108 protein-coding genes and 1 pseudogene (1 of these 109 only partly in view) are annotated in these 104,774 nt (G+C 71.4%); 38 read left to right on the top strand and 71 right to left on the bottom strand.

Annotated features, from left to right (window positions below; genetic code table 11):
• Positions 1-205: 205 nt before the first annotated feature.
• From AB0M93_RS17185 to AB0M93_RS17170, 4 genes are all read right to left on the bottom strand, one after another.
• On the bottom strand, positions 206-1,045 hold the full coding sequence (locus AB0M93_RS17185; protein WP_364274325.1) for an SDR family oxidoreductase: 840 nt from the start codon (positions 1,043-1,045) through the stop codon (positions 206-208).
• Positions 1,042-1,596 carry a TetR family transcriptional regulator gene (locus AB0M93_RS17180; RefSeq protein ID WP_364274322.1) on the bottom strand — a complete coding sequence of 185 codons (555 nt, stop codon included), beginning with the start codon at positions 1,594-1,596 and terminating at the stop codon, positions 1,042-1,044. Before AB0M93_RS17180 ends, AB0M93_RS17185 begins: the two co-directional genes overlap by 4 nt.
• 75 nt (positions 1,597-1,671) lie before the next feature.
• Complete coding sequence (locus AB0M93_RS17175) at positions 1,672-2,106, bottom strand: GNAT family N-acetyltransferase (RefSeq protein ID WP_364274319.1); 435 nt, start codon at positions 2,104-2,106, stop codon at positions 1,672-1,674.
• 17 nt (positions 2,107-2,123) lie between these two features.
• The gene (locus AB0M93_RS17170; protein ID WP_364274316.1) at positions 2,124-2,948 is read right to left on the bottom strand and encodes a serine protease; all 825 of its coding nucleotides are present in this window, start codon (positions 2,946-2,948) and stop codon (positions 2,124-2,126) included.
• Between the two features lie 167 nt (positions 2,949-3,115).
• Between AB0M93_RS17170 and AB0M93_RS17165 the strand changes: the two genes are divergently transcribed.
• Both AB0M93_RS17165 and AB0M93_RS17160 read left to right on the top strand, forming a co-directional pair.
• Entirely contained in the window at positions 3,116-3,970 is an 855-nt protein-coding gene (locus tag AB0M93_RS17165) for a M15 family metallopeptidase (RefSeq protein ID WP_364274314.1), read from the top strand.
• A 96-nt stretch (positions 3,971-4,066) separates the two neighbouring features.
• Positions 4,067-5,461: a mycothione reductase gene (locus AB0M93_RS17160; RefSeq protein WP_364274311.1), complete on the top strand. Its 1,395-nt coding sequence runs from the start codon at positions 4,067-4,069 to the stop codon at positions 5,459-5,461.
• Positions 5,462-5,467: 6 nt separating this feature from the next.
• On the opposite strand, the gene AB0M93_RS17155 is transcribed toward AB0M93_RS17160, so the two are convergent.
• Positions 5,468-6,685 carry an MFS transporter gene (locus tag AB0M93_RS17155; protein ID WP_364274308.1) on the bottom strand — a complete coding sequence of 406 codons (1,218 nt, stop codon included), beginning with the start codon at positions 6,683-6,685 and terminating at the stop codon, positions 5,468-5,470.
• Between the two features lie 48 nt (positions 6,686-6,733).
• On the opposite strand from AB0M93_RS17155, the gene AB0M93_RS17150 reads away from it, so the two are divergent.
• From AB0M93_RS17150 to AB0M93_RS17130, 5 genes are all read left to right on the top strand, one after another.
• Positions 6,734-7,417, top strand: a complete 684-nt coding sequence (locus AB0M93_RS17150; RefSeq protein WP_364274305.1) for a FadR/GntR family transcriptional regulator — start codon at positions 6,734-6,736, stop codon at positions 7,415-7,417.
• 92 nt (positions 7,418-7,509) lie between these two features.
• Complete coding sequence (locus AB0M93_RS17145; RefSeq protein WP_364274302.1) at positions 7,510-7,998, top strand: hypothetical protein; 489 nt, start codon at positions 7,510-7,512, stop codon at positions 7,996-7,998.
• A gap of 69 nt (positions 7,999-8,067) precedes the next feature.
• A complete protein-coding gene (locus AB0M93_RS17140; RefSeq protein WP_364274299.1) occupies positions 8,068-8,910 on the top strand; it encodes a DUF4097 family beta strand repeat-containing protein in 843 nt (280 codons plus the stop codon).
• A gap of 26 nt (positions 8,911-8,936) precedes the next feature.
• Positions 8,937-9,893, top strand: coding sequence for an ATP-binding cassette domain-containing protein (locus tag AB0M93_RS17135; RefSeq protein WP_364274297.1), 957 nt, complete (start codon positions 8,937-8,939; stop codon positions 9,891-9,893).
• Positions 9,893-10,696: an ABC transporter permease gene (locus tag AB0M93_RS17130; RefSeq protein WP_364274294.1), complete on the top strand. Its 804-nt coding sequence runs from the start codon at positions 9,893-9,895 to the stop codon at positions 10,694-10,696. Before AB0M93_RS17135 ends, AB0M93_RS17130 begins: the two co-directional genes overlap by 1 nt.
• Positions 10,697-10,700: 4 nt before the next feature.
• On the opposite strand, the gene map is transcribed toward AB0M93_RS17130, so the two are convergent.
• The 3 genes from map to AB0M93_RS17115 form a co-directional block, all read right to left on the bottom strand.
• The gene (gene map, locus AB0M93_RS17125) at positions 10,701-11,558 is read right to left on the bottom strand and encodes a type I methionyl aminopeptidase (RefSeq protein ID WP_364274291.1); all 858 of its coding nucleotides are present in this window, start codon (positions 11,556-11,558) and stop codon (positions 10,701-10,703) included.
• A gap of 23 nt (positions 11,559-11,581) precedes the next feature.
• On the bottom strand, positions 11,582-13,375 hold the full coding sequence (locus AB0M93_RS17120; RefSeq protein ID WP_364274289.1) for a penicillin-binding transpeptidase domain-containing protein: 1,794 nt from the start codon (positions 13,373-13,375) through the stop codon (positions 11,582-11,584).
• 61 nt (positions 13,376-13,436) lie between these two features.
• Positions 13,437-14,291, bottom strand: coding sequence for a GNAT family N-acetyltransferase (locus tag AB0M93_RS17115; protein WP_364274286.1), 855 nt, complete (start codon positions 14,289-14,291; stop codon positions 13,437-13,439).
• A 98-nt stretch (positions 14,292-14,389) separates the two neighbouring features.
• On the opposite strand from AB0M93_RS17115, the gene AB0M93_RS17110 reads away from it, so the two are divergent.
• Entirely contained in the window at positions 14,390-14,596 is a 207-nt protein-coding gene (locus AB0M93_RS17110) for a DUF4177 domain-containing protein (RefSeq protein ID WP_103353678.1), read from the top strand.
• Positions 14,597-14,662: 66 nt separating this feature from the next.
• On the opposite strand, the gene AB0M93_RS17105 is transcribed toward AB0M93_RS17110, so the two are convergent.
• Together AB0M93_RS17105 and AB0M93_RS17100 are read right to left on the bottom strand one after the other, a co-directional pair.
• Positions 14,663-15,055 (bottom strand): VOC family protein, encoded by a 393-nt coding sequence (locus tag AB0M93_RS17105; RefSeq protein ID WP_364274283.1) that lies wholly within the window; start codon positions 15,053-15,055, stop codon positions 14,663-14,665.
• A 4-nt stretch (positions 15,056-15,059) separates the two neighbouring features.
• Entirely contained in the window at positions 15,060-15,857 is a 798-nt protein-coding gene (locus tag AB0M93_RS17100; protein WP_364274280.1) for an AraC family transcriptional regulator, read from the bottom strand.
• A 145-nt stretch (positions 15,858-16,002) separates the two neighbouring features.
• Between AB0M93_RS17100 and AB0M93_RS17095 the strand changes: the two genes are divergently transcribed.
• Positions 16,003-16,257 carry a hypothetical protein gene (locus AB0M93_RS17095; RefSeq protein WP_003057586.1) on the top strand — a complete coding sequence of 85 codons (255 nt, stop codon included), beginning with the start codon at positions 16,003-16,005 and terminating at the stop codon, positions 16,255-16,257.
• Here the strand turns inward: AB0M93_RS17095 and AB0M93_RS17090 are convergent.
• The 4 genes from AB0M93_RS17090 to dxr all read right to left on the bottom strand — a co-directional run bounded on the left by AB0M93_RS17090 (position 16,246) and on the right by dxr (position 20,637).
• Complete coding sequence (locus AB0M93_RS17090) at positions 16,246-16,917, bottom strand: class I SAM-dependent methyltransferase (RefSeq protein ID WP_364274277.1); 672 nt, start codon at positions 16,915-16,917, stop codon at positions 16,246-16,248. The genes AB0M93_RS17095 and AB0M93_RS17090 overlap by 12 nt on opposite strands.
• A 16-nt stretch (positions 16,918-16,933) precedes the next feature.
• Positions 16,934-18,067, bottom strand: coding sequence for a flavodoxin-dependent (E)-4-hydroxy-3-methylbut-2-enyl-diphosphate synthase (gene ispG / locus AB0M93_RS17085; RefSeq protein ID WP_364274386.1), 1,134 nt, complete (start codon positions 18,065-18,067; stop codon positions 16,934-16,936).
• Between the two features lie 131 nt (positions 18,068-18,198).
• Positions 18,199-19,431, bottom strand: coding sequence for a site-2 protease family protein (locus tag AB0M93_RS17080; protein WP_364274274.1), 1,233 nt, complete (start codon positions 19,429-19,431; stop codon positions 18,199-18,201).
• 3 nt (positions 19,432-19,434) lie between these two features.
• Positions 19,435-20,637, bottom strand: coding sequence for a 1-deoxy-D-xylulose-5-phosphate reductoisomerase (gene dxr / locus AB0M93_RS17075; RefSeq protein ID WP_364274271.1), 1,203 nt, complete (start codon positions 20,635-20,637; stop codon positions 19,435-19,437).
• 185 nt (positions 20,638-20,822) lie between these two features.
• Between dxr and AB0M93_RS17070 the strand changes: the two genes are divergently transcribed.
• From AB0M93_RS17070 to AB0M93_RS17060, 3 genes are all read left to right on the top strand, one after another.
• A complete protein-coding gene (locus AB0M93_RS17070) occupies positions 20,823-21,080 on the top strand; it encodes a DUF2631 domain-containing protein (RefSeq protein ID WP_364274268.1) in 258 nt (85 codons plus the stop codon).
• A gap of 25 nt (positions 21,081-21,105) precedes the next feature.
• Positions 21,106-21,765: a peptidylprolyl isomerase gene (locus AB0M93_RS17065; RefSeq protein ID WP_364274265.1), complete on the top strand. Its 660-nt coding sequence runs from the start codon at positions 21,106-21,108 to the stop codon at positions 21,763-21,765.
• 130 nt (positions 21,766-21,895) lie between these two features.
• Entirely contained in the window at positions 21,896-22,993 is a 1,098-nt protein-coding gene (locus tag AB0M93_RS17060) for an acyltransferase (protein ID WP_364274262.1), read from the top strand.
• On the opposite strand, the gene AB0M93_RS17055 is transcribed toward AB0M93_RS17060, so the two are convergent.
• The 3 genes from AB0M93_RS17055 to AB0M93_RS17045 form a co-directional block, all read right to left on the bottom strand.
• Positions 22,990-23,331 (bottom strand): hypothetical protein, encoded by a 342-nt coding sequence (locus AB0M93_RS17055; protein ID WP_364274259.1) that lies wholly within the window; start codon positions 23,329-23,331, stop codon positions 22,990-22,992. The two genes, AB0M93_RS17060 and AB0M93_RS17055, sit on opposite strands and share 4 nt — an antisense overlap.
• A 60-nt stretch (positions 23,332-23,391) precedes the next feature.
• Positions 23,392-25,161 (bottom strand): MFS transporter, encoded by a 1,770-nt coding sequence (locus tag AB0M93_RS17050; RefSeq protein ID WP_364274256.1) that lies wholly within the window; start codon positions 25,159-25,161, stop codon positions 23,392-23,394.
• A gap of 127 nt (positions 25,162-25,288) precedes the next feature.
• A complete protein-coding gene (locus AB0M93_RS17045; protein ID WP_364274253.1) occupies positions 25,289-25,657 on the bottom strand; it encodes a hypothetical protein in 369 nt (122 codons plus the stop codon).
• A gap of 742 nt (positions 25,658-26,399) precedes the next feature.
• On the opposite strand from AB0M93_RS17045, the gene AB0M93_RS17040 reads away from it, so the two are divergent.
• Positions 26,400-27,428: a transcriptional regulator gene (locus AB0M93_RS17040; protein WP_364274250.1), complete on the top strand. Its 1,029-nt coding sequence runs from the start codon at positions 26,400-26,402 to the stop codon at positions 27,426-27,428.
• Between the two features lie 14 nt (positions 27,429-27,442).
• Positions 27,443-27,805, top strand: coding sequence for a hypothetical protein (locus tag AB0M93_RS17035; RefSeq protein WP_364274247.1), 363 nt, complete (start codon positions 27,443-27,445; stop codon positions 27,803-27,805).
• A 9-nt stretch (positions 27,806-27,814) separates the two neighbouring features.
• On the opposite strand, the gene AB0M93_RS17030 is transcribed toward AB0M93_RS17035, so the two are convergent.
• Positions 27,815-29,263: a PLP-dependent aminotransferase family protein gene (locus AB0M93_RS17030; RefSeq protein ID WP_364274244.1), complete on the bottom strand. Its 1,449-nt coding sequence runs from the start codon at positions 29,261-29,263 to the stop codon at positions 27,815-27,817.
• A gap of 28 nt (positions 29,264-29,291) precedes the next feature.
• Between AB0M93_RS17030 and AB0M93_RS17025 the strand changes: the two genes are divergently transcribed.
• On the top strand, positions 29,292-30,074 hold the full coding sequence (locus AB0M93_RS17025) for an L-histidine N(alpha)-methyltransferase (protein ID WP_364274241.1): 783 nt from the start codon (positions 29,292-29,294) through the stop codon (positions 30,072-30,074).
• 88 nt (positions 30,075-30,162) lie between these two features.
• On the opposite strand, the gene AB0M93_RS17020 is transcribed toward AB0M93_RS17025, so the two are convergent.
• Both AB0M93_RS17020 and AB0M93_RS17015 read right to left on the bottom strand, forming a co-directional pair.
• Positions 30,163-33,408, bottom strand: coding sequence for a tetratricopeptide repeat protein (locus AB0M93_RS17020; RefSeq protein ID WP_364274238.1), 3,246 nt, complete (start codon positions 33,406-33,408; stop codon positions 30,163-30,165).
• 241 nt (positions 33,409-33,649) lie between these two features.
• Entirely contained in the window at positions 33,650-34,378 is a 729-nt protein-coding gene (locus AB0M93_RS17015; RefSeq protein ID WP_364274235.1) for an alpha/beta fold hydrolase, read from the bottom strand.
• A gap of 47 nt (positions 34,379-34,425) precedes the next feature.
• Between AB0M93_RS17015 and AB0M93_RS17010 the strand changes: the two genes are divergently transcribed.
• From AB0M93_RS17010 to AB0M93_RS17000, 3 genes are all read left to right on the top strand, one after another.
• Positions 34,426-35,679, top strand: coding sequence for a cytochrome P450 (locus AB0M93_RS17010; protein ID WP_364274232.1), 1,254 nt, complete (start codon positions 34,426-34,428; stop codon positions 35,677-35,679).
• A complete protein-coding gene (locus tag AB0M93_RS17005; protein WP_364274229.1) occupies positions 35,679-36,572 on the top strand; it encodes a LysR family transcriptional regulator in 894 nt (297 codons plus the stop codon). The genes AB0M93_RS17010 and AB0M93_RS17005 overlap by 1 nt, the downstream gene beginning before the upstream one ends.
• Positions 36,573-36,655: 83 nt before the next feature.
• Positions 36,656-37,402: an SDR family oxidoreductase gene (locus tag AB0M93_RS17000; protein WP_364274226.1), complete on the top strand. Its 747-nt coding sequence runs from the start codon at positions 36,656-36,658 to the stop codon at positions 37,400-37,402.
• Between the two features lie 17 nt (positions 37,403-37,419).
• On the opposite strand, the gene AB0M93_RS16995 is transcribed toward AB0M93_RS17000, so the two are convergent.
• Both AB0M93_RS16995 and AB0M93_RS16990 read right to left on the bottom strand, forming a co-directional pair.
• Positions 37,420-38,247: a carbon-nitrogen hydrolase family protein gene (locus AB0M93_RS16995; RefSeq protein WP_364274223.1), complete on the bottom strand. Its 828-nt coding sequence runs from the start codon at positions 38,245-38,247 to the stop codon at positions 37,420-37,422.
• On the bottom strand, positions 38,229-39,008 hold the full coding sequence (locus AB0M93_RS16990; RefSeq protein WP_364274220.1) for a DUF1295 domain-containing protein: 780 nt from the start codon (positions 39,006-39,008) through the stop codon (positions 38,229-38,231). The genes AB0M93_RS16995 and AB0M93_RS16990 overlap by 19 nt, the downstream gene beginning before the upstream one ends.
• A gap of 30 nt (positions 39,009-39,038) precedes the next feature.
• On the opposite strand from AB0M93_RS16990, the gene AB0M93_RS16985 reads away from it, so the two are divergent.
• On the top strand, positions 39,039-40,250 hold the full coding sequence (locus AB0M93_RS16985; protein WP_364274217.1) for a threonine synthase: 1,212 nt from the start codon (positions 39,039-39,041) through the stop codon (positions 40,248-40,250).
• On the opposite strand, the gene AB0M93_RS16980 is transcribed toward AB0M93_RS16985, so the two are convergent.
• On the bottom strand, positions 40,247-40,600 hold the full coding sequence (locus tag AB0M93_RS16980) for an arsenate reductase family protein (protein ID WP_364274214.1): 354 nt from the start codon (positions 40,598-40,600) through the stop codon (positions 40,247-40,249). The two genes, AB0M93_RS16985 and AB0M93_RS16980, sit on opposite strands and share 4 nt — an antisense overlap.
• Positions 40,601-40,653: 53 nt before the next feature.
• Here AB0M93_RS16980 and AB0M93_RS16975 point away from each other — a divergent pair, with 53 nt between their 5' ends.
• A complete protein-coding gene (locus AB0M93_RS16975) occupies positions 40,654-41,247 on the top strand; it encodes a helix-turn-helix domain-containing protein (protein WP_364274211.1) in 594 nt (197 codons plus the stop codon).
• Complete coding sequence (locus tag AB0M93_RS16970) at positions 41,244-41,864, top strand: enoyl-CoA hydratase/isomerase family protein (RefSeq protein WP_364274208.1); 621 nt, start codon at positions 41,244-41,246, stop codon at positions 41,862-41,864. The genes AB0M93_RS16975 and AB0M93_RS16970 overlap by 4 nt, the downstream gene beginning before the upstream one ends.
• Positions 41,865-41,985: 121 nt before the next feature.
• On the opposite strand, the gene AB0M93_RS16965 is transcribed toward AB0M93_RS16970, so the two are convergent.
• From AB0M93_RS16965 to AB0M93_RS16940, 6 genes are all read right to left on the bottom strand, one after another.
• Positions 41,986-43,218, bottom strand: a complete 1,233-nt coding sequence (locus AB0M93_RS16965) for a DUF6596 domain-containing protein (protein WP_364274205.1) — start codon at positions 43,216-43,218, stop codon at positions 41,986-41,988.
• A 4-nt stretch (positions 43,219-43,222) separates the two neighbouring features.
• Positions 43,223-43,573, bottom strand: a complete 351-nt coding sequence (locus AB0M93_RS16960; protein ID WP_364274203.1) for a YciI family protein — start codon at positions 43,571-43,573, stop codon at positions 43,223-43,225.
• An 84-nt stretch (positions 43,574-43,657) separates the two neighbouring features.
• A complete protein-coding gene (locus AB0M93_RS16955; RefSeq protein ID WP_364274200.1) occupies positions 43,658-44,539 on the bottom strand; it encodes a M48 family metalloprotease in 882 nt (293 codons plus the stop codon).
• A 90-nt stretch (positions 44,540-44,629) separates the two neighbouring features.
• The gene (locus tag AB0M93_RS16950) at positions 44,630-45,361 is read right to left on the bottom strand and encodes a hypothetical protein (RefSeq protein ID WP_364274197.1); all 732 of its coding nucleotides are present in this window, start codon (positions 45,359-45,361) and stop codon (positions 44,630-44,632) included.
• Between the two features lie 4 nt (positions 45,362-45,365).
• Entirely contained in the window at positions 45,366-46,190 is an 825-nt protein-coding gene (locus AB0M93_RS16945; protein WP_364274194.1) for an NAD(P)H-binding protein, read from the bottom strand.
• 50 nt (positions 46,191-46,240) lie between these two features.
• A complete protein-coding gene (locus tag AB0M93_RS16940) occupies positions 46,241-46,612 on the bottom strand; it encodes a YciI family protein (protein WP_364274191.1) in 372 nt (123 codons plus the stop codon).
• A 165-nt stretch (positions 46,613-46,777) separates the two neighbouring features.
• Between AB0M93_RS16940 and AB0M93_RS16935 the strand changes: the two genes are divergently transcribed.
• Both AB0M93_RS16935 and AB0M93_RS16930 read left to right on the top strand, forming a co-directional pair.
• A complete protein-coding gene (locus tag AB0M93_RS16935) occupies positions 46,778-47,860 on the top strand; it encodes an exo-alpha-sialidase (RefSeq protein WP_364274188.1) in 1,083 nt (360 codons plus the stop codon).
• A gap of 3 nt (positions 47,861-47,863) precedes the next feature.
• Positions 47,864-48,148 carry a ubiquitin-like small modifier protein 1 gene (locus tag AB0M93_RS16930; protein ID WP_364274185.1) on the top strand — a complete coding sequence of 95 codons (285 nt, stop codon included), beginning with the start codon at positions 47,864-47,866 and terminating at the stop codon, positions 48,146-48,148.
• On the opposite strand, the gene AB0M93_RS16925 is transcribed toward AB0M93_RS16930, so the two are convergent.
• Positions 48,123-49,511 carry an MFS transporter gene (locus tag AB0M93_RS16925; RefSeq protein ID WP_364274182.1) on the bottom strand — a complete coding sequence of 463 codons (1,389 nt, stop codon included), beginning with the start codon at positions 49,509-49,511 and terminating at the stop codon, positions 48,123-48,125. The two genes, AB0M93_RS16930 and AB0M93_RS16925, sit on opposite strands and share 26 nt — an antisense overlap.
• Before the next feature lie 24 nt (positions 49,512-49,535).
• Between AB0M93_RS16925 and AB0M93_RS16920 the strand changes: the two genes are divergently transcribed.
• On the top strand, positions 49,536-49,775 hold the full coding sequence (locus AB0M93_RS16920; RefSeq protein ID WP_364274179.1) for a MerR family transcriptional regulator: 240 nt from the start codon (positions 49,536-49,538) through the stop codon (positions 49,773-49,775).
• Here AB0M93_RS16920 and AB0M93_RS16915 read toward each other — a convergent pair.
• From AB0M93_RS16915 to AB0M93_RS16895, 5 genes are all read right to left on the bottom strand, one after another.
• Positions 49,772-50,845 carry a serine hydrolase domain-containing protein gene (locus AB0M93_RS16915; protein WP_364274176.1) on the bottom strand — a complete coding sequence of 358 codons (1,074 nt, stop codon included), beginning with the start codon at positions 50,843-50,845 and terminating at the stop codon, positions 49,772-49,774. The genes AB0M93_RS16920 and AB0M93_RS16915 overlap by 4 nt on opposite strands.
• 77 nt (positions 50,846-50,922) lie before the next feature.
• Entirely contained in the window at positions 50,923-51,216 is a 294-nt protein-coding gene (locus tag AB0M93_RS16910; protein ID WP_364274173.1) for a hypothetical protein, read from the bottom strand.
• A gap of 156 nt (positions 51,217-51,372) precedes the next feature.
• Positions 51,373-51,510, bottom strand: a complete 138-nt coding sequence (locus AB0M93_RS16905) for a hypothetical protein (RefSeq protein ID WP_364274170.1) — start codon at positions 51,508-51,510, stop codon at positions 51,373-51,375.
• Between the two features lie 346 nt (positions 51,511-51,856).
• Positions 51,857-52,312: a hypothetical protein gene (locus AB0M93_RS16900; protein ID WP_364274167.1), complete on the bottom strand. Its 456-nt coding sequence runs from the start codon at positions 52,310-52,312 to the stop codon at positions 51,857-51,859.
• Between the two features lie 48 nt (positions 52,313-52,360).
• A complete protein-coding gene (locus AB0M93_RS16895; RefSeq protein ID WP_364274164.1) occupies positions 52,361-58,570 on the bottom strand; it encodes a PA14 domain-containing protein in 6,210 nt (2,069 codons plus the stop codon).
• A gap of 366 nt (positions 58,571-58,936) precedes the next feature.
• Here AB0M93_RS16895 and AB0M93_RS16890 point away from each other — a divergent pair, with 366 nt between their 5' ends.
• Entirely contained in the window at positions 58,937-60,598 is a 1,662-nt protein-coding gene (locus tag AB0M93_RS16890) for a DUF2079 domain-containing protein (protein WP_364274161.1), read from the top strand.
• Positions 60,599-60,606: 8 nt separating this feature from the next.
• Here AB0M93_RS16890 and AB0M93_RS16885 read toward each other — a convergent pair whose 3' ends face one another.
• Positions 60,607-60,873, bottom strand: a complete 267-nt coding sequence (locus AB0M93_RS16885; protein ID WP_364274384.1) for a hypothetical protein — start codon at positions 60,871-60,873, stop codon at positions 60,607-60,609.
• Positions 60,874-60,904: 31 nt separating this feature from the next.
• Positions 60,905-61,474 (bottom strand): annotated as a pseudogene (gene rlmN / locus AB0M93_RS16880) (23S rRNA (adenine(2503)-C(2))-methyltransferase RlmN); the annotation flags it as partial.
• A gap of 204 nt (positions 61,475-61,678) precedes the next feature.
• Here rlmN (AB0M93_RS16880) and AB0M93_RS16875 point away from each other — a divergent pair.
• Genes AB0M93_RS16875 through AB0M93_RS16865 form a run of 3 tightly spaced genes read left to right on the top strand, consistent with a single transcriptional unit; the run spans position 61,679 to position 62,966 of the window.
• Positions 61,679-61,906 carry a hypothetical protein gene (locus AB0M93_RS16875; RefSeq protein WP_364274159.1) on the top strand — a complete coding sequence of 76 codons (228 nt, stop codon included), beginning with the start codon at positions 61,679-61,681 and terminating at the stop codon, positions 61,904-61,906.
• On the top strand, positions 61,906-62,469 hold the full coding sequence (locus tag AB0M93_RS16870; RefSeq protein WP_364274157.1) for a sigma-70 family RNA polymerase sigma factor: 564 nt from the start codon (positions 61,906-61,908) through the stop codon (positions 62,467-62,469). Before AB0M93_RS16875 ends, AB0M93_RS16870 begins: the two co-directional genes overlap by 1 nt.
• Positions 62,466-62,966, top strand: a complete 501-nt coding sequence (locus tag AB0M93_RS16865; protein WP_364274154.1) for a hypothetical protein — start codon at positions 62,466-62,468, stop codon at positions 62,964-62,966. The genes AB0M93_RS16870 and AB0M93_RS16865 overlap by 4 nt, the downstream gene beginning before the upstream one ends.
• 809 nt (positions 62,967-63,775) lie before the next feature.
• Here the strand turns inward: AB0M93_RS16865 and AB0M93_RS16860 are convergent.
• Positions 63,776-64,051 carry a hypothetical protein gene (locus AB0M93_RS16860; RefSeq protein ID WP_364274381.1) on the bottom strand — a complete coding sequence of 92 codons (276 nt, stop codon included), beginning with the start codon at positions 64,049-64,051 and terminating at the stop codon, positions 63,776-63,778.
• Between the two features lie 33 nt (positions 64,052-64,084).
• Positions 64,085-65,191, bottom strand: coding sequence for a 23S rRNA (adenine(2503)-C(2))-methyltransferase RlmN (gene rlmN / locus AB0M93_RS16855; RefSeq protein ID WP_364274151.1), 1,107 nt, complete (start codon positions 65,189-65,191; stop codon positions 64,085-64,087).
• Positions 65,192-65,353: 162 nt separating this feature from the next.
• On the opposite strand from rlmN (AB0M93_RS16855), the gene AB0M93_RS16850 reads away from it, so the two are divergent.
• Positions 65,354-65,932 (top strand): hypothetical protein, encoded by a 579-nt coding sequence (locus tag AB0M93_RS16850; protein ID WP_364274148.1) that lies wholly within the window; start codon positions 65,354-65,356, stop codon positions 65,930-65,932.
• Here AB0M93_RS16850 and AB0M93_RS16845 read toward each other — a convergent pair.
• From AB0M93_RS16845 to AB0M93_RS16820, 6 genes are all read right to left on the bottom strand, one after another.
• Entirely contained in the window at positions 65,925-68,219 is a 2,295-nt protein-coding gene (locus AB0M93_RS16845; RefSeq protein ID WP_364274146.1) for a pyruvate dehydrogenase, read from the bottom strand. The genes AB0M93_RS16850 and AB0M93_RS16845 overlap by 8 nt on opposite strands.
• A 107-nt stretch (positions 68,220-68,326) precedes the next feature.
• Positions 68,327-68,812, bottom strand: a complete 486-nt coding sequence (locus AB0M93_RS16840; RefSeq protein ID WP_364274143.1) for an Lrp/AsnC family transcriptional regulator — start codon at positions 68,810-68,812, stop codon at positions 68,327-68,329.
• Positions 68,813-68,825: 13 nt separating this feature from the next.
• On the bottom strand, positions 68,826-69,833 hold the full coding sequence (locus tag AB0M93_RS16835) for an iron-siderophore ABC transporter substrate-binding protein (protein WP_364274140.1): 1,008 nt from the start codon (positions 69,831-69,833) through the stop codon (positions 68,826-68,828).
• A complete protein-coding gene (locus AB0M93_RS16830; RefSeq protein WP_364274137.1) occupies positions 69,823-70,641 on the bottom strand; it encodes an ABC transporter ATP-binding protein in 819 nt (272 codons plus the stop codon). Before AB0M93_RS16830 ends, AB0M93_RS16835 begins: the two co-directional genes overlap by 11 nt.
• A gap of 10 nt (positions 70,642-70,651) precedes the next feature.
• On the bottom strand, positions 70,652-71,674 hold the full coding sequence (locus AB0M93_RS16825) for an iron chelate uptake ABC transporter family permease subunit (RefSeq protein ID WP_364274134.1): 1,023 nt from the start codon (positions 71,672-71,674) through the stop codon (positions 70,652-70,654).
• Positions 71,671-72,678 carry an iron chelate uptake ABC transporter family permease subunit gene (locus tag AB0M93_RS16820; RefSeq protein WP_364274131.1) on the bottom strand — a complete coding sequence of 336 codons (1,008 nt, stop codon included), beginning with the start codon at positions 72,676-72,678 and terminating at the stop codon, positions 71,671-71,673. Before AB0M93_RS16820 ends, AB0M93_RS16825 begins: the two co-directional genes overlap by 4 nt.
• A 162-nt stretch (positions 72,679-72,840) precedes the next feature.
• Between AB0M93_RS16820 and AB0M93_RS16815 the strand changes: the two genes are divergently transcribed.
• A complete protein-coding gene (locus AB0M93_RS16815) occupies positions 72,841-73,452 on the top strand; it encodes a PadR family transcriptional regulator (protein WP_364274128.1) in 612 nt (203 codons plus the stop codon).
• Here the strand turns inward: AB0M93_RS16815 and AB0M93_RS16810 are convergent.
• Positions 73,401-74,201: a class I SAM-dependent methyltransferase gene (locus tag AB0M93_RS16810; protein WP_364274125.1), complete on the bottom strand. Its 801-nt coding sequence runs from the start codon at positions 74,199-74,201 to the stop codon at positions 73,401-73,403. The genes AB0M93_RS16815 and AB0M93_RS16810 overlap by 52 nt on opposite strands.
• 111 nt (positions 74,202-74,312) lie before the next feature.
• Here AB0M93_RS16810 and AB0M93_RS16805 point away from each other — a divergent pair, with 111 nt between their 5' ends.
• Positions 74,313-75,158 carry a VOC family protein gene (locus AB0M93_RS16805; protein WP_364274122.1) on the top strand — a complete coding sequence of 282 codons (846 nt, stop codon included), beginning with the start codon at positions 74,313-74,315 and terminating at the stop codon, positions 75,156-75,158.
• Here the strand turns inward: AB0M93_RS16805 and AB0M93_RS16800 are convergent.
• Complete coding sequence (locus AB0M93_RS16800) at positions 75,146-76,471, bottom strand: MFS transporter (RefSeq protein ID WP_364274119.1); 1,326 nt, start codon at positions 76,469-76,471, stop codon at positions 75,146-75,148. The two genes, AB0M93_RS16805 and AB0M93_RS16800, sit on opposite strands and share 13 nt — an antisense overlap.
• A 94-nt stretch (positions 76,472-76,565) precedes the next feature.
• Here AB0M93_RS16800 and AB0M93_RS16795 point away from each other — a divergent pair, with 94 nt between their 5' ends.
• A complete protein-coding gene (locus tag AB0M93_RS16795; RefSeq protein ID WP_364274116.1) occupies positions 76,566-77,495 on the top strand; it encodes a LysR family transcriptional regulator in 930 nt (309 codons plus the stop codon).
• On the opposite strand, the gene AB0M93_RS16790 is transcribed toward AB0M93_RS16795, so the two are convergent.
• From AB0M93_RS16790 to rpsB, 5 genes are all read right to left on the bottom strand, one after another.
• Positions 77,445-78,488 carry a phosphatidate cytidylyltransferase gene (locus AB0M93_RS16790; protein ID WP_364274113.1) on the bottom strand — a complete coding sequence of 348 codons (1,044 nt, stop codon included), beginning with the start codon at positions 78,486-78,488 and terminating at the stop codon, positions 77,445-77,447. The genes AB0M93_RS16795 and AB0M93_RS16790 overlap by 51 nt on opposite strands.
• On the bottom strand, positions 78,488-79,045 hold the full coding sequence (gene frr, locus AB0M93_RS16785) for a ribosome recycling factor (protein ID WP_364274110.1): 558 nt from the start codon (positions 79,043-79,045) through the stop codon (positions 78,488-78,490). The genes AB0M93_RS16790 and frr overlap by 1 nt, the downstream gene beginning before the upstream one ends.
• 48 nt (positions 79,046-79,093) lie before the next feature.
• A complete protein-coding gene (gene pyrH / locus AB0M93_RS16780) occupies positions 79,094-79,837 on the bottom strand; it encodes a UMP kinase (RefSeq protein WP_003065595.1) in 744 nt (247 codons plus the stop codon).
• A gap of 117 nt (positions 79,838-79,954) precedes the next feature.
• Complete coding sequence (gene tsf / locus AB0M93_RS16775; RefSeq protein ID WP_043784289.1) at positions 79,955-80,770, bottom strand: translation elongation factor Ts; 816 nt, start codon at positions 80,768-80,770, stop codon at positions 79,955-79,957.
• 90 nt (positions 80,771-80,860) lie between these two features.
• The gene (rpsB, locus tag AB0M93_RS16770; protein ID WP_364274107.1) at positions 80,861-81,736 is read right to left on the bottom strand and encodes a 30S ribosomal protein S2; all 876 of its coding nucleotides are present in this window, start codon (positions 81,734-81,736) and stop codon (positions 80,861-80,863) included.
• A 1,081-nt stretch (positions 81,737-82,817) separates the two neighbouring features.
• On the opposite strand from rpsB, the gene AB0M93_RS16765 reads away from it, so the two are divergent.
• Positions 82,818-83,300 carry a M23 family metallopeptidase gene (locus AB0M93_RS16765; protein ID WP_364274378.1) on the top strand — a complete coding sequence of 161 codons (483 nt, stop codon included), beginning with the start codon at positions 82,818-82,820 and terminating at the stop codon, positions 83,298-83,300.
• Here the strand turns inward: AB0M93_RS16765 and AB0M93_RS16760 are convergent, their stop codons facing one another.
• From AB0M93_RS16760 to ffh, 17 genes are all read right to left on the bottom strand, one after another.
• Positions 83,301-84,149, bottom strand: coding sequence for a FliA/WhiG family RNA polymerase sigma factor (locus AB0M93_RS16760; RefSeq protein WP_364274104.1), 849 nt, complete (start codon positions 84,147-84,149; stop codon positions 83,301-83,303).
• 109 nt (positions 84,150-84,258) lie between these two features.
• Positions 84,259-85,239 carry a tyrosine recombinase XerC gene (locus AB0M93_RS16755; RefSeq protein WP_364274101.1) on the bottom strand — a complete coding sequence of 327 codons (981 nt, stop codon included), beginning with the start codon at positions 85,237-85,239 and terminating at the stop codon, positions 84,259-84,261.
• Positions 85,240-85,342: 103 nt separating this feature from the next.
• Positions 85,343-86,485: a DNA-processing protein DprA gene (gene dprA, locus AB0M93_RS16750; protein WP_364274098.1), complete on the bottom strand. Its 1,143-nt coding sequence runs from the start codon at positions 86,483-86,485 to the stop codon at positions 85,343-85,345.
• A gap of 331 nt (positions 86,486-86,816) precedes the next feature.
• Positions 86,817-88,328, bottom strand: a complete 1,512-nt coding sequence (locus AB0M93_RS16745) for a YifB family Mg chelatase-like AAA ATPase (RefSeq protein WP_364274095.1) — start codon at positions 88,326-88,328, stop codon at positions 86,817-86,819.
• Entirely contained in the window at positions 88,328-88,705 is a 378-nt protein-coding gene (locus tag AB0M93_RS16740) for a YraN family protein (protein ID WP_364274375.1), read from the bottom strand. Before AB0M93_RS16740 ends, AB0M93_RS16745 begins: the two co-directional genes overlap by 1 nt.
• A gap of 265 nt (positions 88,706-88,970) precedes the next feature.
• Complete coding sequence (locus AB0M93_RS16735) at positions 88,971-89,294, bottom strand: DUF2469 domain-containing protein (RefSeq protein WP_003096226.1); 324 nt, start codon at positions 89,292-89,294, stop codon at positions 88,971-88,973.
• Positions 89,291-90,145: a ribonuclease HII gene (locus AB0M93_RS16730; RefSeq protein WP_364274372.1), complete on the bottom strand. Its 855-nt coding sequence runs from the start codon at positions 90,143-90,145 to the stop codon at positions 89,291-89,293. Before AB0M93_RS16730 ends, AB0M93_RS16735 begins: the two co-directional genes overlap by 4 nt.
• Before the next feature lie 90 nt (positions 90,146-90,235).
• The gene (gene lepB / locus AB0M93_RS16725; protein ID WP_364274092.1) at positions 90,236-91,174 is read right to left on the bottom strand and encodes a signal peptidase I; all 939 of its coding nucleotides are present in this window, start codon (positions 91,172-91,174) and stop codon (positions 90,236-90,238) included.
• 31 nt (positions 91,175-91,205) lie between these two features.
• Positions 91,206-91,574 (bottom strand): 50S ribosomal protein L19, encoded by a 369-nt coding sequence (gene rplS / locus AB0M93_RS16720; protein WP_364274089.1) that lies wholly within the window; start codon positions 91,572-91,574, stop codon positions 91,206-91,208.
• Positions 91,575-91,707: 133 nt separating this feature from the next.
• Positions 91,708-92,487, bottom strand: a complete 780-nt coding sequence (gene trmD / locus AB0M93_RS16715) for a tRNA (guanosine(37)-N1)-methyltransferase TrmD (RefSeq protein WP_364274086.1) — start codon at positions 92,485-92,487, stop codon at positions 91,708-91,710.
• 1 nt (position 92,488) lies between these two features.
• On the bottom strand, positions 92,489-93,001 hold the full coding sequence (gene rimM / locus AB0M93_RS16710) for a ribosome maturation factor RimM (protein WP_364274084.1): 513 nt from the start codon (positions 92,999-93,001) through the stop codon (positions 92,489-92,491).
• 20 nt (positions 93,002-93,021) lie between these two features.
• Positions 93,022-93,261 (bottom strand): RNA-binding protein, encoded by a 240-nt coding sequence (locus AB0M93_RS16705; protein WP_003103110.1) that lies wholly within the window; start codon positions 93,259-93,261, stop codon positions 93,022-93,024.
• Complete coding sequence (gene rpsP / locus AB0M93_RS16700) at positions 93,258-93,701, bottom strand: 30S ribosomal protein S16 (protein ID WP_308672106.1); 444 nt, start codon at positions 93,699-93,701, stop codon at positions 93,258-93,260. The genes AB0M93_RS16705 and rpsP overlap by 4 nt, the downstream gene beginning before the upstream one ends.
• A 171-nt stretch (positions 93,702-93,872) precedes the next feature.
• On the bottom strand, positions 93,873-94,676 hold the full coding sequence (locus tag AB0M93_RS16695) for a type II CAAX endopeptidase family protein (RefSeq protein ID WP_364274081.1): 804 nt from the start codon (positions 94,674-94,676) through the stop codon (positions 93,873-93,875).
• Positions 94,677-94,776: 100 nt separating this feature from the next.
• Positions 94,777-95,502, bottom strand: a complete 726-nt coding sequence (locus tag AB0M93_RS16690) for a type II CAAX endopeptidase family protein (protein ID WP_364274078.1) — start codon at positions 95,500-95,502, stop codon at positions 94,777-94,779.
• Positions 95,503-95,547: 45 nt separating this feature from the next.
• Positions 95,548-96,624, bottom strand: a complete 1,077-nt coding sequence (locus AB0M93_RS16685) for an amidohydrolase family protein (RefSeq protein ID WP_364274075.1) — start codon at positions 96,622-96,624, stop codon at positions 95,548-95,550.
• 8 nt (positions 96,625-96,632) lie between these two features.
• Complete coding sequence (ffh, locus tag AB0M93_RS16680) at positions 96,633-98,171, bottom strand: signal recognition particle protein (RefSeq protein ID WP_364274072.1); 1,539 nt, start codon at positions 98,169-98,171, stop codon at positions 96,633-96,635.
• 196 nt (positions 98,172-98,367) lie between these two features.
• Between ffh and AB0M93_RS16675 the strand changes: the two genes are divergently transcribed.
• Both AB0M93_RS16675 and AB0M93_RS16670 read left to right on the top strand, forming a co-directional pair.
• Complete coding sequence (locus tag AB0M93_RS16675; protein WP_364274069.1) at positions 98,368-100,146, top strand: ABC transporter ATP-binding protein; 1,779 nt, start codon at positions 98,368-98,370, stop codon at positions 100,144-100,146.
• A gap of 9 nt (positions 100,147-100,155) precedes the next feature.
• Entirely contained in the window at positions 100,156-100,605 is a 450-nt protein-coding gene (locus AB0M93_RS16670; RefSeq protein WP_364274067.1) for a MarR family transcriptional regulator, read from the top strand.
• Positions 100,606-100,940: 335 nt separating this feature from the next.
• Here the strand turns inward: AB0M93_RS16670 and AB0M93_RS16665 are convergent, their stop codons facing one another.
• Positions 100,941-101,816, bottom strand: coding sequence for a Ku protein (locus AB0M93_RS16665; protein ID WP_364274064.1), 876 nt, complete (start codon positions 101,814-101,816; stop codon positions 100,941-100,943).
• Between the two features lie 53 nt (positions 101,817-101,869).
• Positions 101,870-102,232 carry a hypothetical protein gene (locus AB0M93_RS16660; protein ID WP_003103080.1) on the bottom strand — a complete coding sequence of 121 codons (363 nt, stop codon included), beginning with the start codon at positions 102,230-102,232 and terminating at the stop codon, positions 101,870-101,872.
• Positions 102,233-102,352: 120 nt separating this feature from the next.
• Between AB0M93_RS16660 and AB0M93_RS16655 the strand changes: the two genes are divergently transcribed.
• The 3 genes from AB0M93_RS16655 to AB0M93_RS16645 form a co-directional block, all read left to right on the top strand.
• Positions 102,353-102,940, top strand: coding sequence for a TetR/AcrR family transcriptional regulator (locus AB0M93_RS16655; RefSeq protein WP_364274061.1), 588 nt, complete (start codon positions 102,353-102,355; stop codon positions 102,938-102,940).
• Positions 102,941-102,963: 23 nt separating this feature from the next.
• The gene (locus AB0M93_RS16650; RefSeq protein WP_364274058.1) at positions 102,964-103,716 is read left to right on the top strand and encodes a glucose 1-dehydrogenase; all 753 of its coding nucleotides are present in this window, start codon (positions 102,964-102,966) and stop codon (positions 103,714-103,716) included.
• 681 nt (positions 103,717-104,397) lie between these two features.
• Positions 104,398-104,774: the start of a GGDEF domain-containing protein gene (locus tag AB0M93_RS16645; protein ID WP_364274055.1), read on the top strand. 928 nt of this gene lie beyond the right edge of the window; 377 of the gene's 1,305 nt are visible here — the first part of the coding sequence; the start codon lies at positions 104,398-104,400; its stop codon lies off the right edge, out of view.

Genomic DNA, 104,774 nt, shown 5'->3' with positions numbered 1-104,774 from the left:
GGTCCAGCCCTCTTCGACGATCAGGCGGGCCAGCCGCAGGCGGGTGCGTGGAGTCAGGGTGGCGTTAGGGTGGGACACGAAGGCCTCCGGACTGGCGAAGCGGTTCCTAGACAGCTCCACTTCACATCCGGAGGCCTTCACCTGTCAGCACGACAGGCCACCACCAGGTCACCTCAACTCAGGACAACGTCCCTGGACATCACACCTAGGCCAGCTCGTCCGCGACCGGTAGCGGTTCCCGGCCGAGGAGTTCGCCAAGGCGGGGGCCGGTTTCCGCGAAGTCGCCCCGCCGCGCGGCGGTGAAGAAGGCCAGCAGCATGCGAGCCATGGCTTCAGGCGTGCCGGCCGCGATCCGGTCGCCGACCCACTGTTCGTCGTCGACGACCACGCGCTTGACCCCGCGGCCCGTGCGGGCGGCGGCGATCGTGGCGAGGTCGTCGAAGGTGACGGCGGTGGGCGCGGTGAGGGTGACGGGACCGTCGACGCTCTGCCCGGCCAGGATCACCGCGGCGGCCTCCGCGACGTCCGCGCGGTGGGTCCACGAGACCGGGCCGTCTTCGGGCGCGGCGATCTCGCCGGTTTCCCGCCACGGACCGAGCAGCCAGCCGAGGCTGTGGGCGTAGAACCCGTTGCGCAACGACGTCCAGGCGGCTCCGGAGCCGGCGAGCAGCTCCTCGGTGGCCGCGTGGTCCCGAGCCGGGCCGAACGGGCTGTCGGGGCGCACGTTCTGGTGGCTGGTGTAGAGGATCCGCCGGACGCCGGCGGCGACGGCAGCCTCGATCGCGGTGCGGTGCAGGGCGACGGCGTCGGCGGCCGGGTCGTTGGACGACACCAACAGCACCTGGTCGGCGCCCTCGAACGAGGCGCGCAGGGCAGCGGGGTCTTCGTAGGAGCCGGGCCGCACCCGTACGCCGCGATCAGCGAACGACCGGGCCTTCGCGATGTCGCGCACGCTGACGCCGAGCTCTGCGGCCGGGACGCGGGTGAGCAGGTGCTCGACGGTGGCTCCGTTCAGGGCGCCGGTCGCGCCGGTGACCACGATCATCGCGGGGGTTCCTCCTTCAGCAGGGGCAGCAGGATGTCGTCGACGAGGTGCGCGAGGAAGGGCTCGTCGCCCGGCTCGCCGGCGACGACCAGCCGGTGGACGAGCATCGCTGGGACGATCTCGGCGAAGAGCACGGCGCCCCGCGAGTCCAGGAGCGGGTGCCGGGTCATCGCGGCCTGGTCGCGGTGCAGGATCCGCCGCATCGCCGCGGCGAGGTCGGGATCGCCGCGCATCCCGGCGAAAAGCGCGCCGAGCAGCCCGGCTTCCTGCTCGGCGATCTCCCGCGCGAGCCAGCTCACGATCTCCAGGAGCGCGCCGCGGAGATCGCCGGCCGACGGCTCGGGTGGTGTCCCGCCCGCGCGGCGGTCGACGGCCGCCGCGACCAGCGCGGCCTTGCCGGGGTAACGGCGGTAGATCGTCGCCTTCCCCACGCCGGCCGCCGCGGCGACGGCCTCGATCGACAGCCGGTCGTAGCCGACGTCGATCAGCAGCTTCAACGTCGCGTCGAAAATGGCGACGTCTCGGCCGGCGTCGCGTGGTCGCCCCGGCATGAGCCTTCCTTTCGATACGATACGGTGTCGTATCGTATAAGAGTAGACCCGACTTCGACACCTGTCGAGGAAGCGTCAGGCGGGGAGGCGGCGCATGCGGATGTGCGGAATCCCGTCGTCGTCGATGTACTCCGCGCCCTCCGCGACGAAGCCGTAGCGCGCGTAGAAGCCTTGGACGTACGTCTGGGCGTCGAGAACGTACTCGCCGGGGACCGTGAGCGCCGCCTCCATCAGCCGGGCGGCCAGGCCCTGGCCGCGAGCGGACGCCGCCGTCACCACGCGGCCGATGCGGCGGACGCCGTCCGGGTCGAGCAGGACCCGCAGGTAGGACGTGACGCCGCCGGCGTCCTCGAACCACAGGTGACGCGTGTCCGGGCGCAGGTCACGGCCGTCGAGCTCGGGGTACGCAGCCTTCTGCTCCACGACGAACACGTCGATGCGCAGGCGGAGGATGTCGTGCAGCTGGGCGGCGGTCAGCTCCGGACCGGTCGCGTCATGCAGGGTCGGCATGCCCCTGCTTAGCACGCTCAGCCGAGGAGGCCGGACCTGGACTGGGCCTTGATGTCGTCGGCGTACGTCGAGACGCGCGTGTAGACGCCCGGCTTGCCCGCCTTCGCGCAGCCGTCGCCGAAGGAGACGAGGCCGATCAGCGTGTCACCCACCACGAGCGGGCCGCCCGAGTCGCCCTGGCAGGCGTCGACACCGCCGTCGCGGTAGCCCGCGCACACCATGCTCCGCTGGTCGTAGACCGTGTAGTCGGAGCGGCATTCGGTGTCCGAGACCAGCGGGACCTGGGCGCTGCGCAGGTAGTCGGAGCGGTCGCCGCCGTCGGCGATGCGGCCCCAGCCGAGCACGGTCGCCTGGGTGCCCGTGGCGTACACCTGCTTGTCATCGCTCCCGGGCAGCTTCGCGGGGCGGTAGTCGAGCTGGCCGCGGACGGTCAGCACCGCGATGTCGGCGCCCTGCGTCGGGTCGGTGTAGCTGTCACTGACCCAGACCTTCGAGACGCCGAGGACCTGGCCGTCGGTGGTGCGCTTGTCCTCGCGGCCGGCCACCACGCGGACGTCCTGCTTCGCCACCGCCTTGGCGCAGTGCGCCGCCGTCGCGACCGCCGTGGAGCTGACGATCACCGCGCCGCAGAACTGGTTGCCGCCCGAGTCGGTCAGGTACACCGCGTACGGGTGGTCGGCGATCGACGCCTGGTTGCCGCCGACGATCCGCGCCTGGTTGCCGGAACCGGCGGCACCGGGGTCCGCCGCCGCCGTGCCGGCCACGACCGGGACGGCGACCGCGGCGGCCGCGAGGAGCGCGCCGCTCGCGAGCAGCAGGGATCGACGGAACTTCACGGCCATGGGACGTTCTCCTCTTCGGGCACAGCACGGAGCAAAGCACTCAGCACCCGGACGACTCCGGTGCGTGAACGACGTGCGCTCAATACCCTAATCCGAGGGGGCCCAAAACGGTGTCACTGGAACGGGTGGACTCCGCGCGCACCGGCCGCTTCTGCCAAGCTGGCTCGATGCGGCGGAGAGCGACGACGGCGGGAGCGGTCCTGGCCCTCGCCGTGACCGCGTGCTCGCCGGAAGCCGCCCCACCGGCGCCTTCGGCACCTGCGGCGACGACGGTCGCGGCGAGCACCGCGACCGCGGCGCCGCCGCCGACGTCGAGCACTCCCACCGTCGCCTGGCAGGTGGGTGCCCGGCCGCTCCCCCGCCGTCCCGACGGCTTCGGCCGGGTCGAACCGACGCCACCCGAACTGGTGAATCGGGCACTTCCGACAAAAGACCTTCTTCCGTCGCCGGCCGGCGACGCGTACGCCGCGACCGTCAGCGCCGTGCCCGCGGAGGTCCTCGCACGCAGTACCTGGCAGCCGGGCTGCCCGGTCAAGGCCGGCGACCTCCGCTACCTGACGATGTCGTTCTGGGGCTTCGACGGCCGCGCGCACACCGGCGAGATGCTGGTCAACGCCTCCGGCGCGGCGGGCATCACGAAGGTCTTCGGGCAGCTGTTCGCCGCGCGCTTCCCCCTCGAAGAGATGCGCGTGACCGGCCCGGCCGAGCTCACCGCGCCGCCGACCGGGGACGGCAACTCGACCAGCGCGTTCGTCTGCCGCCCGGCGCGCGGGCAGACGAACTGGTCGGCGCACGCCTACGGCCTCGCCGTGGACGTCAACCCGTTCTGCAACCCCTACACCCAGGGCGATCTCGTGCTGCCCGAGCTGGCCTCGGCGTACGTCGACCGCACGCGCCGCCGGCCCGGCATGGTCCTGGCCGGCGACGCGACCGTGCGCGCGTTCGCGGCGATCGGGTGGAGCTGGGGCGGGAACTGGCACAGCCCGACCGACCGGATGCACTTCACCGCCACCGGCCATTGACCGCGTAATACGACGTTAAGCACAACAGGGAACACCGGCCTCCGCGGTGCGGTTGGCTAGGGTGAACCGACCGGACACGGACTCGCGGAGGATGCAGTGCCCCACTACGACCTGGTGATCGTCGGGACGGGATCGGGGAACTCGATCCTCGGCCCCGCCTTCGCCGGCAAGAAGACGGCGATCGTGGAGAAGGGCACCTTCGGCGGCACCTGCCTCAACGTCGGCTGCATCCCGACGAAGATGTTCGTGTACGCCGCCGACGTCGCGTACGCGCCTTCGCACAGCGCCAAGTACGGCGTCGACGAAGAGCTGAAGGGCGTGCGCTGGCGCGACATCCGTGACCGCATCTTCGGCCGGATCGACCCGATCGCCGCAGGCGGCGCGGAGTACCGCCGCAGCCACGAAGACAACGCGAACGTCGACGTCTACGAGGGCACCGGCCGCTTCACCGGCCACAAGGAACTGCGCGTCAGCTTCGCCGACGGACGTCCCGACGAGGTGCTGACCGCCGACGAGTTCGTGCTCGCCGCGGGCGGCCGCCCGGTCATCCCGGAGATCCCGGGCCTGGACTCGGTCGGATACCACACGTCCGACACCGTGATGCGGCTCGACGAGCTGCCGGAGCGCATCGTCATCCTCGGCGGCGGCTACATCGCGGCCGAGTTCGCGCACGTCTTCGCTTCCCTCGGCGTGCGGGTGACGCTGGTCAACCGCTCCGGGCGGCTGCTGCGCTCGGAGGACGAGGACGTCAGCGCGCGCTTCACCGAGCTGGCCGCCGAACGGTTCGACGTCCGCCTGGACCGCAAGACCGTCCGGGTCCGCAAGACCGAAAACGGCGTCGCGCTCGACCTCGAAGGACCGCAGGGCGCGGAAACCGCCGAGGGCGACGTCCTGCTGATCGCCACCGGCCGCAGGCCGAACTCCGACCTCCTCGACGTCGCCGCCACCGGTGTGACCACAATGGACAGTGGGCACGTCGTGGTCGACGACTACCAGCAGACCGCGGTCGAGGGCATCTACGCGCTCGGCGACCTGTCGTCCCCGCACGAGCTGAAGCACGTCGCGAACCACGAAGCCCGGGTGGTGCAGCACAATCTGCTGCACCCGGACGAGCGGATCACCGCCGACCACCGGTTCGTGCCACACGCCGTCTTCACCCACCCGCAGGTCGCGTCGGTCGGGCTGACCGAGCAGAAGGCCCGCGAACTCGGTGTGTCCTTTGTGGTCTCGAAGCAGGACTACGCCGGAATCGCCTACGGCTGGGCGATGGAGGACACGACGGGCTTCGCGAAGCTCCTGGCCGACCCGGCGACCGGGCAGCTGCTCGGCGCGCACATCATCGGCCCGCAGGCGTCCTCGGTGATCCAGCCGCTCATCCAGGCGATGAGCTTCGGCCTCGACGCGCGGAGCATGGCGCGCGGCCAGTACTGGATCCACCCCGCGATGCCGGAGCTGGTCGAGAACGCGCTGCTCAACCTGCCCCTGGACTGACGCGGGTCAGACGAAACGGTGGCGGCCGGCGAGGGCGCCGAACACCATCTGGACGCCGAGCAGGGCGAGCAGCATGCCCAGCGGGACCGTCCAGCCGCCGGCCACGTCGTGCAGCAGGCCGAACAGGAACGGCCCGAGCGCGGCGAACAGGTAGCCGAAGCCCTGCGCCATGCCCGAAAGCCGGGCGGTGTCCGCGCCGGTCCGCGCGCGCAGCGCGATCACCGTCAGGCCGAGGGAGAACACGCTCATCCCCAGCCCGACGAGGATGCTCCAGAGCAGGGGCGACCACGACGGCGCGAGCATCAGCCCGGCGGTTCCGGCGACGCCGAACACGCTCAGACCTACGATCCACGGGCTCTGGCCGCGCCGCCGGGCCGCCATCGGTGCCACGACGAGGCTGATCGGCACGGCGATGAGCGAAACCAGGCCGAACAGCAGCCCGGCGTCGTCGCGCGGCACACCCGCGTCCATCAGCACCTGCGGGAACCAGCCCATCGCCGCGTAGGCGTAGAACGCCTGCAGGCCGAAGAAGGCCGTGACGATCCAGGCCAGCCGGTTGCCCAGCAGCGAACGGCCGCCCTCGGCGCCGTCCGCGGGGCGCGGGACCCGGCCGGTGCCGCGGGCGGCGAGCAGCCAGGCCAGCAGCGCGACGACGGCGAGCACCGCCCAGCCGCCCAGAGCCGGGCGCCAGCCGCCGAGGGCGTCGCCGAGCCGTGGTGTCACCGCCGACCCGAGGGCGCCGCCACCCTGCAGCGCCGCGGTGTAGACGCCGGTCAGCACGCCGATGCGGGCCGGGAACGAGTCCTTGATGACGACCGGGATGAGCACGTTGACCAGGGCGATCCCGGCCGTCGCGACGAGCGTGCCGCCGAGCACCACGGCCGGGCCGTCGAGCACGCGCAGCACCAGCCCGGCGGCGAGGGCGGCCAGCGCGATCGCGATGGCCGCGCCGACCCCGGCCCGGCGCGCGAGCAGCGGCGCGGCCAGCCCGGCGCCGGCGAAGCAGAGTGTCGGCAACGTCGTGAGCACCCCGGCCCAGACGACGGACGTGCCCAGGTCCGCGCGCATTTCGGCGAGCATGGGCCCGACGCCGGTGATGGCCGGACGCAGGTTCAGGGCGGTGAGCACCACGGCGACCGTGAGCAGCGCCCCGGCGGCGACCACGCCCGGCGTCCGGACCTCCACGGCACCGTCCAGTTCGAGTTCACGGTGTTCGACGCGCATGCCCGCTACTATCGCATACGTAGGATGATTGGATGAAGGGATAATCCTGTGCCTCTGGCCACCACGCGCCGGGCCGGCCTCGTCGACCAGGTCATCGAGCAGCTGCGGACCGCGGTCACGCAGGGCGAGTGGCCGATCGGCGAACGCATCCCCACCGAGACCGAGCTGGTCGAGCAGCTCGGCGTCGGGCGCAACACCGTCCGCGAAGCCGTCCGCGCGCTCGCGCACACCGGGCTCCTGGAGGTCCGGCAGGGCGACGGCACCTACGTCCGCGCCACCAGCGAGGTGTCCGGCGCGATCCGCCGGCTCTGCGGCACGGAACTGCGCGAAGTCCTCCAGGTCCGGCGCACCCTCGAGGTCGAAGGCGCCCGGCTCGCGGCCGTCGAGCGGACCGAGGACGAGGTCGCCGAGCTGCACGCCCTGCTCGCTCGCCGCGAGACCGACCTGCGCGCGGGTCGCTGGCAGGACTTCGCCCGCACGGACGCGGAGTTCCACTACGCCGTCGTCCGCGCCGGGCACAACACGCTGCTGTCCGAGCTCTACCGCGGGCTGACGGAGGTCATCACGGCCAGCGTCGCGGCGACGGCCAGCATCACGCCGGGCGCGGACCACATGCCCGAGATCGGCCACGAGGGTCTTGCCGAAGCCATCGCGGATCGCGATCCGGACCGTGCCGCCGCCGAGGCGTGCGGCTTCCTCGACGAGCTGCTGGCCCGCGTCGAACGCCCCTGACTTGCGCCTTCTGCCCGAATGACACCACCGTCGACCCCTAAGGGTGCCATTTCAGGGTTGTCGTGGTGCCACCGTAGCGCCATAGTTGTGCCATGGACCTGACGCCCTTCGTGGACGAACTCCGCCGGGAGCTCGCGGTCGCCGCCGAGGCGGCGGGCGAGGACGCCGTCGCCCTCGCCGAGCGGCTCACCGCGCCGCTCGAGTCGGCGATCCGGCTGACCTTGCTCGACGCCCTTTCGACCGCGGCCGACGAGATCACCCGCGACCTCGCGCCCGGCTCCGTCGAAGTGCGCCTGCGCCGCAGGGAAGCCGAGTTCGCCGTTTCGCTGCCTGCGGCGCCCGAACCGGCCCCGCAGGAGGCACCGCCGCCGCCCGAGGTGGAGGACGGCGCCGTCTCGCGCATCAACCTGCGGTTGCCCGAACAGCTCAAGCAGCGGGTCGAGGAGGCGGCGAGCCGGGAACGGCTCTCGACCAACGCCTGGCTCGTCCGGGCCGCCTCCGCCGCGCTCGGTCCCGACCGGAGCCACGCGGGCCACCGCCGGTCGGTGTTCGGCGAGAAGTACACCGGCTGGGTCCAGTAACCCCGCTCGTTCCCTGCCCCGTCTCCGACCTGCGGAGATCCACTTCCAGCACCCCAGGAGGGCGCAGCCATGCCTGTTTTCGCCACCCCCGAGCCGATCACGGCCACGATCGACGTCAGCGTCGCCGACGTGCGGGTCATCGCCGGCGACCGCGCCGAAACCACCGTCGAGGTCGAACCGGCCGACCCGGGCGACACCGAGGACGTCAAGGCCGCGGCCAAGACCCGCGTCGAGTTCGCCGGCGACGACCTGCTGGTCAAGGGCCCGAAGTACACCACCAAGCTGTTCGGCAAGGCGGGCTCGCTGCGCGTCACGATCGAGCTCCCGGCCGGCTCGCGGATCCGGGCCACGTCCGCGATGGGCGACTACCGGATCGACGGGCGCCTCGGCGACAGCCGCGTCAAGACCTCCGTCGGCGACATCCACCTCGGCGAGACCGCGCGGCTCGAAGCGAGCACCGCGACCGGCGACGTCTTCGTCGACCGCGCCACCGGGCACGCCGAGGTCCACACCGGCTCCGGCGAGCTGCGGCTGCGCGAGATCGACGGCACCGCGGTGCTGAAGAACTCCAACGGCGAGACCCGCGTCGGCGAGGTGACCGGCGACCTGCGCGTCGGCACCGCCAGCGGCGACATCCACGTCGACGTCGCCCACGCCGGCGTCGACGCCAAGACCGCCGCCGGCGACATCCGGATCGGCGAGGTCATCCGCGACCGGGTCGTCCTGGAGACCGCCGTCGGCGAGATCGAGGTCGGCGTCCGCGAAGGCAGCGCCGCCTGGCTCGAGCTCAACTCCCTGACCGGATCCGTGCGCAACACGCTCACCCCGTCCGACGGGCCGGGCGGCACCACCGAGACGGTCGAGGTCAAAGCCCACACCTACACCGGCGACATCGTCATCCGCCGGGCCTGAAACTCCGCACAGACAGGGGAAAATCCATGCCGGACGCCATCGTGGCCGAGGGACTGGTCAAGAAGTACGGCGCCGTCACCGCGCTCGACGGGATGTCGCTGCGCGTGCCCGAGGGCACCGTGCTCGGCGTGCTCGGGCCGAACGGCGCCGGGAAGACCACCACCGTCCAGATCCTGACGACGCTGCAGAAGCCGGACGCCGGCCGGGCGACGGTCGCCGGGTTCGACGTGGTGAAGGACGCGCACGAGCTGCGGTCGCACATCGGCGCGTCGGGTCAGTACGCCGCCGTCGACCAGGAACTGACCGGGGCCGAGAACCTCGAAATGGTCGGCAGGCTCTACCACCTGGGCACCAAGCGGGCGAAGGCGCGCGGCCGGGAGCTGCTGGCGCGGTTCAGCCTGGCGGAAGCCGCCGACCGTCCGATGAAGGGCTACTCCGGCGGCATGCGCCGCCGGCTCGACCTGGCCGGCGCGCTCGTGGCGAATCCGCCGGTGCTGTTCCTCGACGAACCGACGACCGGGCTCGACCCGCGGGCCCGCGCCGAGCTGTGGGACGTCATCACGGAGCTGGTCGCCGGCGGCACGACGCTGCTGCTGACCACGCAGTACTTGGAGGAGGCCGACCGGCTGGCCGACAGCATCGCCGTCGTCGACCACGGCCGGGTGATCGCCCGCGGCACCGCCGACGAGCTCAAGGACCTCGTCGGCGGCGAGCGGATCGAGCTGACCGTGGGCACGCACGACGACGTGCTCGCGGCCCGGCGGGCGCTGGCCGGGCTGGCCAGTGGCGAGCCGCAGACCGAGGCGTTCCGGCTCACCGTGCCCGTGACCCACGGCGCGAAAGCGCTTACCGAAGCCCTCGCCCGGCTCGCGGCGGAAGGCGTCGACGTCCGCGACGTCGGTGTCCGCCGTCCCACCCTCGACGACGTTTTCCTGTCCCTGACCGGCCACGAGACGGCCGAACCCGCGAAGGAGGCCGTGTGATGAACGCGGTGCAGATGGCCGTGACCGACGGTGTGACGGTCGCCAAGCGCAACTCGATCAAGATCTTCCGGTCGCTGGACCTGCTCGGGTCACTCGTGTTCACGCCGGTGATGTTCGTGCTGCTGTTCGGGTACGTCTTCGGCAGCGTGATCGACATCCCCGGCCTGTCCTACCGCGAGTTCATGCTGCCGGGGATCTTCACCCTCGCGGTGGCGATGGGCGGCATCGTCACCGGCTACGGGCTGACCGACGACCTGCAGAAGGGCATCATCGACCGGTTCCGCTCGCTGCCCATGTCCCCGGCCGCGGTGCTGATCGGGCGGACCACCGCCGACCTCATCCTCAGCACGGCGAGCCTGCTCATCATGGGCCTGGTCGGGCTGCTGGTCGGCTGGCGCATCCACACCGGCGTCCTCGAGGCACTGGGCGGGATCGTCCTGCTGCTGGCGTTCTCCTACGCGCTGTCGTGGGTGATGGGTGCGCTCGGCCTGGCCGTGCGCAAGCCCGAGGTGTTCAACAACGTCTCGATGGTGGTGGTCTTCCCGCTGACGTTCCTGGCCAACACGTTCGTCGACAGCGGACGGCTGCCCGGCCCGCTGCGCGTGATCGCGGACTGGAACCCGGTCTCGGCGGTCACGCAGGCGGCGCGGGAGCTGTTCGGCAACACGAGCGCGGCCCTCCCGCCGCGCGACGTCTGGCCGATGCAGCACGCGCTCCTGGCTTCGGTGCTGTGGATCGCCGTGCTGCTGGCGGTCTTCGTGCCACTTTCGGTGCGCTGCTACCAGAAGGCGACCAGCAGCTGACGACTCAGGGCAGCGTGAGGATCTCGCTGCCGTCGGCCGTCACCACGAGGGTGTGCTCGAACTGGGCCGTCCACTTCTTGTCCTTCGTGGTGACGGTCCAGTCGTCGGCCCAGATGTCGTAGTCGATGGTGCCCAGGGTGATCATCGGCTCGATCGTGAAGGTCATGCCCTCCTCGATGATCGTGTCGACGGAGGGCTCTTCGTAGTGCAGGATCGTCGGCGGCGTGTGGAACGCCGGGCCGACGCCGTGGCCGGTGAAGTCGCGGACCACGCCGTAGCCGAAGCGCTTGGCGTAGGACTCGATGACCCGGCCGATCACGTTCAGCTGCCGGCCCGGCCGGACCGCCTTGATCGCCCGCATGGTCGCCTCGCGGGTGCGCTCGACCAGCAGGCGTGCCTCCTCGGAGACGTCGCCGGCCAGGAACGTCGCGTTCGTGTCGCCGTGGACGCCGCCGATGTAGGCGGTGACGTCGATGTTGCAGATGTCGCCGTCCTCGATCACCGTCGAGTCCGGGATGCCGTGGCAGATGACCTCGTTGAGCGAGGTGCAGCACGACTTCGGGAACCGGCGGTAGCCCAGCGTCGAGGGGTAGGCGTGGTGGTCGAGCAGGAACTCGTGCACCACCTTGTCGATGTCGTCCGTGGTGGCGCCCGGCTTGACGGCCTTGCCGCCCTCCTCCAGCGCCTGGGCCGCGATGCGGCTCGCGACCCGCATCGCCTCGATCACCTCGGGCGTGCGCACGCCGTTGCCGGTGTCCCGCTTCGGCGCCGGCTTGTCCACGTACTCGGGACGGGCGATGGAACTGGGGACGTCACGGCGCGGCGTCTGGACGCCGGGAACGAGCGGGGCACGAACGGACATGCCTCCACCTTACGACGGCCCGCTCAGCCGATCCCCGCCAGGAACCGGTGCGCGGCCTGCACCGCCGGCTTCGACGACCCGGCGTCGGTCAGGAGCACGGCGAACGCCAGGTCGCCGCGGTAGCCGACGAACCAGCCGTGCGAGTGCGAGCCGTCGCCGAACTGGGCGGTGCCGGTCTTGCCCGCGACGTCGGGGATGTCCCGCAGCCCGGTCGCGGTGCCCGCCGTGACGACCTCGCGCATCATCCCGCGCAGCGCGTCGAGCACCTCCCCCGATGGTGGGTCGCCGACGTTCTGCGCGCTCGACGGCAGCCCCTTGACGATCGACGGCGTCGGCGCCTTCCCGGCCTGCACGGTGGCCGCGGCCAGCGCCATGCCGAACGGGCTGGCCACCACCCGGCCCTGGCCGAAGCCGTTCTCGGCGCGCTGGACGGCCGAATCGCTGGCCGGGACGTCGCCGGTGACCGTGGTCAGGCCGGGGACCACGAAGTCGGCGCCGATCCCGAACGAGCGGGCGGTGTCGGTCAGCGCCGGCGCCGGCAGGCCGGCGGCGAGCCGGGCGAAGGTCGTGTTGCAGGACCGCGCGAACGCCGTCTTCAGCGGCACCCGGCCCAGGTCGAAGTGGCCTTCGTTGGGCACGACCCGGTTCTCGATCGCCGTGGCACCGGGGCAGTCGACGGGAGTGCCGGCGTCGACGTCACCGGTGGCCAGCGCGGCCGCCGCCGTGACGATCTTGAACGTCGACCCCGGCGGGTACCGCCCGGACAGGGCCAGCGAGCCCTCCTCGTCGGCGGCGTCGTTCTGCGCCACGGCGAGGATGTCCCCGCTCGACGGCTGGATCGCGACCAGCGCGGCGGACGACGGCTCGGTTTCGAGGGCCTTTTCGGCGGCGGCCTGGATCCTCGTGCTCAGCGTGCTCGTGACGGCGGGGGCGACCCGCGGCGGCTCGGCCTTGAGCTCCGAGACCTCGCCCCCGGTGACGTCGCGGGTGACGATCCGCCAGCCCGCCGCGCCGGCAAGCTGCTGCTCGACCAGCGTGCGGATGCCCGGCAGCACCTGCTGCCCGGACCCGCGGGTGACCGGCAGCAGCCGCTCCTGGCTGGCGAACCGGACGCCGGGCAGGTCGTAGATCACCGGCTTGACGCGCTGGTAGTCCCCGGCGCGCAGGGTGATCACCGGGTAGGCGTCGCCGGGCTTGGTCCTGCTCATCCCGTCCAGCACGGACCGGCCGGTGACCGACGGCTCGTACCGGTGCAGCGCCTTGGCGAGCGAGCCGGCGACGGCGCTCGCGTTGCCGGTCTTCTGCGGGTCGACGACCACGCCGATCACGGTCTGCGGGCGCATCAGCGGCACGCCGTCGCGGTCGAGCACCGGCGCCGTCTCCGGCAGCTGCGGCAGCATGCCCAGGGTCTGGCCGACGGCCAGCTGCGGGTGCACGACCGTCGGCTGCCAGTGCACCTGCCAGCCGTTCTCGGCCGACCGCAGCTGGGCGTCGGCGCGGTAGGACCAGGTGCGGCCGTGCGGCAGGTGCCAGGTGAGCCGGTAGCCGGCGGTCACGACGTCGCCGTCGGGTTGCTTGACCTCTTCGTCGTCGACGTCGAGCGATTCCGGGTCGAGCACGCCGCGGACCTGGCTCAGCACGGTCTTCGCGGCGTCGGGCGAGTCGGTGTTCGCCGCCGCGGCGGCGACGTCCCCGGACGCGACGGCGTCCAGGAAGGCGGAGAGGGCGTCCTCGGGCCCGTCGCCCGAGCACCCGGCCGTGGCCGCGACGGCGAGCAGCACCACCGCGAGCGCACTGCGGCGCCGACGTGCACTCATGGCCGGATGATGCCTGGTCAGAGCGCTGCAGCGGCCGTGCAACACCGCCACGGAAGAGTGGTTAGAACAGCACCGTCGCGTACTGGCCGACTTGCTTGAAGCCGATCTTGCGGTAGGCCGCGAGGGCCGGGGTGTTGAAGGCGTTGACGTACAGGCTGGCGGTGCGGCCGAGGCCGCGGACGAGCCGGTTCACCACCGCGGCGGTGCCGGCGGTGCCGAGCCCGTCGCCCCGGCGCCCGGGGTGCACCCAGACGCCCTGGATCTGCCCGACGGTCGCCGACATGGCCCCGATCTCGGCCTTGAAGACGACCTCGCCGTTCTCGAAGCGGGCGAACGCGCGCCCGGCGCCGATGAGCTCGGTGACGCGGGCCCGGTAGCTGGCCCCGCCGTCACCGCTGCGCGGATCGACGCCGACCTCCTCGATGAACATCGCGACGGCCGCGGGCAGGTACCGCTCGAGCTCGTCCGGCCGGACGGGCCGGACCTGCGGGTCGGCGGCCACGAGCGGGGTGCTGTCGAGTGCCATCAGCGGCTGGTCGTCGCGGACTTCGCGGGCCGGGCCCCACTCGTCTTCGAGCTCGTCCCACAGGCCGAGGACCTGCTCGGCCGGCCCGACGAGGGACGAACAGGTGCGTTGCCGCCGCAGGGCGCGGTCGGCGAAGGAGCGCAGGGCGGGGGCGTTGCCCTTGAGCGGGATGAGGTTGGGCCCGGAGAAGCACAGCCCTTGGAGCCGCCCGGCGCGCACCGGACGGCTGTCGGCGGCCCAGAGCTCACCACCGAGCCGCCACGGGTCGAGACCGGCAGCCTCGACCCGGGCGCTGACCATGCAGCTGCCCACGGGATCCGCGGCCAGAGCGGCACGGACCGCCGGATAGTCCCGATCATCGAGCAGCCGTGCACCTGCAAGCCGCAACACGAGCTCCAGGGTGCCAGATCCGGCCGGTAAACGGAACGCGAGGTTGTCGACACGGTGAGATGAAGCGCCCAGGTCGGGCCGGGGGCAGGATGGAGCGCATGCAGCGGTACACGTACAAGGTGGTCGAAGTCCGGGAGAAGCTCCTCGGCGGCAAGATGTCCGGCGGGAAGCTCGAGAAGCTGCTCAACGACCACGCCGAGGACGGCTGGCAGCTGAAGGCGATCACGGCCACGGAGGTGAAGGGGCGGGTCGGGCCCGGCGGGGTCGACGGGTTGCTGGTGACCTTCGAGCGGCCGGTGCAGTAGGCACGAAGCCGCGCGGTCGGCACCCGCTCTGATCGGCCGCCGACCGCGAGCCATCGGCCGGGCGCGTCAGGCTGCGCCGCGGTAGGTCCCGATCGTCCAGGCGTTGCCCTCCGGGTCGCGCAGGCTGAACGTGTGGGAGCCGTACTCGGTGTCCGTCAGCTCCGCCGTGATCTCGGCTCCGGCCGCCCGCACGCGCCCGTACACCTCGTCCACGCGGTCAGACACCACGTACACCGCCGCTGTGCCCGGCTTCATCGTGTCGTGGATGCCGTCCGGTGGGCGGACGCTGCCCAGCATCACCGCGCCGCCTTCCGGCCAGCGCAGCTCCGCGTGGGCCACCAGGTCGCCTTCGGGCACCACCAGGGCTTCGGTGAAGCCGAGGACGTCGACGAGGAAGCGGATCGCCGCCGGGGCGTCGTCGTAGCGCAGGGCGGGCCACACGTTCGGTTCAGGTGTCATGCCGTCAGCTTCGCGCCACCTCCGCCTCCTGGTCTTGGAGGAACGGGAGCTCCTCCGCGATCCACGTGCCCGGTGTGCAGCCCGCCAGCGCCCGCCACTCGTTCGTCAGGTGCGCCTGGTCGTAGAACCCGCACTCCACCGCCAGCGACGCCAGGTCCGCGTGCCCGCGGCGCAGCAGCCGCCCGGCCCGTTCGAACCGCAGCACCCGCGCCACCTGCTTGGGCGGCAGCCCGAGCTCCGCGCGGAACCGCTCGCCCAGGTGCCGGCGGCTCCAGCCGACCTCGTCCGCCAGCTCCGCGACGCGCACCTGCCCGTCCGCACCCCGCAGCCGGCGCCACGCCTCCCCCAGCTCGGGCGGCGGGGCCACCGGCTCGACGGCCCGGGCGGCCAGGACGTCGTCGAGCAGCGCGAACCGTTCGCGCCACGTCGGCAGCGCGGCCAGCCGCTCCGGCAGGGACCCCAGCCCGAAGTCCGCCAAGTCGCCGACCTCACCACTCAGCTCCGCCGCCGTCACCCCGAACAGCGTCCGCACGCCCAGCGGGTCGAGCTCCAGCTGCAGCCCCTCCTGCACGCGGTCCTGCCGGATCAGCACCGCGCGCGTGTGCAGGCCGCCGACCAGCGCCTGCAGGCTCCGCCCGGCCATCCGCACCGGCCCGGCGAGGCTGATGACGAGCGTCACGTGCCGCGACGGCAGACCGCGGTGGACGGCCAGCGTCACGTCGTCCTGCGCGTACCCGACGTAGCGCGTGACCAGGGGCCGCACCACCGGGTGCGGCTCGCGAATGGCCCAGGTCACGCTCACGGATGCGAGCGTAATCGTCACCACCGACAGTTTTCGGGGGTTCGGGTGGCGGAGCCCCCGACCTGGGGCGAAGCCCTGGTTGTCACTGCCAGTTTCGGGATCTGATAACACGGACGTGCGTCCCCACCGCGGAAGGAACCACCCGATGACGATCCAGGAGCAGGCGCAGCAGCTGGAGCTGCTCGCCGACCAGGTGCCGACCGGCATCGCGCTCGCCACGAAGAGCGACCTCGAAGATCTGCAGGCCCAGGTACTCGGCCTGCTCGGGGAGACGTCCACCGCGACCGCCATCCAGGGCGCGATCCAGCTCGCTTCGCAGCAGATCGACGAGGTCGCGGCCGCGCTGGAGAACGTCCGCCTGCAGATCCGGGACGCCGCCCAGCACCACCTACAGGGCTGAGTAGTGCGAGCGGACCGCCGGCTGGCCCGTGTAGTTCGGGCCGGCCCGATCGTCCGCGCCGAGGTACCGGAACGGCAGCGTGCCCGCGAAGGGACCGTCACGCCGGATCCGGTGCGCTCGCGAGTCGTACGTGAAGCCCGCTTCGCGCAACGCCCGCAAGACCCGGCGAGCCCCGCCCGGCGCCTGGACGCCCGTGATGTCGAAGTTCGCCACGAACACGCCGTCGTCGCTCAGCCAGGACGCCGCCCGCAGCAGCGCGCCCAGCTTGTCGCCGACGTAGTGGAGCCCGTGCACGCAGGTCACGAGGTCGAACCGGTCCGCGGGCTCCCACGTCGTGATCGACGCCGTCACGAGCCGGACGGGTCCGGCGGCCGCGAAGTAGCCGACCAGGTCGACGCCGGTGATGTCCAGGTCCGGCCGCGCTTCGGCCGCGTCCAGGAGGGCCCGTCCGCTGCCGCAGCAGAGGTCGAGCCAGCGCGCGCCGGGCGGCAGGCCCGGGATGTCGAAGCCGAGGACGCGCGAATAGCCGTCGCGACCGGCCAACCGGCGCTCGCGGTTCATCGCCCGGTTGGCCACCACGGACGACGCCTCCAGAGCGTCGTCCGAGAGCAGGTCAGCTGTGACATCCGGGGCTCCGCCCCGGGCCGGGGGCTTCGCCACCCGGACCCCCCTGAGATCAGCCGGCGGTGACCACCGGCGCACCCTCGCCGAGGGTCTCGCCCGCCTCTTCGGCGATGCGCATGGCCTCTTCGATGAGCGTCTCGACGATGGCGTGTTCGGGCACGGTCTTGATGACCTCGCCCTTGACGAAGATCTGGCCCTTGCCGTTGCCGGAGGCGACGCCGAGGTCGGCCTCGCGGGCCTCGCCCGGGCCGTTGACGACGCAGCCCATGACGGCCACGCGCAGCGGGATCTCCATGCCTTCGAGCCCGGCCGTGACCTGCTCAGCGAGTGTGTAGACGTCCACCTGCGCCCGGCCGCACGACGGGCACGACACGATCTCCAGCTTGCGCGGCCGCAGGTTCAGCGACTGCAGGATCTGGGTGCCGACCTTGACCTCTTCGACCGGCGGCGCGGACAGCGACACGCGGATCGTGTCGCCGATGCCCTGGCGCAGCAGCGCGCCGAACGCGACGGCGGACTTGATCGTGCCCTGGAACGCCGGGCCGGCCTCGGTGACGCCGAGGTGCAGCGGGTAGTCGCACTGCTCGGCGAGGATCTCGTAGGCGCGCACCATGACCACCGGATCGTTGTGCTTCACCGAGATCTTGATGTCGTGGAAGTCGTGCTCGGCGAACAGCGACGCCTCCCACAGCGCCGACTCGGCCAGCGCCTCCGGCGTCGCCTTGCCGTACTTGTCCATGATCCGCTTGTCGAGCGAGCCGGCGTTGACGCCGATCCGGATCGGCGTGCCGTGGTCCTTGGCGGCCTGCGCGATCTCCTTGACCTGGTCGTCGAACTTCCGGATGTTGCCCGGGTTCACGCGCACCGCGGCGCAGCCGGCCTCGATCGCGGCGAAGACGTACTTCGGCTGGAAGTGGATGTCCGCGATGACCGGGATCTGCGACTTGCGCGCGATCGCGGGCAGCGCCTCGGCGTCGTCGGCCGACGGGCACGCCACGCGGACGATGTCGCAGCCCGCGGCGGTCAGCTCGGCGATCTGCTGCAGGGTCGCGTTGACGTCGGAGGTGAGCGTCGTCGTCATCGACTGGACGGAGATCGGGAAGTCGCTGCCGACGCCGACCGCACCCACGTGCAGCTGGCGGGTCTTGCGGCGCTCGGAGAGAACGGGCGGGGGCAGGGCGGGCATACCGAGTGCGACGGTCACGGCTTCCAGCGTACCTACCCCTACTGGGCGGGCTTCACCATGTCAACCGTCACGGTGAGCAACGTTACGGCCGGGGTGAGCGGCCCCGGCCGGGCCGCCACCCCTCCGGGGAACTACGGCGCGATCCGGATGGGATTGACGATGTCGGCCGTCACCGTGAGTAGCGTCACCGCGCCGCCGACCAGCACCAGGGCCATCGTGATCCCGGACAGCCTCGTGTAGTCGACCGGACCGCCGGCCGCCTTGCCGCGCAGGCCGCGGATCCAGTCGCGGACGCGCTCGTACCAGACCACCGCGATGTGCCCGCCGTCCAGCGGCAGCAGCGGCAGCAGGTTGAACACGCCGATGAAGAAGTTCAGGCTGGCCAGCAGGAAGAAGAACAGCACCCAGATGCCCTGCTCGACGGCCTCGCCGCCGATCCGGCTCGCGCCGACGACGCTGACCGGGGTGTTCGGGTCGCGCTCGCCGCCGAAGATCGCGGTGACCACGGCCGGGATGCGCTGCGGGAACTGGACGAGCCGCTGGGCCGTCTCGGCGAACATCGTGCCGGTGAAGCTGAACGTGGCGCCGATCGCGGCGACCGGGCCGTACTGCGTGGTCAGCGGCGGCAGCTTCGGCGAAGCGCCGATCATGCCGACCTCCTTGACGGCGGAGCCGTTCCAGCGCTGCACCTTCGGCACGTCGACGACGAGCCACAGCTGCTGGCCGCCGCGCTGCACCTCGAACACCGTCCGGCCACTGGTGGCCTGGACGGCGGTGAGCATCTCCTCCCAGGTCGCGACCGGCTTGCCGCCAACGGCGAGCACCTTGTCGCCGGGCCGCAGCCCGGCCGTCGCGGCCGGGGTCGGCGCGCCCGGCGGGCAGGTCGGGTTCTTGGCCTGGGCCTCGGCCTGCTCCTTCGACGTGGTCGAGACGGCACAGGAGGTCGAGGACAGCACCGGCTGGGTCGGTTCGGCGGCCGCCAGGCTCGGCAGGCCCATGGTCACGGCCATCAGGTACAGCACCACGAAACCCACGATGAAGTGGGTGATCGACCCGGCCGACATCACGACGGTCCGCTTCCAGGTCTTGAACCGCCACATCGCGCGCGGCGCCTCGTCCGGGGTGACTTCGTCGAGCGCGGTCATGCCGGCGATGTCGCAGAACCCGCCGAGCGGGATCCACTTCAGCCCGTACTCGGTCTCGCCGCGCCGCCAGGAGAACACCGTGGGCCCGAAGCCCACGAAGTACCGGCGGACCTTCATGCCGAACGCCTTCGCGGTGACCATGTGGCCGGCCTCGTGCAGGGCGACGGAGACGCAGATCCCCAGCGCGAAGAGCACCACACCGATGATGTAGGCGAGCACCCGCTACTTCCCCTCGATGATCGAACCGGCCCGCGCCCGAGCCCAGCGCTCGGCCGCGAGTACGTCCTCCACGTCGCGTGGTTCGCGACGCCATTCGTCGGCGGCTCCCACCACCTCGGACACAGTGTCCACTATCGACGTGAAGCTGGTGTTCTGCGCGAGGAACGCGGAGACGAGCTCCTCGTTCGCGGCGTTGTAGACGGCGGGCAGGCAGCCGCCCGCGGTGCCGCAGTGCCGGGCCAGCTCGACGGCCGGGAAGGCGTCGTCGTCCAGCGGCTCGAACGTCCAGGTCGCGGCCTTGTCCCAGGTGCACGCGGGGGCGGCGCCGGGGACGCGGTCGGGCCAGTGCAGCGCGAGCGCGATCGGCAGCCGCATGTCGGGCGGGCTGGCCTGGGCGATCGTCGAGCCGTCGGTGAACGTCACCATTGAGTGCACGATCGACTGCGGGTGCACGGTGACGTCGATCCTGTCGGGCGCGATGCCGAACAGCAGCGCCGCCTCGATCAGCTCCAGGCCCTTGTTGACCAGGGTGGCGGAGTTGATCGTGATCAGCGGGCCCATCGACCAGGTCGGGTGCGCCATCGCCTGCTCGACGGTGACGCCGGCCAGCTCGGCGCGCTTGCGGCCGCGGAACGGGCCACCGGAGGCGGTCAGGACGAGCCGCGCGACCTCGTTTTCCCGGCCGGCCCGCAGCGCCTGCGCGATGGCGGAGTGCTCGGAGTCGACCGGCACCAGCTGCCCGGGCTTGGCTGCGGCGAGCACCAGCGGGCCGCCGGCGATCAGCGACTCCTTGTTGGCCAGGGCCAGCGTCGCGCCGGTGGCGAGCGCTTTGAGCGTGGGCTCGAGTCCCCGGGAGCCCGGCAGCGCGTTGAGCACGGTGTCGACGGGGACGGCGTCGATCAGCTCGGTGACGGCGTCGGAGCCCGCGAAGAGCCTCGGGAGCTTGAACTCGCCCTGCGCGTACCCGCGCTTCTGCGCCTCGGCGTACAGCGCGAGCTGGACGTCTTCGACGGCCGTGGCCCTGGTCACGGCGACGGCCTGGACGCCGTGCGTGATCGCCTGCGCGGCGAGCGCGGCCGGATCGGCGCCGCCCGCGGCGATCCCGGCCACCCGGAACAGGTGCGGGTTGCGCGCGGCGACGTCGAGGGCCTGCACGCCGATGGAACCGGTCGAGCCGAGCACGAGAACGCTTCGCGAGGTAGTCATCGCCGGTCATTGTCGCGCGGGGCGTCGCCGCGGCGCACCCGGAGGTTGCCGCGGGACCGCACCCGGCCACTCCGGCCGGCCGCGCCCTGCCGCGTGGCCACCACCACTCGGGGCGTCGCCGCGGCGCACCCGGAGGTGTGGGATCATCGGCGGGTCCGAGGTTCACGGGGTTTGAGGAGTTCATCGTGGCAGGCAAGGCGGTCGAGAAGAGGCGGCCCGAGGTCGACCCGCGCGACGAGCCGTCCGCGGCCTGGGGCTGGCACGGCTCGTTCCCGAAGGCCACCCGCATCGCCGGCTGGGTCAGCGCGATCATCCTGCTGGTGATGATCAAGGGCAACCACGAGAACAACACCGAGAACGTCTGGCTCATCGGCCTGTCGCTCTTCCTGATGCTGCTGCTGGTGCTCGACATCCGCAAGCAGCGCACCGCCTGGCGCAAGTAGCCGGTTTTTCGCTAACGTCCCCGGCATGAAGCTGCGCTGGGGACTGGCTCTGCTCGCCGTACTGGGTGCCCTGGTGGTGCCTGCCGCTCCGGCGTCGGCTTCGGTGCCGTTGGTCCGGTGCACGTTCACACCGACCCCCGACAACCCCGCCGCGCGGCCGGTGGTGCGTCCGTTGCCGCTGGCGTCGACCCGCGGGACCGTCGATGTGACGTTCCGGTTCAACTACGGGCCGGTGACCGTCCGGCTGGATCGTGGCGGGGCTGCGCCCTGCGCGGTGCACAACCTGGTTTCGCTGGTCCTGCAGCGGTTCTACGACCGGTCCCAGTGCTGGCGGCTTTCCAACTCCGCTCGTCTTGGTGTCCTGCAGTGCGGGGACATCTACGAGGTGGAGAAGGGCGGGCCGGGGTACAAGTTCCCGGACGAGGTCTCCGGAGCCGAGACGTACCCGCGGGAGACGATCGCCATGGGGAACCAGGGACCGGGGACCAACGGGTCGGAGTTCTTCATCGTGCACTCGTTCGCGAACATCCCGGCCCATTACTCGGTGATGGGACGGGTGATCCGGGGGATGTCCGCCATCGACCGGATGGTCGCCGACGGGATCATCCCGACCGACCCGAACGGGCCGCTGGACGGGGCGCCGGCGAAACCGGTGAAGATCCAGCGAGCCACGGTCGGCTGGTAGGTCGGCTTTGCTCGCTCCGGCCGAGCCGGAACCGTGCGTATCGCCCCATAGGTCCCCCGACGAGCGATTGCCGGGATCGCCCGATTACAGTGTGCGGGTTCTCAGCTGAGCATTCGTGGGGGGATACGCGATGATGACGCACGACGAGTACCTGGCGACCCGAAGATTCCCGGCCCTCGACGGCGTCCGCGCCGTCGCCGCCGTGCTCGTGGTCGTCTTCCACTACGGCGGTCCCAACTGGGAACGGGCCAACGGCTGGATCGGGGTGCACCTGTTCTTCGTGCTCTCCGGGTATCTGATCACCACGCTGGCGCTGCGCGAGGAAGACCGCGCCGGCCGCGTCTCGCTGGCGGAGTTCTACATCCGCCGGGCGTTCCGGATCCTCCCCGTCTACTACGTCGTGATCGGCGTGGTCGTCGTCTTCGCCTACTTCCGCGGGCTGGGCCTGCGGCACAGCGGCATCGTTTCGGCACTCCCGTGGAACGTCGCCTTCGTCGGCGAGTACCACCAGATGGCCCTGTTCGGCCAGGCGTGGACCCTCGGCGTCGAGCAGAAGTTCTACCTCGTGTGGCCGCTGCTCGCCTTCGGCCTCGGCGCACTCGGCTTCGTCAAGCGCCTGAGCCTCGCCGTCGGCCTCGTCGCCATCATGCTCGCCCTGATCCCCTTCATGCCCTACGCAGGCGCGTACTCGCCGATCCTCATCGGCTGCACGCTGGCGATCGTGCTGCACCACCGCAAGGGCTTCGCCGCGCTGCGGGTGTTCACCCACCCCGTCACCGGCCTCGTGGTCGCCGCCGCGCTGGTCGCGGTGCAGACGCAGTTCGGCGAGATCGCCGGGTTCCTGCACGACGAAGGCGGCTCGATCACCGGCACCGGGTACATCCTGCTGGCGGCCCTGCTCGTGCCGTCCCTTGTCGCCGGCGGCGGCCCGCTGGCGTGGGTCCTCTCGCGGCGGCCGATGCGCTTCGTCGGCGAGCGGTCGTACTCGCTCTACCTCATGCAGGGCGTCGTCGCGCTGGCGCTCGCGGGGGCCATCCCGCAGTTCGCGCCGCACCGGACGCTCACCGCGGTCGCGGTGACGATCGTCGGTCTGCTGGCCGCGGACCTGCTCTACCGCTGGGTCGAGGTCCCGATGATCGACGTCGGCCGCCGGATCATCGCGCGGCGCCGGGCGAAGAAGATCGAGCCGGCCGCCGAGGTGACCGGGCCGGCGCTCGCCACGGTCTAGACTTTCGCGACGCCGAAGCAGGTGACCACGCGCCGCAGGTCCGAGGTCAGGAACACCGAGAACCAGTAGCCGCCGGCCGGGCGGTCGTCGACGAAGATCAGGTACAGCTCGCGTTCCGGGCAAGCTTCCAAGTCCGCGACGGCGTCGGCGAACCCGGCCGATGCCTGGCCCGTCCGGTGCGTGTGCCGCTCGCGGCGGCGGAAGGTCCGCCGGAACGCCTCCGCGAGCCCCGGCCGGTCACTGTCGATGAGCACGGCCCCGGAGTCCAACGCGGCCCGGGCGAGCTCGTACACGCCGTCGCGTCCCGCCAGCAACTCGGCCAGCCGATTCCGCTCCACCCGTTCCCCCAGACGGAAAAAGCCGGGTGCCCCGACGGCACCCGGCTTCCGAAACTACCGTCAGCGCTCGCTGGACGGCGACACCAATTCGCTCGGCCCGCCGCTCGACTCCCCCGCCACCGCGGCCAGCTCCTCGCCCACCGACTCGCGGTCCTTCGGGCGTGCGTCCTTCGTCAGCAACGACGCCACGGCGCCGATCAAGCACACCGCGATCGCGAAGCCGAACGCCACCGCCAAGCCCGACTGGAACGGGCCCGAAATCAGGTTCGGGAAGAAGCTGCGGCCCGTCAGGAACGACGCCTGGTCCGGCGGCAGCGCCGACAGCTGGCCGCCCAGCAGCTGCTGGATCGGGTTGTAGCCCAGGAACGCCGCGAACAGCACCGCCACCGCCGGGAGGTTCGCCACCTGGGCCGCCGCCGCTTCGGGGACGCCGTGGGCGATCAGGCCGTCGTGCATCGTCGACGGGAGGCTGCTCGACAGGCCCGAAATGATCAAGCTGAAGAAGAAGCCGATCGACAGGACCATCGCCGCGTTCTGGAAGGTCGTCATCATGCCCGCGCCGGAGCCGCGCGCGTCCGCCGGCAGGCTGTTCATCACCTCGGCGCGGTTGGGCGAGGAGAACATGCCCATGCCGATGCCGTTGATCAGCAGAATCGCCGCGAACGCCCAGTAGTCGAAGTTCACCGGCAGGATGATCAGCAGCAGGAACGTGATCGCCGTGATGAGCAGGCCGCCGGAGGCGAGCAGGCGGCTGCCGATCCGGTCGGCGAGGATGCCCGACGTCGGCGCGGCCAGCAGGAAGCCGACCGTCATCGGCAGCATGTAGATGCCCGCCCACAGCGGCGTCTGCTCGAACGTGTAGCCGTGCTGCGGCAGCCAGATGCCCTGCAGCCAGATGATCAGGATGAACTGCAGGCCGCCGCGGCCCAGCGACGCGGTCAGGTTCGCGATGTTGCCCCAGGTGAACGACCGGATCCGGAACAGCGACAGCCGGAACAGCGGGTTGTCGACCTTCATCTCGATGACCACGAACGCGACCAGCACCGCGACACCGCCGATCAGGCAGGACAGCACCATCGGGCTGGTCCAGCCGGTCTGCGACGTCCCGTAGGGCTGGATGCCGTAGGTGATGCCGACCAGCACCGCGATCAGGCCGACCGCGAAGGTGATGTTGCCCCACCAGTCCATCCGCGCGTGCTTGCGGACCCCGGTGTCGTGCAGCTTGAGGTAGGCCCAGATCGTGCCGATGATCCCGAACGGCACCGACACGAGGAAGATCAGGTTCCAGTCGACCGGCGCGAGCACCCCGCCGACGACCAGGCCGAGGAACGAGCCCGCGATGGCCGCGACGCCGTTCATGCCGAGCGCGAGCCCGCGCTGGTTGGCCGGGAAGGCGTCGGTGAGGATCGCCGAGGAGTTCGCCATCAGGAAGGCACCGCCGACGCCCTGCACGATCCGCCAGCCGATCAGCCACAACGCGGCCGCGTCACCGTCGAACCAGGTGACGGCCAGCATGACGGAGGAAACGGTGAAGACGGCGAAGCCGAGGTTGTACATCCTCGCGCGGCCGTACATGTCGCCGAGCCGCCCGAAGCTCACCACCAGCACCGCGGTGACCACGAGGAAGCCCATGATCATCCACAGCAGGTAGCTGGTGTTGGCGGGTTCCAGGGGGTTGATGCCGATGCCCTTGAAGATGTCGGGCAGCGCGATCAGCACGATCGACGAGTTGATCGTGGCGATCAGCATGCCCAGCGTCGTGTTGGACAGCGCGATCCACTTGTACCGCGGTCCCAGTTCCGCGATCGAATACGTCCGGCGTTTCGCCACTGTGTGTCAACCTTCCGCTCGCATATCCCTTAGCTAGGCTAAGCAACTTGCTTGCGTATGGCAACCAACGCGGCGAAACGCCTGGGAGAGCATGATCACACTCGCTTGACCGTCCTTTGTGGAGTCTTTACCGATCGGGCCGCATGGCGACGACCTCGGCTCCGGCATCGATGGCCAAGCGGTCTTGCATGGCATTCTGGAGAAGGGTGTATGCCGCCAGGTGCCGAAGACTCGGCACGACTACGTGATGGGCGCCGGCGCGGACCAGTTCGGCGATGAGCTCGTTGAAGCCCGCGCGGGAGCCACTTCGGAACTCGAAGAAGAAGCCGGCGAAGGACCATCCCTCGGACTCGGCGAAGGCGATCAGGGCCTGCTCGAGACAGAGCATCTCGTGGTCCGGCACGTCGGCGGGTACCCGCAGGTAGCCGTAGGCCGAAGGGGCGGCCGGTTCGTCGCGGATGGAGGCCGGGGAATCTGGAAGCGTTGCACTGGTCATGCGGTCCTCGGTGTGCGCGTGGATGAGGTGGACACACCCCGGCGGCCAGGACGGATGACCACGGAAAGCGACGAGCAGCAGGAGCCCGGTCAGCTTCCGGATGCCGTAGACCGGTCTGCTGGTCGCCGGAGTGCCTGACGTTCACCCTGCTCCCGGGTATCGCTGACGATCATGACGGCAAACGTGTGACGGGTATGCACCGGACGCATGGAAACCAGGCGGTAGGGCGCATAGAGTGACCGTTGTCGTACCGGATGTCAGACCACACTCGCCGAGGCCGCACCAGATGACCGTTTCCCGCGCCGCCCGCTACTGCCGTTGTGGTGCGCGTCTGGCGCGGGACAATTCCGCAGGCACATGCGGCCCTTGCGGGCGTCGGACCAGGAACACCCTCCTCGGCGCCCCTGCAGTGCCGCCGGGTTTCTGGCAGACCGACGAACTGCTGGACGCTCTCGCCGCCCGGCACATGGGCCGGGTCATCCACGCGTACCGCCGCAACCCGTGGCACGGACGGCCGCTGTCACAAGGAGTCGTCGCGGGCTGGGTCGGCCTCAACCAGACGCAGCTCAGCCGCATCGAGACCGGCGCACCGTCCCAAGACCTCTCGAAGCTCATACAGTGGGCACGTGTGCTCCGGATCCCGCCCCGGTTGTTGTGGTTCGCTGTTCCTGGCGCACCCTCGTCCGCTCACGGTGCCGGGCTGCCCAGGCCGCCCGCAGCGGACGCTGAACGTGCAAAGGGCGTGGACGAGGTGAACCGCCGTGAGCTGTTGCGACTCGTCTCCATGACCGGAGCCCTCTTGGCCGTGCCTCCGCTCGAGGAACAGGTGGATCTCGAACGCCTCGAGCACGCCGGCACCACCGGTCGCCTGGATCTGACCGCTGCTGTCGAGTACGACCGGCTGAACGCGCAGTTGTGGCAGGTTTTCTCCCGGTCCAAGTCCAAGCAGCTGGCGCTCCCGGTGGTGCGGAAACAGCTCGGCGTCCTGACCACAGCGCTCCGGCAGCCGCAGACTTCGGCGGTGCGGCGACAGCTGTGCATCGCAGCGGCCGACCTGTTCCAGCTGTGCGGGGAAATCTTCTTCGACAGCGACCAGTACACCGATGCCGCTCAGTGCTACGCCCTCGCGGCCGGCGCCGGAAAGGAAGCCGAAGCCTTCGACCTCTGGGCCTGCGCCATGACTCGGCACGCCTTCATCGAGGTGTACGAGCGGCAATTCGACCAGGCCGCCCCGTTGCTCGAAGGAGCCGCCGCTCTGGCCCGCCGCGGCGACCCGGGCCTGTCCACCCGCCATTGGGTAGCGGCAGTCCGGGCCCAGACTCACGCGGGTCTCGGCGACCTGGCTGCTTGCGAGCAGGCGCTGGCCACCGCCGAAGAGGTCTTGTCCCTCGATGGCCGGGTGCACAGCAGCGGATGGCTTCGCTTCGAAGGTTCTCGCCTGGCCGAAGAACAGGGAGCCTGCTACGTCGAGCTCGGCCGTCCGGATCTCGCTGAAGCGACCTTGTCGGATGCTCTCTACCAGGACATCTCCCCACGTCGCCGGGGTAGCGTCCTGACGGACCTCGCCACGATCGGTGTGCAGCGGCGCGACACCCACCAGCTCGTCACCTACGGCAGTGCCGCCCTCGACGTGGCACGCCAGACCGGTTCCGCCGGGTACGTCGGCCGCAAACTGGCCGTCCTCCGCCCGCAGCTGGCCCCGTTCCGGGCCGACACCCACGTTCGCCACCTCGAGCAGGAAATCCCGCGGCTCAAGGCCGTTCCCGCCTGAAGAAGGAGATCTCGTTGTCCGAAGAGCACGGCCGCATCTTCCGCGAAGCCTGGATCGCGGGCGTCACGAAGCACTATCCCGGCGAGCCCAAACCCGGCTACGTCGCGCCGTGGGATGAGACGCCCGACTGGGAACGCCAAAGTGCGGCCGCCGTTTACGACCAGGTAGCAGCCTTCATCCAGGCAACGGACGGTGCCGCCACGAAGTTGACTCGCGAGCAGAAAGGCCGGTTCGTCTCGTTGTGCTGGATCGGACAGATCCTCAAGCACATCCCCGATCCGAAGCCTGCCTACGTGGCCGACTGGAACGACCTGCCGGATTGGCAGCAGCAGACGGACATGGAGATCTTCGAACGAGTCGAGCAGGAAGTGGCGTAACCGGCGGCCTCAAGAAGTTACCAGCCGGCCCAGCACCGCGATCCCCTCGGCGATCTCCGTCGCCGTCCGGGCCGCGTAGCCGAGCACCAGGCCCGGCCGTCCGGGCTGCTGCCGGTGCCACGACAACGGCTGCACCTTCACGCCCTCCCCCAGCGCGGCCGCCGCCACGGCCACGTCGTCCACGTCCTCGTCGAACGTGATCGTCAGGTGCAGTCCCGCCGCCGCGCCGTGGACCACCGCCCCGGGCAGGTCGGAAGCCACCGCGCGGATCATCGCGTCGCGACGGCGGCGGTGCCGGGTCCGGACCACCCGCAGCTGGCGCTCCAGCTCGCCGGTCTCCATCAGCCGGGCCAGGACCAGCTGGGCCAGCACCGGGTTGCCGAGGTCCGCGAACCGCTTGGCGGCCACGAGATCGGCGAAGAACCGGGGCGGGGCCAGCAGCCAGCCGACGCGCAGCGCCGGGGCCAGCAGCTTCGAAACGCTGCCCATGTAGCAGACGTCGGGCAGCATCGACCGGACCGCGGGCACCGGCGCGCGGTCGTAGCGGTGCTCGGCGTCGTAGTCGTCCTCGAGGACGATGCCGCCGGCGGCCGCCCAGTTCATCAGCTCGCGGCGGCGCTCGCCGCCCAGGACCACGCCCGTCGGGAACTGGTGGGCCGGCGTCAGCAGCACCGCCTCGGCCTGCAGAGACGCGACGCGCACGCCGTCCTCGTCCACCGGGACGGGCGGGGTCGCCAGGCCGCAGTGCTGCAGGTGCTGCCGGGCCCCGAGGGACCCCGGGTCTTCGGCGGCCACCGAACGCAAGCCGTGCTGCCGCAGCACCTCCCCCAGCAGCGTCAGCGCCTGCGCGACCCCGGCGACCACGATGATCTGCCCCGGATCGACGCGGATCCCGCGGTTGCGCGCCAGCCAGCGCGACACCGCCAGCCGCATCGACGGCGCGCCGCCCGGGTCGCCGTAGCCGAAGTGGGCCGGCTCCAGCTCGTCCAGCACCGCCCGCTCCGCACGCAACCACGCCGCCCGCGGGAACGCCGTCAGATCCGGGACACCCGGGGTCAGGTCGATCCGGGCCGGGGCCGCGCGGACCTCGTCGAACACCTGGAGACCGGGCGAACGCGTGATCACCAGCGACGACGGCCGCGCGGTCACCGGGTCCGGCGGCAGCACCGGCGCCGCCACCACGACCGTTCCCGCGCGGCCGCGGCCCGCGGCGTGGCCGTCATCGATCAGCCGCTGGTACGCCTCGGTGACCACGCCACGCGACACACACAGCTCCGCGGCCAGTACCCGGGACGCCGGCAACCGGCCCCCGACCGGCAGCCTGCCGTCGGCGATCGCGGCGCGCAGCTGCCCGGCGAGCCAGTCCGCGAGCCCGCCCGGCGGCGCCTCGCGGACGTCGAGCTGGAGGAAGTCCGATCCTATGGACCCCTCGGAGAGCGACGTTTTGGCTCTGTCCATCGGGCCATTGTCGCAGGACGCTGGTCGCATGGACACCAGTTACGTGCACGGGTACGCCGAACCGGAGAACCGGCGCCTCGGCGACCAGGCCGACACCCTCGCCGAGCTGCTGCACGCGGGGACGGCCTACCCGGCGGGGAGCCGGGTGCTGGAGGTCGGCTGCGGCGTGGGCGCCCAGACCGTCCACCTCGTGGCCCGCAGCCCCGGCGCGCGCCTGACCGCGGTCGACGTCTCCGCAGCGTCGCTGCGGCAGGCGGCAGGCCGGGTCGAGGGCGTCGACTTCCGGCAGGCCGACCTGTTCGACCTGGACGGCGAGTACGACCACGTCTTCGTCTGCTTCGTGCTGGAACACCTGCCGGAGCCGGAGAAAGCCGTGGCCCACCTGAAGACGCTGCTGCGGCCGGGCGGCACGATCACGGTCATCGAGGGCGACCACGGCTCGGCGTTCTTCCATCCGCGCAGCGAGCACGCCCAGGCCGCGATCGACTGCCTGGTCCGGCTGCAGGCCGACGCCGGCGGCGACGCGCTCATCGGGCGGCGCCTGCACCCGCTGCTGACCGGCGCCGGGTTCGGCGACGTCACCGTCGAACCGCGGACCGTCTACGCCGACAGCTCGCGGCCCGGCCTGGTCACCGGGTTCACCCGCGACACCTTCACCGCGATGGTCGAAGGCGTCGGCGAAACCGCCGTCGCGCGCGGTCTCGCCACCGCGGACGGCTGGGCCCGCGGGGTCGCGGACCTGCACCGCACCACCGGCCCGGACGGGACTTTCCACTACGCGTTCTTCAAGGCCACCGGGAGGAACACATGATCACCTGGCCGCGACCGGCGGGCAGCACCACCGTCGTCGACCGGGACGCCGAACGCGTCCGAAGCGACCTCGCCGCCCTCGAACCCCGCTACCCGGCGACGCGCTCCAGGGCCGTCAGGTGGTTCCGGACCCGGATGGCGCCCGGCACGCATTCCCCGGCGTAGCAGGCGAGCGCGCGTTCCCAGTGCTCGCGCGCGACCTCCGGCTCGTCGAGTCCATAGTGGACTTCGCCGAGCCCGCAGTGCGCCTGGCCCTGTTCGGGACGGCAGCCCGTTTTGCCCGCCACGGCCAGGGCTTCGCGGTGGTACCCGAGTGCGTCGGCGGACGCGCCGCGCGCGGCGGCGAGGTGGCCGAGGCTGTTGAGCACGCGGGATTCGACACCCCGGTCACCGCATTCGCGGGCCAGGCTCAGCGCCTCGTCGAGGTGCCGGGCCGCGTCCGCGTGACGGCCTTGCGCGAGCCGGACGTCGCCCAGGTGCTTCAGCGCGACACTGCGGTTGGTCGGGCTGCCGGTCTCCTGCGCGATTTCCAGCGCCCGCTCGAGGTGCGCCGCGGCTTCCGCGTACCGGCCGCGCGCGTGCTCGATGTCGCCGAGGATGCCGAGCGCGTACCCCTCACTGACTCGCACGCCCATCGCGCGCAGGTGCTCCAGTCCGTCTTCGAGGACGCGGGCCGCTTCGTCGTGGCGGCCCAGCGCCGACAGCGAGTCGGCCAGGTTGACCAGGGCGTACCCCTCGCCGGTGCGGTCGGCGATGTCGCGGGCGAGTGCGAGGGCCTCTTCGAGGTAGCCGATCGCTTCGCCGTACCGGCCGATGCCGCGGCAGGTGCAGCCGAGGACCACCAGGACCAGGCCCTCGCTGGTGCGGTCGCCGGACTTCCGGGCCAGCGCCAGTGCTTCCGTGCAGTACCCGATGCCTTCGGCGAACCGGCCCAGCGCGCGGCAGACCAGGCCGAGCGTGTTGACCGCGTGGATTTCGGTGCGCCGGTCGCCGGTCTCGCGGGCGAGCACGAGCGCCTCCTCCAGGTACCGCAGCGCCTCCCGCGAGCGGCCGACGCGCCAGTGGCCCACCGCGACCAGGATCAGCGGTTCGGCCTCGCCCGCCCGGTCGCCGGCGTGGTGGGCCAGCGCCGACGCGTGCGTGTGCAGCACCATCGCTTCCTCGTGGTAGCCGCCGACGTCGAGGTAGTGCCACAGGATCCCGGACAGCAGCCGCAGGTGGCCGGGCCGGCCGTGCCGGGTCGCGTGCGCGGCCACGGCCAGGAGGTTGCGGCGCTCGGCCTCCAGCCACGCCTGCGCGTCGAGCACCTTGACGTCGGGTTCCGGCACCCGCGGCCGCAGGTGGCGTTCCTGCGGCAGGACGACGTCCATGGCCTGCGCGGCCGAGGAGACGTAGAAGTCGAACAGCCGCTCCTGCGCTTCGCGGCTCTCGCCGGGGTCGCCGGCCGCGAGCTCGGCGGCGTAGACGCGCAACAGGTCGTGCAGCTGGACGCGGTCTTCGCCGGTCTGCTGCACGAGGTGCGCCCGCACGAGGGTTCCGGTGAGCCGTTCCGCCTCCGGCAGCGGGACGCCGGCGAGGGCGGCGATCGCGGGCGGCGTCAGGTCGCGGCCCGGGTGCAGGCCGCAGAATCGGAACACGCGGGCGGCGTCGGACGCGAGGTGGCGGTACGACCACGAAAACACGGCGCGGACGGCGGTCAGCGGGTCGCCGCCGCCGTCGAGCAGGTCGAGCCGCCGCCGTTCGTCGGCCAGCTCGGCGGAGAGGGCGGCGAGCCGCTCCCCCGGCCGGCTCAGCGCCAGCTCCGCGACGAGCCGCAGGGCCAGCGGCAACCGGGCCGAGTACCCGATCAACGCCGCGGTGGCCTCGGGTTCGTCGTCGACGCGCCGGCCGAGCAGCGCCCGGAGCAGGTCGCGGGCTTCGGCCTCGGTGAGCAGGTCGACGAGCACCCGCCGCGCGCCGTGGCGAGCGACCAGCCCGGGCAGCGCGTCCCGGCTGGTCACCAGCACCAGGCAGGACGGCGAGCCGGGCAGCAGCGGGCGGACCTGCCCGACCGACCCCGCGTTGTCCAGCACCAGCAGCATCCGGCGGCCGGTCAGCGCGGTGCGGAACTTCGCCGCGCGCTCCTCCGGTTCGGCGGGGATGTCCGCGCCGTCGACGCCGAGGGCGCGCAGGAAGCCCGACAGCGCGTCACCCGGGTCGACCGGCCGGACCGTGCCGAAGCCGTGCAGGTCGAGGTAGAGCTGCCCGTCCGGGAACTCCGCGGGCGAGCGCTGCGCCCAGTGCACCGCGAGCGCGGTCTTCCCGACCCCGCCGGTGCCGGAAAGGACGGCGATGCGCGCGCCTGTGTCGCCTTCGTCGCGACGCAGCAGCGCGTCCAGCTCGGCCAGCTGGGCTGCGCGGCCGCGGAAGCCGGGGACGTCCGCGGGCAGCTGGGCCGGCACCCGGGCCGGCGGCTCCGGGGCGGCGAAGTCCTGCCGCAGCACCTGGCGGTGGGCCGCGCGCAGCTCGGGACCGGGTTCGATGCCCAGTTCACCGGCGAGCCGGCGGCGGATCTCGTCGTACACGCCGAGCGCGGCGGCCTGGCGCCCGGACGCGGCGAGCACCAGCACCAGCTTGGCGTGCGCGGACTCGTTCAGCGGTTCCTCGGCCGTCAGCACCCGCAGCTGTACCGCCGCGTCCTCGGGGTCAGCGGTGGCGGCGTAGGCCACCACGGCCTTGGCGCGCCGCATCGCGAGCGCGAGCCGCGTGGGGTGCTGCCGGAGCCGTCCGACGTCGGCGAGCGCGGGACCGCGCCAGAGCCCGAGGGCCTCGCGGTGGGCGCCGCGGCCGAGGAGCGCTTCGAACTCCAGCAGGTCGAGCTCGCGTTCTCCGGCGGCGAGCCGGTAGCCGCCCTTGTCGGTGGCGATGAGGTCGGCGGGCCGCAGCGCCCGCCGCAACCGCGCGACGTAGGTGTGGAGCAGCTCCAGGCACGACGGCGGCGGCTCGTCCCAGACGACGTCGACGAGGTCCTCGCGCCGGACGGTCCGGTTCGGCTGCAGGGCCAGCAACGCCAGCAGCAGGCGCTGCTTCTCGGCGCCGATCTCCACCGGCTCGGTGCCCCGCGTCACCGTCAGCGGGCCCAGGACGCCGATCCGCACCGGCTCCGGCGGCGCTTCGGCCAGCGCTTCCCGCAACCGCCGTTCGGTCTCCGGCCGGGGCCGCCGGACGCTGCCGAGTTCGGCGTTGCGGACCGCGCGCAGGCTCAGCCCGGCGCGCTCGGCGAGCTGGGCCTGGGTGAGGCCGGCGAGCGCACGCCGGTCGCGCAGCCACCCGGCGAACGACGGGCCTTCGTCCACAGGCGTCCTCTCCGGCGTCCCCCAGCGGAACGTACCTCTCCAGCATCACGATCGTGCCGCCCGAGATGTACCACCGATCGGCGAAGATAACCGTTTCCGCAGGTACCGACGGTGACGACGGCGCGGGTCCGCGGTACAGGCGCTCGTCCACCACGCGTTCCTAGGCTGTGCCGTGTCCGGTGGTGGCGAGGGGTTCGAGGGAGCAGCCGTCGCATGGGGTACGACGGCTGCGCCCGGACCTTCAGACGCCGAAGCGCTTCAGCAGGGCGCGCACCGCGGCCGGGTCTTCGACGTGGGCGTTGTGCCCGAGACCGGCGAGCGTGACGGCGTCGGGATCGAGCGCCCGCAACTGCTCCGGAGGGCACATCGGGTCGTTTTCGCCCGCGGCGAGCACGACCGGGCAGCGCGCGCCGGCGAGCAGCGCGGGCATGTCCGGCGCGCCGAGGCCGAACGCGGCCGGGTCCATCGCGAGACGCCAACCTCCCTCGATCTCGCGGAGCCCCGCCGGGTCGGTGGGCGCGATGCCGAGCAACCCGGACACCTTCAGGTACGCCTGTTCGGCGTCCTCCAGCGTCTCGAACACCCGCGGCGGCCGGGCCGCGAACGACGCCGCGCGGTTCAGGTCGTCCTGGCTCCACTCGATCTTCACGCCGAGCGCGAGCACGCCGGCGACCTCGACGTCGTAGCGATCGGACGCCAGTTCCAGGGCGAGCACTCCGCCGAGTGAGTGACCGGCGACGACCAGCGGCCCGCCGTCCGGCAGCGCCCGCGCGACCGCCTCGGCCAGGGTGGCGAAGCTGTAGTGCGGCAGGGGCGCGGACGGGCCGTGGCCGGGCAGGTCGGGGACCAGGACGCGCCGGTCGAACTGGACGGCGAAGTGGTTCCAGACGGCGCCGGTCGCGCCGAGACCGTGCAGGAGGAGGACGGCCGGTTCGCCCTTGCCGCCGATGCGCATGTTGAGCGTGTCCATCCGCGCAGCCTCCCAAATTGTCGGTGGTCGCGGCTAGGGTCGGGCCCGTGACGATCACCGATCCGGACACCTACGTGCGAGGGGTCCCGTACGACGAACTGGCGCGGCTGCGGCGCGCCGGCCCGGTGGTGCGCGTCGACGACTTCTGGGCCGTGCTCGGCCACGCCGAGGTGCGGCGGGTGCTGCGCGACCCGGGAGTGTTCTCCTCGCAGCTCGGCGGGACGCAGATCCGCGACGCGGCGGACCTCGCGTACGTGCGCCGGATGATGCTGAACATGGACCCGCCGGAACACGGCCGGTTGCGCGGGTTGCTCACGAAGGCGTTCACCCCGCGGGCCGTCGCGAAGCTGACGTCGCAGATCGAGAGCTGGGCGCGGGAACTCGTCGCGGCGGTAGCCGGCCGCGGGGAATGCGACTTCGCGCAGGTGGCTGCCGACCTGCCGCTGCGCGCCCTGGCCGGGGTGTTCGGCGTGCCGGACCAGGACCGGCGGCTGATGTACGACTGGAGCAACCGCGTGATCGGCTACCAGGACGCCGAATACGCGGTGAGCTCGACGGTTTCCGTGTCCGAGGTCAGCGAGCTCGCCCGGGGCGCGCTCGCCGTCCGGCCGTCGCCGGGGCCGGACGGGTCGATGCCGGATCCGCGCACGCGCGCGGGCATGCCGGATCTCTACGCGTACGCGAACGCTCTGGGCGAGTACAAACGGGAGCACCCGGGCGACGACGTGATGAGCAACCTCATGCAGCACGTCGGCGACGACGGCGGGCGCGTCTCGCTCGCCGAGTTCGAGAACCTCTTCTGGCTGTTTTCCGTGGCGGGCAACGAGACCCTGCGCAACGGCCTGCCCGGCGGGCTGCTCGCGCTGCTCTCCCACCCCGCGGAATACCGCCGGCTGCTGGACGACCGATCCCTGCTGCCGTCGGCGGTCGAAGAGATGTTGAGGTGGTGGACGCCGGTCATGCACTTCCGGCGCACCGCGGTTTCCGACGTCCGATTGTCCGATGTGGACATTGCGGCCGGTGACAAGGTGGTGGTCTGGTTCTCGTCGGCCAACCGGGATCCGTCGGTGTTCCCCGCCCCGGACAACTTCGACATCGGCCGGACCCCGAACGACCACCTGGCCTTCGGCCACGGCCCGCACTTCTGCCTCGGCGCGCACCTCGCGCGGGTCCAGATGCGAGCCATGTTCGACGCGGTGCTCGACCTGCCCGGCCGGGTGGAGCTCGCCGGGGAGCCCGTGCGGCTGCGGTCGAACTTCCAGAACGGCCTCAAGTCGCTGCCGATCCGGTGGAGCCGCTGATGGAACTGCGTGAGCTGCGGGCGTTCGTCGCGGTCGTCGAAGCCGGCGCGATGTCGAAGGCGGCGCGCCAGCTGCACGTGAGCCAGCCGGCCCTGTCCCAGACGATCACCGCGCTGGAACGGCGGCTCGGCGTCACGCTGCTGGTGCGCACGAGCACCGGGGTGCAGGTCACCGATGCGGGGACGACGCTGCTCGGCGAGGCACGGGCGGTGCTGGCCCGGCACGACCAGGCCCTCGCGGCGATGGCCCGGCACACCACGACCGGCGGCGGCGTGCTGCGCGTCGGCGTCCCCCTGGAACTGCCGCCGGAGCTGCTGCCGTCGGCGCTCGCGCGGCTGCCGGACACGCGGGTGCAGGCGCGGCACCTGTCGTCGGTGGCGCAGGTGGCCGCACTGCGGGCCGGCGAGCTGGACGTCGGGCTGGTCCGCGAGCGCCCGGCCGGGCCCGACCTGGACGCGGTGCTCGTGGTGACCGAGGACGTGGGTGTCCTGCTGGCCGCGGACCTGGCGGAGAAGCTCGGCTCGCCGGTCCGGCTGGAGGACCTGGCCGGGCTGGAGTGGTTCGCCTTCGCGCGCGCGGGCAGCCCGGCCTGGTACGACGAGCTGGCGGCGATCCTGCGCAGCCACGGCCTCGACGTCGGCCCGGAGGTGCCGGAGGAGCAGCGGCTGATCGTCGAGCTCAAGATCCCGGCGGTCAGCGCGGGCGGGGCGTACGCGTTCGCCCCGCCGGAGTGGCCGTACCCCCTGCCGGACACCGTGCGGTGGGTGCCGCTGGCCGGGAACCCGATCGTCCGGCGGACCTGGGCCGTGTGGCCGGCGACGTCGCGGCGGCGGGACGTCGCGGAGTTCGTCGCGGCGCTGGAAGACCATCGGCGGAACGGATCGGGGGTATAAGGAGGGCCGAACCCTTCGCCGGAAGTCCTGTCCCGGTGCGGACGCTTGCACTCTTCGAAAGCGGATTTCGAAGGAGCTGAACGATGAGTGCAGAACTGTCCGGGTCGACGGCACTGGTGACCGGCGGGACGAGCGGCATCGGCCGCGCGACGGCGGTGGCCCTGGCCGGGCTGGGCGCCCACGTGGTGCTGTCCGGCCGGGACGCCGGCCGCGGCGCCGAGGTCGTCGAGACCATCCGCGCGGCCGGCGGCAAGGCCGACTTCGTGGCGGCGGAGCTGACCGACGCCGCGTCGGCGCGGTCCCTCGCCGACCGGGCGCGGGAGGTGGGCGGGCCGATCGACGTGCTGGTCAACAACGCCGGCATCTTCCCGACCGGGCCGACCGCGGACTTCCCGGAGGCGGACTTCGACGCGGTGTTCGCGACGAACGTGAAGGTGCCGTTCTTCCTCGTCGCCGCACTGGCGCCGGAGATGGCGGCGCGCGGTCGCGGCGCGATCGTGAACGTGTCGACGATGGTGGCCCTGCGCGGCATGGCGGGCATGGCGGTTTACGGCGCGTCGAAGGCGGCGGTGGAGCTGATGACGAAGGCGTGGGCGGCGGAGTTCGGGCCGTCGGGCGTCCGGGTCAACGCGATCAGCCCGGGCCCGACCCGCACCGAAGGAACGGCGGCCTTCGGCGACGGCCTGGACGAGCTGGCGGCGGCCGGCCCGGCCGGCCGCGTGGCGGCCCCGGAGGAGATGGCGGCGGCGATCACGTTCCTGGTGACGGGCGGATCGAGCTTCGTCCAGGGCGCGATCCTGCCGGTGGACGGCGGCCGCGCGGCGGTCTGAGCCCGCGCGGGACGGCGTCACCGCAGGAAGGTGACGCCGTCCCGCGGCCGCTCGTCCACCGTCAGCGCGAAGACGTCCGGGCGCGCGTAGTGCCCCGACACGTCGAGGCTCTTGCGCGCCGACACGATGTCGTCGAGGTCGATTTCCGCCGTGATCAGCCCTTCGCCGTCGCGCAGCGGGCCGGCCAGGACGTCACCCGTCGGGCCGACGATCACGCTGCCGCCGCGGAACGGGTCGTCGCCTCCCGTCTCGTACGGACACGCCGAAACCACGAAACAGCGGCCTTCGTCGGCGATGTGGCGCATCGACGCCTGCCAGACGTCGCGATCGTCCGCCGTCGGGGCGCACCAGATTTCCACGCCCTTCGCGTACATCGCCGCGCGCAGCAGGGGCATGTGGTTCTCCCAGCAGATCGCCGCGCCCACCAGGCCTGCCGCCGTCGGGATCGCCGGCAGCGTCGAGCCGTCGCCACGGCCCCAGAACAGGCGTTCCCGCGCGGTCGGCACCAGCTTGCGGTGCTTGCCGACCAGCCCGAGGTCCGGGTCGAGGAACACCGCCGTGCTGTACAGGGTCGAGCCGTCGCGTTCGATGACGCCCACCACCAGCGACGCGCCGGTCCGGGACGCCAGGGCGGCCAGCGCCGTTGTCTCCGGGCCCGGCACCGGCACCGCCGCGTGGAAGTACTCGACGAACGGCGTCCGGCCCGGGTAGCCGCCGAGTACCGCCTCCGGCAGCACCACCAGCGACTTGCCGCGGATCTCGGCCTCGAACGCCAGGATCCGCTCGATCGGGACGCCCGTCGCGATCTGCAGCGCGGCGACGACCGTCACCCGCGGACCGGCCACGGGACCACCGCCGACGTCCGCCGCTGGTAGTCGGCGTACTCCGGGTAGCGCGACTTCGTGATGCTCTCGGTGAACCGCGTCGAGCCGACGAACAGGAGGGTGAGCAGGACCGCGCCCACGACCGTCCACTGCAGACCGCCCGCGACGACGCCGAACGCCGCGATCGCCCACCACTGCGCCTGCTCGAAGAAGAAGTTCGGGTGCCGCGAGTAGCGGAACAGCCCCGTCTGCAGGAACCGCGACGGCGCCCGTCCCGCGTGCTTCTCGCGGTGGAACTCCCACTGCTGCTGATCGGCGACCGTCTCCCCGGCGAGGAAGGCGGCGAAGATCAGCGCGACGACGACGTCCGCGGCCCCGAAGCCGCCGGGGTGCTCCAGCGCGGTCAGCGCCGGCAGCGTGATCAGCAGCAGGATCACGTTCTGGTACAGCGAGATGAAGAAGAAGTTGAACAGCTGGAACTGCCACGGCGCCATCCGCTCGCGCAGCACCGCCCACCGGTAGTCCTCGCCGCCGGGCGCGTAACCACCCTTCCGGGCGAAGTTGAAGGTCAGCCGGATCCCCCACAACGCGACCAGCGCGAACATCACGTCGAGCCGCGCGTCGGCGAAGCCAGCCGCCCCGGCGAAGATCCCCACGTAGGCCACCGGCACGATCGACCAGATCCGGTCGACCCAGGAGTACTCCCTGGTCAGCACGGACACCAGCCAGGTGCCGACGGTCACCCCGGCGAAGACGTACAGGCACACCCGCAGCGCGTCCATGCCCTCACTTTAGGACCTAGGATCGGCGTTGTGCCGTATTCCTTCCTCAGCCACCTCGAGTGCGCCCGGACCGGCGATTCCGCGGACGCCGACGTGGTTCAGGGGCTCTCCCCCGCGGGCGCGCCGCTGCTCGCGCGGTACGACCTCGGCGGCGTCCGCGAGGCCGTGACGCCGAAGGAGATCGCCGGGCGCGAGCCGACGCTGTGGCGCTACCACGAGGTGCTGCCGGTGCGTTCGCCCGAGCACGTCGTCAGCCTCGGCGAAGGCATGACGCCGTTGCTGCGGCTGCCGCGCTACGGCCGCGAGCTGGGGCTGGGACGCCTGTGGATGAAGGACGAAGGGCTGGTTCCGACAGGCACGTTCAAGGCGCGCGGGGCCGCGGTCGGCGTCTCGCGCGCGGCTGAGCTCGGCGTCCGCGGGATCGCGATGCCGACGAACGGCAACGCGGGCGCGGCGTGGGCGTTGTACGCGGCGCGCGCGGGGCTGTCGAGCCTGATCGCGATGCCGGACGACGCCCCGCCGATCACGATGCGCGAGTGCGTCGCCGCCGGCGCCGAGCTGTACCGGGTGGACGGTCTCATCGGCGACGCGGGCAAGCTCGTCGCTGCGGCGGTTCCGCATCGTCCGGGCGTGCAGGACGTTTCGACGCTGAAAGAGCCGTACCGCATCGAGGGCAAGAAGACGATGGGGTACGAGATCGCCGAGCAGTTCGGCTGGCGGCTGCCCGACGTCATCCTTTACCCCACCGGCGGCGGTGTCGGCATCATCGGGATCTACAAGGCCCTGCTGGAAATGCGCGAGCTGGGCTGGGTTTCCGGCCCGCTGCCGCGGCTGGTGGCGGTGCAGGCGACCGGGTGCGCGCCGATCGTCACGGCGTTCGAGCGCGGGGCGCGGGAAAGCGAGCCGGTCCCGGACGCGCGGACGGTCGCCTTCGGCATCACCGTGCCCAAGGCACTCGGCGACTTCCTCGTGCTCGACGCCGTCTACGCGACCGGAGGCACGGCGATCGCCGTCACCGACGAGGAACTGCTTGCGGCGCAACGGGAACTGGCCGCACGCGAGGGCACCTTCGTCTGCCCCGAGGGCAGTGCGTGCTTCGCCGCGTTGCGGCACCTTCGCGAGTCAGGGTGGCTCGGGGGCGACGAAGACGTCGTCGTGCTCAACACCGGCACCGGGATCAAGTACCCGGAGACCGTGCCCCTGGACGTCCCGCTGCTCGCGAAGACCGACGCGATTCCCTAAAGGACCGACCGCACCGTTTCGGGGTCGCGGGCCACGACCGCCGTGCCGTCGTCGGCCGTGATGATCGGGCGCTGGATCAGCTTCGGGTGCTCGGCCAGGGCGTCGATCCAGCGGGACCGGTCGTCCGGCGTGCGGCCCCACGTCTTGAGACCGAGGTCCTTCGCGACCGGCTCGGCGGTGCGCGCGATGTCCCACGGCTCGAGGCCGAGGCGCTTCAGGACGGCTTCGAGCTCCGCCGCCGTCGGCGGGTCCTCGAGATAGCGGCGCACGGTGTACTCCGCGCCCGCGTCGTCCAGCATCGACACCGCCGACCGGCACTTCGAGCACGCCGGGTTGATCCAGATCTCCACGGCGGCAGCTTACCGCGCTGGTTTTGGAGCACGTGCTCTGTTACGGTCGCGGCATGCCCCGCCCCCGCGTCCACGACCTCGACGCGCTGCTCGACGTCGCCGAACGGCTCGCCGCGTCCTCCTCGGAGGTGACGGTGCGTGGCTTGGCGGCGGCCGCGGGCGTCCCGAACGGAACGATCTACCACGCCTTCGGGTCGCTCAGCGCGCTGCTGGCGCGGGTCTGGTTACGCGCGGCGACGGCGTTCCTCGACCTGCAGACGTCGCTCGTCGACCAGGCCGCTTCGCCGGTGGAGGCGGTCGTCGCGGCGGCCGATGCGCCCGCCGCCTTCGCGGCGGTCCGGCCCGACGGGGCACGGATGCTGCTCGAGGTGCGGGGCGACCGGCTGTTCGGGCCGGAACTGCCCGACGAGCTGGCGGACGCCCTGCACGCGGTGGACAAACGCCTGGTCGCGCTGCTGGTGCGGCTCGCCCGGCAGCTGTGGGACCGCGGGGACGGCCTGGCCGTCGACGTGATCACCACGTGCGTCGTGGACCTGCCGACCGCATTCTTCCGGCGTGACATCACCGATCCCCTGGTGCGGGCGAGGCTGGCCGCCGCCGTGCGGGCCGTGCTGACCGTGCCCCCTCGAGAAAAGGACCGACCGTGACCGTTTCCGTGCTCGACCTCGGCGACGACGAGAACCGCTTCTCGCCGGACTGGCTCCAGCGCGTCCATTCCTTTTTGGACGGTGTGGAGGGCGCCCTGGTGACCACCGGCGGCGGCAAGTTCTACTCGAACGGCCTCGACCTCGAATGGCTGACGGCCCACGGCGACCAGGCGCCGGCGTACGTCGCCCAGGTGCAGGACCTGTTCGCGCGGGTGCTGACGTTGCCGGTCCCGACGGTGGCGGCGATCAACGGCCACGCCTTCGGCGCGGGCGCGATGCTGGCGATGGCGCACGACTTCCGCGTGATGCGCGCGGACCGGGGCTACTTCTGTTTCCCGGAGGCGGACATCAACATCCCGTTCACGCCCGGGATGGCGGCGCTGATCCAGGGGAAGCTGACGCCGTCGGCGGCCGTGGCGTCGATGACGACCGGACGGCGGTTCGGGGGTTCGGAAGCGGCGGAGATCGGGCTGGTGGACGCGGTCGCGGGCGAGGGAGACGTGGTGAAGGTGGCCCGCGAACGGGCGGAGGCGCTGGCGGGTAAGGACCGCGGGACGCTGGGCGCGATCAAGGCGACCATGTTCGCGCCGGCGGTGGCTGCGCTGCGGGCTGCGTAGGCCTCCGGCCCCCGGTGTCCAGCTTACCGGGGGCCACCGACAGTTTCGGGTGAGCGGCGGCCGGACGGAGGCGGCGGCACAGGCGGGGAGAGACGGAGGCAGGCGCGCGCCGTCCCGGCCGTCACTGCTCTTCGCTCACCGCCGCCAGCCGCCCGCGCAGGTGGGCCCGCTCCGGCTCGGTTCCCGCCAGCTCCAGTGCTTCGCGGTACGCGGCCGCCGCTTCCGCGCTCCGGCCGAGCCGGCTGAGCAGATCGCCCCGGGCCGCCGAGAACGGGCCGTAGCCGCGCAGCCGGGGCTCGTCCGCCAGGGTGTCCAAAAGGGACAGACCCGCCGCCGGGCCGTCGCGCATGGCCACCGCCACCGCCCGGTTCAGCTCCACCACCGGGGATGGTGCCAGGCCGCGCAGGACGTCGTACAACGCCACGATCTGCGGCCAGTCCGTGCCCGCCACGTCCGGGGCCTCGTCGTGCAGGGCCGCGATCGCCGCCTGGACTCCGTACAGGCCCGGCGGGCCGCCCGTCAGGGCCGCGACCACCAGGTCCGCTCCCTCTTCGATCATCGCGCGGTCCCAGCGGGTGCGGTCCTGGTCGTCGAGCAGCACCAGGGCGCCGTCGGGGCTCGTGCGGGCTTCGCGGCGGGCGTGGATCAGCAGCATCAGTGCCAGCAGGCCCGCCACTTCGCGCTCGCCCGGCAGCAGCCGGCGCAGGATGCGCGCCAGGCGGATCGCCTCCTCCGCCAGGTCGAGGCGCTGCAGGGACGGACCCGAACTCGCCGCGTACCCCTCGGTGAAGATCGAGTAGACGACCTGGAGCACGCCCGGCAGCCGGCCGGGCAGCTCGTCCGCGTCCGGCACCCGGAACGGGATGCGCAGCGTGCGGATCCGGTTCTTCGCGCGCACGATCCGCTTCCCCATCGTCGCGCTCGGCACCAGGAACGCCCGCGCCACCTCCGGGGTGGTCAGCCCGGCCAGGCAGCGCAACGTCAGTGCCGTGCGGTCCTCGGCCGGCAGCGCCGGGTGCGCGCACGTGAAGAACAGCTGGAGCCGCTCGTCGGGCAAGCCGCCGGCGGCGGGCGGGGCGTCGGCCTCGACCTGCAGCACCGCGAGCCGGGCCGCGTAGGCCTGGTCGCGGCGCAGCCGGTCGACCGCCTTGCGCCGGGCCGTGGTCATCAGCCAGGCGCCCGGCTTCGGCGGCACCCCCTCGGCGGGCCAGCGCACCAGCGCGGCTTCGATCGCCTCCGACGTCACCTCTTCGGCGAGGTCGAGATCGCCGAACCGCCGGACGAGCGCGGCGAGCAACAGCCCGCGCTCCTCCCGGAACACTGCCTCGACCGAATCTTCAGCCCGCCCCGTCACGTCGTCAGCCCACGAAGTCCGCGAGCGGCCGCACCACGATCGAGCCGCCGTCCCGGGACCCCGGGCAGCGCGCCGCCCAGTCGAGCGCGACGTCGAGGTCCGGCACGTCGACGACGAAGTACCCGCCGAGGACCTCGCGGCTTTCGGCGAACGGGCCGTCGGTGACGACACGCTCGCCGCGGTCGTCGACCCGGACCGTGGTGGCCGTGGTGAAGTCGGCCAGCGGGCTGCCGTAGCAGTAGACGCCCGCCTCCTGGATCTCCTTGTAGAACAGCTGCCAGCCTTCGGGCGTGCAGCCGCCGATGGCCTCCCCCTCGGCGTTCAGGCTGGCGTTGATCAGCATCAGGTACTTCACGGGATCCTCCGGTGGCTCGGTTGCCGTACGCCACCACTACGAACGGCGGCGGGCCCCTTGGACACACCTTCGCAGAAAAATCCCTCAGGCCCGGTAGCCGCGGTCCTTCAACCGCTTGATCCGGTCGACGTGGGCCGGGTGCCCGGCCAGCAGCCGCGCCCACATCCGCCGCTCGTCGCCACCGCCCGCCCGGATCCACTCGCGGAACAGCGTGATCAGCTCCGGCCCGTAGCCCAGCCGGGCCGCGACCAGGTCGGCCCGGTATTCGCCGAGCCGTTTCGACCAGGCGAGCACCGGGCCGAGCAGGGGCGCCAGCAGGAGCCACGGGTCGAGGAAAGCGAGCGCGGTGAGGATGCCCAGGGTCAGCAGCACGGTGACGAGGACGGCCACCGATCGCCCGAAGGCGGCGAACGCGCGCCCGGCGTACGGGACGGCCAGCGCGAGCAGCCGGACCAGGCGGGTCAGGAGCCGGGCCGGCAGCTCCAGCCACCAGACGTACAGCGAAATCCGGGTGTGCCCGGCCAGGTGGTGGCCGAGCTCGTGGGCGAGGATCGCCTCCAGGCTCGGCGGCGGCAGCTCCAGCGCGGTCCGTGTGACGGCGACCGTCCGGCCGCCGGCAGCGAAGGCGTTGAGCGCGGGCGACCGGTCGACCCACAACCGGTAGCGGTCACCGTCCACTCCGGCCGCGACGCAGACGGCCTGCCAGCCGGGGGTGAGCCGCGCGAGCTCCCGCGCGGTCGGCCGACGCATGCCGAAGGTCAGCGGCAGCAAGAAGTGTTCGAAGGCGGGCACGAAGGTGACCCCGCCGGCCAGCACCCAGCCGAGCGGAACCACCCAGAAGTACCCGGGCCAGGCGAGCTTCCCCGCGAGGCCGAGCACGAGCAGGCTGCTGGCGACGACGGGCACCGCGAGCACGACGGCGAGCACGGCGGACAGGTCGGGCCACGACCGGCGTTCTCCACTCAAGTCCGCACTCCCCCCGCCGTCGGCCGGAACCACCTTGGCCCGGGCAGCCCGGCGAGCACAACGGCCGTCCACCGGACGGCGGCGTCCGGGTCAGCCGTAGCGGCGCGCGTCGAGGAGCCGGCCGAGCTGCTCCCGCCGGGAAGTGCCCTGCGGAAGCCGGCCGTACAGCTCCTCCAGGACGTCGTAGACCTCGTCGGGCACGGCGGCCGGGTCCGCGCGTTCGAGCATCGCGGCCACCGTCCGGATCGCCCAGTACTGGATGAAGGCGGTGGGCTCCCGGCCGAGCGCCCGCACGGTCTCCTCGAGCAACGCGGGATCCGGCCGGCCGTACAGCGCGGCGTACCCGGCGAGGCGCATTCCGCCGTCGTCGTCACCGAGAGCCTGCACCGGGTCGAAGCCCGGCACACGCGGGAGCACGGTCACCATCGTGCCGAACAGCTGGTCCAGCTCCGCGGTGCGCGCCAGCTGCCGGGGTGTCTTGCGCAGCCGCCGGTACTCCTGCGCGAAGAGCCGGACCGTCTCCATCGTCGGCGGCAGGTCCTCGCCCCGCGCGGCGCCCAGCGCCGCCTGGGCGGTGCTGCTCGCGTCCGCGGTCGTGCGCTCGAGCGCGTCCTGGCGCTGCTGGAGGTCGCGGTACTTGACCTTCCAGCCGCCCGGCAGCTCGATGCTCTCCAGCAGATCACCGAGCCAGGGCACCAGGGCCACGACGAGCAGCAGCACCGTGATGGCGTCGATCTTCAAGCCGGGCCAGATCAGGTGGCCCGCCGCCCCGAGGAGCGCGACCAGGCTGACCGCAGCACCCAGCCAGCGGCGGCGCTTCACCGCGTCACCGGAAGGCGTCCGCGTGCGCCTCGGCCCACTCCTCGAACGTCCGGGCCGGCCGCCCGGTCACCTCGGCCACCGTCGGGTGCACCGTGGCCTCGTCCAGCGTCCCCTCGGCGTAGAAGTTCCAGAACGCGTCGACGTACGCCTGCGGCATGCTCGCCTCGAGCTCCGCGCGCGTCTCGTCGTCCGACAGCCCCACGAACCGGATGTCCCGGCCCAGCACCGAAGCCAGCACCTCGACCTGCTCCGCGGGGCGCAGCGCCACCGGGCCGGTCAGCTCGTGGATCCGCCCTTCGTGCCCGCCGGCCAGGGCGATAGCCGCCACCGCCGCGATGTCGGCCGGGTCTATCGACGCGGCCGGGACGTCCGGGAACTGGACGCGCACGGTGTCGCCCGACCGCAGCTGCGGCAGCCAGCGCAGGGCGTTCGACATGAACGCGCGCGGGCGCAGGAACGTCCAGTCCAGACCGGACTCCCGCACCGCGCGCTCGGCCAGCGTCATGTAGCGGGAGACCGCGTTGTCCATGTCTTCCAGCGCCGCCGATCCGCCGGACAGCAGCACGATCCGGCGTACCCCGGCTTCGCGCGCCTTCGCCAGCATGCCCGGCATGTCTTCGTAGCCCGGCAACAGGAAAACGCCTTCGACGCCCTTGAGCGCGTCCGTGAGGCCGTCGGGAACGTTGAGGTCGCCCACGGCGGCCTCGACCCCGCCCGGCAACGGCACGTCCGGCCGGCGGACCAGCGCCCGCACCGGGGCCCCCGCCGCCGCCAGTGCCGCCACCACTTCCCCGCCGGCATTGCCGGTGGCGCCGGTGACCAGGAACATCTGCCAACCCCCCAGAGTCGTTCCGGCCAGCCTAGCGCCACCGGACGCCGTCAGTCCTGGGTCGGCAGGTCCTCGAACTCGACGACCTGGCGGATCTCCACCTCGATCTCCTGGTCGAACAGCTCGACGTACCGCTTGGCGAACTCGACGGCCTCGGCCCGGTCCGCCGCGTTGATCAGCGCGAACCCGCCGATGACCTCCTTGGCCTCGGCGAAGGGCCCGTCGGTCACCCGGATCGCCGCGCCGCGGGGCTTGCGGACCAATGAGCCCTTCTCGGTCGGGTGGACGCCCTCCGCCGTGATCAGGATGCCCTTCTCCGCCGCCTCCTGGATGAACCCGCCCATCTTCGCGATGAACTCCTGGCTCGGGTTCCACGACCGCGGGTCGTGCTCGTCGACCCGGTGCATCATGAGAAACCGCATGGCGTACTCCCTGGTGTGCTTCGGCCGGGGTCCGGTGCGTTCCCGGACGCGGGGACCGGCCTTCATCCCTCGCGTCGAACGGCCGCGCCCGGCGTTCGACATTTCCCTGGGTCGACTTTTCCGGCAGAGTACCTGTGACCTGCATCACCACGGAGAGGATGTCCGATGTCCGTCCTGCTCGCGATCGGCACGCGCAAGGGTCTGTGGCTGGCGACCAGCACGGACGACCGGGCGTCGTGGGAGGTGACCGGCCCGCACCACCCGATGACGGAGGTGTACGCGGTCGGCATCGACACGCGCCGCGCCACCCCGCGGCTGCTGGCCGGGGTCACCAGCGAGCACTTCGGGCCGAGCGTCGCCACCAGCGACGACCTGGGCGCGACCTGGGCCGAACCCGACCACGCCCCGATCGCGTTCCCGCCGGACACCGGCGAGTCACTGGCCAGAGCGTGGCAGCTCGTGCCGGGCCCGGCGAGCGAGCCGGACGTCGTCTACGCCGGCACCGAGCCGTCCGCGCTGTTCCGCTCCACCGACGGCGGTCGCACCTACGAGCTCGTCCGCGGCCTGTGGGATCACCCGCACCGCGAACACTGGACACCCGGGGGCGGCGGCAAGGCCATCCACACCGTGCTGCCGCACCCCACCGATCCCGCCCGCGTCACCGTGGCCATGTCCACCGGCGGGGTCTACCGCACCGACGACGGCGGCGAATCGTGGCAGGCCAGCAACACCGGCATCAAGGCGGTCCACGTGCCCGACCCGTACCCGGAATACGGCCAGTGCGTGCACAAGGTCGCCCGGCACGCCGACGCGCCCGACCGCCTGTTCGCGCAGGTCCACCACGGCGTCTACCGCAGCGACGACGCCGGCGCGAGCTGGCAGTCCATCGCCGAGGGGCTGCCCAGCGACTTCGGCTTCCCGATGGTCGTGCACCCGCACCGGCCCGAGGTGATCTACACGTTCCCGCTGGTCGCCGACGCCATGCGGTTCCCGCCGGAGGGCCGCTGCCGGGTGTACCGCAGCGAGGACGCCGGGAAGTCGTGGGAGGCGGTGGGCCCCGGCCTGCCGGACGGGTACTGGGCCGGGGTCATGCGGGACGCGATGTGCACCGACGACGCCGAACCGGCCGGGGTGTACTTCGGCTCGCGGACCGGCGACGTCTACGCCAGCCGCGACGACGGCGACACCTGGCAGCTCGTCGCGGCGCACCTGCCCGACGTGCTGAGCGTCCGCGCCGCGAGGGTGTGACCCGTGCGGATCACCGTGCTGCTGCCCGGCACGCTACGGGAGAAGGCCGGCGGCGAGTCCCGGCTGGCCGTCGAGGTCGCCGGACCGGCCACGCTGGGCGGCCTGCTCGACGCGCTCGCCGAGCGGTACCCGGCGCTGGAGCGGCGGCTGCGCGACGAACAGGCGGGGCTGCGCCGGTACGTCAACTTCTACGTCGACGGCGAGGAGTGCCGCCACCTCGGCGGCCCCGCGGCGGTGCTGCGCGAGGACGCCGAGGTGCAGATCATCCCGTCGGTCGCGGGAGGCTGAGCTCGTCGAACAGCGCCGCCGCGCGCCGGGCCGTCGCGGCCGCCCGGCGGCCGGTGCTGAGCAGCGCCAGGGCGAGCAGGCCCACGCCGAGCGCGGCGACCAGCCACCACAGGCCGTTCGCCGAGCCGGCCAGCGCGACGCCCAGGGTGGTGCCGGTCTGCCGGCCGGAAGACGCGAGCGAGGCCGCGACGCCGGCCATCGAGCCCGGCATCCCGGAGACGGCGGTGTTCGTGATCGGCGGGTTCACCGTGCCGAGGAAGACGCCGAACAGCAGGAAGGTGGCGAGCACCACGGGCAGCGGCGTCGCCGGGCCGAGCCACGCCGCCGCGGCGCCGCCCGCCGCCAATGCCACTCCGGCGACGACCAGCGGCCACCGCGGCCCCCGCGTGCCGACCAGCCGCCCGGTCCGCGGGGCCAGCACAAGGACGAGCAGCCCGACGGGCAGCAGGCACAGCCCCGCCCGCAGCGCCGTCAGGCCGCGCACCTCCTGCAGGTACTGGGTGGCGACGAACAGAAAGATCCCGAACCCGCACATCGCCAGCACCGCCATCACGATCGCCCCGCTGAAGGACACGCTGCGGAACAGGCGCAGTTCGAGCAGCGGATCGGCGCGGCGCGGTTCGTAGCGCAGGAGTACCGGCACGCCGAGCGCGGCGAGGGCGAACAGGCCGAGGATCCACGGCGACGTCCAGCCCAGCGAGCGCGCCTCGATGAGCCCGAACACGAGGCTGCCGAGCACCAGCAGCACGAGGACCTGCCCGACCGGGTCGAAGCGGCGGGCCCGCGGCGCCCGCGACTCGGGCACGAACACCGCGGTGGCGATCAGCGCGGCGACGACGATCGGGACGTTGACCCAGAAGACCGCGCGCCACCCGAAGCCGTCGACGAGCGCGCCGCCGAGGATCGGGCCGAGCGCGAGCGCCAGGCCGGACATCGAGCCGAACACGCCGATGGCGCGGGCGCGCTCGGCCGGGACGGGGAAGGTGGTGGCGACGATGGCCATCGCGACCGGGTTGAGCATGGTGCCGCCGGCGGCCTGCAGCGCGCGGGCCGCGACCAGCCAGCCGATGCTCGGCGCGAGACTGCACAGCAGCGACCCGGCGCCGAAGAGGGCGAGCCCGCGCTGGAAGACGCGCCTGCGGCCGAACCGGTCGGCGGCCGACCCGGCGAGGACCAGGAAGGCGGCCAGCACGAGCGTGTAGGCGTCGACGGTCCACTGCAGACCGGAAACGGAAGCGCCCAGGTCGCGGCGGATCGCGGGCAGCGCGACGGTGACGATGGAGATGTCCATCACCACGACGACGATGCTGGCGCAGCAGATCGCGAGCACGAGGCCCGGGCGGCTGGTGGTCGGAGCGATCATGCCTTCGACACTAGGATTTGGAGCGTGCTCGAAGTCAAGCCCGCGCACACGCTGCGCTACTACGAACGCGCGGGCCTGGTGGTGACGCAGGTCGACCGCACGACGGGCGGCCGCCGCCGCTACCGCAAGCTGGACCTCGACTGGATCAAGATCTGCACCAAGCTGCGCGCCACGGGCATGCCGATCAAGACGATCCGCCGCTACGCGGAGCTGGTCACCGCCGGCGGCGGCCGGCGGGAGAACAACCCCGTCCCGGATCGCTAACCCAGGCCGTCGTAGGCCGCGGCCACCATGGTCATGCCCCGCCCGTCGCCGACGACGGCGTCGAGCATCTGGTTCATCACGTAGGCGACGGTCAGGCCGGCGTCGAAGTCGTTGAACACCAGCGAACCGCCCATGCCGCCCCAGAAGCACGTCCGGCCGCTGACGCCGTAGCCGAGGCCGTACCGCATCGGGACGCCGAGGGCGTAGTCGAGCCCATGGTACTGCTCCTCCAGCGCCCGCTCGCACCCGGCGCGCGACAGCAGCCCCCCACCACCGGAGGTGAGGACGGACTGCACGGCCGCGACCGACCGGGCGTTGCCGTAGCCGGCCCCCGAAGGGATCTCGGCCCGCCGCCAGCTCACGGCGTTCGTGTCGTCGGGCACGATCGCCGGATTGGGCACGATTTCGAAGAGCTCGGTCGACGCCGGCACGGTCAGCCCACCAGGCGGACCGAAGACGGGCGCGAACCGCTGATCGTGCGCGGCGGGCAGCCCGATGTGGAAGTCGGCGGCCAGCGGCCCGGCCACCTCGGCGGCGAAGAAGGCACCGACGGTCTTCCCGGTGACGCGCCGGACGACCTCGCCGAGCAGGTACCCCTGCGTGAGAGCGTGGTAACAGGCCACCTCACCGGGTACCCACCGCGGCGTCTGCGCGGCCAGCAGTGCGGCGACCTTGGCCGCATCACGCAGATCATCGGTGCTGACGGGCGTGTCCCAGGTCGGCAGCCCCGAGGTGTGCGAGAGAACGTGCCGCACGAGAACATCCCCGGCGGAGAACTCCGGCCAATACCGAGCCACGGGCGCATCGAGGTCGAGCCCACCCCGATCGGCGAGCACGAGCGCACACAAGGCGATCATCGTCTTGGTGGTGGACCAGACGTTGGTGATGGTGTCCCGTCCCCACGGCACACTCCGGCCGGCATCGACGAACCCGCCCCAGAGATCGACAACGGGCCGCCCATGCAAGTAGACGGCAACCGACGCACCGACGTCGTCCTTGGCGAGGGACTCGGCCAGCGCACCACGTACTGCCTCGAACCGGTCTTCGCACGTACCGTGCAAGGGCACCATGGGGACCGACTCAACCGCGCGCCGTTCAGGACCGCCACCGAATATCGGCGGCTCGCCCCGGCAGCCGGCGTGCGGAGTCAGCCGCAGGGAACGGTGAGTTCTTTGCCGACGGCGGTGTAGGTGTTGATCGCAGCGCCGTCGCACTGGTACTGCACGAAGCCCACGCCACTGGCCACCACCTGCTCGGAGCCGCCGACCAGCCGCGAAATCGAGACCGGCAGCGGGATGATGGGACCGAGCGGGAAGTTCGACAGCTGGTTCACCGCGCTCAGCGTGGTCGCAGTGGCCGCGAAGTTCTGGATCAGACCGCTGATGGCGTGCGCGGGGGCGACCCCGCCGCCGGTCAGCAGCACAATCGTGCCGGCGACCACTGAGTACCGAACGGTTCGATGCGGCATGACTACCGTTCTAACACCGTGACGGGGAACTGTCTGCCGCCATTCGTGCGCGCACGACACCCGATGCGTCCCGCGATCTGCTCACGGCGGCGACGCCTTCCGGTTGCGGCACATTCGTTTCCCGCGACCTCAGTGCTTCGAATCCAGCGAGCCGAACGACGCCAGCCACACCACCAGCAGGGCGATCAGCGCCCACTGCGGCAAGGCCCGGGTCAGGCTCAGCTTCGGCAGTCCGTGCCGGATCAGCTCCTCGACGGACTCGACCACGGCCATCACCGCGGCGCCGTATCCAGCACGACGTGGACGCACTGGCCGCGGCGGCCTGCGTGGCCCGCAGACCGGTGGTGTGCTTCATCTCCGACGGACAGGCGACCGGCCCCGCAGCATGGCCGGCCGCGCACCCGGATCGGCACCCATTGCGCCTACCCGGGCGGGACGAAGACGGGCTTGTGGGAAATCGTGCGCGAGTTCGCCGACGATCTCGGGACACCGGCGCCGGACGCGTGGCTGAATCGCGCCCTGCCGAGGCCCCGGAACCGACGCGTCGAACGCACGGCTTTCGACCGCGATCCACGCTGACCCGGGTCTCCCGCACGGGCGCGGATTTCATTGCTCAGGCCGGCTTGAACCGCCTGTACACCACCGGAGGCCAGCCGAAGTCGTAGGTCCCCCAGTCCAGCGCCGCGGTTCCGCGGTACGCGGGAATGGTGAGCCTTTCGTAAAGCGGAATCCTCAAGTACGAGTAACCGACCTGCAGCGAAGCCAGAGTGTGGTGGACGAGCGCGACCTCGTCGAGGACGGGTTCGGCTCCCGCGGCGCCGTGCTCTTCGACGGACGAAAGCCTGCTTTCGAGTTCGGCAGGCGTTCCGTCGAACTCGTACAGCACCTCGGCGCCGCCGACCCGCATGGTTCCCAGGGACGATTCGACGATGATCTCCGCTCGGCAGGCTCTCCGGTCCGCGTAGGAGACGGTGAGGATCTCCTGCATGCCATCGGAAGCCACCGGCTGCGAGGTGACCCGGTAGGTCCCTGGGAGCCGCGCCTTGACGGCGGCTCCCAGGGACGTCACCCACTCGCGGGTTTGTCCGGCGGGATCGAGATCAGTCCATGCCATGGGTCAGTAACGCCTGGGCCCCTTCATGATGTGGTAGTGCCGGAACCGCTTGCTGAGGAACGGCAAGCCGACCCGGAACGTCGAGTTCTTGGGGTGCTTCCCCACGCTCCAGCCTATCCTGAAGACCTTGGCCGTCCTCTTGTTCCACGTTCCGGAATGCCCGGCACCCTTGTAGGCGCCGCGGATCCAGTTCGGCATGGCCGAACTCGAACCGAACCTCCGGCTCATGAAACCCATCGTCCGCGTCTTGGCGACGATATTGCCGACCAGCCGGGTATACCTCGTCACACCCCACGTCACCGCCCCCAGCGCGTAGGAAATACCGGCCGCGACGTTCCCCTGCGCGAAGTTGCCGGCCGACGCCACGGCACTGGCGACGGCTCCGATCGGACCGGGGATGAAGGAGGCGACTTCGGCGACCTTGGTGACGACGCTGACGGCCGCCTTGAGCCAGCCCCACATCTTTCCGTCGAAGTCCTGCGCATTGATCGGATCGCCGACGACGTAGTCGTAGTCGTTGGCGGATCCGCCGTCGACCGGGTCGACGGACAGGAAGCGCCCGAGCAGGGGGCTGTAGGGGCGTGCTCCCATCTGGACCAGCGACAGCGCCCCCGTGTGTTCGTAGGGCCGCTGGTACTGGCCGAGCCAGCCGTAATCCATCGCACCCGGCGAGTTGTCGGGCCCGCTCTGCGGGTCGACGGCGCCGGCCGCATCGAGCGGCTGACCGTAGGGGGCGAAGGCGCGCAGGCCACCGGCCTGCCGGCCGGCAGCGTCCGTCGTCAAGACCAGGTCGCCGCGGACGGAAGGGTGGTCGTAGGTCGGGGTGAACGCTCCGTCGGAGCCGACCTTGCTGACGTACAGGACGCCACCCGGAAGGGTGAGGGACAAGCTGGTGAGCCTGCCGTCGGCGTTCATGGTCAGATCAGCGGTGTCGCCGTCGCCCGTGTAGCCGTAGCGGACGACGGTGTTGTTGTCGCAGTCATGCGGATCGCGGCGGGTGATGCGGCTCGTCGCGTCCCGGACGTAGCTGATGTCGGCGTTGAGAGCGGCGGTCGGGCCGACGGTCTTCACACCGATGTTGCGGTCGGAGCCATCCCAAGTCAGAGACGTCGTGCTGCCGTCCGCGGCTTTCCAGCCCGTCGTGTTGCCGTCTGCGTCGTAGCCGAACGAGCCGAGGGCGGTGGCACCTTCGGTGGCGATCAGCCTGTCGGCGGCGTCATAGCAGTAGCGCGTTTCCGCCGTGCCGCCGGCGGTCTGGTCCACCAGCCGCATGCGGTTGGTGTTCAGCCCGGCGTTCGCCTGCGTTCCCGCCGGACAGGTGGCGGACGCCGCCGCCGTGTAGTCGTAGGTGTAGTGGTGACCGGTGACGTACGCCTCGGTCAGCCGCCCGACTCCGTCGTAGACGTAGTTCGGCGCGTTGGGCCGGGCGTCGGTCCCCGCGAGCGACTCGTCGATGATGGTGCCGCCGGCGGTTCGGCCGACCTGGGACAGCACGTCCCGGCCGTCTCCGGTCTTCCAGCCCAGGCTCAGCACCCGGGCACCGTTGTCCTTGGTGATGGACGCCAGGGCGCTCCCGTTGCCGTACGTGACCGTCGCGAGCTCTCCGGCGGCGTCGTAACTCGTGGTGGCGAGCACCTGACCGTCGAGTTTCTGGGTGGCCACCCGTCCCGCGTCGTCGTAGGTCGGCGTGATGGTGTGCGCGCTGTCAGCCGCGTTCGGTGGGGTGACCGTGGACGAGCCGACCCGGCCCGCTTGGTCGTAGACCGTCGTGGTGCGGACGCCGTTCACGTCGGTGTACCCGGTCACCCGGCCGAGGAAGTCCGTCGTCGTCGTGATGACGCCCTTGTCGTCGGAAACCGAGGTCGTCAGGGGGTCACCCCCCACCGCGTAGTCGTGGCTGACGGTGCGGGCGGGCGCGTCCTGGCTGGCCGGAACGGTTTCCCTCAGCGGCCGGTCGCGCGCGTCGTACTCGGTGCAGGTCCAGGGACCGCCGGTCGCCTCCGCGACGACACGTCCTGACGCGTCGTAGACCTGTTCGTCGACCCGGGCCGGTCCGGACGCAGGTGCGGGCGCCGTCGTCAGTTTCGGCATACCGCCTTGGTTGACCGCGGGCGTTCCCGGCTGGCAGGGATTGACGCGGGTTTCGGTGTCGCCGTAGTACGTGTAGGTCGTCTTCGCGCCGGTCGGCATGGTTTTGCCGACCTTGCGGAGGTAGCCGGTGCCGGGTGACTCGTAGGAAGCTCCGCCCGACAGGTTGAGCCCGCTGGGATTCGCGCGGCTGGAACTCGCCAAGCCGTAGACGGGGTCGAGACCGTTTTCGCCGTACTTGGTGGCACCGCTCTTGTCCTGGACACCGTCCGATTCCGCCGAACTGGTCGACGTCTTCAACCCGTAGCGGGGAAGCAGCTGGGTGCCCGGCACCGGCTGCTGGGTGCCGGAAGGCGTGGTCCAGTGCAGTTCCAGCTGCGCGGTCTGGTCGAATTCGTAGTAGTCGATGCGGATTCGCTTCGCCTGGCCGGCGCTGTCGCTGTGCACGACGCCCTGCCGCCAAGCGGCGGTCGTGTTGCGCCAGTCGTCGACGACCAGCTGGTCGTCGATCCAGACCCGGACTCCGTCGTCGGCGAGAAGGCGCAAGGTGTAGTCACCGGCCGCCGGGAAAGCGATGTCACCGGTCGCACGCAGGGCGAAGTGGTCGGCCGGGAGGTCCGCCGCGGGTGCTGCGGTACCCCAGTTCTTCACCAGCGTCCCGTCGGCGGTACCGAACCCCGTGGTGTAGGTCTTCGGCGCGCCGGTGAGCTGATCGTTGTCGTACCAGGCCACGGACAGGCCGTTGACACCCTCGTCATAACCGTTGTGGGCATGCCCCATGCCGCCGGGGCAGGTGGTGGGCAGTTGCCCGGTGAAGCACGAAGCCGGCGCGGGACCGTAGGTGTCGACCGGGCGATCCGCGTAGTCGTAGACAGTGGTGGTTTTGCGTCCGGCGGCATCGGTCACCGACAGTTGCAAATCCTTCTGGTTCCACTCCTGCGCCGACGTCTTGCCGGCGCTGTCGGTGACCGAGAGCGTGCGATCCGCATCGTCGTAGGTGACCTTCGAGAAGAACCCGGTTGGCGGCGTGATGCCCGCGACATCCGTGAAGGTCTGGTGGTTGGCCGGGTCGTACCGGTACGACCGGCTGGGACGAACCTGACCGATCGCCGGCACCGACGAGGCCACCGTTTTCACCTTCGGCTTGGCGCCGGTGTCGTAGGTGATCAAGTTGGTCAGGTCGCCTTCGTACGACTTGCGGTTCGCACTGTCCGCGGCGATCCAGTCGTTGGCCAGGCTTTCCCGCGTTCCGGCAAGCAGCCCCTGCGCGTCGTACCCGTAGTCGCTGACCTCCGCGCCCGGGTCCTCGATCCGGCCCAGCTGGCCGGTTCCGACGTACCACAGCCTCGTCTCGGAGCCGTCCCAGTACGTGATCCGGCAGAGCATCTGCGACGGCGGGAGGCTCACGGCTCCCGGCGGCGGGGCGGCACCGCCGTAGCAGTCGTCGCCGGAGCGGTTGTAGTGCAGGACGTGGGACCGCTGCGAAACCGGGTCTTTGATCTCCCGCAACCGCGACGGGTTGCCGTCGTAGACGTACTGGAGAGCCGCCGGCTTCCGCGAATCCGTGGTGGCGGTCTGGCTCTCGAGCTTCCCGTCGGACCGGAAGGCGAAGGACTGGCCGCCATCGATGAGCGTCACCTTGCCGGCCGTGTCCACCGCGAGAACGCCGTCTTCGTCCGACGGCGGGGCGTAGCCACCGGTGCTCTTCTTGGTCCAGGTGTGCTTGGCGCCGGTGGCGTCGGTGAGCACGACGTTCTGGTCGGTGACCTTGGCTTCGGTGTAGCTCGCGCCGTCGCCGTCGAGGTCGGCCGAGAGGGTCCAGCCCGGGGGCAGCACCGGCAGGTCGCTGGTGTAAAGCCAGTCGGCGGGGACGATCTGCGGGGCGACGGTGGTGTTGTCGGTGGTGCGGACGAACAGCCGCAACTTGGCCGCGCCGGTCGCTTCGGCGTTCTCGACCTTGATCGGCACCCGCTGGCCCGCGGTCAGCGAGACGTTGGTGGCCTGCGTCCAGTTCAAGTCACTCGCGGTGTTGACCTCGTAGACCTTGCCGCCGTTGATCCACACGGTGGCGCCGTCGTCGTGGACGCCGGCGAGCTGGTAGGTCCCGGTCACGGGGGCCTGGAAGAAGCCCTCCCAGCGGGCGACGAACCAGTCGGCCGGCAGCGCGGGCGCGAACGGGGAGTCGGTGCCCCAGTCGACGTTGACCTGCGGTTCGGTGCGCACCAGCACCGGCTGCTGGGCGTCGCTGATGATGCCGTTGTGGGAAAGGTCGACGAAGTAGGACGCCTTGAGTCCCTTGTTCTCGACCTGCTGCGAGTTGTAGGTGAACGACAGTCCGGCGTTGCCGCCGACGGTGGTGAACGTCGGGGTCTGCTCGGCGGTCGACACGTTGCCGTTGGCCAGGTTCACCGTCACCGGACCGGCGTCGTCGATCGGCGAAGGGCCGTGGTCGCCGATGCGCTGGTCGATCTTGAAGTGCCCGATCCACGTCGGGGTGATCGTGGTCGTGCCGCTGTAGGTCATCGCCTGCCAGGTGTAGGCGACGCCGTCCTGCAGGATCCCCGCCGGGACCGTCCACGTCGGCGTGGTCAGGCAGCCGGACTCGACCACGACGCCGGACTTGGCGTCCGCGCCGGTGGCGATGCGGAAGCAGTACTTGACCTGCTCGCCGTCCGGGTCCGTCACCGGGTTGACCGACAGCGTCGGGGTCAGCGACGTCGACACCGTGCCGTCCGCCGGACCGGCCAACGTCGCGGCCGGGGCCGGGGAACCCGTGTCGACGGTGAGGGTGGCGTTGAGGTTCTTGTACGTCCAGGTACCCGGGTTCTCCGCGCCGATCATCATGAAGAACACCGAGCCGTCGCGGGCGTTGACGCGGTCGCGGATGAACCCGGTCATGCCTTCGCCGACGAAACTGCCGACGTCACCGACCAGCGCGCTGGTCATGTAGCCGCCGACGCCGTTGTAGTTGAACGCTGACGCGTGGTAGAGGTTCGCGTTCCACGTTTTCAGCGACCCGACGACGCTGGTGTTGCGGGTGAGGTCCATCCGCGCGCCGACCACGGTCTTGCCGAACAGCGGCGAGTAGTCCATGTGGAAGACGCTGCGGTTGTAGGTGTCACCCTTGGCCTGGCTGTTGCCGATCCGCAGGCCGCAGGCGTCGCAGTTCGTGCCGTCGGAGCGGTAGGAATGCGACTCGGTGACGCCGTAGGTGAAGGTCGGGTCGACGAACACCGGGTACACGCGCTTCGGGTCGCGCAGCCAGTTCGGGTCGACCGCGACGGTCAGCCACCAGTCCGTCCCGGCCTTGTCGAGGGTGTAGGTGCCGCCGGTCATCGCCGGCGCGGTCTCGCCGTGGCCCGCGGAGTCCCAGGTCTCGATCGGCGGCAGGACGATCTTCGCCGCACCGGCCTTGTCGGCCAGGGTGACGGAGCCGTTCTTCTCCAGCTTCGGGGTCAGGTCACCGGTGGTGAGCTTGAACTTCCACGAGGAGCGGCCGTCGGCCGGAAGGCGCTTGAGTTTGATCGTCTCCTTCACCGCGCCCGGCGTGACCTCGTAGTCCAGGTCCGTGCCCGCGGCGACTTCCGGGTAGGTGACCGAATCACCCTTCACCGCGGCGGTCGCCGGGGCGGCCCGGTCGAGGGCCAGGCCGGCGGTGTGGCCGCCGGATTCGACCTGCAGAACCGCGCCGTCGTCGGCCTTGGTGGCCAGCGACGGGCTGAGCGGGTGGTGGTCGGCGCCGGCGCGCTTGGTCGCCGGGTCGGTGGCCAGCGTGGTCTGGACCGGCTGCCATTGCCCGTGCTCGTCCTGCACGTTCAACGGCTGGTTCGACTGCCGCACCGAATGCGTGCCGTCGACGTTGGCGTACTCGGTGACGAACGTCGACCGCGACACCGGCGTCGACCGTTGCGGATCGAAGTGCGTTCCCGCCCCGCCGTCCAACCGGCTCTGAGCTGCGAAATCCGCCTTCGACGGCGCCTGCGGCACGACGGGAGCGGGCGCGGCCGAGGACAGCAACCCGACGTCGCGCGGATCGATCGGCTTCGGCGCGGCCGGCGCAGTCGCGACGGCTTCGGCACTGCCGACGAGGAGAGTCATGCTCAGGGCGAGCACGACCGCTCTCACCCAGCGAACCAGATGGACAGGACGCGACAACCGCAGCACGGCCAGTTCCTCCCCCGGTGGCCCGGCATCCGCCACGGCCACCCCCAATGGCCCGCGGCGCACGGCTGCCGCCGCGGGATACTGCCGGGCACCCGGCGCTCGCCGTGCCCGGGGTCGGGAATTCTCGTCCCCCGCCCGCACCGTGCATCGACGGAACCTCACACGGTCGTTACACCGCCGGGTGAGAGGAAGCCCACAGTTGCCAGCCGACCACCGATCGGGTATTTGCCCTGGTCACCATCCTCGGCAGGCGGAAGCCCACGGGCTACGATCGGCTGCCGGCCCATCGTCGCCGGACCCCCGCACCGCCCCTTCGGCAGGAGATCCATGGCCCAGCCCGCGCTCGACGCCCCGGACGTCACCGCACCGATCCCGCGCACGACCGCGAAGGTCCGCCGCGACGGCGCGCCTCGGCTCGGCGTCGCGACACTGTGGGCCTTCGCCGCCGTTCCCGCCGCGTTGGCGCTCCTCGCCGCGGTGCGCGCGCCGAAGATGCACGTGCTGCTCGACTACTGGCACGTCTTCGCCAAGATCACCGACGACAACGGCGATCTCCTGCTCGGTCAGGTTTTCACCTACCACCTCGACCAGCCGTTCGTCGTGCCCTCACTGCTGTTCTACGTGGACGCAGCCTGGTTCGGCGGCGACAACCGCGTCCTGACCGTCCTGACGATCGCCCTGCTCGCGGTCACGGTGTTCGCGCTGCGCACGATGCTGCCGCGGCACCTGAACCCGACGACGCGGGCGGCGCTGACCGCGGCCATGTCCTGGCTGCTGTTCAGCTCCCACGCCACCGAACTGTGGCTGCAGAGCACGAACGGCATCAGCTGGGTTCCCGCGATCGCGTTCTGCGCCATCGCGATCGCCTGCGCCCACCACGGTCGTCACGCCGGCGCGTACGCCGCCGCCGTGCTGGGCTGCCTGAGCTTCGGGGCCGCGTTGCCGATCTGGTTCGTGATCGCCGGCATCGCCTGGCTGCGCAAGGAACCGCGCCTGCGGGTCATGATTCCCGGAGCGGCCGGGCTGGTCATCCTCGTCGCGTGGTGGCTCACCAAACCCGCCGGAACGCAGTCCGGGGCGACGGACGCCTTCGACCCGGACGGACGGCTTTCCGTCGCCGCCGCCGCGGTCGGTGGGCTGTGGTCGGTGGACATCGCCGCGCTCGCGGTGATCGCCGGCGGCCTCACCCTCGCCCTGCTCGCCTTGCTGCTGCGCCACACCGTCATCCACCGGCCGGCGGCCGCCGGCGCGGGGTGGGCGGGTTTGGCCTGTTACGCGGTCGCCTTGGCGTTGATGCTCGCACTCGGCCGGACGACGACGAACGTCCCCGGGGGCAACGTCGGGCTGATCAGCCGGTACGTTCTGGTCGCGGCGCTGGCCGGCACCGCGGCGCTCGTCCTGTCCGCTTTGCACCGTCCACAGTGGCCACGGCGCTACCTCGTCGTGACGGTGGTCGCACTGTCCTTGGTCACCCACGCCATCGGCGGCGGGAAGGCCGACGAAGTCCGCCGCAGCTACGCGCCACTCAGCCTGGCCGCGATCGCCCTGCGTGTCGACGCACCCGCCGCGCTCGACGCCTTGCACATCCAGCGGGCCGCCGGTCCGGCGGCGAAAGCGCTGGGGGCCTACCCCTTCGACAGCAGCTTCACCCTCGGTTGCCGCGGCCACGAACTCGGCAGCCACCTCGACCTGACGACCGCACGATCGGCGTCAGCCGACGCAACCGGGACACTCGACGCGCCCGCCACCGACGCCGGCGGCATCATCACCGGCTGGGCCGTGGCCAACGGCACGCGGCCGGACTGCATCCTCATCACCGACCAGACCGGCACGGTCACCGGCGGCGGCGTCACGGGCCTGCCCCTCACGGCCGGACAGACCGCGAAAGCCGCACCCGGCGCGACGGCGTGGGAGGCAACGGCCGGCCCGACCAACGGGCCAGTGACCGTGCTCGCCGTCCAGGATGGCCGCCTCTACCGGCTCGGCTGAGCCAGGGGTCAGCGGTCAAGCCACGGAGCGAGCAGCTTCTCCAGATCGGCGTCCGACAACGCCCGCGGGCCGCCGTGGAATTCGTGCCACCGCGACGCGTCACACGCCGCCGTGTACTCCACCTCGAACGCACGCATCAGCACGTACATGAACGTCACCGAGCTGAACTGCTCGCCCAGCAGGGTACGAGCCTCGCGGGCGACCTCCGTCGCACCGGTGAAATCCGACAGCTTCAACGATTCCGCAGCCGGGTCCAACAGGCTGGGCGCATACATCACAACAATTTCTCCATCACTGAAACAGAAATCAGCCTTCGGCAGCCAGCTGCCCACAGGCGGCGGCGATCTCCTGGCCACGAGTGTCCCGCACGGTGCACGCTACTCCGCCCGCGTTGACCAGCCGCACGAACTCCCGCTCCACGGGCTTCGGCGACGCATCCCACTTCGAACCCGGCGTCGGATTCAGCGGAATCACGTTCACGTGCACCAGCTGACCCAAGTGCTTGCGCAGCCGCTTCGCCAGCAGCTCCGCCCGCCACGGCTGGTCGTTGATGTCCCGGATCAACGCGTACTCGATGGACACCCGCCGCCCGGAAGTGTCCGCGTAGTACCGAGCAGCCGAGAGAACCTCGTCCACCGACCACCGGTTGTTCACCGGCACCAGCGTGTCCCGCAGCTCGTCGTCCGGCGTGTGCAGCGACACCGCCAGCCGCACCTGCATCTTTTCGTCCGCCAGCTTCCGGATCGCCGGCGCCAAACCCACCGTCGACACCGTCACCGACCGCTGACCAATCCCCAAACCACCCGGCGCGGGATCGGTGATCCGCCGGACCGCCGCCACCACGCGCTTGTAGTTGGCCAGCGGCTCGCCCATCCCTACCCTTTTACAAATCTCACGGGGAGCGGGTTTCGCCGACCACCACGGGCAAAGCAGGGGTACCGCATGTGACGATGCCGTGCCGCCCGTCGACGTGCGGCGACCTGCGCTAGTCCGAACGGGTGATCGGCGCTCAGGGACCTGACAAAAACGCTGCGCCACGCCCCTCAGCTACAACACTCCATTCGAAACCTGTGAGGGAAGATGATCGACTTGTTGATCTATTTACTCGGTCCGGCGCTGATCGCGCTGATCGGGCGGGCGCTGCGTCTGTGGTTCAAGGCCGTGCGGGAGCAGCGGCAGCAGGAAACCCTGCGCACGCTGTCTTCCAACCTACCGACCACCGGCGAGATCGAGATCCGCGACACCCGCAATGACGGCAGCCAACTCCACATCCGGATCAACACCACGCCCGGCACCGCGAGGCCTTGATGACAGACCCGGATCCCGTCGAGCCATCCGCCGCTTCGGCAGCTACCAGCGACAAGCACGCCCATCAAACTGCCGAGGCGATCAACGCAACGTTCACCGCGTTCTACCGCGACCACATCAAAGCGCTGGTCGCGTTGCTACTGGTCCAGGGTGCGTCCCTCACCACCGCTGCGGACATCGCGCAGGAGACCATGACGGCCGCCTACAAGAACTGGGCCCAGATCAAACACCCGAAGGCCTGGACCCGCACGGCCGCGGTCCGCACGTTCATTCGCCACAAACTGAACACGCGGGAGGACGTCGTGGAGAAGCTTCCCGAACCCACGTCACTGCTGCGCCACGACATCGCTCTCGAACGCTGGGAACAGCGACAGGATCTGCTGAGCGAACTGGAAGGACTTTCCCATCGACAGCGGCACGTAGTAGCGCTTTTCTTGGATGACATGAGTGCCGAACAGATCGCGCACGACCTGGACATCACGCCTGGGGCCGTGCGCGAGCACCTCAGCCAAGCCCGGAGGTACTTGCGTAACCAGCTCGATCCGAAGGACGGTGAGTCGTGAGCACCGAAGACGCCCACACCCGCCGCGACATCGATACCTGGCTGCACAACGCGAATGCCGACCTGCACGCCGCGCTCGATACCGTGCTGGACATCGATGCCGGGCTCGCCGACGCCCAGCTCCCCAGCCGCCACACCACGCTGATCGACGCGCTCGACGACGTCCTTGACCTCGATGCAGGTCTTCGCGGCATCGTCGCCACTACAGAACCAGCCGCTGTATCTCCCCCAACACCAACCGAGAACGAGCCGGCCGCGCCCGTCCCGACTACCATCGAGTCCTCATCGCAACCCCCCTCGACTGCGAGCCCAGCTCTCTTGAGCATCCGGACTGCGGTGATCGTTCTGGCGACCTTCGTGATTGGTATCGGCGTCAGCATCTTGACCTTCAGCGCCGCCGGGAACGTTGCCAGCGCCGTGCTGAGCGGCCTCGGCGCGGCCAGCGCCACCGTGTCATTGCTGCACAATCTCATCGGTTCAGACCGGCACCACCACTAGCAGGCCGCACGCTGCCAGTGCCGGGCACTTCGTCACCACTAGTCTGGTCTTCGGGCGGGTGCTCAGAGCAGCTCCCGCTCTTGAGCCGAACGAACTCGGCGGCGAGCAGCTCGGGCCGGTCGAGGTACGTCACGGTGAGGCCATGGCGAAATGATCAGCGAGGGCAGCAGGTACTCTTGACGGCGCTGACTGGGCCGAGATCGACGTGGGGCTGCCCCTGTCCGAGCGGCGGCCGCCTCCATGGGTGAGGCCAGCAGCACCATGAAGAAGCCGACGACCAGCCTGGAATCGCTGTGCCTTCGCGACGCGTCAGTCGAACGGCATCTGAGGAAGTGACGCGGCAACTGAAATTGATCATGGTGTTACCGCCGTGAGCGAGGGTCAGGACGCGCAGGTCGGGCAAGATTGACATGTCACGCACGCCGGGGACCTACGGGCCCGCGATCCCGTGCGCGGGGCGAGTACGGCGACCTGCGTCCCGGCGCGGGCATCCCTGCGGAGTGGGCCCGGTTCGGCTCAACGCTGGAGAAGACCAGCTCAACGGTCCGCACCGGCAAAGGCGGAACCCGCTACCTTGTCGTCGACCGACTACGAGTTTCGCGCCGGGAGCTAGTCAAGTTCGAGGACTTCGAAGTACAGGTGCGATGTAGCCAAACCTCGGGAGCCTGGACTGGTGAGGCAGACACCTGGGCGACTACGTCGCACGTAGCCGGCTCGAGCGGTGGCAGCTAGACACGCTCAGCTGCTCAGCCGGCTTCTGTGCAAGGTACAAGCCGACGAGGTCGCGGGCACCCACCTCGGAGAGCCGATCAGCGATCAAGCCACGGAGCGAGCAGCTTCTCCAGATCAGCATCCGACAACGCTCGCGGTCCGCCGTGGAACTCATGCCACCGCGAGGCGTCCCGCGCCGCGGTGTACTCGACCTCGAACGCCCGCATCAGCACGTACATGAACGTCACCGAGCTGAATCGCTCACCCAGCAACGTCCGCGCCTCACGAGCCACCTCAGTGGCACCGCGTCCGACCACATCCGCGAGCCGAAGCTCCTCCGCAGCCGGATCCAACAGGCTGGGGGCATACATCACGACAAACACTCCAACATCGAAACGAACACGAACTCAGCCTTCAGCGGCCAGCTGGCCACACGCCGCGGCGATCTCCTGGCCTCGGGTGTCCCGGACCGTGCACGCGACACCACCGGCGTTCACCAGGCGCACGAACTCCCGCTCCACCGACTTCGGCGACGCATCCCACTTGCTGCCCGGCGTCGGATTCAGTGGGATCACGTTGACGTGCACGAGCTGGCCCAGATGCTTGCGCAGTCGCTTCGCGAGCAACTCCGCTCGCCACGGTTGATCGTTGATGTCCCGGATGAGCGCGTACTCGATCGAGACGCGCCGACCGGAGGTGTCGGCGTAGTACCGGGCCGCGGAGAGGACCTCGTCGATCGACCACCGGTTGTTCACGGGCACGAGAGTGTCGCGCAGCTCATCGTCCGGCGTGTGCAGCGAGACCGCGAGGCGGACCTGCAGCTTCTCGTCAGCCAGCTTCCGGATCGCCGGCGCCAGACCCACCGTCGACACCGTCACCGACCGCTGACCAATCCCCAAACCACCCGGCGCGGGATCGGTGATCCGCCGGACCGCCGCCACCACACGCTTGTAGTTGGCCAGCGGCTCACCCATGCCCATGAAGACGATGTTCGACAGCCGGCCGGGACCACCCGGCATCGCGCCGTCGCGCATGACCGCCGCCGCCGAGCGGACCTGGTCCACGATTTCCGCCGTCGACAGGTTGCGGTCGAGGCCGCCCTGGCCGGTCGCGCAGAACGGGCACGCCATGCCGCAGCCCGCCTGGCTCGAAATGCACAGCGTCGCGCGGTCCGGGTAGCGCATCAGGACGCTCTCCAGGAGCGTGCCGTCGTGCGCTCGCCACAGCGTCTTGCGGGTCGCGCCGTCGTCGGCCGCCAGCGCGCGGACCTCGGTCAGCAGCGTCGGCATCAGCGACTCGACGAGCCGCGAGCGCGTGGCCGCCGGGATGTCCGTCATCTCCGCCGGGTCCACCGTCAGGCGGGAGAAGTAGTGGTTCGACAGCTGCTTCGCGCGGAACGGCTTCTCCCCCAGCTCGGCGACGGCGGCCGCGCGCTCGGACACCGAGAGGTCGGCGAGGTGGCGCGGCGGCAGGCCGCGCTTGGGCGCGTCGAAAACGAGGGGAAGGGCAGTCATAACCAGACCAGTGTCCCACGCGCCCGCCAGGGCCGCCGGAGCCACCCCGCCGGGGTGTACCCCAGGTCACCAGCCCCGGTCTCCGCGTCCGCATCACCCACAGGGATGATCGACGGCGTGTCACCGGACGGGGGTCCGGCGTCCGACGAAAGAGGTGAACTCGTGTCCTTCCGGCACCTTGTCCTGGTCGTCGCGGTCACCTTGGTCGCCGCCGCCTGCAGCACGCCGGACGGGAAGCCGCCCGCGCCGAGCCCCACGAACGGGCCGCACGCGATCGTGGGTGCCCTGCACCTGCCCCTGCCGGCGGGCGCGACCTACACCGAGCACAGCCCGGACGGCCTCCTCGACGGCTGCATCGCCGAAGGCACCGTGGCCTGTGAAGCGCGCGTCCTGGACCTGCGCAAGACGGACCCCAACGCGCCGATCAACCTGCCGAGCACGAAGCGGCCGTTCGGCTGGTACACCGGCACGGACCTGCCGACCTGCATCACGCCCGCGTCACCGCCCGGGAAGGCGGCCGGCGCCACCGGCAGCACGCTGCTCGACTCCGGCTTCGCGAAGATCGGGCCCAAGACGGCCGAGTACGGCCGCTGGAAGGTCACCTGCGAGAACTCGGCGCAGAACAACCAGGTCCGGTCGTGGTGGCTGCCGACGAGCCGGATCCTGGTCGTCCAGTACGGATCCTTCCCCGGCTGGGACGCCAAGATGGACACCCTGCTCGCCGGCGCCACCTTCAGCTGACGACGTCGAGCGCGGCCCGGATGATCGCGTCCGTGTCGATGCCGTGGTACCGGTAGACGTCTTCCAGCGACCCGGACTGGCCGAAGCCCGTGACGCCCAGCGCGACCGACGGCACCCGGTTGACCCCGGCCAGGAACGCCAGCGTGTGCGGATGGCCGTCGAGCACCGTGACCAGCGGCTTCGCCCGCGACGCCGGGAAGACCTGGTCGAGGATCCACGTCTCGGCACTCCCCCGGCCGGACCGCGCCTGGAGCGCCTCGAACAGCAGGCCCGGGCTGGTCACGCACACGACGTCGGCCTCGACGCCCACCTGGGCCAGCCGCTCGGCCGCCGCCAGGGTGTCCGGCACCAGCGCGCCCATCGCCGCCAGCGTGACGGCGGGTGACGCGGCCCGCCGCAGCAGGTACGCGCCCGCCACCACCTGGCGACGGCGGCGTTCCCGCGCGGCCGGGTCGGCGGGCACGCCGGCGAGGGTCTGGTCGACCGGACGCGTCGAAAGCCGGAAGTACGACGACGTCCCGCCCGGCTTGCCGAGCCGGCCGAGCGCGGCCAGCAGCGTCCACTCGGTGTCGATCGCGAACGCCGGTTCGTAGCTGACGCAGCCGGGCTGTTCGATGCCGATCGACGGCGTGGTGATCGACTGGTGCGCGCCGCCTTCCGGGGCGAGCGTGACGCCGGACGGCGTGCCGATCAGGATCGACTGGCCGCCCGCGTAGATGCCGAACGACCAGGGCTCCAGCGCGCGCTCGACGAACGGGTCGTACATGACGCCGATGGGCAGCAGCGGCTCGCCCCAGCGGCTCCAGGTCGCGCCGAGCTCGCCGAGCAGGCCGACCAGGTTCGTCTCGGCGATGCCCAGCTCGACGTGCTGGCCGGTCGGCTTCTCCCGCCAGTGCATGATCGTCTCGGGGTCGTCTTCGAACCAGTTCTGGCGCTCGGTGGCCGACCAGACGCCGACTTTGTTGACCCAGCCGCCGAGGTTGGTCGTCGAGCTGACGTCCGGGCTGACGGTCACGACGCGCTTCGCAGCCTCGGGCGCTTCGCGCGTCAGGTCGAGCAGGACGCGCCCCAGCGCCGCCTGCGTCGTAGCGGTTCCGGACGGCGTACGCCCGATGTCGACGGGCAGTTCCAGCGAAGGCGCCGAAGGAACGTCCGGACGGCGAAGGCGCGAAGCAACTTCGGCGCACAACGCGGCTTCAGGCGACCCGGCGGCGAAGCGCTCCCACGGCGAAGCGAGGTCCGTGCCCAGAGACGAAGCCAGCTCTTCCATCTGTGCCACGGTCAGCAGCGACGAGTGGTTCTGCGGGTGCCCCTGCGTCGGCAGGCCGCGGCCCTTGACGGTGTAGCAGAAGATGACCGTCGGCCGGCTGTCCGAAATGGACGCGAAGACCTCGTCGAGCGAGCCGAGGTCGTGGCCGCCGAGGTTCCGGATCGCGGCCAGGAGCGTCTCGTCGTCCAGCGAAGCCACCAGCGACGCCAGGGCCGCGTTCCCCGCGGGCAGCCGGTCGCGCACCTGGGCCGCGTCGCAGCGCAGCAGCCGCTGGTACTCGGGATTCGGCATCTCGTCGATCCGCGTACGCAGCTCGGCGCCACCGGGCCGGGTGAACAGCTCCTCCAGCAGCCGTCCGTACTTCAGCGTCAGGACCTGCCAGCCGGCGGCGTCGAACATGCCCTGCAGCCGCCCGGCCGCGATGTTCGGGACGACGCGGTCGAGGGACTGGCGGTTGAGGTCGACGATCCAGACGATCTCGCCCAGCTCGGCGACGGCCGGGTCGAGGATGGCCTCCCAGATCGCGCCTTCGTCCAGCTCGGCGTCGCCGACCAGCGAGTACTGGCGGCCGGTGCCCGCCGACGAGCCCCGGGTGGTCAGGTAGCGGCGGGCCAGCGCGCCCCAGATCGGGGCGGTCGCGCCGATGCCGACCGAGCCGGTCGAGTAGTCGACGGGGTCGGGGTCCTTGGCGCGGCTCGGGTAGCTCTGCAGGCCGCCGAACTCGCGCAGCGTCGGCAGGTAGGCCTCGTCCAGCTCACCGAGCAGGTAGTTGATCGCGTGGAGCACCGGCGAGGCGTGCGGCTTCACCGAGACGCGGTCCTCGGGGCGCAGGTGCCGGAACCACAGCGACGTCATGATCGACACCAGCGACGCGCACGACGCCTGGTGCCCGCCGACCTTCAGCCCGGACGGGTTGGGGCGGACCCGGTTGGCCTGGTGCACGATCGCGGTGGCGAGCCAGAGGACCCGCTGCTCGATCGCGGTGAGCGCCGGGGCGGTCACGGGGGCATGGGTCATCGTCGACACCTTTCGTGCAGGAAGCGCCCATCAGAACACCACTGGTGGACGCATCGCACAACCGATGCCGCCCCGAGTGCGCAGAATGCCCACCCGGCGGCGACGGCTCAGGTCTCCGGGTGCGCAGAATGCACGCGCTCGAGCAGGGGCGTCAGGCGGTACGGGACGAGCTCGCGCATGACGAGCGAGATGTTCGTCCGCTCGACGCCGGGCGAGGCGAGCACGCGCCCGGCGATCCGGTACAGGTCTTCGGCGTCGACGGCGACCACCTGGACCATCAGGTCGCTGGCCCCGGTCAGCCCGCACACCTCGGTGACCTCGGGGATCGTGGACAGGGCGTCGGCGATCTCGGCCAGGCGCCGCTGGTCGACCTGCGCGTTGACGAACGCCCGCAGCGGGTAGCCCAGCCGCGCCGGGTCGATGCGGCGCTCGAACGACCTCAGCACGCCGCGCTGTTCCAGGCGCCCGAGCCGGGCCTGCACCGTGTTGCGGGACAGGCCCAGCCGTTCGGCCAGCGCGACCGCCGTGGACCGCGGGTCCTCCCCCAGCGCCTGGAGCAGGCGCGCGTCGATCTCGTCGATGGTTTCCGGCACGCGCCCGATCTTCTCAGCCCAGGTACTTCTGCAGGTCGTCGAGGACCTTCATCGCCCCGATCGGGCCGAGCCCAAGGAACCAGACCTCGTCGGCCACCGGGATCGCGTGCTTCGCCTTGACCGCGCCGAGCCCGGCCCACAGCCCGCTGCCCGTGACGGCCTTCTCGTCCGCGCTCGGGCCGGCGCCGTAGCTGGAGTAGAAGATCCAGTCGGCGTCGGCCTCGTCGATGCGTTCCTTGGAGATCTGCGCGGCCAGCTCGTCGATGTTCTGGTTGGCCGGCCGCGCCAGGCCCACGTCCTTGAGGATCACGCCGATGAAGGAGAGGTTGCCGTAGAGCCGGATGTTGCCGGAGAGGAACCGCAGCAGCGAGATCTTCGGCGCGCCCTTGACCGCGGCCTTCACCTCGCCGGCGCGCTTCTGGTAGTCGTTGAGCAGCCCGACGGCCTTCGTCTCGTCGCCCAGCGACGCCCCCACCAGCAGCAGGTTCTCCTTCCACGGGAACCCGGGCCGGATGCTGAACACCGTCGGCGCGATCTTAGACAGCTGCGGGTAGAGGTCCTTCGCGCGCAGCTTGCTGCCGACGATCAGGTCCGGCGTCAGCGCGGCGATCTGCTCGAGGTTCGGATTGTTGATGTCCCCGACCGTCGGGATGCCTTTGACGCGGCCGGCCAGGTAGGACGGCACGCCGCTCTGCCCGGCCGTGGTGGCCATGCCGACCGGGGTGACGCCGAGGGCGAGGACGTCGTCCAGCTCACCACTGTCGAGCACGATGACCCGCGTGGGCTTCTTGTCCAGCTTCGTCCGGCCGAGTGCGTGGGTCACCGTGCGCGGGAAGACGCCGGGGCCGACGTCCGCGCCGAGCTTGGCCGTCTCGGCGTCCGCGGTGGAGAACAGCCGGCCGCCGGTGGCGACGTCCTGGTCGCCGGCGCCCGAGCCGGCGGGCTTCGACGGCTGGCCGCAGGCGGCGAGGAGCGTGACCACCGCGAGCGCGGCGGCCAGTTGTGTCCACTTAGGACGCATCGGGGGTTCCTTCTTCTCGGGGAGTGGCCCGCCGCCTGCCGATCGGGACGACCAGGGGCGTGGCGGAGACGGGGTCTTCGATGACCCGGCAGGGCATGCCGAAGACGTCGGCGACGAGCTCGGCGGTGAGGATGCCGGCGGGCGCGCCCTCGGCGGCGATCCGGCCGTCCTTCATCGCGATGAGGTGGTCGCCGTAGCGGGCGGCCAGGTTGAGGTCGTGCAGGACGATGACGATCGTCCGGCCGTCCTCGGCGTTCAGCTCGGCGAGCAGGTCGAGCACCTCGACCTGGTGGGCGATGTCGAGGAACGTCGTGGGCTCGTCGAGCAGCAGCAACCGCGTCCGCTGCGCCAGCGCCATGGCGATCCAGACGCGCTGGCGCTGGCCGCCCGACAGCTCGTCGACCGGCCGGCCGGCGAGCTCGACGGTGTCCGTCGCCAGCATCGCCTTCGCGACGGCGTCGTCGTCTTCGGCGCTCCAGCGGCGGAAGACGCCCTGGTGCGGGTAGCGGCCGCGGCCGACGAGGTCGGCGACGGTGATGCCCTCGGGCGCGGACGGCGACTGCGGCAGCAGGCCCAGCACCGTGGCGACGTCCTTGCTGCGCCACGTCGTGATGCCCTTGCCGTCGAGGTAGACCGCACCCGCGGTGGGCGTGAGCAGCCGCGCGAGACCGCGCAGGAGCGTCGACTTCCCGCAGGCATTGGTCCCGACGATCATGGTGACCTTGCCGGGCGGGATCCGGACCGAGAGGTCCTTGACCACGCGCAGCGGCCCGTAGCCGAGCTCGAGGTCCTCGGTGTGCAGTGTCACGGCGTTCCTCTCACACTCGCCCGGCGCGGTTGGCCGTGGCGAGCAGCCACAGCAGGTACGGCGCGCCCACCGCGCCGGTCACGACGCCGACCGGCAGTTGCGTGCCGAGCAGGTGCTGGGCGACGAAGTCGCCGAGGAGCACCACGAGCGCGCCGGTCAACTCGGCGGGCACGAGTCCCGCGCGGGCACCGCCGACGAGCCGGCTCGCGATCGGGTCGGCCACGAAAGCGACGAAGGCGATCGGTCCCGCGGCCGCCGTCGCGAAGGCCGCGAGGGCGACGGCGACCAGCAGCAGGGCGACGCGGCTGCGTTCGACGCGCAAGCCGAGCCCGGCGGCGGTGTCGTCGCCCAGCTGGAGCCCGGCGAGCGCACGGCTCTGGAGCAACGCCGCGGGCAGCAGCACGGCGAGCGCCGCGGCCAGCGGGACGACGTGGTCCCAGCTCCGGCCGTTGAGGTTGCCGGTCAGCCAGACCAGGGCCTGCTGCGCGAGAGGGACGTCGGCCCAGGTCATCAGGTACGAAACGACGCTGCTCAGCACCGCGCCGACCCCGACGCCGACGAGCACCAGCCGGTAGCCGTGGACGCCGCCGCGGCGGGCCAGGAGGTAGATGGTGGCGCCCGCGACCAGCGCGCCGGCCAGCGCCGCGGCCGAAACCACCGGGCCCGCGGCGCCGAACAGCACGATCGCGACGACCGCCGCCGCGCTCGCGCCCTGCGTCACGCCGATGACGTCCGGGCTGGCCAGCGGATTGCGCAGGAGGCGCTGGAAGAGCGCCCCGGACGTCCCGAAGGCGACGCCGACCAGGACGCCGGTGGCCGCTCTCGGCAACCTGAGTTCCGTCACGACGTAGGCCGCGCGGCCCTCTCCGCCGAGGAGCAGACCGGGCAGGTCGCCGAGCGGCACCGGGAAGTCGCCCACCGCCAGGGACAGCGCGAAGACGGCCACGATCGCCACGAGCAGTAGCCACGACACCGTGCGGGCCCGGACGGCTCCGCGGCGGCGTGCGGCGGCGACCACCTCGACGGCGCTCACACCGCCACGACCTTCCGGCGCCGCACCAGGAACACGAACACGGGCGCCCCGACGAGCGCGGTGATGATGCCGACCTGCACCTCGGCCGGGCGCGCGACCACGCGGCCGAGGACGTCGGACAGCAGCAGGAGCAGCGGCGCGAGCAACGCGGAGTACGGGAGCAGCCAGCGGTGATCGGGCCCGGTGACGAGCCGGGCGGCGTGCGGCACGGTCAGCCCGACGAACGCGATCGGCCCGGCGATCGCCGTCGCCGAACCGCAGAGGACGACGACGGCGAGCGCGCACACCAGCCGCGCCACCGGCACGTTCTGGCCGAGCGAACGAGCGACGTCTTCGCCGAGCGCGAGGGCGTTGAGCTGACGGGCGGCAACCAGGGCCAGCAGCACCCCCGCCGCCACGAACGGCACGGCCTGGCCGATCGTCGCCGCGTCGCGGCCGGTCAGCGAGCCGGCCTGCCAGAAGCGGTACTGGTCGAACGTCGCCTGGTCGGTGAGCAGCAGCGCGCTGGTCACCGAGGCCAGTGCCGCCGTCACCGCGGCCCCGGCGAGGGCGAGCTTCACCGGCGTCGCCCCGGCACGGCCGAGCGCGCTGACGCCGTAGACGACGGCGCCGGCAACCGCGGCGCCCGCGAAGCCGAACCAGACGTACCCGCCGACGCTTGTGACGCCGAAGGTGCCGATGCCGAGGACGACGAAGAGCGCGGCGCCCGCGTTGACGCCGAGCAGGCCCGGGTCGGCCAGGGGGTTGCGCGTCGCGCCTTGGATGACGGCGCCGGACAGGCCGAGCGCGACGCCGGCGAGCACCCCGGCGAGCGTGCGCGGGAGCCGGAGTTCGCGGACGACCAGGTGGTCGGGGTCGGCCGCGTCGAAGTGGAAGAGCGCGTCCAGCACCGTGCCCGGGCTCAGGTCGCGGGTGCCGGCACCGATGCTGAGCAGCACGGCGGCGGCCACGGCCGCGGTGAGGACCAGCAACCCGGCCGTCAGCGGGAGCGAGCGGGTCCGCACAGGTCGTTACCTTTGCTAACAGGTGGTTAGGCTTGCCTAATCTAGGCTGCGGGATCTTGAACTCTCAAGTTCAGTGAGCGAGCTCACCGAGAGCAGGTTGCGAGCCGACCGTTTCCGATATATCGTGAACGTGTCGCAACAGTTCGAGAAAGGAACACAGACATGCGTAGGCACCAACACCCCTTCGCTCACGAACGTGGGCGCGCACCTTTCGGGCCCTTCGGTGGTTTCGGCGAGTTCCCCCCGGGCTTCGGCCCCGGTGGACGCGGTCGCGGCCACGGACCGGGCCGGCGGGGTCACGGCGGACGGCGCAGCCGCCGCGGTGACGTCCGCGCCGCGATCCTGGCGCTGCTCGCCGAGCAGCCCCGGCACGGCTACGAGATCATCCGCGAGATCGGCGAGCGCTCCGGCGGCTTCTGGCGGCCCAGCCCCGGCTCGGTCTACCCGACGCTGCAGCTGCTGGCCGACGAAGGCCTGGTCATCAGCAAGGACGAGCACGGCAAGAAGCTGTTCGAGCTGACCGACGCCGGCCGCACGGCCGCGGAAGAGCAGGACAGCACCCCGCCGTGGGAGCAGATCGCGCAGGACGTCGACCCGACCGAGGTCGGGCTCGCGAAGGCGGGCAAGAACCTCGCCGCCGCCGTCGTGCAGATCATGCGCGCGGGCACCGAGAGCCAGCAGGCCCGCGCGGCCGAGGTCCTCAACGACGCCCGGCGCTCGCTCTACGGCATCCTCGGCGAGGACGAGGACGAGTCCCCTGAGGTCGCGGAGTGACCTGGCAGGACGAGGCCGGTGGGCTTCACCCGCGTGTGGACGCGGTAGCCCACCGGCAGCGTCAGGTCTTCGCGGCGATTCCCGTTACGTTGCAAGGACTCCGCGATCGCCTGTTCGGCGACCGGCCGGCTGAACTCGATCTTCAGCACCGCTTCGAGGTCGGCGGCGGTCGCGAAGCGCCATTCGGTCGCGACGCGGCGGCAGCCGAACCCGGCCCGGGCGAAGAACCGTTCCACCGCGCCCGGGTCGTAGTGCGGTAGGTCGGCGCGCATCCAGCGGCCGTAGGGCTCGCTGGCGACGTCGAGATCGACGATCAGGATCGCGCCGCCCGGCCGCAGTACCCGTTCGGCCTCCGCCAGCCCCGGCTCGCACCCCGGCCCGAAGAAGTACGCCGTGCGCGCGTGCACGACGTCGACGCTCGCGCTGCGGACCGGCAGCCGCTGGGCCCGGCCCATCCGGACGTCCACGTTCGACAGACCCTCCACGCGCTTCAGCGCGCCTCGCACCAACGGCTCGTGCGGCTCCACGCCGAGCACCGAACGGGCGTCCCGGGCGAAACGCGGCAGGTGGAAGCCGTCGCCGCAGCCGACGTCCAGCACGTCCCGGCCGGCCCAGTCGTGCTCCTCCCGCAGCACCCGCCAGATTTCGCCGCCACTGTCCTGCGCGCGGTTTTCCAGCTCGTAGTCGGCCTGGTAGTACCAGATGTTCGGGCTCGGCACGACCTCCGTGCGCCGCGACGACCACCGCACCCGCTGCTCCTTCCGGGGCCTGTTGGCCGGAGTGATCCTCCGGCGGCGAAATCTTGGCCGAAACCTCACGGATCACGCCTAGAATTCGGTGGGTCTCGGGAGGAGCACCACATGGCATTCGGGCCGTCCAGTACCCCGTCCCCGGTCCCGGCCGGAATTCCGTGCTGGATCGAGCTGGCCTGCCGCGAGCAGGCCGTGGCGGAAAGATTCTACGGTGCCCTCTTCGGGTGGGAGTACACCACTCAGCGGGACCCGGCGACGTCCGACGGCCGCTACGCCATCGCGTCGATCAACAACCTCCCGGTCGGCGGCCTGTACCGCGCCGCACAGGGCGCGCCGCTGGGCTGGATGCCGCACATCTCCGTGCCGCACACCGCGAGCGCGGCCGAATGGGTGGAACACCTCGGCGGGCGGATCACCCTCGGCCCGGTGGCGATCCCGGACCGCGGCACGATCATGCACGCCCTCGACGCGTGCGGCGCCCCGGTGGTGTTCTGGGAGGTGCCGCCGAACTGGGAGTTCGTCACCGGCATCCCGAACACCTTCAGCGGCGCGGACCTCAACACCCACGACGGCGTCGCGGCGGATCACTTCTACACCAAGCTGTTCACCTACGGCAGCCATCAGATCGGCGACGGCGAGATGCTCGACTACGTCGAATGGCTCATCGAGCACGAGCCCGTGCTGTACCGGTACGTGATGGGCTCGGAGTACAGCCTGGACACGCCGCCGCACTGGCTCGTCTACTTCGACATCGACCCGGTCCGCGGCGTCGACGCGGTCGCGGGCGAATCGCTCATGCACGGCGGCACAGTGGTGATCCAGCCCTACGACACCCCGTTCGGCCGGATGTCGATCCTCGCCGACCCCGAGGGCGCGGTCTTCGCGGTGATCGACCACTCGCGCGTCGCCGAAGGCTGGGGCCGCGCCGAGGTCGACGACCCCTACGACGACTGACGCGCGGCGAACGCCAGCCCCGCGACCAGCGCGTACCCGGCCGCCACCAGCCACATCCCGGCGGCCGGGAGCAGCGCGCCGACGAGCGCGACCCCGATCGCCCCACCGGTCTGGCGGGCCGCGTTGAGCACGCCCGCGGCCAGCCCGGCCTGCCCCGGCAAGGAGTTCATCGCCAGCGACGTCATCGCGGGCATGGCCAGCGAGCAACCGCCGAGGACGACCGAGGCCACGACGAACGGCACGAGCGCGCGGTCCGCGGGCAGCAGCGCGAAGCCGGTCGCGCCGGCGAGCCCGGCGAGCGCACCCGCGACCATCGGCACGCGCGGGCCGAAGCGCCCGGTGAGACGTCCGCTGAAGAACGCGTTGAGCCCGACGGCCACGGTCAGCGGCACGAGGGCGAGCCCGGCGGCGAGCGCACCGAGCGACCAGGCGCGTTGCAGGTACAGGGCGAGGCAGAAGAGCGTGCCGTAGAGGCAGAAGTTGAACAGGCCGCCGATCCCGGTGGCGACCGCGAAGCTGCGGTTCTTCAGGATGCCAAGCGGGAGCACGGGTTCCGGGACGCGCTTCTCGACCGCCACGAACACCGCACCGGCCACCGCGCCCCCGGCGAGCAACGCGAGGGTCGCCGGCGCGAACCAGCCCGCGTGCCCGGCTTCGATGAACCCGGCGACGAAGGCGGCCAGCGACGCCGTGCCGAAGAGCTGTCCCGCGAGGTCGAGGTGGGTCGTTTCGCGACGCGGCGGCTCGGCGACCGCCCGCCGCGTCAGGACGATCGCGACGATCCCGACCGGGACGTTGACCGCGAAGACCAGGCGCCAGTCCGCGAGGCCGACGGCGAGCCCGCCGAGCACCGGCCCGGCGGCGAGCCCGGCCCCGCTCATGCCGCCCCAGACGCCGAGCGCGCGGGCCCGGTCCCGCGCGTCCGGAAACTGGTGGACGATCAGGGCGAGCGACGACGGCAGCAGCGCGGCCGCACCCGCGCCCTGCACCGCCCGCGCCGCGATCAGCCACGCGGTGTCCCCGGCGAGTGCGCAGGCGACGCTGGCGACGACGAAGACCGCGACGCCCGCCTCGAAGACGCGTCGCGAGCCCCAGCGGTCGCCGGCCGCGCCCCAGGTGAGCAGGAACGCCGCGAGCGCGACGGTGTAGGCGTCGACGATCCACTGCAGCCCGGCGGTCGACGGCTCGCCGAAGTCCGTGCCGATCGCGGGCAGCGCGAGGTTCACGATGGTCGCGTCGAGCGTGATCATCAGGAAGCCCAGGCAGACGGCGGTCAGCGCGAGCTTCGCCGGTGTTCGGGTTTCGGTGGGCATGCACCGAGTCAAACCGCCGGAAGCTTCGGCCGTCCACGAACCATCGCCTACCTCTGTTAGGCGGAACCTCCCACCGCAGGTCTACCGTGCTCCCATGGAACTGCGGCAGCTGCGGTACTTCCTCGCGGTGGCCGAGGAACTGCACTTCGGACGGGCCGCGGAACGGCTGCGCATCGCGAGCCCGTCGCTGTCGCAGCAGATCAAGAGGCTGGAACGCGAGCTGGGCGCGGCGTTGTTCGTGCGCGACCGGCGGCACGTCGAGCTCACCGGCGCGGGGGCCGCGCTGGTCGGCGACGCCCGGCAGATCCTGGAGCTGGCCGACGCGGCCGCGCGGCGGGTCCGCGGCACCGCGCGGACGAAACTGCGGCTGGGCCACGTGAGCTGGCTGCCGGCCGAACTGACGCAGCTGCTCGGCGACGTCGTCCGGCTCGACGAATGGGTGCTCCCGTCGCACACGCAGGCCGTCCGCGTCGCCGAAGGCACCCTGGACCTGGCCCTCGCGTGGGTCGATCCGGGGCGTCTCGCGGAGCTGGCCCTCTCGGCGCACCTGGTGCGCGTCGAGCCGTTGCCCGCGGTCATGCCGGGCGACCACCGGCTGGCCCGGGCGGAGGAGGTACCCGCGGCGGCGGTGTCGGTGCTGGTCGACTCCGACCAGTCGTCGTGGCTGGCGTGGAACGAGTTCGCGCTGGCCTACGCGGCGGCGAGCGGCGCGCACGTGATCCGGATCGACGACGGCGGCGTCACGGGACAGGCGTTCTTCGACCACGTCACGCGGTTGCGGGTACCGGTGCTGCAGTCGCCGAAACGGCACACGGCACCGTTCCCGCCGAGCCTGGTGCGGCGCCCGATCGGCGAGCCGGCGCCGGGCTGGGCGTGGTCGCTGCTGCACCGGCGTGACGACGACCGGCCGGAAGTCGCGCTGGTCGTCGAGCGGCTGCTCGGCCTGCGGGCGACGATGCGGTGGGACGCGGCCTCAGGCGATCGGCACGAACGCCGAAAGCAGCAGCCAGGACACCACGGCTGAGGGCAGCAGCGAGTCGAGGCGGTCCATGATCCCGCCGTGCCCGGGCAGCAGCGTGCCCATGTCCTTGACGCCCAGGTCGCGCTTGATCAGCGACTCGACGAGGTCGCCGAGGGTGGCGGTCAGGACGATGGCGACGCCGAAGATGACGCCCTGCCAGACGTGGCCGTCGAGCAGGAGGCTGAGCGTCAGCGCCCCGGCGACGACACCGCCGACGAGCGAACCGCCGAAGCCTTCCCAGGTCTTCTTCGGGCTGATGCTGGGCGCCATCGGGTGCTTGCCGCCGAGCACGCCGGCGATGTAGCCACCGGTGTCCGACGCGACGACGCCGATGAGGAAGGTCAGCACCCGCCCGACGCCGTCGTGGGGCGGCACGAGCATGGCGGCGAAGGCGCCGAAGAGCGGCAGGTAGGCGGCAGCGAACACCGACGCGCTGATGTCGCGCAGGTATCCCTTGGCGCCGCCGGGCAGCCGCCAGAGCAGGGAGGCGAGCACGGTGAGGACGAAGGCGGTGAGCGCGCCTTCCCGCCCGAACGGCCAGGCGAGCCAGATCATCGCCTGCCCGCCGACGAGCACCGGGATCATCGCCACCCGGACGTCGGCCACCCGGCGCAGCACCCCGGCGAACTCGAAGGTCCCGACGGCGATGGCGACCGCGATGATCCCGATGAAGAGATACCGCACGGTGAGCAGCGAAACGATGATGGCGGCGCCGAGCAGCAGGGCGACACCGATGGCCGCGGGCAGGTTCCGGCCGGCCTTCGACGCCTTCTTGGCTTCCGGCACCACCGGCTCCGGCGTCTCGGCCGAAGCGGTCCCGGCGGCCGACAGCCGGGTCGCTTCACCGTTTCCCGAGACCGCCGGTGCCCCGGTTTCCGGGGTCGCCGGCGTGGCCGGGGTACCGGCCTGCGCCGGCCCCGGCGTCCCGGGAGCGGCCGCCGGTTGCTCTCCGGTGGCGTCCACCCGGTCCTCGCGTTCCTCGCTCACCTTAGCCATCAGACCTCGAGCAGCTCGGCTTCCTTGTGCTTGACCAGCTCGTCGACCTTGTGCACGTAGGTGTCGGTCAGGTTCTGCAGTTCCTTCTCCGCGCGCGCGACGTCGTCCTCACCGGCTTCGCCGTCCTTGGCGATGCGGTCGAGCTCGTCCTTGGCCTTGCGGCGGATGCTGCGGATCGAGACGCGGGCGTCCTCGCCCTTGCCCTTCGCGACCTTCACCATCTCCTTGCGCCGCTCTTCGGTGAGCTGCGGGATGACGATGCGGATGACCTGGCCGTCGTTGCTCGGGTTCACCCCGAGGTCCGACTCCCGGATCGCCTTCTCGATCGCGCCGAGCTGCGACTGGTCGTACGGCTTGATGAGCGCCATCCGGGCTTCCGGCACGTTCACGCTGGCCAGCTGGTTCAGCGGGGTCGGCGAGCCGTAGTACTCGACGACGATCCGCGAGAACATCGACGACGAAGCCCGGCCGGTGCGAACCGACTGCAGCTCGTCCTTGGCGACGGACACCGCTTTTTCCATCTTTTCCTCGGCATCGAGGAGGGTCTCGTCGATCACGGTCACTCCCGTAGTTGTGATGGGTGGCGCTTGCTGATCCCAGCAGGTCTAGGCCGGCACCCCGTCGGCGGGGGTGCTGACCAACGTGCCGATTCTTTCACCACTCACCGCGCGGGCGATGTTCCCCTCGGTGAGCAGGTTGAACACGATGATCGGCATGTTGTTGTCCATGCAGAGGCTGAACGCCGTCGCGTCGGCGACCTTGAGGTCCCGCTCCAGCACCTCGCGGTGGGTGATCTCGCGGAACATCTCGGCGGTGGGGTCGGCCTTCGGGTCCGCGGTGTAGACGCCGTCGACGGCCTTGGCCATCAGCACGGCTTCGCAGCCCAGTTCGAGCGCCCGCTGGGCGGCCGCGGTGTCGGTGGAGAAGTACGGCATGCCGACCCCGGCGCCGAAGATCACGACGCGCCCCTTTTCCAGGTGCCGCTCGGCGCGGCGCGGGATGTAGGGCTCGGCGACCTGCCCCATCGTGATGGCGGTCTGCACGCGGGTGGGCAGGCCCTCCTTCTCCAGGAAGTCCTGCAGCGCCAGGCAGTTCATCACGGTGCCCAGCATCGCCATGTAGTCGGCGCGGTCGCGGTCCATGCCGCGCTGCGAAAGCTCCGCGCCGCGGAAGTAGTTGCCGCCACCGATCACGACCGCGACCTGGACGCCGGTGCGGGCGACGTCGGCGATCTGCTGCGCGACCGAGTGGACGACATCCGGATCGACGCCGATCGAACCACCGCCGAACATTTCGCCGCCCAGTTTCAGCAGCACCCGCCGGTAGCCACCTTCGACCCGGTCACCCATCTATGTCGCCTCCTACGCCCCTCGACCGCTGTGAATTCCTCTGGACCCGACAGTGCCCCGTCCCCGATGGACGGAGACGGGGCACTGTGGGGGTAGAACCTACGCCCTGGCCTGAACTCAGGCCTGGCCGACCTCGAAGCGCGCGAACTTGGTCAGCGTCACGCCGGCCTCGTCGAGCAGGGCCTTGACGGTCTTCTTGTTGTCCTTGACCGACGGCTGCTCGAGCAGGACGTTGTCCTTGTAGTAGGCGTTGACCTTGCCCTCGATGATCTTCGGCATGGCCTGCTCCGGCTTGCCTTCTTCGCGGGCGGTCTGCTCGGCGATGCGGCGCTCGTTCTCGACGATCTCGGCCGGCACCTCGTCGCGGGTCAGGTACTTCGCGCGCAGCGCGGCGACCTGCATGGCGGCACCGCGGGCGGCTTCGGCGTCGTCACCGGTGAACTCGACGAGCACGCCGACGGCCGGCGGCAGGTCGGAACCGCGGCGGTGCAGGTAGGTCGCGGTCTGGCCCTCGAAGGCCACGACGCGGCGCAGCTCGAGCTTCTCGCCGATGCGGGCCGACAGCTCCTGGACGACCTCGTTGACGGTCTTGCCGTCGAGCTCGGCACCCTTGAGCGCCTCGACGTCGGAGGTCTTGACGGTCTTCGCGACCTCGACGATCTTCGCGGCGAGCGCCTGGAAGTCGGCGTTCTTCGCGACGAAGTCGGTCTCGGAGTCGAGCTCGATGAGGACGCCGCCGTCGCCGGTGACCAGGCCCTCGGCGGTGGCCCGCTCGGCGCGCTTGCCGACGTCCTTGGCACCCTTGATGCGGAGGAACTCGACGGCCTTGTCGAAGTCGCCGCCGTTCTCCTCGAGGGCCTTCTTGCAGTCCATCATGCCGGCGCCGGTCATCTCGCGCAGGCGCTTCACGTCAGCGGCGGTGTAGTTCGCCATTCTGGTAAATCCGTCCTTTGCAGGAAATCTGTGGGTTGCTACACCCGTGCGGCCGGGCCCCGGGGGCACGGCCGCACGGGCGGTGGAGCATCAGGAGGAGGCGGTCGCCTGCTCGGTGGCGGCCTCGGCCGGGGCCGCCTCGACGGCAGCGGCGGCTTCGGTCGCGTCGGCGGCGGCGGTCTCGGAGCCGGCGAGCAGCTCCTTCTCCCACTCGGCCAGCGGCTCGTCGGCGGCGACGCCCGGCTCCGGCTTCGTGTCGGCCGAAGCACCGTTGCGGCTGGAGCGCGCCATCAGCCCGGCGGCCGCGGCCTCGGCGACGACCTTGGTCAGCAGCGCGGCGGAGCGGATCGCGTCGTCGTTGCCCGGGATCGGGTAGTCGACCTCGTCCGGGTCGCAGTTGGTGTCCAGGATCGCGACGACCGGGATGTTCAGCTTCCGAGCCTCGCCGACGGCGATGTGCTCCTTCTTCGTGTCGACGATCCACACGATGCTCGGCACCTTGGCCATGTCGCGGATACCGCCGAGGGTCTTCTCGAGCTTGTCCTTCTCACGGGTGAGCGTGAGGATCTCGCGCTTGGTGAGACCTTCGAAGCCGCCGGTCTGCTCGCGCGACTCGAGCTCCTTCAGGCGGAGGAGGCGCTTGTGGACGGTCTGGAAGTTGGTCAGCATGCCGCCGAGCCAGCGCTGGTTCACGTAGGGCATGCCCACGCGCGAGGCTTCGGCCGCGATGGCTTCCTGAGCCTGCTTCTTGGTGCCGACGAACATGATGGTGCCGCCGTGCGCGACGGTTTCCTTGATGAACTCGTACGCACGGTCGATGTAGGTCAGCGTCTGCTGCAGGTCGATGATGTAGATGCCGTTGCGCTCGGTGAAGATGTAGCGCTTCATCTTCGGGTTCCAACGGCGGGTCTGGTGCCCGAAGTGCACGCCGCTGTCGAGCAGCTGCTTCATGGTGACGACGGCCATTGCCGGAATCACACCTCTTCTGTGTCGTGCGCGCCTGTGCGAGAAAGCGCGCTGCTCGGTTTTGTCGCTCCCGGCCGGGTGGCCGTTCGCCCTGGTGCCCGTGCCGGCATCCGGACCCCGGGATGAGGACCCCGGGGACCGCCGGACCCCGTGCGAATCACCGGCTGCCGAAGCTCGGAAAACCGGGGAACGCGCACGTGCACGCGAAGTCAGCCCGCTCACGCGGACCGCGGAAAAGATTCTACCCCCTGCCACCAGCCCCTCCCCCACCGGCGGCCGCGCAACGGCCCAGTTGTCCACATCACCTCGGGTTATCCACAGATTCACCATCGGCTCCCCACGGAACGGCCGGGTACCGCACGCTGAAGCCATGGAGTCGATCATGCGTTTCCGGCGATGGGTGCCGGGGTGGTTCTTGGGCGCGTTCGCCCTGGTCACGGCGTTGTGCGGAAGTTTCGGAGGTGGGTTCGAGAGTGGCGCTGTGGAGGTGCGTGCAGCGGCTCGGGGAGGTGAGTCGCGGGCGTTGACGACGCTGGGGACAGCTGCGGCGCGGGAGGTCGAAGCCGGGCCGCCGAGAGCGGCGGATCCGTGGCTGGGCGGCCCGGCGCCGCCACCGTCGACCTCCCGGTTCAGCGGGCCGCCGAGGGCGGACGCTCGGGTCCATGGGTCGGCGGGGTCGGACGCTGGAGCCCGTGGGTTGGCCGGGGCGGGATGGAGTTCTGTCGCGGTACCGCGACAGGACGATTCGCGCCTTCCCGAGCCGGGAAAGGCCGGGGCGGAGCCGGGTCGGAATGCCCCGGCGGAGCCGGGTCGGAACGGCCCGGCAGCGCCACTGCCGGACTCCCCGGTCCATGGGCTGGCAGCGGAGCGCCAGGCGAGCGGCCCAGCACTGCCGCCGAGCGGCCCCCACCTTCGCGAGCTGGCGGTGGAGCGGGGCACGGACGGCCCCGCACCACAACTGCTGGCCACCCTGATACCGGCGGAGCCGTGGCTGGCCCCTCCGGCACCACCACCGTCGGCCTCTGAGGGCTCCAGGCCGACGACAGTCGAACGGTCGGCGACCTCGCCGTGGACCGCTGCGATCTGGCCCTTCCCGTCCGCCGCCGAACCCGGGTCGGGAAATCCCCCTTTCCGGCGACAACCGCGGCTCTCCTGGCCCTTGTCACCCGTTCCGGTGGTTACGAAATACTTCGACGCTCCCGAAACGCCCTTCGGCACCGGGCATCGAGGCGTCGATCTGGCCGCCGTGCCCGACCAGGACGTGCTGGCGGCGGACGCGGGTGTCGTCGTCTTCGCCGGGATGGTGGGCGGGCGGCCCGTGCTGTCCGTCGACCACGACGGCGGGCTGCGGACCACTTACGAGCCCGTCGCGCCGAAGGTCGCCGTGGGTGAGCAGGTCTACCGGGGACAGGTGCTCGGCACCGTCGTCGCCGGGCACCCCGGCTGTCCGGTCGCGGCGTGCCTGCACTGGGGCGTGCGGCGGGGCGAGGAGTACGTCGATCCGCTCGCGCTGACCGGCGAGGCCGGCGAATACCGGCTCAAGCCGTGGGGAGGTGAGGAGTGATCAGGCGCCGGTCTGCTCGACCAGCTTGGCGCGCAGCCGCATGACAGCCCGCGTGTGCAGCTGGCTCACCCGCGACTCGGTGACGCCGAGGACCTTGCCGATCTCGGCGAGGGTCAGGCTCTCGAAGTAGTAGAGGCTGACCACGATCTTGTCGCGCTCGGTGAGCTGGGCGATCGCCTGGGCGAGCTGGCGGCGGTTGTCCTGGTCGACGAGCACCGCGACCGGGTCGACGGCGTCGTCGTCGGGCAGCGTGTCGACCAGCGAGCCGCTGTCCTTGCCCGCGGCCACCAGGTCCTCCAACGCGACGACGCTGGTGAGCTGCAGCTGGCCGTAGAAGTCGCGCAGCTCGTCGAGGCCGATGCCCAGTTCGGCGGCGAGTTCGGCGTCGGTCGGGGTGCGGTGCAGGCGGGCGCCGAGGCGCTCCATCGCGCGCTCGGCTTCCTTGGCCTTGCTGCGGACCGCGCGCGGCACCCAGTCCTGCGAACGGAGGTCGTCGAGGATCGCGCCGCGGATGCGCTGCATCGCGTAGGTCTCGAAGCGCAGGCCGCGCTCGGGGTCGAACTTCTCGATCGCGTCGACCAGCCCGAAGATGCCCGACTGCACGAGGTCGCCCACGTCGATGTGGGTCGGCAGGCCGGTCCCGACCCGGCCGGCGACGTACTTGACCAGCGGGGCGTAGTGCAGCACGAGCCGATCGCGCGACGCCTGGTCCGGGCTGTCGGCGAACTGCTGCCACAGCGCCGCGATCCCGGCGTCGACGTCGTAGCCGGCCCGGGTGTCCGCGGGCGCGGCAGCCTCACCGCGGGTGGTCACTCCGGCGGCTTCGGTCACGTGCGGGCCTGCGGTCATTGCACCGTCGTTCTCGGCGTGCGGCTCAGTGTCGTCTCCGTGCTCGTGCGGATGCGCGTGCGCCGCCGGGCCTGCTGGTGACGACCTCGGCGAGCCTCCCCGGACCGCCTCAGGCCCTGGGGTGCGCTCGGTCATGGATCGCTTTCAACCGGTCGACGGTCACATGAGTGTAGAGCTGCGTCGTGGCAAGCGTAGCGTGACCAAGCAGTTCCTGAACGCTCCTGAGATCGGCACCCCCTTCGAGCAGATGCGTCGCAGCCGAATGCCGCAGGCCGTGGGGCCCCATGTCGGGTGCTCCGGGCACCGAGGTGACGGCGTCGTGCACCACCCGCCGCACCGCCCGGGGGTCGACGCGTTGCCCCCGCACCCCGAGGAAAAGGGCGGGCTCGGCCCTCTCACCACCCGTTTCGGCGACGATCTTCGGCCGCCCCTCCTCGATCCAGTCGCTCAGCGCCTCGGCCGCCGGGACGCCGAACGGGACGACCCGCTCCTTGCCGCCCTTCCCCAGCACCGTCACGACACGGCGGGAGAAGTCGGCCCCGCCGACGTCCAGCCCGCACAACTCGGACACGCGGATGCCGGTGGCGTAGAGCAGCTCGACGATCGCGCGATCACGCAGCGCGACCGGATCGCGCTGCGCCGCCCCGGCCGCCGACGCCTGCATCACCTCTCCCGCCTGCCCAGCACGCAGCACCCCGGGCAGGGTGCGGTGCGCCCGCGGAGCGGCGAGCCGCCCACCGGGGTCCGTGGCCAGGACGCCGGTGCGGTGCGCCCAGGCGGTGAACGTCCGCACCGAGGCGGCCCGCCGGGCGAGCGTCGTCCGGCTCGCCCCACCGGACTGCTGGGCGGCGAGCCACGCCCGCAGCCGGCCGAGGTCCAGCTCGGCGAACCCGCCCCCACCGTCAACGACGAAACCGAGCAGCGCAACGGCATCACCGACGTACGCCCGCACGGTGTGCGCGGACAGGCCGCGTTCGAGCCCGAGGTGCCGTTCGTACCCGGTGAGGACGGCCCGCACGGACTCGGGCAGCGCAGCCCGGAGCGCGCGCAGATCGGGGCGGCGGGCCCGTCCGGAGCGTGATGACGGCATGGATGTCACGCTGCGCGAACAACCGCCTCCGGTCAAGGATCGCCACGCGTCCGCACCGGACCGGCCGAACACGGCCGACGGTTTCGCCCGGATTTCGTGGTGCTCACGCGCTTTCCTTCCGTCGTCGCCAGCCCGCTTCCCCACGGACGGCGAATCCGTCGATCTCCAGTTCCGGCGACAGCGCCCGCACCCGCCGCAGTGGCAGGCCGGATTCAGCCGCGATCTCGGCGTCGGACCGGTCGGCGCGCACAGCGAGTGCCTCGAAGGCGCGCAACGCCTCGGGCCCCAACCGGTCGGTCCGCCGCTTCGGCCGGCCCGCGGTGGTGTCTTCGGCGACGCCGAAGTGCCCGACGGTTTCGAGGACCTCGTCGACGGTGGAGACCAGCGTCGCCCGGGCATCGCGGATCAGCTCGTGGCAGCCGACGGACATCCCCGACGACACCGGTCCCGGCAGCGCCATGACGACTTTGCCGAGCGCACCGGCGGTGCTCGCGGTGTTGCGGGCACCGCTGCGCCGCCCCGCCTCGACGACCAAGGTGCCCTCGGTGAGGGCGGCGATGAGCCGGTTGCGGACGAGAAACCGGTGCCGAGCCGGCGAGGTACCGGGTGGGTACTCGCTGACGACGGCACCACCGGACCCGACGATCCGCTTCAGCAGCGCGGTGTGCCCCGCCGGATAACCGGCATCGACGGCACAACCCAGCACGGCAACGGTGACACCGGACGCGGCGAGCGCGCCTCGGTGCGCTGCCCCGTCGATGCCGTAGGCAGCGCCCGAGAAGACCGGCACACCCCGGCCGGCCAGCCCGTAGGCGAACTCGGCGGCGTGGTGTTCGCCGTATTCGGTGGCGGCACGGGCCCCGACCACGGCCACGGCCCGATCAGCGGCGGTGCCGAGCGCAACATCACCGGAAACCCACAAAGCCAAGGGCGGCACGGCTTCGGCAACCCCACGCCGGGCGGCGAGGTCGAGCGAGAGCAACGGCCAGGCGGGCCACTCATCGTCTTCGGGCACGACCAGGCGAGCATCTACCGCGGCGGCCCGGGCAAAGTCCTGGCTGACAAGGTCGTAGTCCCGCCGCGCCTCGGTCACTTTCAGCACTTCGGCCGGACAATCACCACGCCGAACCCGAGCGGCAGCGGCTACCGGCCCAAGCTCGGCAACGAAGGCGACGAGAGCAGCCGCCGGCGGCTCGGCCACCCGCAGCAGGTAGGCGCGGGCCTGCCGCAACTCGTCGGTGCTCACGCCGCCACCCCCTTACCGAAGGCCAGCGCCGACCCGGCCCCTACTCGCCGACGCGCAGCAAGGAAGCTGACTCGGCCCGACGCCAAGCGCTCGTGGGCCCGCCACAGCCAGGTTCCCGCCTCCGGAAGGCCAAGCCAGCCTTTGTCGAGCCACGCCCGACGGACGAACGCGGCCAAAGGAGGCATCGTCGCGTCGGCCATCCGTGACACGTTCGTGCGGACCTGATGCAACTCATCGGCAGCCATTCCTGCAGACCCCACGCCAAGCCATCCCTTATCGACCGGAGCCCGGCGAACGAACGCCAGCGCAGCAGCTCGCCACATATCGAGGCTCATGCCGCCACCCGCTCACGGAAGGCCAGCGCAGACCCGACCTGCTCGGCGCCGGGACGCGACTCCCCGTCGAGGTCCGCCAGGGTCCAGGCGATGCGCAGGCAGCGATCGGCGCCGCGGCCACTCAGTGCGCCGCGGTCCATGGCTCGGTCGAGCAGGACCGTTGCGGCGGCGGGCAGGGCGAACTGGCGACGCAGGGCCGGACCGGGCACCTCCGAGTTCGACAGCCAGCCGTGCTCACTCCACCGTCGGGCCGCACGTTCGCGAGCGGCCAGCACTCGCTGGCGGACCGCTTCCGACGGCTCCGCCGTGCCGGTGTCGTGGGCGCTGATCGCGCTCAATGGCCGCAATCGGACTCTCAGATCGACACGGTCGAGGAGCGGTCCGGAGAGCTTGCCCAGGTAGCGGCGGCGGGCGCTCGGCGAGCACACGCAGTCGGTGTCCTTGGGTGGCGCGCACGCACACGGATTGGTGGCGAGGACCAGCTGGAACCGCGCGGGATAGGTGATCGATCCCTTGACCCGGGCGATGCGCACCTCGCCCTCTTCGAGGACTGTCCGGAGCGACTCGAGGCACTGCCCACCGAACTCGCAGACCTCGTCCAGGAACAGGACACCGCGGTGAGCCCGGCTGATCGCACCCGGCGAGGCAATGCCGCTGCCTCCGCCGATCAGCGCGGGCACTGAGATCGAATAGTGCGGGGCCACGAACGGTGGGACGGTGACCAGCGGCGACGACTTCGAAAGTGAACCGTCGACCGAATGCACCGCGGTGACCTCCAAGGACTCTTCCTGCGTCAGCTGCGGGAGGAGGCCGGGAAGCCGCTTCGCCAGCATCGTCTTGCCCACCCCTGGTGGCCCGGTGAGCAGGAGGTGGTGCCCGCCCGCCGCGGCGACCTCCAACGCCCAGCGAGCCTCCGGCTGGCCGACGACATCCGCGAGATCCGGTATGTCCGGCGGTGCGGGCGGAGTGGGCGGCTCCGGAGACGCCAGCTCGGCTTCGCGCTTCAGCCAAGCCACGAAGTCCCGCAGGTGAGGGGCGCCCGCGACTTCGATGCCGTCCACGAGCGCTGCCTCGACGAGGCTGTCCGTCGGCACGACGGCTCGGCCGTATCCGGCCGCCCGGGCCGCCAGCAGGCCCGGGAGGATGCCGCGGACCGCGCGGATGCGGCCGTCCAGCGCCAGTTCGCCGAGCAGTACGGTGCCGAGCAGCCGCGTTGCCGGGACCGCACCGGACGCCGCGAGCACCGCCGCCGCGATACCCAGGTCGAAGGCCGACCCCATCTTGGGCAGGTTCGCCGGGGACAGGCCGAGCGTGACTTTGCCGTCGGGCCACGGCTGGCCGGAATTGCGCACGGCGGACCGGACGCGGTCCTTCGCCTCGCGCAACCCGGCGTCGGGCAGCCCCACGAGGGTGATCCGGCTCAGCCCGCCACCGAGGTCGGCCTCGATCTCGATCACCCGGCCGTTGATCCCGAGGAGGCCCGCTGACCAGGCTTTGGCGATGGGCATCAGAACGCCGCCTCGATGTGCTGGAGGCGGGCCTGCGTGCCCGGTTCCGCGAGGATCGTCACCACGTCGTAGCGGACGGGGCACCAGCCGATGCGGAACTCGCGTAGCCAGCGTTGGGCCGCGCGGCGGACCCGGCCGGCCTTCTCCTCCGTCACTGTTTCGGTGGGCAGGCCGAATTGCGTGCCCGAGCGGGTTTTGACCTCGCAGACGATGACGCGGGTGCGGTCGGTGAAGACCAGGTCCAGTTCGCCCTCTCGGCAGCGCCAGTTGCGGGCCAGCAGGATCAGGCCGCGGTCCTGGAGGTAGCGGAGAGCGAGGTCCTCGCCCCAGGCGCCCAGGTCGCGGCGGTGCCTGGCGAGCTCGTCGGTGCCCGTCATCGTGTTCGCCCCCTCGTCGGTTCGCTCCGTCACCGGGGCGGTCCCGGCGATCACGGTGCGTGTGCCTTCGACGATGGCAGGGCGCGGGGCGGCCGGACCAGGCCCGGATCGTGAAGCTGTGGACAACCGGGGGATTGGGGACAACCGTCCACGGATCGCGGCCGGAGGGCCCGGACTGTCGGTGGGGTGTGCTACGGCAGCGAGCCCGCACAAAAGAACCGCGCCGGCTCTTCGGGAGGAAGAGCCGGCGCGGTCGGTACTCGGTTCAGCCCGAGAACGGGCCGTCCTCGGGGAGGCGGAGGTCCGGCTTGTCCAGTTCCTCCACGTTGACGTCCTTGAACGTGATCACCCGGACGTGCTTGACGAACCGGGCCGGGCGGTACATGTCCCAGACCCACGCGTCTGACATGCGGACCTCGAAGTACACCTCACCACCGCCGTCGCGGACCTGGACGTCCACCGCGTTGGCCAGGTAAAACCGTCGCTCGGTCTCCACCACGTACGAAAACTGGCCGACTATGTCGCGGTACTCGCGGTACAGCGAGAGCTCCATCTCGGTCTCGTACTTCTCGAGATCCTCTGCGCTCATGAAATCCGCGCCCCTCCTCGGGATCGTGCTGGGGATCGTGCTGGTGCTCCGCCGGCAGAGCGTTCATTGTGACCCACACCCGTGGCCGGGGCATGCAGCGGCAGGCTGAGTTGCGGTTCCAATGCCTCGTCGAGGACCGCGGCCAGGCTCGCCGCGCCGGGGGTCTCGAGAGCTTTTTCCAACGCCGCGTACGTGAGCAGCACCGGCCGCGCCGGGCGCAGGCCGCGCTTGACCGCCACCGTCGCCACGTTCGTGTAGGACCAGCGGTGGACGTCGCTCGGGCCGTGCTCGCGCAGCGCCGCCAGGTGGTCGGACGTGCTGTAGCCCTTGTGCACGTCGAAGCCGTAGTGCGGGAGTTCCTCGTGGTAGCCCGCCATGATGCGGTCTCGCGTTACCTTTGCCAGCACGGACGCGGCCGCGATGCAGGCCACCGAACGGTCGCCCTTGATGACCGCCGTGTTCGGGGCCGTGAGGCCCGGGACGCGGAACCCGTCGGTGAGGACGTAGCCCGGCTGCACGCGCAGCGCCGCCGCCGCGCGGCGCATGGCCTCGAGATTCATCACCCGGATGCCGTAGAGGTCGACCTCTTCGGTCGGGACGACGATCACCGAGTAGTCGACGGCGCGGGCAAGGACCAGGTCGTAGACCCGGTCCCGCGCCTTGGCCGTCATCAGCTTCGAGTCGGTGAGCTCGGTCAGCTTCGCCGCGTCGCCCTGCTTGAGCACGCAGGCCGCGACCACCAGCGGCCCCGCGCACGCGCCGGCGCCGGCTTCGTCCACGCCGGCGACCGGGCCGAGGCCACGGCGGTCGAGCGCGCCCTGCAGACCCCAGAAGAGGTCGCCGCGCACCACGGCTCGCGGTGGCCGGATCGGCTCGGCCGCCGTCAGGGGAACGGGAAGTGTCAAGGCTGGATCACCCGTCTGCCGGCAAGGGTCGGGTGGCTAGGGTTTCCGCCCGGCCGCCCGGCGCAGTCCGGACTTGAGCTTGCGCCCGAGGAACAGCGCCGGCCACGCCGCCGCGATGCCGGCACCCAGCGGAAGCCCGCTCTGCCAGGCCGGCGCACCCAGCGCGACCGGCTGCGCCGACGCCTGCGGATTGTGGTCGGTGATGCCACCCCACCGGCTCGGCGGCAGGACGATGATCCGCGCCTTGCCGATGATGTTGTCCACCGGGACCGCACCGTTCACGCCGCCGCCGCCCTGGAACCGGGAGTCGTCGGAGTTGTTGCGGTTGTCGCCCTGCACCCAGACCATCCCGGCCGGCACCTTGACCGGCTCGAAGGTCTTCTGCTCCTGGACCGACGGGTTTTCCCAGTAGATGTACGGCTCGTCGAGCGACTTGCCGTCCACGATCATGCGGCCCTGGGAGTCGCAGCACTGAACGGTCTGCCCGCCGACCGCGATCACCCGCTTGACGAAGTCCCGCTCGTCCGGCGGGGCGAACCCGACCAGCGAGCCGAGACCGCGCAGGGCCTGGACGACGACGTTGCTCGACTCCTGCGGGGCGATCTCGTTGTTGATCCACGCCGGCGGGCCCTTGAACACGATCACGTCGCCGGGGGAGGGCTCGGTGAAGTCGTAGGTGACCCGGTCGACGAGGATGCGGTCGCCGGTGCACCCGGGGCACCCGTGGAGGGTGGCCTCCATGGAGCCCGAAGGGATCATGAAGACCTTCGCCAGGAATGTCTGGATCAGGATCGTGAGCACCAGGGCGATCACGAGCAGGATCGGCAGTTCCTTCCAGAACGACCGTTTCTTGGCGGGCTTGGCTCGCCGCCGGCGAGATCCCCCGCGCTCCTCGGAGCGGGACAGCCTGGGCTTGTCCTCCTCGGAGCGATCGGGGTCATCCTCGGGAGCGTTCTGGGACACGGGTTCGGCCACGTCGTCAGGCTACCGGTAACCGGGTGGTGACTCAGTTAGCCGAGGCCGTCTCGCGGTTCTCGCGGCGCTCCTTGATCTTGGCCTTCTTGCCGCGGAGGTCGCGCAGGTAGTACAGCTTCGCGCGCCGCACGTCGCCGCGCTTGTGGACCTCGACCGAGGCGATGTTCGGCGAGTGCACCGGGAAGGTGCGCTCGACGCCGACGCCGAACGAAACCTTGCGCACGGTGAAGGTCTCCCGGATGCCACCGCCCTGACGACGGATGACCACGCCCTGGAAGACCTGGTTGCGCTCGCGGTTGCCCTCGATGACGCGGACACTCACCTTGAGCGTGTCGCCCGGGCGGAAGTCCGGGATGTCGGAACGCAGCGACTGCTTGTCCAGCGCGTCCAGGGTGTTCATCGGTGGTCCGTCCTCGTCTTCGGTATGGCTTGCGTACAGATCCCGGGCGCGCAACGGTGCCGCTGCGGGCGACCCGGGGGGCTGATGGCGGGCTCGTGGACGAGGAGGTCCACTCACGCCAACCTGTCAAGTATTACAGACCGGGATCGGGCCGGGACAACCGGCCCTCGGCCTGCTCGGGGTCCAAGCCCTCGAGGACCCCGCGATCGTGCTTGTCGAGACTACCTTCCGGCAGCGCCGCCAGGAGATCGGGGCGGCGCCGGGCGGTGCGCTCGAGGGCCTGGTCACGCCGCCAGCGGTCGATCAGCGCGTGGTTGCCGGAGCGCAGCACGTCCGGCACGGCCAGGTCCCGCCACACCTCGGGACGCGTGTAGCTGGGGCCTTCGAGCAGGCCGTCGGAGAAGGAGTCCTCGGCGGCCGAACGCGCGTTGCCGAGCACGCCGGGCAGCAGCCGGACGACGGCCTCGACGATGACCAGCACCGCCGCCTCGCCGCCGACCAGGACGTAGTCGCCGATCGACACCTCGTCGACCGGCATCCGGCGGGCCGCGTCGTCGACGACCCGCTGGTCGATGCCCTCGTAGCGGCCGCAGGCGAAGACCAGGTGCTTCTCCGCCGCGTAGGCGTGGGCCAGCTCCTGGGTGAACGGCCGCCCGGCCGGCGTCGGGACGACCAGCCGCGTCTCGGGACGGCAGACGTCGTCGAGGGCCGGGCCCCAGATCTGCGGCTTCATGACCATGCCGGGGCCGCCGCCGTACGGCGCGTCGTCGACCGCGCGGTGCACGTCGTGGGTCCAGTCGCGCAGGTCGTGCACGCCGACCTCGATGAGGCCGCGGTCGATCGCCCGGCCCAGCAGCGCGGCGCGCAGCGGGTCGAGGTATTCGGGGAAGATCGTGACGACGTCGATCCGCATGTCAGGCGTCCAGCAGCCCTTCCGGCGGGTCGAGGACGACCCGGCCGCCGTCGACGTCCACCGTGGGGACGATCGCGCGGACGAACGGCACCAGCACCTCGCGGCCCTCGACGTCGAGCTCCAGGAGCTCGCCGGCGGGCGAGTGGACGACCTCGACGACCTTGCCGACGACCGTGCCGTCGGTGAGCTCGGCCCGCAGGCCGGCCAGCTCGTGGTCGTAGAACTCGTCCGGGTCCGACGTGGGCGGCAGCGTGGCCGTGTCGGCCACGAGCAGCGCGCCCCGCAGCGTCTCGGCGACGTCGCGGGTCAGGACCTCCTCGAAACGCACCAGCAGCCGCCCGCTGTGTTCGCGGGCGGCTGCGATGGTGAGTTCCCTCTTGCTGCCGTCACGCAGCTTCGTCGTGACGGCCGCACCGATCCTGAACCGCTCTTCCGGCGAGTCCGTGCGCACGTCCACCGCGAGTTCCCCGCGGATGCCGTGCGCCTTCGCGATGCGGCCTACTACGACGTCCATCCTGACCGTTTCGATGAGGCTCAGCGGTCGGTGTCGACGACGTCAACGCGGACGCCGCGGCCACCGATGCCACCCATGACGGTGCGCAGGGCGGTCGCCGTGCGACCACCCCGGCCGATCACCTTGCCGAGGTCGTCGGGGTGCACGTGCACCTCGAGCGTGCGGCCACGGCGGGTGGTCAGCAGCTCGACCCGGACCTCGTCCGGGTTGTCGACGATCCCGCGCACCAGGTGCTCGAGGGAGTCCGCGAGGAAACTCACTCGGACTTCTCGCCCTCAGCGGCCTCCGCCTTCTCGGCTTCGGCCTTCTTCGGGGCGGACTTCTTCTTCGGCGTGGTGGCCTCGGTGGAGGGCTCCTCGCCGGCCGCGGCCAGCGCCGCGTTGAACAGGTCCTGCTTCGACGGCTTCGGCTCGGCCACCTTCAGGGTGCCCTCGGTGCCCGGCAGGCCCTTGAACTTCTGCCAGTCACCGGTGATCTCCAGCAGGCGCTGGACTGGCTCGGTCGGCTGCGCGCCGACGTTCAGCCAGTACTGGGCGCGCTCGGAGACGACCTCGATCAGGCTCGGCTCTTCCTTCGGGTGGTACTTGCCGATCGTCTCGATGGCCTTGCCGTCCCGGCGGGTGCGCGCGTCGGCGACGATGATGCGGTAGTACGGCGCACGGATCTTGCCGAGGCGCTGCAGCTTGATCTTGACGGCCACGGGTGTGGGTTCTCCTCGAGTCTCTCTGGTACTGGGCTGGGCGCACGCGGGCCGAGTGGGGACACGGACGCGGGCACCCGGAGGTCAGGAGCTTTCGCGCGGTGAGAGGGTCCGGCGGAAGCAGGCAGTGACCCATTCTGCCAGACGGCGCCCGCGACCCCGGAAAGAGGCTCAGAAAGAGGCCACTCCGAGGGCCCCGAGCAGGATGGTCAGCGCCGGAAGGAAGTTGTTGACCTGGTGCGCGACGATGCTACCCGGCAGCCGCCCGGTGACCAGCCGCACGAGGCCGATGGGCACGGCGATGACCAGCAGCAACGTCGTCCGCAGCGGCTCGAGGTGGCTGGCCGCGAACACCGCCGTGGACAGCAGGAACGCCGCGACGCGGCCCCAGCGCTCGCTACGCCACTGCAGCTGCTCGGCGGCGCCCCAGAGCAGGCCGCGGTAGATGATCTCCTCGCAGATCGGGCCGAGCAGCCAGAGGTAGACGAACATCACGACGGCGGCGGAGACGGACATCCGGCGGTCCTCGACCAGCGCGCTGATCGCCGACGTCGCGTTGGCGTCGCCGACCAGGTGCGTCCACAGGTAGGCGGCGACGGTGGTGAAGACCAGGCCGACGCAGCCGTACCGGACCCCCGTTTTGACGTCGGCCCAGCGCCACTCGAGCCGCAGGTCGACGACGGGTCCATTGCCGCGGATGAAGGTGATCAGCACCGCCACGCCCGCCGCGATCATCGTCGGCAGCATGGTGCCGAGCAGGACGACCCGCATCGGCAGCGGACCGGGACCGGTGTCGCCGACCAGGGCGGACACGAAGGCCGCGGACGCCAGCAACACGGCTTCGACGAGCAGGAAGGCTCCGAAGCCCCACCGGTGCCGCGGTGGGGGCGGCAGGAAGGCGGTCGCGGCGGGCTCCTCGGGCTCGGGGAACGGCGTCGGGCCGGCAGCCGGGTCCCGGGGCTGGGAAGTGGTCACGCCTTGCCCTCCGCGTCGCTCGGCTCCTGCGTCGAGCCTAGCCGCCGGGATGTGATCTCACAGTATCCGTCCAACTACTGTCCATCGATCTTCGCAACGATCAGTGCGCGACGAACAGCAGCACGGCCGGCGGCAGGTTGTTGGCGGCGTGGGCGATCACGCCCGCGCTGACCCGGCCGGACAGGTGCCGGGCCAGCCCGATCGCCAAGCCCTGGCCGAACAGCGCGATGGTCCGGGTCGGCTCGCCGTGCAGCTGGGCGAACACCAGCGAGGTGAGCACGAGCACCACCCACGGCGGGATCCGGTGGAACGACAGCGCCTTCCACAGCGTGCCGCGGACCAGCAGTTCCTCGGTGATCGGCGCGCCGGCGATGACGATCACCGCGGCGAGCACCAGCCACACCGTGTCGCCGTCGAAGGTGTCGGCGAGGTCGGTCAGCGGGCTGTCGGAGACGTCATCGGCGCCGTAGACCGCGATCAGCATGAGGTTGAGCAGGTAGCCGACGACCAGCGCGAGCACGCCGCACGCGAGGCCGATCCGGACGTCGCGCCAGGTCGGCTTGAGCCCGAAGTCCGCGCGCAGCCCGTCGCCCCAGAGCCAAGACCCCGTCGCCGGGCCGAGGCCGAGCAGCAGGTTGGGCACGAACGCCAGGAGCAGCAACGGGCCGATGTCGCGCAGCTCCAGGGGGTCGAACTCGCCGACGTTCCGGTTGACCGCGGCGGCGATGAGCAGGTTGGTCAGGTAGTAGCCGGCGATCCCCGCGAAGAACGCCACGAAACACCAGTGCGCCCCCAGCACGCGCCGTGCGCCGTCGTCGTCCGTCACGCGCTCCACGCTAAAGTGCCGACCCCGCAAGGAAATCAGCGGGGTCTAGGCGTAGACGGCCCCGCCGAGCACGATGTGCGAGGGATGCCGGAGGACGCCCAGGTCCTCGCGTGGGTCGCTCGGGTAGACGAGCAGGTCGGCGGGCGCGCCGTCGGCGATGCCGGGGTGGCCGAGCCAGTCGCGGGCCGCCCAGGACGCGCTCGCAAGGGCCTCTTCGCGCGTCATGCCCGCGCGGTGGAGCGCTTCGACCTCGTCGACGAGCCTGCCGTGCTCCACCATGCCGCCGGCGTCGCTGCCCGCGAAGACGCGTACGCCCGCTTCGATGGCCGAAGCGACCATCTCCCCCACGCCGGCGTGCAGCGCGCGCATGTGCGCGGCGTACGTCGGGTACTTGCCCGCCTTGTCCGCGATGCCTGGGAAGTTCTCGATGTTGATCAGCGTCGGGACCAGGGCGACGTCGTGGCGCGCCAGCTCGTCCAGCTGATCGGCGCTCAAGCCGGTGCCGTGCTCCAGGCAGTCGATGCCGGACGCGATCAGCCCGGGCAGCGCGGCTTCACCGAACACGTGCGCGGTGACGCGGGCGCCGTTCTCGTGCGCGACCTTGACGGCCTCGGCCAGCACGTCGTCGGGCCACAGCGGCGCGAGGTCACCCACGCCGCGATCGATCCAGTCACCGACGAGCTTGACCCAGCCGTCGCCGTCGCGCGCCTGCTCGGCGACCGCCTCCGGCAGCTGCGCGGCGTCCTCCAGCTCGATGCCGAGCCCCGGGATGTACCGCTTGGCCAGGGCGAGGTGCTGCCCGGCGCGGATGATCGTGGGCAGGTCGGCCCGCCGCTGCAGCGGCCGGACGTCGATCGGGAGACCGCAGTCGCGGATCAGCAGCGTGCCCGCGTTCCGGTCGGTGATCGCCTGCTCGGTCGCTTCTTCCAGCGACACGGGGCCGCCGAGGCCGATGCCGGGGTGGCAGTGCGCGTCGACCAGGCCCGGCACGAGGAAGACGTCCCGGCCGAGCGTCTCGGCGTCCGGCACCGGTTCGAACGAGATCCGGCCGCCGGTGATCCACAGCTCCCCCGGCTCGCCGCCGGGCAGGATCACCCCGGCGGCGTGCAGTGACTTCTCCAAGGCGTGGCTCAATTGTCCTTGGGGTTCTTCGGGAGCTTGAACTTCGTCGGGTCGAAGCCCGGGACGTCGTTCATGCCGCCCAGCTGCGAGAGGTCGGGCATGCCGCCCGGCATCTGCCCGCCCGGGGGCAGCATCGGCATGCCGCCGGGGAAGCCGCCGCGGACCTTGGGCTGGGTCGGGCCGCGACCCTTCTTGCCCTTCTTGCCCTTGCGGGACTTCGAGCCGCCCCCGCCGCCGCCGAAGCCGAACCGGCCGGCCATCTGGGCCATCATCTTGCGGGCCTCGAAGAACCGGTTGACCAGGTCGTTGACCTCGCGGACGGTGACGCCCGAGCCGTTGGCGATGCGCAGCCGGCGCGACCCGTTGATCATCTTCGGGTCTTCGCGCTCGGCCGGGGTCATGCCGCGGATGATCGCCTGCAGCTTGTCCAGGTGCTTGTCGTCGACCTGGGCCAGCTGGTCCTTCATCTGGCCGGCGCCGGGCAGCATGCCGAGCAGGTTGCCGATCGGGCCCATCTTGCGGACCGCGAGCATCTGCTCGAGGAAGTCCTCGAGGGTGAGCTGGCCGCTCGACAGCTTCTCCGCGGCCTTCTCGGCCTGCTTCTGGTCGAAGGCCTGCTCGGCCTGCTCGATCAGGGTGAGCACGTCACCCATGCCGAGGATCCGCGACGCCATCCGGTCCGGGTGGAAGGTGTCGAAGTCCTCGAGCTTTTCGCCGTTGGAGGCGAACAGGATCGGCTGGCCGGTGACCTCGCGGACGCTGAGCGCGGCACCACCGCGGGCGTCGCCGTCGAGCTTGGTGAGCACGACGCCGCTGAAGCCGACGCCGTCCTGGAACGCCTGGGCCGTGGTCACGGCGTCCTGGCCGATCATCGCGTCGACGACGAACAGGACCTCGTCCGGCTCGACCGCGTCGCGGATGTCGGCGGCCTGCTTCATCAGCTCTTCGTCGACACCCAGGCGGCCCGCGGTGTCGACCACCACGACGTCGTGCTGCGCGTGCTTGGCCTCGGCGATGGCGCGGCGGGCGACGTCGACCGGGTCGCCGACGCCGTTGCCCGGCTCCGGCGCGAAGGTGACGACGCCGGCGCGCTCGCCGACTACCTGCAGCTGCGTGACGGCGTTCGGGCGCTGGAGGTCGCAGGCGACCAGCATCGGCGCGTGGCCCTGCTTCTTCAGCCACAGCGCGAGCTTGCCGGCCAGCGTCGTCTTACCGGCACCTTGCAGACCCGCCAGCATGATCACCGTCGGCGGGGTCTTGGCCAGGTTGAGCCGCCGCGTCTCGCCGCCGAGGATCCCGACGAGCTCCTCGTTGACGATCTTGACGACCTGCTGCGCGGGGTTGAGCGCCTGGGAGACCTCGGCGCCCTTCGCCCGCTCCTTGATCCTCGCGATGAAGGTCTTGACCACGCCGAGGGCGACGTCGGCCTCCAGCAGCGCGATGCGGATCTCGCGCGCGGTGGCGTCGATGTCGGCGTCGGACAGCCTGCCCTTGCGCGTGAGCGTCTGCAGGGCGGCGGTGAGCCGATCGGAGAGGGTGTCGAACACGGGTGTGCACGCTCCAGCTGGGTCGAGAGTGGCGCGCCGGACCGGGCCGGCTCTGACGAGGGTAGTCGCTCCGGCTGGATCCCTCCGCGGGTACGCAGTCAATAGTACGCGTACGTTAATCAGCTTCAGAGTCCACTTTCGCGTGACATCGCGAAATTCGGTGGCGCACCCGCCGCCTTTTAGTAAACATAGGTGCATGACCTCCGTCCCCGTCCTCCGCGAACCGGCCACCGACGCCGACGAGCCCGTCCCGCTGCGGCGGATCGCCGGGCTGTTCCGCCCGCATCGCGGGCCCCTCGGCGCGCTGTTCGCGCTGATCGTCGTGCAAGCCGGCCTCGGCGTCGTCTCGCCGTTCCTGCTGCGCGAGATCCTCGACGACGCCCTCCCGCACCGGGACACGCTGCTGATCAGCCTGCTCGCGGCCGGGATGATCGTCTGCTCGGTGGGCAGCGGCTCGCTCGGCGTCGCCACCACCGGACTGTCCAACACCATCGGGCAGCGGGTGATGAACGAGCTGCGCGTCTCGGTCTACGGCCACCTGCAGCGGATGTCGCTCGGCTTCTTCACGCGGACGAAGAGCGGCGAAGTGCTCTCGCGGGTGTTCAACGACATCGGCGGGGTCGACAACGTCATCACCACGACCGCCGGGTCGATGGTGCAGAACGCGACCACGACGATCGCCATCGCCACCGCGCTGATCCTGCTCGACTGGCAGCTCGCGGCGCTCTCCCTGATCGTCGTCCCGTTGTTCCTGCTGTTCACGCTGCGGCTGGGCAAGAAACGGCGGAACCTGGCCCGCGGCCGGACCCGCCGGATGGCCCGGCTGACGACGATGGTCGAAGAGTCCCTGTCGGTCACCGGGGTGCTGCTCGCCAAGACGATGGGCAACGAACGGGCGATGCGGGAGCGCTTCGGGGCGGAGTCGCGGGAGATCGCGGCGCTGGAACGGGCCGCCGCGCTGGCCGGCCGCTGGCAGACGGCGTCGCGGGCGATGAGCCTGACGGTGATCCCGGCGCTGGTCTACTGGATCGCCGGGCTGGCGCTGGCGGGCGGCGCGTCGCCGATCTCGCTCGGCACCGTCGTCGCGTTCACCAGCATGCTGAACAGGCTGGTCTCGCCGGCGAGCGCGATGCAGTCGATCGGGCAGAACGTGGCGACGTCGAAGGCGCTGTTCGGCCGCATCTTCGAGGTCCTGGACCTGCCGGTGGAGATCGCGGACAAGCCCGGTGCCGGCGAGCTGGAGGTGCGCCGCGGCGACGTCTCGATGCGCGGCGTCTCGTTCAGCTACGACCAGGACGGCTCGCCGACGCTGCACGAGATCGACCTCGACGTGCCGGCCGGGACCACGACGGCGCTGGTCGGCTCGACCGGCTCGGGCAAGACGACGCTCGCCTACCTCGTCGCGCGGCTGTACGAGGTGAGCAGCGGTTCGGTGACGATCGACGGCACCGACGTCCGGGACGTCACGCTGGCCTCGCTCGCGGCCGGCGTCGGGCTGGTGTCGCAGGAGACCTACCTCTTCCACGACACCGTGCGGGAGAACCTGCGCTTCGCCAAGCCGGACGCGACGGACGACGAGATCGAGCGGGCGGCGAAGGCCGCGCACATCCACGACACCCTGGCGGCCCTGCCCGAGGGGTACGACACGGTCGTCGGGCAGCGCGGCTACCGGTTCTCCGGCGGCGAGAAGCAGCGGATGGCGATCGCCCGGATCCTGCTGCGCAACCCGCCGGTGCTCATCCTGGACGAGGCGACCAGCGCGCTCGACACCCGCACCGAACGCTCGGTGCAGGCCGAGCTCGACCGGCTCGCCGCGGGCCGCACGACACTGACCATCGCGCACCGGCTGTCCACTGTGGAACACGCGGACCAGATCGTGGTGCTGCACGAAGGGAGGATCGCCGAACGAGGAACGCACGAAGAGCTGCTGACGCGCGGCGGGCGTTATGCCCGGCTTGTGCGGGGAACCCTCTAACCTGGGGCCATGCAGCCCGACACGGTCCACGCGGACGCCGAACTCGCCGACCTGTCCCGGCGGGTGCGCGAAGGCGTGGGGCGGCTGAACTGGCGGATGCGCGCGGAGGCGGACCAGGGCAACCCCGGGCCGGCAGTGCTCGCGGTGCTGAGCAGGCTCTACCGCGCGGGCACGCAGACGCCGACCGAGCTGGCCGAGGCGGAACGGCTGCAGCCGCAGTCGCTCACCCGGATCCTGGCGTCGCTGCGGCTTCGCGGGTGGGTCGACCGGGTGCCGGATCCCGACGACGGGCGCCGCTCGCGGGTCAGCATCACCGCGGACGGCTTGGCCGTGCTGCGCCGGTACAGCAGCCAACGGGAGCGATGGCTGGCCGTCGCGCTCGAAACGACGTTGTCGCCGACCGAGCGGCAGTTGCTCAGGTTGGCGGCCGACCTGCTGATCCGGCTCGCGGACACCTGAGGCGCTCGGGTCGGGTCGGCCACGTCGCAGACACGCGGAGGCATGGCGCGCAACTGCCTGAAAGCTGCCGTGGAGACCCCTCGATCCCTCCACGGCAGCCTTCGGACACCCCCTTGCCCACACCGCCTCCCCGCGGCGTGGGGCGGGTTCCGAAACGGGCCGCTCCTCCTCCGGCCCGCCCCGGAACCCTGGTGCCCGGACGGCTCACCTCCCCAGGGGCCGTCCGAACTTCCCTCCTGGCCGGTGGTCCGGTACCCGCCGGCAGGACAAAGTCTGCCGCGCCGGGCGCGACGCGTTGAGTGTGAGAACCCTCAATTACCCGTGGGTAGTAATACTCAGCCGGACGTCTTCGTGCTCCTGCGCGTCGCCGCCCGCTTCGCCGTCGTACGCGCCTTCGCCGCCCTCGACGCGGCGGCCTTGGCCTTCGCGACGGCCGCGTTGCGCTCGCCCTCCGCTTCGGTGGCGCTTTCCTGCAACGCCGCCAGCAGGCGCGTGACGCCCTCGGCCTGCTCGGCGGCCGTCGGCTGGACGACCTCGGCGCCGTCGATCTTCGCCTGGACCAACGCCTGGAACGCTTCGCGGTAACGGTCGGGGTAGCGGCCCGGGTCGAACTCGCCCGTCAGCTCCTCGACCAGGTTCACCGCGCGTCGCAGCTCGCCGGGGCGGATGTCGACGTCGGCGTGGCGGAACGGGAAGTCGGGCTCGCGCACCTCGTCCGGCCACCGCATCGTCTCGAGCACGATGACCTGGTCGCGCACGCGCAGCGCGCCGAGCGTCTCGCGGCGGCGCAGCGCGACCGTGACCAGCGCGATCCGGCCCGACTGCTGGAGAGCCTCGCTGAACAGCACGTACGGCTTGGTGCCCGCCGGTTCGGGTTCGAGGTAGTAGCTCTTCGCGAACCAGATGGGATCGACGTCGGCGATCGGGGCGAACCCGCGGATGGCGATCGTGCGGCCCGGCATCGGGAGTGACGCCAGTTCGTGGTCGGAGAGCAGGACGACGTCGCCGCCGGGGACCGGGTAGCCGCGGACCATCTCTTCGGGCGGCACCTCGGCGCCGTCCACCTCGCAGACGCGCTTGACCCGGACGCGGCCGCCGTCGGCCTCGTGCACCTGGTGCAGCGGGAGCTCGCGCTCTTCGGTGGCGCTGTACGCCTTCACCGGAACGGCGTAACTACCGAACCCGATCGTGCCCGTCCACACCGCACGCATGCGCATCACCTCCGCAGCTCCCAGGCTAGACAGCCACCTGCGCGGATCGACAGCTACAAACGGGTGTCAGGCGAAACGGATTCGCTCACACATTCGAAGGACGGCGTGACCTCGTCGAGCGCCTCCGCCGAGCAGCGGGAGGCGATGGCCGCCGCGCGGAGCACCTCGGTGACCACCTCGACATCCAGCGGCGGGGCCGCGGCGAGCGCGGCCGAGCCGCCTTCGACGCGGGCCGCAAGGCCGGCGAGCGCATGGGAAATGGCCTCCTGGCCGGCCACGAGCTGGGCGACGACATCGGTCAGCTCGCCGGTCGTGGCGCCCGGGCCGCCGCAGCGCAGGCCCGCGGCGAGTTCTTCGGCGCAGGTGCGCAGGTGGGTGGCGACAACCGTCGGCGGCAGCGTCAGCCGATCTTGCATCCCTCACCCCTTCGGCCGGTCAGAGCAGCCATAGTGCCACCGCACGCGCCGTCGCCGGATCCGACACACCGCCGCTCACATATTTGACCAAGCGTTCTCGATAGCACTAGGGTTTCGATCATGTCCCGGGTCAAGGAGTTCGACGTCGGCGAAGCGTGCGACGGCGCGCTCACGCTCTTCCGGCGGCAGGGGTACGAGGCGACGTCGGTCAGCGACCTCGTCACGCACCTCGGCGTCGCCAAGGCCAGCCTGTACGCCACCTTCGGCACTAAGCACGACCTCTACATGACGGCGCTGAAGCGGTACGCGGAGCAGGCCGATGCGCGAGTGATGGCACAGCTGTCCGAGCCGGGTTCCGGCGTGGCCGCGGTGCGCCGGCTGTTCGACGGTTACGTGGCGGAAATCCTCGGCGACGAGGCAAGGATGGGCTGCTTCGTCGTCAACGCGGCGATCGAGCTGCTCCCCCACGACCCCGAGGTCGCGCGGCTGGTGGAACGCAGCTGGGACACCCTCGAGGTCGCCCTCACCATGGCACTGGAACGTGCGCGCGCCCAGGGTGAGCTACCCGGCGGAAGCGACCCGGCGACACTCGCCCGGTTCCTGCTCACCGTGCTGCAAGGACTGCGCGTCCTGGGCAAGGGCACCGACGCGGCGAGCCGGGTGCACGCGGCCGTCTCGCAGGCCATGCGCCTGCTCATTCAAGACTGATCGGACCAGAAAGAAGGAAGACGATGGGGGCACGTTTCGCGGGCAAGGTCGTCCTGGTGACGGGCGGCGGCTCGGGTATCGGACGGGCGACGGCGCGGGCGTTCGCGGCCGAAGGCGCGACGGTGGTCGTCGCGGGACGCGACGAGGAGCGGCTGGCGTCGGCGGTGCGGGAAATCGGCGGGGATGCCAGCGCGGTGACCGTCGACGTGACCGACTCCGGGGACGTGGCGCGGATGGTCGAGACGGTCGTCGCGCGGCACGGCGGGCTCGACGTCGCGTTCAACAACGCGGGCATCCTCGGGTCGCCGGCGCCGGTCGCGGACCTCGGCGAGGACGACTTCGGCGCGGTGCTGGGCACGAACGTCACCGGGACGTGGCTGTGCCTGAAGCACGAGATCGCGCACATGCGGGCGCACGGCGGCGGCGCGATCGTCAACATGGCGTCGAACATCGGCGCGCACGGCAGGCTGCCGAACATGGCGGCCTACGCGGCGTCGAAGGCCGCGGTGAGCGCGCTGACCAGGACGGCGGCGCGCGACCACATCGGCGACGGGATCCGCATCAACGCGGTCAGCCCGGGCGCGACCGACACGGACATGTCCCGCCGCCCCGGCGAGACGGACGCGGACCGCGCCGCGCGGCTGAAGGACGCGATCCCGCTGGGCCGGGTGGGCGCCACGGCCGAAGTGGCCGCCGCGGTGCTGTGGCTGGCTTCGGACGAGGCGGCGTTCACCGTGGGGCACGACCTGGTGGTCGACGGCGGCGCGACCGCCTGAGCGCCCACCCGGGCGCGGGGACCGTTCACGACTCACGGTTGCGCATGGCGGCGTTCCTTTCTGCGGCTGGCTGGGACGGGCTGGAGGCCGGGGATCTTCAGGACTCGCGGTTGCGCACGACGGCTCTCCTTCCGGACGCGGGGTCGGCGGGCTCGGGCTCAGGACTCGCGGTTACGCACAGCGGTCTCCTTCCAGGCGTCGTGACGGCGGTTGCAGCGGCTTTCACGACTCGCGGTTACGCACGACGGCACTCCTTCCGGACGCGGGTGACGGAGGTTTCAGCAGCTCAGGACTCGCGGTTGCGCACGGCATGCCTCCTTCGGGACGCAGGGATCGACGGGCGGCTTCAGGACTCGCGGTTACGCAGAGCAGCACTCCTTCCGGACGCAGCGGTCGACAGGCAGCGGCTTCAGGACTCGCGATTGCGCACGACAGCTCCTCTCGGGCGCGGGTGAACAGGGGCTCCGGCGGCTCAGGACTCGCGGTTGCGCATGACGGCCTCCCTCCGGCGGTTCGCGCGGACTTCGGGGACTCGGGGGGCCTCAGGACTCGCGGTTGCGCATGGCGGCGGCCTCCCTTCACTGCTCCGAACGTGTGGCAATCGTCGATCGCGGCCGCCCGGTGTGGTGGGGTGGATGCGGATCGTCGGATCACCCCCAGGGGAGTTGCACCGCCTTGAGTATGGACGGCGCCCGTCCGGCCGAACGCCACCCGGCCCGGATCCGAGGGGCGCTGAACCCTGCTCTCTGGACGCTCTGGCGGCAGCGCCGCTCCTTGATCTTCTACTGCTTCCTCGTCGAGTCGGTCGCGCTCGTCGTCACCGTCCGGACCGCCGTCGCCGTGCCCGTGCGGAGCTGGGACCTGGTCGTTTTCGGCGTGCTCGCCGGGCTCGGTGTGCTGCAGGCCGAGCTGGGCCGGCAGGTCGAGCGCGTCCGGCGGCTGGTGTCGGACACCCCCCACATCAACCTGACGTCGGTCTGGACGTTCGCCGGGGTGCTGCTGCTGCCGCCGGCGCTGGGCGCCACCCTGGTCGTCGTCCTGTACGTGCACCTGGGGAC

It is taken from the genome of Amycolatopsis sp. NPDC051102 (assembly GCF_040682815.1).
Lineage (GTDB): Bacteria > Actinomycetota > Actinomycetes > Mycobacteriales > Pseudonocardiaceae > Amycolatopsis.
This window is presented reverse-complemented; position numbering and strand designations above follow the sequence as displayed.

Excerpts from the sequence above, each read along its gene's own strand:
- AB0M93_RS16655 (WP_364274061.1), top strand. The coding sequence starts at position 102,353 with ATGTCCCGGGTCAAGGAGTTCGACGTCGGCGAAGCGTGCGACGGCGCG.
- AB0M93_RS17060 (WP_364274262.1), top strand. The coding sequence starts at position 21,896 with ATGATGACGCACGACGAGTACCTGGCGACCCGAAGATTCCCGGCCCTC.
- AB0M93_RS17110 (WP_103353678.1), top strand. The coding sequence starts at position 14,390 with ATGCAGCGGTACACGTACAAGGTGGTCGAAGTCCGGGAGAAGCTCCTC.
- AB0M93_RS16675 (WP_364274069.1), top strand. The coding sequence starts at position 98,368 with ATGACCTCCGTCCCCGTCCTCCGCGAACCGGCCACCGACGCCGACGAG.
- AB0M93_RS16940 (WP_364274191.1), bottom strand. The coding sequence starts at position 46,612 with ATGCGGTTTCTCATGATGCACCGGGTCGACGAGCACGACCCGCGGTCG.
- AB0M93_RS16670 (WP_364274067.1), top strand. The coding sequence starts at position 100,156 with ATGCAGCCCGACACGGTCCACGCGGACGCCGAACTCGCCGACCTGTCC.
- AB0M93_RS16805 (WP_364274122.1), top strand. The coding sequence starts at position 74,313 with ATGGCATTCGGGCCGTCCAGTACCCCGTCCCCGGTCCCGGCCGGAATT.
- AB0M93_RS16665 (WP_364274064.1), bottom strand. The coding sequence starts at position 101,816 with ATGCGTGCGGTGTGGACGGGCACGATCGGGTTCGGTAGTTACGCCGTT.
- AB0M93_RS16800 (WP_364274119.1), bottom strand. The coding sequence starts at position 76,471 with ATGCCCACCGAAACCCGAACACCGGCGAAGCTCGCGCTGACCGCCGTC.
- AB0M93_RS17065 (WP_364274265.1), top strand. The coding sequence starts at position 21,106 with ATGAAGCTGCGCTGGGGACTGGCTCTGCTCGCCGTACTGGGTGCCCTG.
- AB0M93_RS16945 (WP_364274194.1), bottom strand. The coding sequence starts at position 46,190 with ATGTTCCTGGTCACCGGCGCCACCGGCAATGCCGGCGGGGAAGTGGTG.
- AB0M93_RS17105 (WP_364274283.1), bottom strand. The coding sequence starts at position 15,055 with ATGACACCTGAACCGAACGTGTGGCCCGCCCTGCGCTACGACGACGCC.
- AB0M93_RS16990 (WP_364274220.1), bottom strand. The coding sequence starts at position 39,008 with ATGGACGCGCTGCGGGTGTGCCTGTACGTCTTCGCCGGGGTGACCGTC.
- AB0M93_RS16845 (WP_364274146.1), bottom strand. The coding sequence starts at position 68,219 with ATGACCCATGCCCCCGTGACCGCCCCGGCGCTCACCGCGATCGAGCAG.
- AB0M93_RS16975 (WP_364274211.1), top strand. The coding sequence starts at position 40,654 with ATGCCCCGCCCCCGCGTCCACGACCTCGACGCGCTGCTCGACGTCGCC.
- AB0M93_RS16740 (WP_364274375.1), bottom strand. The coding sequence starts at position 88,705 with ATGACGGGCACCGACGAGCTCGCCAGGCACCGCCGCGACCTGGGCGCC.
- AB0M93_RS17015 (WP_364274235.1), bottom strand. The coding sequence starts at position 34,378 with ATGGACACGCTCAACATGCGCATCGGCGGCAAGGGCGAACCGGCCGTC.
- AB0M93_RS16835 (WP_364274140.1), bottom strand. The coding sequence starts at position 69,833 with ATGCGTCCTAAGTGGACACAACTGGCCGCCGCGCTCGCGGTGGTCACG.
- AB0M93_RS17170 (WP_364274316.1), bottom strand. The coding sequence starts at position 2,948 with ATGGCCGTGAAGTTCCGTCGATCCCTGCTGCTCGCGAGCGGCGCGCTC.
- AB0M93_RS16925 (WP_364274182.1), bottom strand. The coding sequence starts at position 49,511 with ATGATCGCTCCGACCACCAGCCGCCCGGGCCTCGTGCTCGCGATCTGC.
- AB0M93_RS16650 (WP_364274058.1), top strand. The coding sequence starts at position 102,964 with ATGGGGGCACGTTTCGCGGGCAAGGTCGTCCTGGTGACGGGCGGCGGC.
- AB0M93_RS17120 (WP_364274289.1), bottom strand. The coding sequence starts at position 13,375 with ATGAGTGCACGTCGGCGCCGCAGTGCGCTCGCGGTGGTGCTGCTCGCC.
- ispG (WP_364274386.1), bottom strand. The coding sequence starts at position 18,067 with ATGCCCGCCCTGCCCCCGCCCGTTCTCTCCGAGCGCCGCAAGACCCGC.
- AB0M93_RS16660 (WP_003103080.1), bottom strand. The coding sequence starts at position 102,232 with ATGCAAGATCGGCTGACGCTGCCGCCGACGGTTGTCGCCACCCACCTG.
- AB0M93_RS16790 (WP_364274113.1), bottom strand. The coding sequence starts at position 78,488 with ATGGCTAAGGTGAGCGAGGAACGCGAGGACCGGGTGGACGCCACCGGA.
- AB0M93_RS17025 (WP_364274241.1), top strand. The coding sequence starts at position 29,292 with ATGGACACCAGTTACGTGCACGGGTACGCCGAACCGGAGAACCGGCGC.
- AB0M93_RS17180 (WP_364274322.1), bottom strand. The coding sequence starts at position 1,596 with ATGCCGGGGCGACCACGCGACGCCGGCCGAGACGTCGCCATTTTCGAC.
- AB0M93_RS16815 (WP_364274128.1), top strand. The coding sequence starts at position 72,841 with ATGCGTAGGCACCAACACCCCTTCGCTCACGAACGTGGGCGCGCACCT.
- map (WP_364274291.1), bottom strand. The coding sequence starts at position 11,558 with ATGTCCGTTCGTGCCCCGCTCGTTCCCGGCGTCCAGACGCCGCGCCGT.
- AB0M93_RS17005 (WP_364274229.1), top strand. The coding sequence starts at position 35,679 with ATGGAACTGCGTGAGCTGCGGGCGTTCGTCGCGGTCGTCGAAGCCGGC.
- AB0M93_RS17185 (WP_364274325.1), bottom strand. The coding sequence starts at position 1,045 with ATGATCGTGGTCACCGGCGCGACCGGCGCCCTGAACGGAGCCACCGTC.
- AB0M93_RS16745 (WP_364274095.1), bottom strand. The coding sequence starts at position 88,328 with ATGCCCATCGCCAAAGCCTGGTCAGCGGGCCTCCTCGGGATCAACGGC.
- AB0M93_RS17130 (WP_364274294.1), top strand. The coding sequence starts at position 9,893 with ATGAACGCGGTGCAGATGGCCGTGACCGACGGTGTGACGGTCGCCAAG.
- AB0M93_RS17030 (WP_364274244.1), bottom strand. The coding sequence starts at position 29,263 with ATGGACAGAGCCAAAACGTCGCTCTCCGAGGGGTCCATAGGATCGGAC.
- AB0M93_RS16870 (WP_364274157.1), top strand. The coding sequence starts at position 61,906 with ATGACAGACCCGGATCCCGTCGAGCCATCCGCCGCTTCGGCAGCTACC.
- AB0M93_RS17140 (WP_364274299.1), top strand. The coding sequence starts at position 8,068 with ATGCCTGTTTTCGCCACCCCCGAGCCGATCACGGCCACGATCGACGTC.
- AB0M93_RS16760 (WP_364274104.1), bottom strand. The coding sequence starts at position 84,149 with ATGACCGCAGGCCCGCACGTGACCGAAGCCGCCGGAGTGACCACCCGC.
- AB0M93_RS17000 (WP_364274226.1), top strand. The coding sequence starts at position 36,656 with ATGAGTGCAGAACTGTCCGGGTCGACGGCACTGGTGACCGGCGGGACG.
- AB0M93_RS16885 (WP_364274384.1), bottom strand. The coding sequence starts at position 60,873 with ATGTATGCGCCCAGCCTGTTGGACCCGGCTGCGGAATCGTTGAAGCTG.
- dxr (WP_364274271.1), bottom strand. The coding sequence starts at position 20,637 with ATGACTACCTCGCGAAGCGTTCTCGTGCTCGGCTCGACCGGTTCCATC.
- AB0M93_RS17135 (WP_364274297.1), top strand. The coding sequence starts at position 8,937 with ATGCCGGACGCCATCGTGGCCGAGGGACTGGTCAAGAAGTACGGCGCC.
- AB0M93_RS17165 (WP_364274314.1), top strand. The coding sequence starts at position 3,116 with ATGCGGCGGAGAGCGACGACGGCGGGAGCGGTCCTGGCCCTCGCCGTG.
- AB0M93_RS16935 (WP_364274188.1), top strand. The coding sequence starts at position 46,778 with ATGTCCGTCCTGCTCGCGATCGGCACGCGCAAGGGTCTGTGGCTGGCG.
- rpsB (WP_364274107.1), bottom strand. The coding sequence starts at position 81,736 with ATGGCCGTCGTCACCATGAAGCAGCTGCTCGACAGCGGCGTGCACTTC.
- trmD (WP_364274086.1), bottom strand. The coding sequence starts at position 92,487 with ATGCGGATCGACGTCGTCACGATCTTCCCCGAATACCTCGACCCGCTG.
- AB0M93_RS17095 (WP_003057586.1), top strand. The coding sequence starts at position 16,003 with ATGACGATCCAGGAGCAGGCGCAGCAGCTGGAGCTGCTCGCCGACCAG.
- AB0M93_RS17175 (WP_364274319.1), bottom strand. The coding sequence starts at position 2,106 with ATGCCGACCCTGCATGACGCGACCGGTCCGGAGCTGACCGCCGCCCAG.
- AB0M93_RS17145 (WP_364274302.1), top strand. The coding sequence starts at position 7,510 with ATGGACCTGACGCCCTTCGTGGACGAACTCCGCCGGGAGCTCGCGGTC.
- pyrH (WP_003065595.1), bottom strand. The coding sequence starts at position 79,837 with ATGGGTGACCGGGTCGAAGGTGGCTACCGGCGGGTGCTGCTGAAACTG.
- AB0M93_RS16735 (WP_003096226.1), bottom strand. The coding sequence starts at position 89,294 with ATGAGCGCAGAGGATCTCGAGAAGTACGAGACCGAGATGGAGCTCTCG.
- AB0M93_RS17045 (WP_364274253.1), bottom strand. The coding sequence starts at position 25,657 with ATGACCAGTGCAACGCTTCCAGATTCCCCGGCCTCCATCCGCGACGAA.
- AB0M93_RS16915 (WP_364274176.1), bottom strand. The coding sequence starts at position 50,845 with ATGGTGCCCTTGCACGGTACGTGCGAAGACCGGTTCGAGGCAGTACGT.
- rplS (WP_364274089.1), bottom strand. The coding sequence starts at position 91,574 with ATGAACACCCTGGACGCGCTGGACAAGCAGTCGCTGCGTTCCGACATC.
- rimM (WP_364274084.1), bottom strand. The coding sequence starts at position 93,001 with ATGGACGTCGTAGTAGGCCGCATCGCGAAGGCGCACGGCATCCGCGGG.
- tsf (WP_043784289.1), bottom strand. The coding sequence starts at position 80,770 with ATGGCGAACTACACCGCCGCTGACGTGAAGCGCCTGCGCGAGATGACC.
- AB0M93_RS16795 (WP_364274116.1), top strand. The coding sequence starts at position 76,566 with ATGGAACTGCGGCAGCTGCGGTACTTCCTCGCGGTGGCCGAGGAACTG.
- rlmN (WP_364274151.1), bottom strand. The coding sequence starts at position 65,191 with ATGACTGCCCTTCCCCTCGTTTTCGACGCGCCCAAGCGCGGCCTGCCG.
- AB0M93_RS16875 (WP_364274159.1), top strand. The coding sequence starts at position 61,679 with ATGATCGACTTGTTGATCTATTTACTCGGTCCGGCGCTGATCGCGCTG.
- AB0M93_RS16890 (WP_364274161.1), top strand. The coding sequence starts at position 58,937 with ATGGCCCAGCCCGCGCTCGACGCCCCGGACGTCACCGCACCGATCCCG.
- AB0M93_RS17155 (WP_364274308.1), bottom strand. The coding sequence starts at position 6,685 with ATGCGCGTCGAACACCGTGAACTCGAACTGGACGGTGCCGTGGAGGTC.
- AB0M93_RS16755 (WP_364274101.1), bottom strand. The coding sequence starts at position 85,239 with ATGCCGTCATCACGCTCCGGACGGGCCCGCCGCCCCGATCTGCGCGCG.